Origin of the sequence: Achromobacter sp. ACRQX (genome assembly GCF_022346505.1) — a bacterium.
Lineage (GTDB): Bacteria > Pseudomonadota > Gammaproteobacteria > Burkholderiales > Burkholderiaceae_B > Achromobacter > Achromobacter animicus.
In genome coordinates this window covers 1-92,108 of sequence record NZ_JAKRML010000026.1, presented here as the reverse complement: position 1 = coordinate 92,108, position 92,108 = coordinate 1, and the positions used below count along the sequence as shown (strand labels likewise).

General features: G+C 65.1%; 89 protein-coding genes, 2 tRNA genes and 1 pseudogene. 51 read left to right on the top strand and 41 right to left on the bottom strand.

All coding sequences use genetic code 11. The features are described 5' to 3' along the window. Together MHZ91_RS21055 and MHZ91_RS21050 are read right to left on the bottom strand one after the other, a co-directional pair. Positions 1 to 518, bottom strand: a pseudogene (locus tag MHZ91_RS21055) (phospholipase); the annotation flags it as partial. 245 nt (positions 519 to 763) lie between these two features. After that, positions 764 to 2,266, bottom strand: coding sequence for an aldehyde dehydrogenase family protein (locus tag MHZ91_RS21050; protein WP_239215504.1), 1,503 nt, complete (start codon positions 2,264 to 2,266; stop codon positions 764 to 766). Between the two features lie 206 nt (positions 2,267 to 2,472). Here MHZ91_RS21050 and MHZ91_RS21045 point away from each other — a divergent pair, with 206 nt between their 5' ends. The 10 genes from MHZ91_RS21045 to MHZ91_RS21000 all read left to right on the top strand — a co-directional run bounded on the left by MHZ91_RS21045 (position 2,473) and on the right by MHZ91_RS21000 (position 12,110). Then, positions 2,473 to 3,222 (top strand): amino acid ABC transporter ATP-binding protein, encoded by a 750-nt coding sequence (locus MHZ91_RS21045; RefSeq protein WP_056563861.1) that lies wholly within the window; start codon positions 2,473 to 2,475, stop codon positions 3,220 to 3,222. Between the two features lie 86 nt (positions 3,223 to 3,308). Next, complete coding sequence (locus MHZ91_RS21040) at positions 3,309 to 4,100, top strand: ABC transporter substrate-binding protein (RefSeq protein WP_175124386.1); 792 nt, start codon at positions 3,309 to 3,311, stop codon at positions 4,098 to 4,100. Between the two features lie 18 nt (positions 4,101 to 4,118). After that, positions 4,119 to 4,811: an amino acid ABC transporter permease gene (locus MHZ91_RS21035; protein WP_175124385.1), complete on the top strand. Its 693-nt coding sequence runs from the start codon at positions 4,119 to 4,121 to the stop codon at positions 4,809 to 4,811. Positions 4,812 to 4,813: 2 nt separating this feature from the next. After that, a complete protein-coding gene (locus MHZ91_RS21030) occupies positions 4,814 to 5,503 on the top strand; it encodes an amino acid ABC transporter permease (protein ID WP_175139291.1) in 690 nt (229 codons plus the stop codon). Between the two features lie 9 nt (positions 5,504 to 5,512). Beyond that, positions 5,513 to 6,805 carry an FAD-binding oxidoreductase gene (locus MHZ91_RS21025; RefSeq protein WP_239215503.1) on the top strand — a complete coding sequence of 431 codons (1,293 nt, stop codon included), beginning with the start codon at positions 5,513 to 5,515 and terminating at the stop codon, positions 6,803 to 6,805. A gap of 85 nt (positions 6,806 to 6,890) precedes the next feature. Further along, the gene (locus tag MHZ91_RS21020; RefSeq protein ID WP_175124382.1) at positions 6,891 to 7,475 is read left to right on the top strand and encodes a helix-turn-helix domain-containing protein; all 585 of its coding nucleotides are present in this window, start codon (positions 6,891 to 6,893) and stop codon (positions 7,473 to 7,475) included. A gap of 115 nt (positions 7,476 to 7,590) precedes the next feature. Continuing rightward, positions 7,591 to 7,667 (top strand) — tRNA-Arg (locus tag MHZ91_RS21015). 476 nt (positions 7,668 to 8,143) lie between these two features. Next, the gene (locus MHZ91_RS21010) at positions 8,144 to 8,503 is read left to right on the top strand and encodes a DUF2514 family protein (RefSeq protein WP_255810141.1); all 360 of its coding nucleotides are present in this window, start codon (positions 8,144 to 8,146) and stop codon (positions 8,501 to 8,503) included. Positions 8,504 to 9,948: 1,445 nt separating this feature from the next. After that, complete coding sequence (locus MHZ91_RS28425; RefSeq protein WP_370647850.1) at positions 9,949 to 11,124, top strand: hypothetical protein; 1,176 nt, start codon at positions 9,949 to 9,951, stop codon at positions 11,122 to 11,124. Positions 11,125 to 11,819: 695 nt separating this feature from the next. Continuing rightward, on the top strand, positions 11,820 to 12,110 hold the full coding sequence (locus MHZ91_RS21000; protein ID WP_239215501.1) for a hypothetical protein: 291 nt from the start codon (positions 11,820 to 11,822) through the stop codon (positions 12,108 to 12,110). 102 nt (positions 12,111 to 12,212) lie between these two features. Here the strand turns inward: MHZ91_RS21000 and MHZ91_RS20995 are convergent, their stop codons facing one another. The 11 genes from MHZ91_RS20995 to MHZ91_RS20945 form a co-directional block, all read right to left on the bottom strand. Then, complete coding sequence (locus tag MHZ91_RS20995) at positions 12,213 to 12,410, bottom strand: helix-turn-helix domain-containing protein (protein WP_239215499.1); 198 nt, start codon at positions 12,408 to 12,410, stop codon at positions 12,213 to 12,215. Positions 12,411 to 12,462: 52 nt separating this feature from the next. Continuing rightward, on the bottom strand, positions 12,463 to 13,677 hold the full coding sequence (hutI, locus tag MHZ91_RS20990) for an imidazolonepropionase (RefSeq protein WP_239215497.1): 1,215 nt from the start codon (positions 13,675 to 13,677) through the stop codon (positions 12,463 to 12,465). A 55-nt stretch (positions 13,678 to 13,732) separates the two neighbouring features. Next, positions 13,733 to 15,163, bottom strand: a complete 1,431-nt coding sequence (locus MHZ91_RS20985; RefSeq protein ID WP_239215495.1) for an amino acid permease — start codon at positions 15,161 to 15,163, stop codon at positions 13,733 to 13,735. Positions 15,164 to 15,279: 116 nt separating this feature from the next. After that, positions 15,280 to 16,809 (bottom strand): histidine ammonia-lyase, encoded by a 1,530-nt coding sequence (hutH, locus tag MHZ91_RS20980; RefSeq protein ID WP_239215493.1) that lies wholly within the window; start codon positions 16,807 to 16,809, stop codon positions 15,280 to 15,282. A 97-nt stretch (positions 16,810 to 16,906) separates the two neighbouring features. Then, positions 16,907 to 18,586, bottom strand: a complete 1,680-nt coding sequence (hutU, locus tag MHZ91_RS20975) for a urocanate hydratase (RefSeq protein ID WP_239215492.1) — start codon at positions 18,584 to 18,586, stop codon at positions 16,907 to 16,909. Between the two features lie 255 nt (positions 18,587 to 18,841). Continuing rightward, on the bottom strand, positions 18,842 to 19,585 hold the full coding sequence (gene hutC / locus MHZ91_RS20970; protein WP_291377134.1) for a histidine utilization repressor: 744 nt from the start codon (positions 19,583 to 19,585) through the stop codon (positions 18,842 to 18,844). Positions 19,586 to 19,675: 90 nt separating this feature from the next. Next, positions 19,676 to 20,641: an XdhC family protein gene (locus tag MHZ91_RS20965; protein WP_239215491.1), complete on the bottom strand. Its 966-nt coding sequence runs from the start codon at positions 20,639 to 20,641 to the stop codon at positions 19,676 to 19,678. 73 nt (positions 20,642 to 20,714) lie between these two features. After that, positions 20,715 to 23,006: a xanthine dehydrogenase family protein molybdopterin-binding subunit gene (locus MHZ91_RS20960; protein ID WP_239215490.1), complete on the bottom strand. Its 2,292-nt coding sequence runs from the start codon at positions 23,004 to 23,006 to the stop codon at positions 20,715 to 20,717. Further along, positions 23,003 to 23,476 (bottom strand): (2Fe-2S)-binding protein, encoded by a 474-nt coding sequence (locus tag MHZ91_RS20955; protein WP_218344411.1) that lies wholly within the window; start codon positions 23,474 to 23,476, stop codon positions 23,003 to 23,005. Before MHZ91_RS20955 ends, MHZ91_RS20960 begins: the two co-directional genes overlap by 4 nt. 166 nt (positions 23,477 to 23,642) lie before the next feature. Next, positions 23,643 to 24,410 (bottom strand): carboxymuconolactone decarboxylase family protein, encoded by a 768-nt coding sequence (locus tag MHZ91_RS20950; RefSeq protein ID WP_239215489.1) that lies wholly within the window; start codon positions 24,408 to 24,410, stop codon positions 23,643 to 23,645. 7 nt (positions 24,411 to 24,417) lie between these two features. Continuing rightward, complete coding sequence (locus tag MHZ91_RS20945) at positions 24,418 to 24,915, bottom strand: cupin domain-containing protein (protein WP_239215488.1); 498 nt, start codon at positions 24,913 to 24,915, stop codon at positions 24,418 to 24,420. A gap of 165 nt (positions 24,916 to 25,080) precedes the next feature. Between MHZ91_RS20945 and MHZ91_RS20940 the strand changes: the two genes are divergently transcribed. Next, positions 25,081 to 25,995: a LysR family transcriptional regulator gene (locus MHZ91_RS20940; RefSeq protein WP_239215487.1), complete on the top strand. Its 915-nt coding sequence runs from the start codon at positions 25,081 to 25,083 to the stop codon at positions 25,993 to 25,995. 32 nt (positions 25,996 to 26,027) lie between these two features. Here MHZ91_RS20940 and MHZ91_RS20935 read toward each other — a convergent pair whose 3' ends face one another. Beyond that, positions 26,028 to 26,744, bottom strand: coding sequence for an IclR family transcriptional regulator (locus MHZ91_RS20935; protein WP_175138701.1), 717 nt, complete (start codon positions 26,742 to 26,744; stop codon positions 26,028 to 26,030). A gap of 100 nt (positions 26,745 to 26,844) precedes the next feature. Here MHZ91_RS20935 and MHZ91_RS20930 point away from each other — a divergent pair, with 100 nt between their 5' ends. Genes MHZ91_RS20930 through MHZ91_RS20920 form a run of 3 tightly spaced genes read left to right on the top strand, consistent with a single transcriptional unit; the run spans position 26,845 to position 29,196 of the window. Next, positions 26,845 to 27,558, top strand: coding sequence for a PIG-L deacetylase family protein (locus tag MHZ91_RS20930; protein ID WP_191579335.1), 714 nt, complete (start codon positions 26,845 to 26,847; stop codon positions 27,556 to 27,558). A gap of 4 nt (positions 27,559 to 27,562) precedes the next feature. Further along, entirely contained in the window at positions 27,563 to 28,204 is a 642-nt protein-coding gene (locus tag MHZ91_RS20925) for an RraA family protein (protein ID WP_191579336.1), read from the top strand. Positions 28,205 to 28,233: 29 nt separating this feature from the next. Continuing rightward, complete coding sequence (locus MHZ91_RS20920) at positions 28,234 to 29,196, top strand: tripartite tricarboxylate transporter substrate binding protein (RefSeq protein ID WP_191579337.1); 963 nt, start codon at positions 28,234 to 28,236, stop codon at positions 29,194 to 29,196. Between the two features lie 111 nt (positions 29,197 to 29,307). Here MHZ91_RS20920 and MHZ91_RS20915 read toward each other — a convergent pair whose 3' ends face one another. After that, complete coding sequence (locus tag MHZ91_RS20915) at positions 29,308 to 29,475, bottom strand: hypothetical protein (protein WP_239215511.1); 168 nt, start codon at positions 29,473 to 29,475, stop codon at positions 29,308 to 29,310. On the opposite strand from MHZ91_RS20915, the gene MHZ91_RS20910 reads away from it, so the two are divergent. From MHZ91_RS20910 to MHZ91_RS20900, 3 genes are all read left to right on the top strand, one after another. Further along, positions 29,474 to 29,641: a hypothetical protein gene (locus MHZ91_RS20910; protein WP_313065589.1), complete on the top strand. Its 168-nt coding sequence runs from the start codon at positions 29,474 to 29,476 to the stop codon at positions 29,639 to 29,641. The two genes, MHZ91_RS20915 and MHZ91_RS20910, sit on opposite strands and share 2 nt — an antisense overlap. 36 nt (positions 29,642 to 29,677) lie before the next feature. Further along, positions 29,678 to 30,397 (top strand): glutamine amidotransferase, encoded by a 720-nt coding sequence (locus tag MHZ91_RS20905; RefSeq protein ID WP_239215486.1) that lies wholly within the window; start codon positions 29,678 to 29,680, stop codon positions 30,395 to 30,397. Between the two features lie 232 nt (positions 30,398 to 30,629). Next, a complete protein-coding gene (locus MHZ91_RS20900) occupies positions 30,630 to 31,736 on the top strand; it encodes a porin (protein WP_175138695.1) in 1,107 nt (368 codons plus the stop codon). Positions 31,737 to 32,194: 458 nt separating this feature from the next. Here the strand turns inward: MHZ91_RS20900 and MHZ91_RS20895 are convergent, their stop codons facing one another. Further along, positions 32,195 to 32,518, bottom strand: a complete 324-nt coding sequence (locus MHZ91_RS20895) for a hypothetical protein (protein WP_239215485.1) — start codon at positions 32,516 to 32,518, stop codon at positions 32,195 to 32,197. Between the two features lie 146 nt (positions 32,519 to 32,664). Here MHZ91_RS20895 and MHZ91_RS20890 point away from each other — a divergent pair, with 146 nt between their 5' ends. Then, positions 32,665 to 33,120 carry a hypothetical protein gene (locus MHZ91_RS20890; RefSeq protein WP_239215484.1) on the top strand — a complete coding sequence of 152 codons (456 nt, stop codon included), beginning with the start codon at positions 32,665 to 32,667 and terminating at the stop codon, positions 33,118 to 33,120. Between the two features lie 133 nt (positions 33,121 to 33,253). Here MHZ91_RS20890 and MHZ91_RS20885 read toward each other — a convergent pair whose 3' ends face one another. From MHZ91_RS20885 to MHZ91_RS20870, 4 genes are all read right to left on the bottom strand, one after another. Further along, entirely contained in the window at positions 33,254 to 33,802 is a 549-nt protein-coding gene (locus MHZ91_RS20885; protein WP_175124360.1) for a DUF3455 domain-containing protein, read from the bottom strand. Between the two features lie 123 nt (positions 33,803 to 33,925). Continuing rightward, a complete protein-coding gene (locus tag MHZ91_RS20880) occupies positions 33,926 to 35,263 on the bottom strand; it encodes a trypsin-like peptidase domain-containing protein (protein WP_239215483.1) in 1,338 nt (445 codons plus the stop codon). A 226-nt stretch (positions 35,264 to 35,489) separates the two neighbouring features. Continuing rightward, a complete protein-coding gene (ggt, locus tag MHZ91_RS20875) occupies positions 35,490 to 37,085 on the bottom strand; it encodes a gamma-glutamyltransferase (protein WP_239215481.1) in 1,596 nt (531 codons plus the stop codon). A 24-nt stretch (positions 37,086 to 37,109) separates the two neighbouring features. Then, entirely contained in the window at positions 37,110 to 38,084 is a 975-nt protein-coding gene (locus MHZ91_RS20870; RefSeq protein ID WP_175124358.1) for a tripartite tricarboxylate transporter substrate binding protein, read from the bottom strand. A 215-nt stretch (positions 38,085 to 38,299) separates the two neighbouring features. Here MHZ91_RS20870 and MHZ91_RS20865 point away from each other — a divergent pair, with 215 nt between their 5' ends. Continuing rightward, positions 38,300 to 38,956, top strand: a complete 657-nt coding sequence (locus MHZ91_RS20865) for a GntR family transcriptional regulator (RefSeq protein WP_175124357.1) — start codon at positions 38,300 to 38,302, stop codon at positions 38,954 to 38,956. A gap of 304 nt (positions 38,957 to 39,260) precedes the next feature. On the opposite strand, the gene MHZ91_RS20860 is transcribed toward MHZ91_RS20865, so the two are convergent. Next, a tRNA-His gene (locus MHZ91_RS20860) sits at positions 39,261 to 39,336 on the bottom strand. A 217-nt stretch (positions 39,337 to 39,553) separates the two neighbouring features. Here MHZ91_RS20860 and MHZ91_RS20855 point away from each other — a divergent pair. Then, positions 39,554 to 41,011 (top strand): phospholipase D-like domain-containing protein, encoded by a 1,458-nt coding sequence (locus MHZ91_RS20855; RefSeq protein WP_175124356.1) that lies wholly within the window; start codon positions 39,554 to 39,556, stop codon positions 41,009 to 41,011. 67 nt (positions 41,012 to 41,078) lie between these two features. Here MHZ91_RS20855 and MHZ91_RS20850 read toward each other — a convergent pair whose 3' ends face one another. Beyond that, a complete protein-coding gene (locus MHZ91_RS20850; RefSeq protein WP_056563788.1) occupies positions 41,079 to 41,507 on the bottom strand; it encodes a PaaI family thioesterase in 429 nt (142 codons plus the stop codon). 196 nt (positions 41,508 to 41,703) lie between these two features. On the opposite strand from MHZ91_RS20850, the gene MHZ91_RS20845 reads away from it, so the two are divergent. Then, positions 41,704 to 42,576 (top strand): NAD(P)-dependent oxidoreductase, encoded by an 873-nt coding sequence (locus tag MHZ91_RS20845; protein WP_191579344.1) that lies wholly within the window; start codon positions 41,704 to 41,706, stop codon positions 42,574 to 42,576. A gap of 57 nt (positions 42,577 to 42,633) precedes the next feature. Here MHZ91_RS20845 and MHZ91_RS20840 read toward each other — a convergent pair whose 3' ends face one another. After that, positions 42,634 to 43,905 (bottom strand): MFS transporter, encoded by a 1,272-nt coding sequence (locus MHZ91_RS20840; RefSeq protein ID WP_239215479.1) that lies wholly within the window; start codon positions 43,903 to 43,905, stop codon positions 42,634 to 42,636. A 345-nt stretch (positions 43,906 to 44,250) separates the two neighbouring features. On the opposite strand from MHZ91_RS20840, the gene MHZ91_RS20835 reads away from it, so the two are divergent. From MHZ91_RS20835 to MHZ91_RS20800, 8 genes are all read left to right on the top strand, one after another. After that, complete coding sequence (locus MHZ91_RS20835; protein ID WP_239215477.1) at positions 44,251 to 45,024, top strand: response regulator transcription factor; 774 nt, start codon at positions 44,251 to 44,253, stop codon at positions 45,022 to 45,024. 478 nt (positions 45,025 to 45,502) lie between these two features. Continuing rightward, positions 45,503 to 46,381, top strand: a complete 879-nt coding sequence (locus MHZ91_RS20830; RefSeq protein WP_175138687.1) for an Ig domain-containing protein — start codon at positions 45,503 to 45,505, stop codon at positions 46,379 to 46,381. Between the two features lie 265 nt (positions 46,382 to 46,646). Beyond that, on the top strand, positions 46,647 to 48,170 hold the full coding sequence (locus MHZ91_RS20825; RefSeq protein ID WP_239215475.1) for an ATPase domain-containing protein: 1,524 nt from the start codon (positions 46,647 to 46,649) through the stop codon (positions 48,168 to 48,170). Next, the gene (locus MHZ91_RS20820; protein WP_239215473.1) at positions 48,157 to 49,845 is read left to right on the top strand and encodes an ATP-binding protein; all 1,689 of its coding nucleotides are present in this window, start codon (positions 48,157 to 48,159) and stop codon (positions 49,843 to 49,845) included. Before MHZ91_RS20825 ends, MHZ91_RS20820 begins: the two co-directional genes overlap by 14 nt. 161 nt (positions 49,846 to 50,006) lie before the next feature. Then, positions 50,007 to 50,399, top strand: coding sequence for a phage holin family protein (locus MHZ91_RS20815; RefSeq protein WP_175124327.1), 393 nt, complete (start codon positions 50,007 to 50,009; stop codon positions 50,397 to 50,399). Next, a complete protein-coding gene (locus MHZ91_RS20810; RefSeq protein ID WP_239215471.1) occupies positions 50,374 to 50,964 on the top strand; it encodes a hypothetical protein in 591 nt (196 codons plus the stop codon). The genes MHZ91_RS20815 and MHZ91_RS20810 overlap by 26 nt, the downstream gene beginning before the upstream one ends. Before the next feature lie 109 nt (positions 50,965 to 51,073). After that, positions 51,074 to 51,661: a TetR/AcrR family transcriptional regulator gene (locus tag MHZ91_RS20805; RefSeq protein ID WP_175185719.1), complete on the top strand. Its 588-nt coding sequence runs from the start codon at positions 51,074 to 51,076 to the stop codon at positions 51,659 to 51,661. Positions 51,662 to 51,748: 87 nt separating this feature from the next. Then, positions 51,749 to 52,249 (top strand): hypothetical protein, encoded by a 501-nt coding sequence (locus MHZ91_RS20800; RefSeq protein ID WP_239215470.1) that lies wholly within the window; start codon positions 51,749 to 51,751, stop codon positions 52,247 to 52,249. A 14-nt stretch (positions 52,250 to 52,263) separates the two neighbouring features. On the opposite strand, the gene MHZ91_RS20795 is transcribed toward MHZ91_RS20800, so the two are convergent. Next, positions 52,264 to 52,734, bottom strand: a complete 471-nt coding sequence (locus tag MHZ91_RS20795; RefSeq protein WP_175138678.1) for a low affinity iron permease family protein — start codon at positions 52,732 to 52,734, stop codon at positions 52,264 to 52,266. A 117-nt stretch (positions 52,735 to 52,851) separates the two neighbouring features. Here MHZ91_RS20795 and MHZ91_RS20790 point away from each other — a divergent pair, with 117 nt between their 5' ends. Next, positions 52,852 to 53,937, top strand: a complete 1,086-nt coding sequence (locus MHZ91_RS20790; protein ID WP_175138677.1) for a calcium:proton antiporter — start codon at positions 52,852 to 52,854, stop codon at positions 53,935 to 53,937. 11 nt (positions 53,938 to 53,948) lie between these two features. Here MHZ91_RS20790 and MHZ91_RS20785 read toward each other — a convergent pair whose 3' ends face one another. The 6 genes from MHZ91_RS20785 to MHZ91_RS20760 all read right to left on the bottom strand — a co-directional run bounded on the left by MHZ91_RS20785 (position 53,949) and on the right by MHZ91_RS20760 (position 58,038). Continuing rightward, entirely contained in the window at positions 53,949 to 54,257 is a 309-nt protein-coding gene (locus MHZ91_RS20785) for a hypothetical protein (RefSeq protein ID WP_239215469.1), read from the bottom strand. Between the two features lie 42 nt (positions 54,258 to 54,299). Then, positions 54,300 to 55,394, bottom strand: coding sequence for a mechanosensitive ion channel family protein (locus MHZ91_RS20780; protein WP_239215468.1), 1,095 nt, complete (start codon positions 55,392 to 55,394; stop codon positions 54,300 to 54,302). A gap of 224 nt (positions 55,395 to 55,618) precedes the next feature. After that, positions 55,619 to 55,918, bottom strand: a complete 300-nt coding sequence (hdeA, locus tag MHZ91_RS20775) for an acid-activated periplasmic chaperone HdeA (protein ID WP_056563757.1) — start codon at positions 55,916 to 55,918, stop codon at positions 55,619 to 55,621. A gap of 194 nt (positions 55,919 to 56,112) precedes the next feature. Then, positions 56,113 to 56,970, bottom strand: coding sequence for a ZIP family metal transporter (locus MHZ91_RS20770; RefSeq protein ID WP_239215507.1), 858 nt, complete (start codon positions 56,968 to 56,970; stop codon positions 56,113 to 56,115). Positions 56,971 to 57,345: 375 nt separating this feature from the next. Beyond that, positions 57,346 to 57,597: a hypothetical protein gene (locus MHZ91_RS20765; RefSeq protein ID WP_175138674.1), complete on the bottom strand. Its 252-nt coding sequence runs from the start codon at positions 57,595 to 57,597 to the stop codon at positions 57,346 to 57,348. Between the two features lie 216 nt (positions 57,598 to 57,813). Then, entirely contained in the window at positions 57,814 to 58,038 is a 225-nt protein-coding gene (locus MHZ91_RS20760) for a CrpP-related protein (protein ID WP_218344428.1), read from the bottom strand. A gap of 574 nt (positions 58,039 to 58,612) precedes the next feature. Here MHZ91_RS20760 and MHZ91_RS20755 point away from each other — a divergent pair. The 7 genes from MHZ91_RS20755 (at position 58,613) to MHZ91_RS20725 (ending at position 63,797) form a co-directional block, all read left to right on the top strand. Next, positions 58,613 to 59,491 (top strand): MBL fold metallo-hydrolase, encoded by an 879-nt coding sequence (locus MHZ91_RS20755; protein WP_239215467.1) that lies wholly within the window; start codon positions 58,613 to 58,615, stop codon positions 59,489 to 59,491. A gap of 83 nt (positions 59,492 to 59,574) precedes the next feature. Next, positions 59,575 to 59,757 (top strand): hypothetical protein, encoded by a 183-nt coding sequence (locus MHZ91_RS20750; protein WP_218344430.1) that lies wholly within the window; start codon positions 59,575 to 59,577, stop codon positions 59,755 to 59,757. A 102-nt stretch (positions 59,758 to 59,859) separates the two neighbouring features. After that, a complete protein-coding gene (locus MHZ91_RS20745; protein WP_239215466.1) occupies positions 59,860 to 61,800 on the top strand; it encodes a S9 family peptidase in 1,941 nt (646 codons plus the stop codon). Positions 61,801 to 61,923: 123 nt separating this feature from the next. Beyond that, positions 61,924 to 62,181, top strand: a complete 258-nt coding sequence (locus tag MHZ91_RS20740; protein WP_175138669.1) for a DUF1488 family protein — start codon at positions 61,924 to 61,926, stop codon at positions 62,179 to 62,181. A gap of 137 nt (positions 62,182 to 62,318) precedes the next feature. After that, positions 62,319 to 62,882, top strand: coding sequence for a DUF4142 domain-containing protein (locus MHZ91_RS20735; protein ID WP_218344432.1), 564 nt, complete (start codon positions 62,319 to 62,321; stop codon positions 62,880 to 62,882). 154 nt (positions 62,883 to 63,036) lie between these two features. Then, entirely contained in the window at positions 63,037 to 63,543 is a 507-nt protein-coding gene (locus MHZ91_RS20730; protein ID WP_218344433.1) for a ferritin-like domain-containing protein, read from the top strand. Positions 63,544 to 63,650: 107 nt separating this feature from the next. Beyond that, the gene (locus tag MHZ91_RS20725; protein ID WP_191579359.1) at positions 63,651 to 63,797 is read left to right on the top strand and encodes a hypothetical protein; all 147 of its coding nucleotides are present in this window, start codon (positions 63,651 to 63,653) and stop codon (positions 63,795 to 63,797) included. A 35-nt stretch (positions 63,798 to 63,832) separates the two neighbouring features. On the opposite strand, the gene MHZ91_RS20720 is transcribed toward MHZ91_RS20725, so the two are convergent. Next, positions 63,833 to 64,057: a hypothetical protein gene (locus MHZ91_RS20720; RefSeq protein WP_218344434.1), complete on the bottom strand. Its 225-nt coding sequence runs from the start codon at positions 64,055 to 64,057 to the stop codon at positions 63,833 to 63,835. Between the two features lie 219 nt (positions 64,058 to 64,276). Here MHZ91_RS20720 and MHZ91_RS20715 point away from each other — a divergent pair, with 219 nt between their 5' ends. The 12 genes from MHZ91_RS20715 (at position 64,277) to MHZ91_RS20660 (ending at position 77,467) form a co-directional block, all read left to right on the top strand. After that, complete coding sequence (locus MHZ91_RS20715; RefSeq protein ID WP_239215465.1) at positions 64,277 to 64,756, top strand: hypothetical protein; 480 nt, start codon at positions 64,277 to 64,279, stop codon at positions 64,754 to 64,756. Between the two features lie 68 nt (positions 64,757 to 64,824). Beyond that, positions 64,825 to 67,542, top strand: coding sequence for an ATP-binding cassette domain-containing protein (locus tag MHZ91_RS20710; RefSeq protein WP_239215464.1), 2,718 nt, complete (start codon positions 64,825 to 64,827; stop codon positions 67,540 to 67,542). Positions 67,543 to 67,693: 151 nt separating this feature from the next. Beyond that, positions 67,694 to 68,965, top strand: a complete 1,272-nt coding sequence (locus MHZ91_RS20705) for a glycosyltransferase family 1 protein (RefSeq protein ID WP_239215463.1) — start codon at positions 67,694 to 67,696, stop codon at positions 68,963 to 68,965. A 12-nt stretch (positions 68,966 to 68,977) separates the two neighbouring features. Continuing rightward, on the top strand, positions 68,978 to 69,706 hold the full coding sequence (locus MHZ91_RS20700; RefSeq protein ID WP_218344438.1) for an SDR family oxidoreductase: 729 nt from the start codon (positions 68,978 to 68,980) through the stop codon (positions 69,704 to 69,706). Further along, the gene (locus MHZ91_RS20695) at positions 69,697 to 70,284 is read left to right on the top strand and encodes an HAD-IIIA family hydrolase (protein ID WP_239215462.1); all 588 of its coding nucleotides are present in this window, start codon (positions 69,697 to 69,699) and stop codon (positions 70,282 to 70,284) included. The genes MHZ91_RS20700 and MHZ91_RS20695 overlap by 10 nt, the downstream gene beginning before the upstream one ends. Further along, the gene (locus tag MHZ91_RS20690) at positions 70,281 to 71,405 is read left to right on the top strand and encodes a glycosyltransferase family 9 protein (protein ID WP_239215461.1); all 1,125 of its coding nucleotides are present in this window, start codon (positions 70,281 to 70,283) and stop codon (positions 71,403 to 71,405) included. Before MHZ91_RS20695 ends, MHZ91_RS20690 begins: the two co-directional genes overlap by 4 nt. Next, entirely contained in the window at positions 71,393 to 73,132 is a 1,740-nt protein-coding gene (locus MHZ91_RS20685) for a carbamoyltransferase C-terminal domain-containing protein (protein ID WP_239215460.1), read from the top strand. The genes MHZ91_RS20690 and MHZ91_RS20685 overlap by 13 nt, the downstream gene beginning before the upstream one ends. After that, positions 73,129 to 74,115 (top strand): glycosyltransferase family 2 protein, encoded by a 987-nt coding sequence (locus MHZ91_RS20680; protein WP_239215458.1) that lies wholly within the window; start codon positions 73,129 to 73,131, stop codon positions 74,113 to 74,115. The genes MHZ91_RS20685 and MHZ91_RS20680 overlap by 4 nt, the downstream gene beginning before the upstream one ends. Continuing rightward, positions 74,112 to 75,176 carry a glycosyltransferase family 9 protein gene (locus MHZ91_RS20675; protein ID WP_239215456.1) on the top strand — a complete coding sequence of 355 codons (1,065 nt, stop codon included), beginning with the start codon at positions 74,112 to 74,114 and terminating at the stop codon, positions 75,174 to 75,176. The genes MHZ91_RS20680 and MHZ91_RS20675 overlap by 4 nt, the downstream gene beginning before the upstream one ends. After that, on the top strand, positions 75,173 to 76,138 hold the full coding sequence (locus MHZ91_RS20670) for a glycosyltransferase family 4 protein (RefSeq protein ID WP_239215454.1): 966 nt from the start codon (positions 75,173 to 75,175) through the stop codon (positions 76,136 to 76,138). Before MHZ91_RS20675 ends, MHZ91_RS20670 begins: the two co-directional genes overlap by 4 nt. Then, the gene (locus tag MHZ91_RS20665) at positions 76,135 to 77,157 is read left to right on the top strand and encodes a UDP-glucuronic acid decarboxylase family protein (RefSeq protein WP_239215452.1); all 1,023 of its coding nucleotides are present in this window, start codon (positions 76,135 to 76,137) and stop codon (positions 77,155 to 77,157) included. The genes MHZ91_RS20670 and MHZ91_RS20665 overlap by 4 nt, the downstream gene beginning before the upstream one ends. A 70-nt stretch (positions 77,158 to 77,227) precedes the next feature. After that, a complete protein-coding gene (locus MHZ91_RS20660; protein ID WP_175138654.1) occupies positions 77,228 to 77,467 on the top strand; it encodes a hypothetical protein in 240 nt (79 codons plus the stop codon). Positions 77,468 to 77,528: 61 nt separating this feature from the next. Here the strand turns inward: MHZ91_RS20660 and MHZ91_RS20655 are convergent, their stop codons facing one another. The 4 genes from MHZ91_RS20655 to MHZ91_RS20640 all read right to left on the bottom strand — a co-directional run bounded on the left by MHZ91_RS20655 (position 77,529) and on the right by MHZ91_RS20640 (position 80,962). Next, positions 77,529 to 78,422, bottom strand: coding sequence for a manganese catalase family protein (locus MHZ91_RS20655; RefSeq protein WP_239215450.1), 894 nt, complete (start codon positions 78,420 to 78,422; stop codon positions 77,529 to 77,531). Positions 78,423 to 78,502: 80 nt separating this feature from the next. After that, complete coding sequence (locus MHZ91_RS20650) at positions 78,503 to 79,024, bottom strand: ferritin-like domain-containing protein (protein ID WP_175138652.1); 522 nt, start codon at positions 79,022 to 79,024, stop codon at positions 78,503 to 78,505. An 88-nt stretch (positions 79,025 to 79,112) separates the two neighbouring features. Next, positions 79,113 to 79,577, bottom strand: a complete 465-nt coding sequence (locus tag MHZ91_RS20645) for a DUF2269 domain-containing protein (protein ID WP_239215449.1) — start codon at positions 79,575 to 79,577, stop codon at positions 79,113 to 79,115. Beyond that, positions 79,565 to 80,962: an SDR family oxidoreductase gene (locus MHZ91_RS20640; protein WP_370647848.1), complete on the bottom strand. Its 1,398-nt coding sequence runs from the start codon at positions 80,960 to 80,962 to the stop codon at positions 79,565 to 79,567. Before MHZ91_RS20640 ends, MHZ91_RS20645 begins: the two co-directional genes overlap by 13 nt. Before the next feature lie 11 nt (positions 80,963 to 80,973). Between MHZ91_RS20640 and MHZ91_RS28420 the strand changes: the two genes are divergently transcribed. After that, a complete protein-coding gene (locus tag MHZ91_RS28420) occupies positions 80,974 to 82,551 on the top strand; it encodes an SDR family oxidoreductase (RefSeq protein WP_370647847.1) in 1,578 nt (525 codons plus the stop codon). 400 nt (positions 82,552 to 82,951) lie between these two features. On the opposite strand, the gene MHZ91_RS20630 is transcribed toward MHZ91_RS28420, so the two are convergent. From MHZ91_RS20630 to glf, 4 genes are read right to left on the bottom strand one after another with little or no spacing between them, the layout of a single operon-like run. Further along, positions 82,952 to 83,764 carry a DUF2243 domain-containing protein gene (locus MHZ91_RS20630; protein ID WP_239215447.1) on the bottom strand — a complete coding sequence of 271 codons (813 nt, stop codon included), beginning with the start codon at positions 83,762 to 83,764 and terminating at the stop codon, positions 82,952 to 82,954. Between the two features lie 32 nt (positions 83,765 to 83,796). Further along, the gene (locus MHZ91_RS20625; protein ID WP_239215446.1) at positions 83,797 to 85,593 is read right to left on the bottom strand and encodes an ABC transporter ATP-binding protein; all 1,797 of its coding nucleotides are present in this window, start codon (positions 85,591 to 85,593) and stop codon (positions 83,797 to 83,799) included. Between the two features lie 3 nt (positions 85,594 to 85,596). Continuing rightward, on the bottom strand, positions 85,597 to 86,742 hold the full coding sequence (locus MHZ91_RS20620; RefSeq protein WP_239215445.1) for a beta-glucosidase: 1,146 nt from the start codon (positions 86,740 to 86,742) through the stop codon (positions 85,597 to 85,599). An 8-nt stretch (positions 86,743 to 86,750) separates the two neighbouring features. After that, positions 86,751 to 88,997 carry a UDP-galactopyranose mutase gene (glf, locus tag MHZ91_RS28415; RefSeq protein WP_370647846.1) on the bottom strand — a complete coding sequence of 749 codons (2,247 nt, stop codon included), beginning with the start codon at positions 88,995 to 88,997 and terminating at the stop codon, positions 86,751 to 86,753. A 455-nt stretch (positions 88,998 to 89,452) separates the two neighbouring features. On the opposite strand from glf, the gene MHZ91_RS20605 reads away from it, so the two are divergent. Beyond that, complete coding sequence (locus MHZ91_RS20605; RefSeq protein WP_239215444.1) at positions 89,453 to 90,622, top strand: zinc-dependent alcohol dehydrogenase; 1,170 nt, start codon at positions 89,453 to 89,455, stop codon at positions 90,620 to 90,622. Between the two features lie 78 nt (positions 90,623 to 90,700). On the opposite strand, the gene MHZ91_RS20600 is transcribed toward MHZ91_RS20605, so the two are convergent. After that, positions 90,701 to 91,774, bottom strand: coding sequence for an FUSC family protein (locus MHZ91_RS20600; protein WP_239215443.1), 1,074 nt, complete (start codon positions 91,772 to 91,774; stop codon positions 90,701 to 90,703). A 144-nt stretch (positions 91,775 to 91,918) separates the two neighbouring features. Beyond that, positions 91,919 to 92,108, bottom strand: a 190-nt coding sequence (locus MHZ91_RS20595; RefSeq protein ID WP_239215442.1) for a hypothetical protein, incomplete at its 5' end; no start/stop codon positions are given.

The following is a 92,108-nucleotide window of genomic DNA, read 5'->3' as shown; positions in this document are numbered from 1 at the left end:
GCTTCGGGGGAGGCGCCTGCGGCGGCGACGGCTGCGGCCGGGACGGGTTGGCCGCTGCGCGGGTCGACGACGGGCGTCTGGGCGGGCGTCGTGGCCAGGGTGCCGCTGTCGCGGCCGGTGGCGTCGAGCGCCATCATGGACGGTTGGCCTTCGATGGAGACGGCTTGCAGGCCGCGTGCGGTGGCGGGCACTTCGGCGGACCAGGACATGCGCGCGAAGTTGTTGACGGGCACGCTGTAGTTGTCGCGGCCGCTTTTCAGTTTGGCGAGGCTGCGGACGATCTGGCCGTCGGGGCTGCGCCACTGCAGGACGAGTTCGGGCGGGGCCTGCCAGTCGACGCGCGAGCCGCCTTCGTTGAAGAAGACGGCTTCGATGGTGACGGTTTCGCCGGGCGCCGCGGAGGGGCGGTCCAGCCGGTATGACACGCCTGCCGCGGCGGAGCCGGCCGCGCTCAGGGCCAGGATGGCGGCAAGGAGGCGGGGGGTGGGAGAGCGGTGAAAGGGACGGCGGGAGGTCATTGAGGATGTATCTGATTTTTGTGATCAGGCAATGTAGCACCGACTCTGGCAACAGTTTGTAAATCAGACTAATCGTATGTGTGGGCTGTAAAAAATGCGAAAAGCCCCGCGCGTTGTCGACAATGCGCGGGGCTTTTTGAGCCGGTTGTGGTGCGGGAATCGAGGTCGAGCAGGCCGGGCCTTGCGGCTCGATGCGATGCCACGCGCGAGCTTGCTGCAAGCGCCGCGCGTGGCCGGCATCGGCGTTACTCCCCGAACTTGATTCCCTGCGCCAGCGGCAGATTACGCGAGTAGTTGATGGTGTTGGTCGCGCGCCGCATGTAGTTGCGCCACGAATCCGAACCCGACTCGCGCCCGCCGCCGGTTTCCTTTTCGCCGCCAAACGCGCCGCCGATTTCGGCGCCGGAGGTGCCGATGTTGACGTTGGCGATGCCGCAGTCGGAGCCGGCGGCGGACAGGAAGGTTTCGGCTTCGCGCAGGTCGTTGGTGAAGATGGCGGACGACAGGCCTTGCGGCACGCCGTTCTGCATGGCGAGGGCGTCGCCGAAGTCCTTGTAGCGCATGACGTAGAGGATGGGCGCGAAGGTTTCGTGGCAGACGACGTCGGTCTGGCCGGGCATTTCGGCGATGGCGGGGCGCACGTACCAGGCGTCGGGGTATTGGTCGGCCAGGACGCGTTCGCCGCCGGTGACCTTGCCGCCCTGTTCGCGGGCGGCGGTCAGCGCGGCCTGCATGGCGTCGAAGGAGGCGCGGTCGATCAGGGGGCCGACGAGGTTGCCGCTGTCGAGCGGGTTGCCGATGGGGGCACTGGCGTAGGCCTTGTGCAGGCGCTGGACCAGTTCGTCGGCGACGCTTTCGTGGACGATCAGGCGGCGGGTGGTGGTGCAGCGCTGGCCGGCGGTGCCGATGGCGCCGAAGACGATGCCGCGGGCGGCCATGTCGAGGTCGGCGGTGGGGCCGACGATGATGGCGTTGTTGCCGCCCAGTTCAAGCAGGACGCGGCCGAAGCGTTGCGCGACGCGCGGACCGACCTGGCGGCCCATGCGGGTGGAGCCGGTGGCGGACACCAGTGCGACGGTGTGCGAGTCGACCAGGGCTTCGCCGACCTCGCGGCCGCCGATTAGCACTTCGGACAGGCCGGCGGGCGCGTCGCCAAAGCGCTGGACGGCCTGCGCGAAGAGCGCCTGGCAGGCCAGGGCGGTGAGCGGGGTCTTTTCCGAAGGCTTCCAGACGACGGCGTTGCCGCAGACCAGCGCCAGCGCGGCGTTCCAGGCCCACACAGCGACGGGGAAGTTGAAGGCGCTGATGACGCCGACGACGCCCAGCGGATGCCACGTTTCCATCATGCGGTGGCCGGGGCGCTCGGAGGCGATGGTCAAACCGTAGAGCTGGCGCGACAGGCCGACAGCGAAGTCGCAGATGTCGATCATTTCCTGCACTTCGCCTTCGCCTTCGGCGACGATCTTGCCGGCTTCCAGGCTGACGAGGCGGCCGAGTTCCTGCTTGTGCTGGCGCAGGGTTTCGCCGAACAGGCGGATCAGTTCGCCGCGGCGGGGGGCGGGGACGTCACGCCAAGCCAGGCTGGCTTGCCGCGCGCGGGTGATGGCGGCGTGGGCCTGGGCCACCGTGTGCTCATGCACCTGCGCCAGTTCGGCGCCATCGATCGGGCTGCGGGCGATCAGGGTGCCGCCGGTGAGCGCACTGGAGGTGAGTCCGAGATTGCGCAGGATGTCTTGAGGAATGTCCATGCCGGTTCCTTCGAGGCCTTGCGAAGTCAGCGCCTTCGCTTAAGGGTTATGCCTAAGTGGCGATTCTGGAAAAAAATTTACTATACGAAACTATGACGTGAAATGCGAAATATTTTTGAGGCGCCCTTTGCTGGCCTCCTTGAAACGCTAGTGCGTGCGGCAGATCCTCAGTCAGCCCCGTGCGCACTGCACCTGAAGGTGAATTCGTGGCGGAACCGTTGCTCGTTGTTCAGGCAGTCAAGAAGACCTATCAGCGCGACGGGCATCCCCCGCATCTGGCGCTGGACGGCATCGATTGCCAGCTCGAACGCGGCGAGGTGATGGTCGTGGTCGGTCCGTCCGGCTCGGGCAAGAGCACCTTGCTGCGCACCCTGAACGGGCTGGAAAGCATCGACAGCGGCACGATCCGCGTCAATGGCGTGTCGCTGACGGATCCGGCCACCGACGTCAACCGCTGGCGCACCGACGTCGGCATGGTGTTCCAGCACTTCAACCTGTTCCAGCACCGTACTGCGCTCGACAACGTGGCGCTACCCCAGCGGGTGGTGCGCGGGCGCAGCCGCGCCGATGCCGAACGCTACGCCCGCGACCTCCTGGGCCGCGTCGGCATGGCGGAATTCGGCGATCGCTACCCCAGTCAGTTGTCCGGCGGCCAGCAGCAGCGCGTGGCGATCGCGCGCGCGCTGGCGATGGATCCGCAGCTGATGCTGTTCGACGAGGCCACGTCGGCGCTCGATCCTGAAACGGTGGGCGGCATTCTTGAATTGATGCGCGCCCTGGCGCGCGACGGCATGACGATGGCGGTGGTGACGCACGAAATGGGCTTCGCCCGCGACGTGGGCGACCGCGCGCTCTTCATGGACGCGGGCCGCATCGTGGAGATGGGTACGCCCGACGAAGTGTTCGGCCACCCCAAAGAGGCGCGCACCCGCGCCTTCCTGGAAAAGATTCTGTAGTCCCGCCGGTCCGGCTTATCCGGGCGCTGCCGGCGCGATGTGCCTTGCCCGGAACGATATGGGTCCAATCACCAAAGGGGTTAGCAATGTTGAAAATCAAACAATGGCTGGGCGTGGCCAGCGTCGCCCTGGCGGCCGCCACCGTGGCCCTGCCGGCACAGGCGGACGAACTTTCCGACATCATCAAGCGTGGTGAATTGCGCGTGGCGGTGCAGACCTCCGGGCCGCTGATGAGCTTCATGGACAAGACGGGCAAGCGCACGGGGCTGGCCGTGGAAGTCGCCAAGCGCATGGCCGACGACCTGGGCGTGAAGCTGGTGCTGCAGGATTATGAATGGAAGGGCCTCTTGCCCGCGCTGCTGTCGGGCAAGGCCGACATGGTGGCCGCGGACATGACGCCCACGCCGCAGCGCGCCGCGCAGGTGCTGTTCTCGCTGCCCATGTTCTACGCCGACACCGTCGCCGTGGTGCCCAAGGATTCCCCGTACAAGAACTACGCCGAGCTGAACAAGTCGGGCGTTACCGTCGGCGCGCTGGGCGCCAGCACCTACGCCGAAGTCGGCAAGAAGATGCTGCCCACGGCCACGCTCAAGGAGTTCTCGGGCGGCAGCGCGCCGGTTGGCCAGGCGCTGTCCAGCGGCCGGCTGGATGCCGGCATCATGTCGCTGTCCACAGCCAACCAGTTTCTCGTCGACTTCGGCAACCTGCGCGTGCTGGAGGGCGTGATGGTGCGCGAGCCCCTGGCGTTTGCTGTCGGCCCCAACGCGTTCCGCCTGAAGTTCTGGCTGGACAACTGGCAAACGCTGAAGACCGCTGACAACTCGCTGCCGGAACTGGTCCAGTACTGGTATTCCACCGATTGGAAGAAAGACCACTGATCGGAGACGGGACCGCCCATGGACTGGCTGATCGATTTCTATAACTGGCGCATCGTCAGCCAGTACACGGGCCAATTTGCCGAAGGCCTGGCCAACACCCTGATCGCGGCGGGCGCAAGCCTGGTGCTGTCGGTGCTGGCCGGGGTTCCGCTCGCGCTTGCCCATATGTCGTCCCGCGGCGCGGTGTGGCGCCCGGTGGCGGCGTATGTGCAATTCGTGCGCTCCACGCCACTGCTCGTGCAGATCTACCTGGTCTATTACGCGGTGCCTTATCTTGTGCCGGGCGCCAAGGGCTGGAGCGAGATGGTGCTGGGCATCCTCGCCATGACCCTGCACCACGCGGCCTACATGAGCGAAATCATCCGCGTCGGCATCGAGTCCGTGCCGCGCGGCCAGATCGAAGGCGCCAAGGCCTGCGGCATGAACTACCACCAGCGTCTGCGCTACGTGGTGCTGCCGCAGGCCTTTGCCAATACGCTGCCGCCGCTGCTGGGCCAGACCGCCGTACTCATCAAGGACACGTCGCTGCTGTCGTTGATCACGGTCTTTGAACTGGTTGCCGCGGGCGTGCAGATGAACAGCGAACGCATCGTGCCCAACGAAGCCTTCCTGACCATCGCGGCAGGCTATCTGCTGATCTACTGCGTCATGCTGTTGCTGTCCAAGGGCGTCAGCCTGTGGCTGGCCGGCCCGGCCTGGAACGCGAGGTAATCATGCTGGACTCCTATCTTTCCACCGCCGGCGTCGTGCTGCCTTTTCTGCTCAAGGGCTTCTGGGAGACGCTGAAGATCTCGTTTGTAGCCATCATTGCCGGCTCGCTGCTGGGTTTTGTGATCGGCGTGATCCGCAGCTACCGCATCCGCGGCGTGCATCAGATCCTGGGGCTGTACATCCACATCCTGCGTGGCACGCCGTTTCTGGTGCAGCTCTACATCGTCTACTTCGTGCTGCCCAGTTCGGGTATCGAGCTGCTGCACTGGGATTCCGGCACGGCGGCCTTTGTGGCGCTGTCGGTGTACACGTCCTGCTACGTGGCGGAAATTGTCATGGGCGCCATCCAGGCCGTGCCGCGCGGCCAGACCGAAGGCGCAATGACGTTGGGCCTGCGCCCTTTGCAGATTCTGTGGCTGGTGATCCTGCCGCAGGCCATGCGCCTGATCGTGCAGCCCATGAGCGGCGTCTACGTCATGCTGATCAAAAGCACCGCCATCCTCTCGGTGGTCGGCATCACCGAACTGACCCGCCAGGGTGAAGTCTTCATCATCACCTTCCCGGCCAAATCGCTGTTCATCTACGGCATGATCGCCGCCATCTACTTCATCTACTGCTACCCGCTCCTGCGCCTGGCCAACTGGCTGGAAAAGCGCCTGACCGGGGGCCTGCAAGGCGCGGGCCTGCACTGAGCCGACACCATGGTCTCCGAGTACATCGACACTTACTACAAGCGCACGATCGCCGACGGCGACACCTACTATCCGCCGCTGGCGGGCGCGGCCAGCGCCGACGTCTGCGTGATCGGCGCGGGGCTGGCGGGCCTGTCCACGGCGCTCGAACTGGCCCGGCGCGGCCGCAACGTGACCCTGCTGGAAGCGCGGCGGATCGCCTGGGGCGCCTCGGGCCGCAACGGCGGCTCGGTGTCGCCAGCGTTTTCCGCGGGCGCCGACGCCATCCGCAAGCACGTCGACGAAGACCACTACCGCCAGCTTTACCGCCTGTCGATGGAAGGCGTCGAGATCATCCGCGACAACATCCGCGACCTGCGCATCGCCGACGCCCACAAGGTCGACGGACGGCTGCGCGTCGTGCGCTACGAAGCCACCGACGCGTTGCGCCAGTGGTGCGACAGCCAGCAGCGCGACTTCGGGCGCGACGTGCGGCTGCTCTCGCGCAGCCAGGTTCGCGAACGGCTGGTGTCCGACGTCTACCACCAGGGCATCGAAGACCCCTCGTCCTTTCACTTCCATCCGCTGAACTACGCGCGCGCGCTGGCCCGCGAGTGCGTGCGGCTAGGCGTGCGCATCCACGAGGATTCGCCCGTCGTGCAGGCCACGCTGGACGGCGCGGTCAAGCACCTGAAGACCGAACAAGGCCAGATCGACGCCGCCACCGTGGTGCTGGCCACCGGCGGCTACACGGGCGACGTCGTGCCGGCCCTGCGCCGCGCAATGCTGCCCATCGCCACCTACATCATGCTGACCGAACCGCTGGGTGACCGCGTGCGCGAAGCCATTCGCAGCAATGCGGCCATCGGCGACGACCGGCGTGCCGGCAACTATTACCGCGTCCTGGATGGCGGCCGCATCGGCTGGGGCAGTAGAATCACCACCCGTGTCGACGACCCGCCCGATCTGGCCGAGTCCCTGCGCCGCGAATTGCTCAGCGTCTACCCCCAATTGCAAGGGGTGCGCGTGGAGGCAGCGTGGTCGGGACGCATGGCTTACGCGCGGCACCTGATGCCGCAGATCGGCCTGCTGGGTCCGAATGTCTGGTATTGCACTGCGTTCGGCGGACACGGCATGAACACCACGTCCGTGGGCGGACGCGTCGTGGCCGAGGGCATTACCGGCGACACGCAGCGCTACAAGCTCTTCGAACCGTTCGGGTTGGCCTGGAACGGCGGAAGCCTGGGCACGGCGGCGGTTCAACTGACTTATTGGTCTTACCAGGCGCGCGATTGGTGGCGTGAGCGTCAATCGCGGGGCTGACTATTGCGGGCTTGAGGATTCGGGCCTGAGGGTTCGGGTCTGAGTATTGCGGGCCTGACTACTGCGGGCATGACAGGGTATACAGATGCAAGGCAACAAACAGAGCGCATTGGCACAACGGCTGCGAGCCTTGCGCCAGGCGCGCGCGTGGACTCTAAAGCAGGCGGCCGAGGCCACCGGCGTGTCCGCGTCCACCCTGTCAAAGATAGAGAACAGCCTGCTGTCCCCCACCTATGACAACCTGATCAAGATTGCCGCGGGCCTGGACCTGGACGTGGCCGAACTCTTCACCGCCTCCGACGCCCACATGGGCACCGGCCGCCGCAGCCTGAGCCGCCAGGGCGAAGGCCGGCAGTACGAAACTCCGTATTACGATCATCGGTTGCTATGCACTGCGCTATCGCACAAGCGCATGATGCCGTTTCATACCCGCGTCAAGGCGCGCGCCTTTGACGAGTTCCAGGACTGGAGCCGGCACGGGGGGGAGGAGTTTGTGTATGTGCTGGAGGGAGAGGTTCAGCTTTATACCGAGTTCTATGAACCGGCCCGGCTGAAGGCGGGGGAGAGCTTCTATATAGATAGCCGGATGGGGCACCGGGTGATCAGCCTCAGTCCGGAGGATGCGATTGTGTTGTGGGTGTCCACGCATACGGATATAGGCGAGGAGTAGGGGCGACCCGCCTGGAGGCGACCCGCTTGCGCGACGCTCGCAGGGGGGCGAGCCGCTTTTTCCGCAACAGGGTAAAATGCGCGGCCCGGACGGGTTCCGGGCGTCACCGCACCGCGCGGCAGTAGCTCAGCTGGATAGAGCACGGGCCTTCTAAGCCTGAGGTCGGGGGTTCGAGCCCCTCCTGCCGCGCCAGAATGGCTAAGAAAATCAAGCCATTGCGTGTCATTGACGTTCGTTAATAAGGCAATCATTAGAATAAAAATGCCTGCGTTAGAGTTTTACTCTGTCGTAGAGGCCTTCTTCACCACCCGCCTGTCGTAGTGTTTGTGAGTCGTCGCCGGGTTCGCATGGGCAGCGCGCCGCGTTGATCGACTTCGCCTACAACTTGGGCGCTGGCAATCTCGCCTCTTCGACGATGCGGCGCAAGTTCCACACGCGACGATGTCGGTAGGGGCACGGAACTGAACCGGTTGGTCAAGGGGCGTCAGAATTGGTATGCCAGTGACATTGTCAGGCCGCGTCAAGCGCAGGGAGGCGAACACATGGGTCTGCCTGCAGCAATGACTAGCTGGAAGGCTTACGCTGCGGCGGCGCTGGCTGGCGCGTTGCTGGCAGGTGCCGCGGCGCGGGCAGATGCCGAATTTGCCAAGTAGCGAGAAGCCAACGCGCTGGCTATAGTCGCCGCTATTGAAGCGGCTCGAATCGAAGTAAGGCAGCGCACCGCTGCTGTAGAGAAAGCTCGTGATGGTGCAAACAAGCTGGCCGATGCCGCGATCGCTGATGCGGCTCGGGTTCGTTGTGAGCGTCGCGGGTTTCTCGAGCGTGCCAACACACTGGTTGCCGCCGCAGCAGGCCGGGATCCCGCCCTTACCAGCGGAAGCTCGCCTGGAGCCGACTCCGTTGATCCGCTCGCTTACATGCTCGACCCGGTTAGTCTCCGAGCTGAAAAATTTGCGGGAATTGCAGACCGTGCCAAATTAGCGGGTATTCCATGCGAATCGATCTATGACTCGCTGAATCTTGGATAGACGCCGCTCACTCGACGTCTGTAGTGGCTTGCGGCGCCGGCACGCGCTTCCGAACCTTTGCATCGGGATGGTATTGCTTCTCGTACGTCCTGGTCAGTGAAAAATTTGTACAGAAAGGAATTGGCTCCGAAGCGCACCAAAGCAGCATCAATCGCCATCGCTTCGTAGTGATTAAACAGGCGGGCGCTGTACCGTCTGGCGCTGTGGCAACAACGGCCTTCAACGCGCCAGCCACGGCCGCTCGTGGTTTCAAGTTTGAAATTCGAAGCTCTGCAATAGCAGCCCTAACGGTCGATATCCACTCTAATGGTTTAGCCAATTCCTGGCTGCTTTTCTAAATTTGACGTGGCTTGAACCGTTGGCTTGACCTAGCACTGTGGCATACCTACACTTCGTCCCGATTCAGCAGTGAGTAAGTGCAAGGCTTCGACGTGGCCCCAATCGGCATCGCTGCTCAAAATTACAAAGGAACGGCGATGAAGGCGAAGTTGGTCATCTGGGACTTGGACGACACCTTGTGGCACGGCACGTTGGCTGAGGGCGACGAGGTCGAGGTGATTGACGAGCGGGTTGAGCTTATTAAGGCCCTTAACGCTTGTGGAGTGGTCAACTCAATTTGCTCGAAGAACGAATTCGCGCGGGCGAAGGCTGTGCTCGAAAAGAAGGGGCTTTGGGATCTGTTTGTGTTTCCCGAGATTGCGTTCGAACCGAAAGGTGCGCTAGTTCAGCGCATTATCAAGGACATGCAACTCAGGGCTCCCGATGTAATTTTCATTGATGACAATCACCTGAATTTGCGCGAGGTTGAGCACGCGAACGAGTCAATTCGCGTTGTGGATGCGACTACTGCCGAGACGAATGAGCTTCTTCGAGCGGTTCTTCAGGCGTACGGGGGGAAGAAAAAATCTCGGGTCGAGGAGTATCGTATTCTCGAGCAAAAGAGAGGAGATGCGAAGAAGCTCGCCCTCAGTTCAAATGAAGAATTTCTGGCGACGTGTGAAATTAAAGTGTGCATCGTTGAGCGCACAGACAACTTGCGGTTCGCCAGGAGAATCGAGGAACTGATCAACCGCACCAACCAGTTGAACTTCCTTAAGTCTCGCGTGCCAGACGGTTCAATGCCGGAATACATCGCCCAAAGTACGCTCCATGACACCTTCAGCGTCTTCGTGTGGGACAAATACGGCTATTACGGTCTGGTGGGCTTTGCTGCAGTTGAACGACGCAAGAAGTTGGTCCACTTCGCATTCTCATGCCGTGTCATGAACATGGGCATTGAATCAGCTCTCGCTTCGCATCTTCAGCGGCACTTCAAGGAGTTAGACCAGTTGCCAGTCGCTGGCAGCCCGACCCCATGGATCAAGTTCCTATCAGTGAATTCAAACGAGTTCAGGGAGGTTTCGGCAGGCCAAGACGAGTCAGGCGAAGCATTACCAGTTCGGATCATGGCGAATTGCCAAAGCGGCTCGATCGCGCATTATCTTGGCCTACCGGGCGTGGACTGGGATAACTGGCCCCGCGTGTTTAGCATTGGCTCCTTGTTCAGCAAAGGGGTTCCAGACGACGGCTTTAAAAAGCTTTCTGTGTACGGGGCGTTCAACGATTACTCTCCGACCTATTGGAAGTCAGCCCCCTCGGTGGCCGATTACAGGCGTGCGGTGGAGTTGTTCGTCGACTCCATACCGGAAGGCGGGGCCGCGATCTCGCTTCTTCCTCCTGAGAATTTCGCTGTGGTTGATTCGGCTCTTTCTCCGGAGACGTTCGCCTCATTTAACAAAATTTGGCGAGATGCCGCAGCAGCGAGTGACCAGCTTGCCGTCCTGGACGTTTACGAGATGGAACCTTTCCCCACATTGATGAAAGACCCGCGGCATTACTCACCTTCCCAACTCTTGTCCGTCTCTCGGCGCCTCAAAGTGCTGGTCAATGAATTTCTGAAGACCGGGCATCTTTCCAAGCCGGATCCCCGTGTTCCCCAAAGTGGTGGCGTGCGCGCGGTTGAGCCGGCTTTGTCTCGAATTGCAGGTAATGCATGGTGTGTGTTTGCGGAGCCGAATAGCCGCCTGACCGACGTTGAGGTTCAAGGAACCATTTACCTTGGATTTGCCTCCAGCGTTCTGTCCGGAGTGATACGCTCATACGTGGAGATTGGGCGCTACTGCACTATCGGCCGCCGCGTGACCCTCGGTGCGGACCCAACCCACTCGGGCGCGTTTTCTGAATCGTCCTTTTTCGACTTTGCCGTTCAATTGAACGTGAACGCTATGGCCAGTGTGGCTCCAAAGCGTCGCGTCGTTGTGGGGCATGATTGCAAGATTGGCGATGGAGCAGTAATTGCTGGCGGGGTCACGCTCGGGAACGGCTCCGTTGTGCTGCCCAACGCATACGTTGATCGTGATGTGTTGCCCTACGAGATTGTGTCCGGCAATGGAGTGTCTGAAGGCTTCAGGTTCGATCCCGACACTATCGATAGTTTGCTCGACCTCTCCTGGTGGAACAAAGACCCCAGCGCCATACGCGCGCTTGCGGGGCAGTCTGTCGTTGAAACTGTTGAGGCTATTTCTCGCTACGACGATCTCTTGGAATTTCCGCCCTCTTACCGGCAAATCAAGAAGTCCTAACTTCTGTGAACGCTTCGGTTCTCCTGGCTTGATGGTAGACGCCTGCCCGCGGAGTTTCGATAGCTATACATCTCGCACAACGGCCCCCAAATTCTTGCCCGTAGTGTGCGATGCGGCTATAAGGGCCTTGCTCGACCGGTTGCTTAATCAAGCTCGGCCACTGCACCCACCGGCCCTGGTAGTAGCGTCGGCCGTCGATCCCTACGAAGCCGAACGCCAGTCTCCAACTGTCAGAACAGAAGGTGAGCAGCTCTGGCTCGAGCGGGTCGGGTATCGGGCCATCGCGCCAAACTTGGCCAGGCCATCCATCGTCATGATGCGCACCTGACGCCGCATGTCCGAACGCGTGATTAAGTACATCCGAACGGTTCCGGTGACTGCTGGCGCGGCGTCATTGTCCCGGCGCTTCTGACCGAGGTAGTGGGTGCGAACGAGGCAGCTAAACATGATTTTGCTGCGATTCATGATGTATGGATATACAGCATGTTGCGGCAGAAACGGGGGCAGCGGTGGGGTTGGCGTTAGAACAGCTGGCTGTAAAGCCGCATATAATCGTGGCCCATAACGGGGATTTGTTCTAACTAAGATTACAAAGACTCGCGTAAAATCAAGGCGTTATGGAGTTTCCTACGGGCCGTCCAAGCCTGAGGTCGGGGGTTCAAGCCCCTCCTGCCGCGCCCCCTAAAGCTTGCCATATGAACCTTGACCGACTGCGCCGGGAATTTCCCCGCTACGACATCTCCACCCTGCCGACTTTGCCTAAAGGTTACCTCGACGCGTCCGAACGCATCGACGCAGCCCCCTCGTTCGTGAACGAGGAGCGCGGCTTGAAGGTGTATGTCGACTACGCCAACTACGCCGACCGCGAATCCGGCAGAAGCCAGCGCTACTGCGTCTCGCGTTGGGACGAAGAAGAGGGCGACTACGAGGATGTGGCGTTGTCGACGAATGATTGGGATGAAGTCGTGCGGTTTCTGACTGCCTGAGTTTTCATTCGGCGACAATCGGTTGCTGCGACCATCATCGTAGTAGTCGACCTCCTTTGGCCCCGATAGGGACACCCCCGTCGGGGCTTTTGCATTTCGAAGTCAGACATCGAGTTGATCGAACTGAAGGCCGAGCGCGGCCGCGACACGCTGCCGTGTGGCTTTGCGCGGGCGCGCATCGTTTGCCTCCATGGCCGCATAGCTGGGTTGGCGTATTTCCAGTCGAGCCGCCATCTCGGTTTGCGTTACGCCCAGGTACTCGCGCCACGCACGGATGATGCTCCAGTCGTTCTCGGTCATCAGAAGCACAACCTCATGCGGAATGCTTCCCTCCGCGGGGATGCGAGCCATCTCAAAGCGCCGCCACGTCGACCATCCCCCCATGCCGAACCACCCCCTTCGCCACATCCCCACCCACCCAATACGCCAGCTCCGCCGGATGCGTGATATCCCACGCCACAAAATCCGCCACCTTGCCCACCTCCAGCGTCCCATGCGTCGCTGACAACCCCAACGCCTGCGCCCCATTCACCGTCACCCCCGCTAGCGCCTCTTCCGGCGTCATCCTGAACAACGTACACGCCATGCTCAGCATCAATCGCAACGACAGCACCGGCGACGTCCCGGGATTCAGATCCGTCGAAATCGCGATCGGCACGCCGTGCTGGCGCAGCAGGTCCACCGGCGGCAGTTGCGTTTCGCGCAGCGCATAGAACGCGCCTGGTAACAGCACCGCTACCGTCCCCGCCTTGGCCATTGCCAGCACGTCGGACTCGGTCAGGTATTCCAGATGGTCGGCAGACAGCGCCCCATAGCGCGCCGCCAGACTCGCTCCGTGCAGTGACGACAGCTGCTCCGCATGCAGTTTCACGGGCAGGTTCAGCCGGACCGCCGCCTGAAACACCCGTTCGACCTGCTCCGGCGTAAAAGCAAGGTGTTCGCAAAAAGCGTCCACGGCATCGACCAAGCCTTCCGCCGCCAGCGCCGGCAGCATGCGCAGCGCGACTTCGTCGATGTACTCGTCCGGATGCCCTGTGAACTCCGGCGGCAGCGCGTGCGCGGCCAGGCAGGTTGCCCGCACGGTCAGCGGCAGCGTCTGACCCAGGCGCCTTGCCACGCGCAGCATCTTGCGTTCATTTTCTAAATCAAGTCCGTATCCCGACTTGATCTCCAACGTCGTGACGCCATCACGCAGCAAATGCAGCGCACGGCGATGGGCGCTGGCGAACAGTTCGTCTTCGGTTGCCGCGCGTGTGGCGCGTACGGTGCTGGCGATGCCGCCGCCTTGGGCCGCGATGGTGGCGTAGTCGACCCCTTGCAGACGCTGTTCGAATTCCCTGCTGCGGTCGCCGCCGAATACCAGGTGGGTGTGGCAATCGACGAGGCCGGGTGTGACCCACGCGCCGCCCAGGTCATGGACGTGCGCGGCGTCCACGGCGGGCAGTTCGGAATCCGGGCCGATCCATTCGATGCGGTCGGCGCGGGTCACGATGGCCGCGTTGTCGATTACGGAATAGGTGCCGCCGGCCATCGTGGCGGCGTGGCAATGTCGCCAGACCTGTCTCATGCGTTTCTCCTTGGTGCAGGCGCCGGCGCAAACACATGCGCCGGCGCCGCGTCGTTCAATCCGAACCCTGGGGCGCGGGCACCGGCTGCCGTTCCGTCGGGCGCTTGGGATATACCCAGAAGCGATAGGCCAGGCAAAGCAGCGCGATCCAGACAGCGCCCACGCCGAGCGCCGCCTGTGTGCTTGGGAAGTAGCCCAGGACTGCGATCACGAAGACCATGAAGGCAATGGCCATCAACGGGGCAGCGGGCCAGAGCGGGACGGGGAACTTCAACTGCGAGATTTCCTCCGGGCTCATCTTGCGGCGCATCGCCACTTGCGACAGCAGGATCATCAGCCACACCCACACCGTGGCGAACGTGGCGATGGAGGCGATCAGCAGGAAAACATCCTCCGGGATCAGATAATTCAGCAATACGCCCAAGAGCAGCGCCACCGTCATTACCACTACCGTCATCCACGGCACACCATTGGAAGATACCGAGGCAAAGCCGCGCGGCGCCTGGCCTTGTTGGGCCATGCCGAACAACATGCGGCCCGCGCCGAAGATGTCGCTGTTGATGGCGGATACGGCCGCCGAAATCACGACAATGTTCAGGATGGTGGCGGCGGAACTGATGCCGAGGCTGTCGAAGATCTGCACGAAGGGACTGCCTTGGCTGCCGATCTGCGTCCACGGGAAGATCGACATCAGCACGAACAGCGTCAGCACGTAGAAGAGCAGGATGCGCATGGGCACCGCGTTGATGGCGCGGGGAAGGGTGCGGCCGGGGTCCTTGGCTTCGCCGGCGGTGATGCCGATGATCTCGATGCCGCCGAAGGCGAACACCACCACGGCCAGCGATGCAATCAGGCCGCCCACGCCGTTGGGCATGAAGCCGCCGTGCTCCCACAGGTTGTGCACGCCGGTTGCAACGCTGTCCGCGCCCATCCCCATGCCGAACAGCATGATGCCCAGGCCGCCGGCGATCATCGCGAGGATGGCGCCTACCTTCAGCAGCGACAACCAGAACTCCAGTTCGCCGAATACCTTCACGGAAAGCAGGTTGATGGCGCCGATGAAGAAGACGATGGACAAGACCCAGATCCATCGGGGCACGTCGGGATACCAGAACCCCATGTAGAGGCCGAACGCGGTGATATCGGCCAGACAGACAATGATCATCTCGAACGCATAGGTCCAGCCGGTCAGGAAGCCAGCCAGCGGCCCCAGGTATTGCGTGGCGTAGTGGCCGAACGATCCGGACACCGGGTTGCGCACCGCCATCTCACCCAGGGCGCGCATGACCATATAGACGGCGGCGCCGGCCACCAGGTAGGCAAGCAGCACCGAGGGGCCGGCCGCCTGGATCGCCTTGGCCGACCCATAGAAAAGGCCCGTGCCGATGGCCGAGCCCAATGCCATGAAGCGGATGTGGCGGGCGTTCAGCCCGCGTTTGAGTGTCTGCGCTTCTGCCGGTGTGTCTGACTGCGAGGATGCTTGCATTGTTGTCTCTCTCGGTTCCTTGGTCGGTCTCGCGTGTAACGCCGCGCAGGCGCCTTCTGATGGGCCCGTACGCGCGGCGAGGCAATGACGGCCGGATGCTTCCGGCCGGGGTGGCATCAGAGGCTGGGCAGCAGACCGGCTGGCATCAGGCCGTTCATGACTTGCGCGGCGATCAGGCCGCTGGCCGCTGCGATGTCGGGCGCGAAGAAGCGGTCTTCTTCGTAGTGGGGCACTTTCTCGCGCAGCGCGCGGCGCGCGGCTTCAAGCTGCGGCGAGGTCTTGAGCCCTTCGCGGAAGTCCAGGCCCTGGCACGCGCCCAGCCATTCGATGGCCAGGATGTCGCGCACGTTGTCGGCCATGGCCCACAGCCGCTTGCCTGCGTTGGGCGCCATCGACACATGGTCTTCCTGGTTGGCCGACGTGGGCATGCTGTCCACGCTGGCCGGATGGGCCAGTGCCTTGTTGTCGCTTGCCAGTGCCGCCGCTGTCACCTGGGCGATCATGAACCCCGAGTTGACGCCGCCCTTGCGCACCAGGAATGGCGGCAACTGCGACATGTGCTTGTCCATCATCAGCGCGATGCGCCGTTCCGCCAGGGCACCGATTTCGGCGAGCGCCAGCGCCAGGTTGTCGGCGACCAGCGCCACGGGTTCGGCATGGAAGTTGCCGCCGGAGATGACGTCGCCCTGCTCGACGAACACGAGCGGGTTGTCGGACACGGCGTTCGATTCGATTTCCAGTATCTGCGCCGCGTGGCGGATCTGCGTGAGGCAGGCGCCCATCACCTGGGGCTGGCAGCGCAGCGAGTAGGGATCTTGCACCTTTCCGCAATCGGCGTGGGAGTGGCCGACTTCGCTGTCGTCGCCCAAGAGGCCGCGGTAGACGGCGGCCACGTCGATCTGTCCAAGCTGCCCGCGCGCGGCGTGGATGCGGGCGTCGAAGGGGGCGCGCGAGCCCAGCATGGCCTCGACGCTCAGGCTGCCGCACACCAGACCTGCCGCCATCATGTCTTCGGCTTCGAACAGGCCGCGCAGCGCGAACGCGGTGGACACCTGCGTGCCGTTCAAGAGGGCCAGCCCTTCCTTGGCGGCCAGCGTGAGCGGCGCGAGGCCCGCGCGCGCCAGCGCCTCACGCGCGGGCAGCCATTCGCCTTGGTAGCGTGCCTGGCTTTCGCCCAGCAGGACCATCGACATGTGTGCGAGCGGGGCCAGGTCGCCCGAGGCGCCCACAGAACCCTTGAGCGGAATGTGCGGGTACACGCCCGCGTTGACCAGCGCGATCAGGTTGTCGATGACATGGCGGCGCACGCCGGAATAACCGCGAGCCAGACTGTTGATTTTGAGTACCATGATGAGCCGCACCATGGCGTCGTCCAGCGCCTCGCCCACGCCGGCTGCGTGCGAGCGGACCAGCGAAGTCTGCAACGCCTGCAAGTCTTCGCGCGCGATCTTGGTCGAAGCCAACAGACCAAAGCCCGTATTGATGCCGTAGACGGTGCGGCCTTCGGCGATGATGCGTTCAACCGTGGCCACGCTGGCGTCGATGGCCTGCGCGGCGTCGGGATCCAGCGTCAGGCTAACGGGCTGCTGATAGGCGCGCCGCAGGTCGGCCAGCGTCAAGTGGCCCGGTTTCACATGCAATTCCATTCCTCTTTCTCCTACGCCGGCGGTCCGGCTGCTTGCTATCGTTGTCATGCGGTCTGTTGCGCGGGCCAGTCCATCGCGAGGCTGCGCCGCGCGGATGTCAGCGCTTGCCGGTCACCATGGGCAGGTTCAAGCCCTGTTCGTGTGCGCAGTCGATGGCGATCTGGTAACCGGCGTCCGCGTGTCGCATCACACCCGTGGCCGGGTCGTTGGTCAGCACGCGGGCAATGCGTTCGGCGGCGGCGTCGGTGCCGTCGCACACAATCACCATGCCGGAATGCTGCGAGAAGCCCATGCCGACGCCGCCGCCGTGGTGCAGCGACACCCACGTTGCGCCGCTGGCGGTGTTCAGCAGGGCATTGAGCAGCGGCCAGTCGGACACGGCATCCGAGCCGTCGCGCATGGATTCGGTTTCGCGGTTGGGGCTGGCGACCGAACCGGAGTCCAGGTGGTCGCGGCCAATGACGATGGGCGCCGACAGTTCGCCGGATCGCACCATTTCGTTGAACGCAAGGCCCAGCCTGGCGCGCTCGCCCAATCCGACCCAGCAGATGCGCGCGGGCAGGCCCTGGAAGCTGATGCGCTCGCGGGCCATGCTGAGCCAATGATGCAGGTGGGCGTCGTCGGGAATCAGTTCCTTGACCTTGGCGTCGGTCTTGTAGATGTCTTGCGGGTCGCCGGACAGCGCAGCCCAACGGAAGGGGCCCACGCCGCGGCAGAAGAGCGGACGGATGTAGGCCGGAACGAAGCCGGGAAAGTCGAACGCGTCGGCGACGCCTTCTTCCTTGGCCATCTGGCGGATGTTGTTGCCGTAGTCGAAGGTGGGGATGCCCTGGCGCTGGAAGGCCAGCATCGCCTGCACGTGTACGGCCATGGATTGCTTGGCGGCCTTGATGACCGCGGCCGGTTCGCGCTGGGCGCGGTCGCGGTATTCCTGCCAGGACCAGCCGGCGGGCAGGTAGCCGTTCAAGGGATCGTGCGCGCTGGTCTGGTCGGTGACCATGTCGGGCTTGACGCCGCGGCGCACGAGTTCGGGCAGGATCTCGGCGGCGTTGCCGCACAGCGCGATGGACACGGCGCGGCCGGCCTGCGTGTGTTTGGCGATGCGGGCCAGCGCGTCGTCCAGGTTGGCTGCCTGTTCGTCCACGTAGCGGGTGCGAAGGCGGAAGTCGATGCGGCTTTGCTGGCATTCGATGTTCAGGGAGCACGCGCCGGCCAAGGTGGCGGCCAGCGGCTGCGCGCCGCCCATGCCGCCCAGGCCGGCGGTCAGCACCCAGCGCCCGGACAGGTTGCCGCCGTAATGCTGGCGGCCGGCTTCGACAAAGGTTTCGTACGTGCCTTGGACGATGCCTTGGCTGCCGATGTAGATCCAGCTGCCCGCGGTCATCTGGCCGTACATGGCCAGGCCCTTGGCGTCCAGTTCGTTGAAGTGTTCCCAGGTGGCCCAGTGCGGGACAAGGTTGGAGTTGGCGATCAGGACACGCGGCGCGTTGGCGTGTGTCTTGAAAACACCTACCGGCTTGCCCGATTGCACGAGCAGGGTTTCGTCGTCGTTCAGGGCCTTGAGCGATTCAACGATCCTGTCGTAGCAATCCCAGTCGCGGGCCGCGCGGCCGATGCCGCCGTAGACGACGAGCTCGTTCGGGTTTTCGGCCACATCGGGGTCGAGGTTGTTCATCAGCATGCGCAAGGGCGCTTCGGTCAGCCAGCTTTTGGTGTTGAGCTGGCTGCCGCGCGGGGCGCGGATGACGGCATCGCGGAATCGGGGGGATGGGTTCAAGTGAAGTCTCCTGGATCGGGTCAAGGCGCGCTGTGATCCAGCGCCAAGGTGAGCAGATCTTAAGACGACTATGGTTGTATATACAATAGCAGATGACTGATTTCGGACTGAGGGATTACCCCAATGAAAAATGCCGAAACCTGTGAGATTTCGGCATGGGAAAAGTCATGCGGGAGGGCGCCGCACGGGCGCGTTGCAGTTCAGTCGGACGCGACTCGTCGCGTCATAGGTACGGCGTGCGGAAAGCGGTGAACGTCACGTTGTGAACTTGCCTTCCAGCCGGTGGCGTGAACCCGGATGGATCAGGCGGGCCAGTGTCACCGCGCGGTCGCCGGACCAGGTGCGCCGGCGGATCAGCAGGCAGGGTTCTTCGCGGTCGATCTGCAACAACTGGCATTCGCGCGGCTTGGCAAGAATGGCTTCGACCACGTGCTCGCCGGCGCTCAGCGGCGCCACGCGCGTCAGGTATTCGTACGGCGTACTTTGCGTGAAGTCCTGCTGCAGGTAGTCGGGCGCAAGGCGGACATTGACGTAGCGGTCTTCAAGCTGGATGGGTACGTCGTCTTCGTAATGGACGATCAATGAATGAAACACCGGTTGGCCTGCGCGGATGTCCAACGCCTGCGCTTGCTCGGCGCCGGCCGGTTCTTCGGCCAGCCGCACGACGCGGCTGTGGTGGCGGTGGTTGCGCGCCGCGATTTCGTCGGCAATGTTGTTCACGGCGAACAGCGCCGAGCGCGCCTTGGGCTGCGCCACGAACGTGCCGACGCCTTGCATCCGCACCAGCAGGCCTTCGGCGGTCAGTTCGCGCAGCGCGCGGTTGATCGTCATGCGGCTGAATCCCAGTTCATCGACCAGCTCGGCTTCGGATGGCACGCGGTAATGGGCAGGCCAGGCGCCGCTGCGGATCTGCTGCGCGATCATCTGCTTGACCTGCGCGTACAGCGGGGCGGGCAGGGCGTTGGCCGGGACGGGCAATCGGGGGGGAGAAGCGGCCACGGGAGGGATCCTGGAAGTGCGATACGTAAGCAAGGAAAGATGCGGTTCCTAGTATAGACAGGTACACATCACTTGCGAACGGCGGCGCCCCTATCCCGTCATCACGCCATTCTTCACCGCCAGAATGTGCGCCATCACGCTCACCGCGATTTCGGCCGGCGTCTTGCTTCCGATGTGCAGACCGACTGGCGAGTGCAGCCGCTGCATGGATGCTTCGGTTTCGTCCAGATGTTCGATGAACCGTTGCCGGCGGCTGGCGGCGTTACGGCGCGAGCCGATGGCGCCGACGTAGAAGGCAGGACTGTGCAGCGCTTCCAGCAGCGCCATGTCGTCAAGTTTGGGGTCATGGCTGAGCGCCACGATGCACGTGCGGGAATCCGGGTTCAGCGCGCGTACGGCGTCGTCGGGCATTTCGGTGGTGAATGCCACGCCGTCGACGGACCAGGTGCCCAGATGCTCGATGCGCGGATCGCACACGGTGACCGCAAAATCATTGAACAGCGCCATGGTGGCGACGTACTCGGCCAGCGACCCTGCGCCGATCAGCAACAGCCTGTACTGCGGGCCCAGCGTGCTGGACAGGGTGACGCCATCGAAATGCAGGGCCTCCGGCGCCGAGGCGTCGCTCAGCGTGACCGCGCCGCTGGCGCAATCGACCGTCCGCTGTACGAGCTGGCCGGTCTCGAGCCGGCGGACCAGTTCATTCAGTATTTCGCCGTCCGGTGCAAATTCCAGAAGCAGTTCAAGCGTCCCGCCGCAGGGCAGTCCGAACCGGTGCGCCTCGTCCGCCGTGACGCCGTAGCGGACGAGTTCGGGCGCCGATCGTGGAATGCTTCCGTCGCCGTAAGCCCGCGTGTAGCGGTGGATCAGGTCGTCCTCGATGCAGCCGCCGGACACCGAGCCGATGCAACGGCCGTCCTCGCGCAGCACCATCATGGACCCCACGGGCCGCGGCGACGAGCCCCATGTCTTGACGACCGTAGCCAGCATCAGGCGATGCCCGGCCTCCTGCCAGTCGCGCGCCGCGCGCAGCACGCGGACATCAACGCTTTCCATGGGCGTGCTTCCTTTGGATCAAAAAGGCGTTCATGGCGGACGGCCCTGATTCAGTCATAGATTGGCTTTCCGCTTATGCCAGCTTGCGGACCGGCAGGGTGCGGATCCGCTTGCCCGTCGCGGCGAAGATCGCGTTGCACAGCGCGGGGGCGACGGGCGGCACTGGCGGTTCGCCCACGCCGCCCGGTGGCAGCGCGTGGTCGTCGTTGACCAGATGCGTGCGGATCACGCGCGGCGAGGCGTTGTGGCGCAGCACCTCGTAGTCGTGGAAGTTGCTTTGCTTGACGCGGCCTTTTTCAAAGGTGATCTCGCTGGTCAGCGCCAGGCTCAGCCCCATAATGGCGCCGCCTTCCATCTGCGCGCGGATGCGTTCAGGGTTGATCTGCGGGCCGCAGTCCATCGCCATGTCCACGGCGACGACGCGGATCTCGCCCTTGTCGTCCACCGCCACCTCGACCACCGTGGCGGTGTAGCTCATGAAGCTGTAGCAGAAGGCCAGCCCAAGCCCATGCCCCTTCGGTAATGTGCGGCCCCAGCCCGCGCCCTTGCACGCGGCGTCGATCACGCCGCGAAGGCGGCCGGTGTCGTAGGGGTAGCGCTCAGGCGATTCGGTGTAGTTCCAGGTGTCGGCCAACGTGCCGGGATCGATCTGGCGCGCGGGGCCAATGAGATCCAGCGCGAATGCCTGAGGATCCTTGCCCGCGCGATGCGCGAGTTCATCGATGAAGCACTGGGCCGCGAAGGCATGCGGAATGTTGGCGACGGACCGGAACCAGCCAATGCGCGCATGGGCTTCGACTTCGGCGGTTTCCACGCGCACATTGGGAATGCGATAGGGCATGTTGATCGCCGACATGGCGGACTCGAACATCTGCTGCCCCTTGGCGCCTTGCGCAAACAACGACGCGATGGTGGGGGAGGCGCTGCGGTGCAGCCAGGATTGGACTTGCCCCTGCGTGTTCATGACGGCTTCCAGGCGCTCGACCGAGACCGTGTGCAGGTAGTCGTGATGGATGTCGTCTTCGCGGGTCCAGACCAGCTTGACCGGCGTGCCTTCGGGCATGGCGCGGGCGACGATGGCCGCTTCGTCCACAAAATCGGGCTTGGACTTGCGGCCGAAACCGCCGCCCAGCAGCAGCACGTTGACCTTGACGTTGGCGGGCTCAAGCTTCAGGCGCGCGGCCACGGCGTCCCGGGCAGCGACCGGATTCTGGATGGACGTCCAGACCTCGGCGCGATCGCCTAGGATTTGCACGGTGGCGACGGGCGGCTCCATCGACGCGTGGGCCAGGTGCGGAACGTAGTACTCCGCGGACACGCGCTCGGCTTCCGGCGCGTTGGTCCAGGCATTCGCGGCGTCGCCTTGATTGCGCATCGTCTTGCCGGGCGCGCGCGCCGCCGCCTGCAGCGTCTGCTGGTAGGCGACGGAGTCATAGGCGCCGTTCGGACCGTCGTCCCATTCAATCTGCAGCGCATCGCGCCCCTGCCGCGCGGCCCAGGTGTTGCGCGCCACAACCGCCACGCCGCCTAGCGGCTGGAAGGCGGGCGCCCCTTGCATGGCGGGGATTTCTACGACCTTCAGCACGCCGGGCACGGCGAGCGCCTTGGCGCTGTCGACGCGGCGCACCCGGCCGCCCACGACGGGCGGGCGCGCAACGACGGCGTAGACCATGCCGGGCAGGCGCATGTCCATGCCGTAGATCGCCTGGCCTTTGCCGATGGCTTCAAGGTCGACCAGGCGCACCTGGTCCTTGCCGATGTAGCGGAATTCGGAGCGGGCCTTGAGTTTGAGGGCGTTGCCCGCGGGCACGGGCTGCTTGGCCGCGTCCGCCGCCAGGTCGCCATACGAAAGACGGCGGCCGCTCGGCACATGCAGCACTTCGTGCTGTTCGGCTTTGACCTCGGCAATGGGCACGGACCACCGCGCCGCCGCGGCCGCTTCGAGCATCTGCCGGGCGGCCGCGCCCACGCGCCGCATCGGCATCAGGAAGTGGCGCATGCTGCGCGAACCGTCGACGTTCTGATTGCCGTAGCGGGATTCGTCGGCGGGGGCCTGCACGACCTTCACGCGTTCCCAGCGTGCTTCCATTTCGTCGGCCACCACCATCGGCAGGCTGGTACGCACCCCGGTGCCCATCTCGGCACGGTGCGCCACGATGGTGACGGCGCCATCGGCAGCAATGCTGACGAAGACGAGCGGATCGTCCACGGTGCCGCCGGGCATGCTGTCGGCGCCGTATGCTTTGGCATCCGGCTCGGCGGCCACCGCCGCCGTGATCCATCCATTTGCGGTGACGGCGAGGGCGAGTACGCCCAGGCTGCCCTGCAGGAAGGCGCGGCGCGAATGCTGAACGGCGACGGTCATTGCTTGCTTCCTTGGGCGAGGCGGGCTGCGGCCTGCTGAATGGCCGCGAGGATCCGCGGGTACGTGCCGCAGCGGCAGATGTTGCCGCTCATGGCGTCCGCGATCTGTTGTTCGGTCGGGTTGGGAGTCGCCTTCAACAGGCTTACCGCCGTCATGATCTGGCCAGCCTGGCAATAGCCGCATTGCGCGACGTTATTGGTAACCCAGGACGCCTGCACCGCCCGGCCGACCGGATCGGCTTCCATGCCTTCGATGGTGGAGAGTTGGCGGCCGGTGGCCACGGAGACGGGCGTAAGACAGGATCGCACGGGCGTGCCGTCGATATGCACCGTACAGGCGCCGCACAAGGCCATGCCGCAGCCGAACTTGGTGCCGGTCATGCCCAGTTCATCGCGCAGGACCCATAGGATCGGCATTTCATCCGGGACGTTGACGTCCTTGGTCTGGCCGTTGATTTGCAATTGCGTCATGAAGGGAGTCCAGGGGGAGGGCACGACAAGCTGCCTTGCCTCGGGTGGCGGGGATCATTGCTTGAGTCCGGAATTTTGCCCAAAAAATCCCGGGTTGGTTCATTAAAGGGACAAATTCGCCAGTGTCCGGGGCCGGTCCTGCCTGCACAGGAGCCGGCCCTTGCCGTCACTTGCCGGCTTGCACCAGCAATTGCCGGTCCAGCGCGTCCGTTGCGCGGCGGGCCGTCTGCGCGTCGACTTGTGACGCCAGCACCTGGGCAAGCTGGCGCAGTTGCAGCGCCGTCAGCCCCACGTTCATGCTGATCCGCATGTGCGATTGCAGTTGCGATTCGACGCCCGTCAGTGCGGCCAGCATGCTGACCGTAGCAATTTCGCGGCTTTGCCAGTCCAGGTTGTCGCGCTCGAAGATGTCGCCAAAGAGGTGCGTGCGCAGGTATTCGTTGGCGACGGGAGCGAAGTCGAACAAGGGACCCTGGACCGGGCCGCCGGATAGCTTGGTCTGATTGGCCGTCCCCGCGGCCAGCAGCGCGTCGCCCTGCGGGATCGGCCGGCCGGGCTCGGCGCCGGGCGCATCCTGGATGCCGCGTTGCTGGCGGGCCTGCCTTACCTTCATCAGTTCGGACAGGGCATTGAGGCTGCGCGGAAAGCCGGCGTAGGCGTACAGCTGCACCAGCACCTCTTTGGCATCGCTGACCGTCAATCCGGCATCCAGACCTTGTTCAAGCGCCGCGTTCAGCCGCGCGATGTCGCCGGTTGCCGCAAACGCGGCAATGGGCACGATCGCCGCCTGGCGGGCGGACAGCGAGTCCGGGGCCTGCGTCGCCGTCCTTGTCTTGTCTGTCACGTTGGAGGCTCCTTGCGCGTGGATGGGCAGGGCGATCGCTGCGGCCAGTCCAACGGCAGCGGCAAGCGCGCGAGTGCAAAATTGGGTCATGCGGGCCTTAGCGCGAGGCATATTGTTCATCGCTGACCTTCTCCATCCAGTTGACGTTCTTGCCATCGACCGACGGCGTGACGGCCAGGTGGGTCATCGCGGTGCCGGGTGCGGCGCCGTGCCAGTGCTTGACGCCGGGCGGGCAGTGGATCACGTCGCCCGAACGGATTTCTTGCACGGGCTTGCCCCATTCCTGGGTCAGTCCAACGCCCGACGTCACCACTAGCCGCTGTCCGGCGGGGTGCGTGTGCCACGCCGATCGCGCCCCGGGCTCGAAGGTCACAAGTGCGCCCGAAGCATTGACGTCCTTGTCCGCCGCCCACACGGGATCGATGCGCGCGCGGCCCGTGAAGTAGTCGTCCGGACCGGCGATGGATGCCTGCGCGCCCGCGCGTGCGATCTGCTGGGCCGCGGGGGAGGCGGTGGGCTGCGGTTCCGCGGCTTGCGCCGCCGCCGTCTGGACGAGCGCGGCGCAGACCGCGATCTTGCTTACGTGTTTTTGCATGCTTTTCTGCCTCTGTTCGTTGGGCGGCGGCACTGTCTGCCGCGCGCCACGTCGGGTTTGGCGGGGCGCCGACCCGCCATCGGCGCCCACCCGTCGCACTGTATGATCCGGCGGATTAGATGAGAAGATCGCAAAATCCGTATTCCCTGGTGCACGGAATTCACCATGCCCAAAGAGAACCTGAACGATCTGCATGCCTTCATGGCCGTGGCGCAGACCCGCAGCTTCACCCGCGCTGCGGCCCAGCTTGGCTTGTCGCGGTCTGCGCTCAGCCACGCCATGCTGGCGCTGGAAGCACGCCTGGGCGTGCGGTTGCTCACCCGGACGACCCGCAGCGTTTCACCTACTGAAGCCGGCGCCCGGCTGCTGAGTGTGCTGAGTCCCCGGCTGAGCGAAATACAGCAGGAGCTGGAGTCGCTGACCGCGATGCGCGACAAGCCCGCGGGCACGGTACGCATCACCGCGCATGACCACGCCATCGTGACGGCGCTATGGCCGCGCCTGTTGCCACTTCTGCGGCAGTACCCGGACGTGCAGATCGAATTCAGCGTGGACTACGCGATGACCGACATCGCCGCGCAACGTTTCGACGCGGGAGTGCGCGTGGGCAACCGCGTGGACAAGGACATGATCGCCGTTCGCATCGCGCCCGACCTGCGCATGGCGGTCGCCGCGTCGCCGGACTATCTGGCCGGCAGATCACTGCCCGCCACACCGCAGGAACTGACGGAGCACTGTTGCGTGAACCTGCGGCTGCCCACGCACGGCGGCCTGTACGCCTGGGATTTTGAAAAGGATGGACGCGCGCTGAGCGTGCGCGTGAACGGGCAGACCGTGTTCAACAATACGTTCCTGATGCTGCAGGCGGCGCTCGATGGCATGGGCCTGGCTTATGTGCCCTATGACCTGGTCAAACCCCACATCGAAGCGGGCCGGCTGGCGCCCGTGCTGGAGGATTGGTGGCCGGTGTTTCCGGGCTATCACCTTTACTACGCAAATCGCCGGCAGCTCTCGCCGGCGTTGGCGCTGGTGATAGAGGCGCTGCGGTATCGGCACGACCCCATGCGGCCCGGCGCCTGATGCGAGGCCGGTTGCGGTGACGCGCCCGCTCCCTACGGCGCGTCCGGCCGGTACAGGACGTCGCGCATGTCGGATGAGGCGCCGAGCCGCCGCGACAATTCATCCGCGCGTTCGAGAATCAGCGCTTCAAACGACGCCGCGTCCACCGTTTTCAGCCGCACCGAGGGGCCGGCGATGGTGAGCGCGCCGACGAAGCGGTCTTCCTGCCCGATGACCGGTACGGACCAGGACGACGTATAGGGATCGCGCGCGCCGCAGGAGAAGATGGGCAGCCGGACCTGATCTCGCCGTTCGCCCTGCGCCCAGATCGCAAATACCTGGCCCGTCGATGACTTGTCGGGGGGCATCACGCTGCCGGCGATGACCTGGCTGTGCAGGCCTTCGTGCGGCTGATGGCGAAAGAGGCACAGACGCTGTCCCGGTTCGCCGCCTTCCACGTAATACGCGGCGCTTTCACCGGTATCCGCCGACAGCCGTTCAAGCACCGGCATGACGACCGCCTCCAGATCGAAGCCGCGTTCGTAGACGCGCGCAAGGAACAACACCCGCGGGCCCAACCCGTAGCGGCCATCGGGCTCGCGCACGACGTAACCGCACCGAGCCAGCGAATTGAGCAATCGAAAGATGGTCGTCTTGTGCAAGGGCAGGCGGTTGGCGAAATCCGCCAAAGACAGGTGCTCCGCACCGGGGCGAAAGCAGTCCATCACACTCAGGGCGCGTTCCACGGCCACCACACCATCATTGCTCATCGATCCTCCAAGAATGTTGAATTTATTGGGCGATTGTACGTGATACAACGTCGTTTCGGAAATTTAAAATGCCATCTGTCAGCTGTTTCGGGAGATCAAGATGGCAAATTCAATGCTCGTGGTGACCGCCCATGTGGGCGATTTCGTCTGGCGCTGTGGGGGCGCGATGGCCTTGCACGCAGCGCGCGGCGTGGATGTGCATCTGGTCTGCCTGAGCTATGGTGAGAACGGGGAGTCGAACTCGGCCTGGACGGGCGATGTCCAGCGCGATGCGGTCAAGGCGCAGCGCCATGCCGAAGCGCAGGCCGCGGCCGACATCCTTGGCGTCAGCAGCCTGGACTTTCACGATCTGGGCGACTATCCGCTGCCCGACTCGCCCGAGTCCGTGCGGCGTATCTCGGACACCATGCGCCGCACGAAACCTTCGGTGGTGCTCACACATCCCGAACACGACCCATCCAATCTCGATCATTGCCGCACGTTCGAAATGGCATTGCGCGGCCGCATGCAGGCGATGGCGCCTGGTCATGGCGCAGACTTCGTGGTGCCACCCCAAGTGCTGTGCTTCGAGCCTCACCAGACCGAGTTGTGCGGCTTCAAACCCAACGTGCTGCTGGACATCACGGACGTGTGGGAGCGCAAGTGGCAAGCCATGCAGGCCATGCCCACGCAGCGCAATCTGTGGGCCTATTACGAGCGCGTGGCATTGCAACGTGGCGCGCAGGCCGGCCGCCGGGGCAAGACCACCGGCACGCGTTACGGCGAGGCCTATCAAAGCATTTTCCCGGCCGTTGTATCGGCTCTCATGGAGTGAGCCGATGCGCACGATTCACGATACCGGCCTGACCAGCACGCTGCTGGCCGACGCCGGCGCGCGCTACCTGCGTGCGGCGATCAAACCCTTGCGAGCCGGTTGGACCCTACGCGGCCGCGCGTTGACCGTCTCGGTCCCAGCGGGCGACAACCTGGCGATCCATGCGGCGCTCGCGCTTGCGCAACCCGGCGATGTGCTGGTGGTGGACGCGCAGGGCTATACCGAGCGCGCGGTGATGGGCGGAATCATGTGTGCGCAGGCCGCGGCAAGCTGCCTCGCCGGCGTGGTGATCGACGGCGCGGTGCGGGACGCGGCAGAACTGCGCCAGGGCTCGCTACCCGTATTCGCGGCCGCGGTGTCGCCGGCAGGGCCTGCCAAGGCCGGCGGCGGCAGCGTCAACCGCCAGATCCAGTGCGGCGGGGTGCGGGTCGAACCCGGCGACTGGATCTTGGGCGATGACGACGGACTGGTCGCGGTCGCGCCCGAGGAATTGGAAACGATGATTGGGGCAGCACTGACCAAGGCCGGTGCCGAGGCCCGTCGAATGGCCGCCATCGCGCGCGGTGAACTACGCCCGGCGTGGCTCGACGAAGCGTTGGCCAAGGCCACGCTGGACATCGGCCTCGCACCGCGCGAGTCCAGATAACACGCATTCAGAACAACAGGAGGAAGACAATGAACTTCAAGCAAAAGCTGGGCGTGATCGCCCTGATGGCTGGCCTTGCGCCCATCGCCTCGGCCCACGCGGATTACCCGGAAAGGCCGATTCGGATGGTTGTGCCGTTCGCAGCGGGCGGTCCGGCCGACATGGTGGGACGCGAGTTCGCCAAGCTGTTCGGCGACAAGCTCGGCCAACCCGTGGTGGTCGTGAACGCGGGCGGCGGGCACGGCGTGCCCGCGCTGAATCAGGTGCTGGGCGCTGAGGCAGACGGCTACACGCTGCTCATGCCTGCGTCGGGCAACATGACGGTGCCGTCCAAAGCCATGCAGGGCAAGAACGTGCTGGAAATCCTGGCGCCCATCAGCCAGCTGACCGAAAGCCCGCATGTGCTGGTGGTGAACGCGCAGATGCCGGTGAACTCGGTGGCTGACCTCGTCGATTACGCCCGCGCGCATCCCGGCAAGGTCAATTTCGGATCGGCGGGCGTGGGCGGCGTGGCGCACCTGGGAATGGAACTCTTCAAAAGCAAGGCCAAGGTGGACGTGGTCCATGTGCCTTACCGTGGCACGTCGCAGGTGCTGACCGACCTGGCAGCGGGCCAGGTGCAGGCGCTGTTCAGCAGCATGCCGTCGCTCAAGCCCATGATCGACAAGGGGGCGGTAAAGGCGCTGGCAATGAGTGCGCCGAGCAAGGGTGCGGACACGGCCAAATTGCCGCTGATTTCCCAGAGCCTGCCGGGGGTGTCGTACACCACCTGGTACGGACTCTTCGCCAAGGCGGGCACGCCGCCCGAGGTGCTTGCCAAGCTGAATGAGGCGGTGGTCGAAACGCTGAAGAATCCCGAGCTGAACCAGAAGTTCGAGTCTCAGGGCGTGGAGTTCGTCTCCAGCACGCCGCAACAGCTTGCCGACACGGTCCGGCGCGACACGGCGCAGTGGACGGCGCTGATCAACGAGGCCGGCATCGAGATCGAGTAGCAATCGCGCCTGTGCAGGCGGGGCAGGGCAGTCGCCATGCCCCGCGTCTGCTGTGCGCGTCTGCACGCGCTTCTTCTACGCGCTTCTGCTACCCGCGTCTGCTACGACTTATCACGCCTTTCCCCGCGCGCGTTTGCTATAAAAGCGGCTATAGCGTTTCTGTAGGGCCGGGAAAATGTCGATATTCACGATCAGCCGCTGCGGCGCGGCGTTGTTTTTTGTCGCGGTGGTGGCGGGGTGCTCGTCCAGCAAGCCGACGGCTGCGGAAAAGGCCAGCATGGCGGCCACCACGCCCGCCCGGTCCAACGATGAGTGCAAGGCCAATCGCAAGAAGTGCCTGCACGAAGGGTCCTACGATGTCGGCGAGCGGGATTACGCAGAAGACGAAGCCAAGCGCCTGAACCTCGCCGAGTCCCAGCGTCTGCGGCGCCTGTTCGGAAAGTAAACTCCGTCATCCTTTCAATCCGCAGAATCGTTGTCCATGACCCGAAAACCGCTCGCCATCATTCAGATGGGCCGCCCGCCCGAAGATCTGCGGCAGGCGCAAGGCGAACAAGCCGACTGGATGCTGGCCGCGCTTGAAGATCCGGACCTGCCGGTGCGGGTCTTCAAGCCCCACGACGACGAACCTCTGCCCACGTGGAATGACGTGTCCGGCGCGGTGCTGACGGGATCGTGGTCCATGGTGACGGATCGCGAGCCCTGGAGCGAGCGCACGGCCGAATGGCTGCGCGGCGCGCATCGCGCGCAGTTGCCGCTATTGGGCATCTGCTACGGCCATCAACTGATGGCGCACGCGCTGGGCGGCGTCGTCGACTTTCATCCGCAGGGCCGCGAGATCGGCCAGCATGCCATCGACTTCTGCGCGGACATTGGCGACGATGCGCTGCTTGGCGCGCTGCCGCGGCGTTTTCTGGCCAATCTGACGCATGAGCAAAGCGTGTTGACGCCGCCGCCGGGCGCCGAAGTGCTGGCCCGTTCGCGGCACGATCCGCATCAGGTCCTGCGATATGGGCCGAACGCGTGGTCGGTGCAATTCCATCCCGAGTTCTCGCCGACGCTGATGTCGGCGTGCCTGTCGCGCCGCGCGCCGGTGTTCGAGGCGGAGGGCCACGACGTGGCGGCGATGGTCGCGGGCCTTGTCCCCACGTACGATGCGCGCCAATTGCTGCGCACGTTTGCGCGCATGCTGTCTTCATAGCACACGCACATGACACGCCTGCCGGCGTGGCCGATGTGCGCGCCGCTGTCGGCGTCGCGCCACAAAAAAGCGATTATTTCCATTTCTTGCTGCGAAATCGCTTGGTGTCCCCAGAACTGACATATTGCGTCCCTAGAATCCGTTCCTGCCATGCGCCGTGTGCATCACTGTGCCGCCTGCAATGCGGGTCTGGCCACATGCGCATGTCTGTTCACATCAATGGGAATCTGTAATGAAAAAGACTCTGTTCGCCACCGCCATCTTTGCCGCGCTGTCCGGCATGGCGCAGGCGGAAACCTCGGTGACGCTGTACGGCTTGATCGATACGGGCGTGGGCTATCAGCGGATCAAGGGCGATGGCTACCATGAATCCAAGGTCGGCATGAGCAACGGCGTTTCCAGCGGTTCGCGCTGGGGCCTGCGCGGTTCGGAAGACCTGGGCGACGGCCTCTCCGCCGTGTTCACGCTGGAAAGCGGCTTCAACTCGGCCAACGGCCAGTCGGGCCAGAGCAGCCGCCTGTTCGGCCGCCAAGCCACCATCGGCCTGAAGAGCTCGTCGTGGGGCTTGCTGGAATTCGGCCGTCAGACCAACATCGCTTCCAAGTACCTGGGCGCGATCGATCCGTTCGGCGCCAGCTACGGCCAAGCCAACATCGGCAACGCGTTCAGCGCCGCCAACACGGTCCGCTACGACAACATGGTCCAGTACTCGACCCCGTCGTTCGGCGGCTTCCAGGCTGGCGTCGGCTACTCGTTCAACATCGCCGACACGACCGCCGCACAGACCGGCTTCCGCACCGCTGACAACACCCGCGCCATCACGGCCGGCGTGCGCTACGTGAACGGTCCGCTGAACGTCGCCCTGACGTACGACCAACTGAACCCGGCCAACCAGCTTGGCAATGACGCCACGCCCAAGGCCTGGAGCATCGGCGCTTCGTACGACTTTGAAGTCGTGAAGCTGGCTGCCGCGTTCGGTCAGACGCGTGACGGCTGGTTCACCGGCCAAAGCATCAACGCCTTCGGCAGCGGCAGCCCCGAGGCCAAGAGCTTCAGCTCGAACGTTGGCGTCGAAGACTTCAAGGCCAATTCGTACATGGTCGGCGTGACCGTTCCGCTTGGCGCCAGCACCATCCTGGCTTCGTGGCAACGTGCCGATCCGGACAGCGATCTGCTGACCGGTGGCGATTCGGCCATGAACGTGTACAGCATCGGCTACACGTACAACCTGTCCAAGCGTACGAACCTGTACGCGCTGGGCTCCTACGCCACGGACTTCGCGTTCATCGACGGCGTGAAGAGCACGGTGGGCATGGTCGGTGTCCGTCATCGCTTCTAAGCGGCAGACGTGATGAGCGGCGCGCGCCAGGCGCGCGCCGCTTGCGCCCTGCACCGCGGTTGCACTGAGCGGATTGGGCGTCTTACCCGGCCACAGACGCGAAAAAAGCGGCCACCTCCCTAGCTCCACTCCCAGTCCGCTCACCCGAACTCCGATCATGGCAATTTGAAGGCCCGCGCAGGCTTGCGCGGGCTTCGTCATTTTTTGAGGCCGGATTGCGTAGCATTTTGGATCACCCTGCCGACCCTCATCGCCCGAGGGCAGGGTGAGTGTCGTTGTAGTATTGAACGCTCAGCCTAATCATCGGATAGCTATGCACACGCACAACGCACGGCTCGCAGAAATGACATTGGCGTTGACGCTGGCCATGGCCGCGGGCGCCTCTGCGCAGGCACAGAATGTTCAGCCGGGGGATGCGGGGGCAGCAGGCGGAGCGCCTGCGGCGGCTTCATCTGCGGCTAAGCCGCCAGCTGCGGCAGCGCCGGCGACGGCATCGACGGCGCCCGCACCTGCACCTGCGGCATCGGCGTCTGCGAAGCCTGCGCCTGCGCCGGCATCTGCCGCGTCAGCAGCGGCAGCGCCCGCCCCAGCATCGCCCGCCCCAACAGCGGCAGCGCCTGCATCGCCGGCTCCGGCCGCGCCAGCCGCAGCCACGCCCGCAGCGGCAGCGCCAGCCCCAGCAGCAGCCACGCCAACACCGGCAGCGCCCGCCCCGGCAGCACCTGCTCCAGCAGCGCCGGCGCCGTCAGCGCCAGCCGCGTCGACACCAGCCTCGCCGACACCGGCTCCTCCGGCCGCGGGATCGCCCGCCGCCGGATCGCCGGCCGCCGGTTCGCCGGCCGCCGGTTCGCCTGCCGCGCAACAAGACCCGAATGGCGCGACGGCGGACGCCGCCGCCGCTCCCCCGCCGCAGCCGCAAACGCTGCAGGTGCTGGACGGCAAGCTCAAGGTCCTCATCCCCGCCGGCTTCACCGAAACCGAATTTCCGTCGGACCCGGCAACGCCCGAGGTCTCCGGCAAGATCTACCTGAATCGCGCCACCATGCAGGCGATCATCGTGATCGATGTGCCGGTCGAACTGGCCGTCGGCGACGACGACGCGTTCACATTGGGCGCGATGGCCGCGGGCTTTCAGTCGCAGCAGAAGGAAGCGGTGCCGACGTTCAAGAAGACGGGAGACGGCGCGTTCAAGGTCGGCACCATCGGCGTTTTTCAAGTGGACGCGACCAGCAAACTGTCGGGCCGCCCGGCCGAGCTGACGGCGCTGTTCGCGGCGTCGGGCAAGAAGGTGGTGACGTTTTCCGCCTACACGCTCATGCAGGAAAAGGCCCGGCATCCCGGGCTGGTCGATGCCTTGAAGCAGGGCATGTCCGTCGCGCAGTAACGCCCTGCATCTGCCCGATGCGGGCGCACGAGCGGCGCAGCAGGGGCCGCCGCTGTGGGTCAGCCGCGGTACGACCGGCGCGGTGCATTGCCGCAATGCGACCGTCGCCGGACGTCCGTTCAGCGAACCAACCTCAGTTCGGTTTCCAAAACACGTAATCGGCCTGGTATTTGACCTGCGCCCGTTGGCCCTTGTTGGCCGCCGAGCAGGGCGTCTGCGGCGCGCCGCCGCCCGCGCGCACGAACCGCTGGATGTAGGTCACGCCGGTCAACAGACCCACGCCCGACGACGGATTGGCCAGGACGAGCTGGTCGTACAGGCGGTCCGGCCCGGCATTGGCGCGCACGGTTTCCATGCCGGTCAGCGTCGACCCGTCGGCCGCCCGCCAGGTTTCAGGCGGACTTTTGTAGGTGCCGGTCTGGCCGGATTGGCCCGCGCCAAGCGTCGCAGCCGCGCCCGCGATGACCCACGCGTAGCGCGCGCCGTCGGTCTGCGTCAGCCGGCATTCATACGTGATGTCGCCTTCCGCCGGCGCCTGCCAGACGATGCGGTTGTCGGCCGGCACCTGCATGATCTGCGGCGCCTTGTCCTGTGCGGCCGCGCCGGTCGCGATGACTGCGAGGCCGGCCGCCAGCAGCAGGCGGGGCAGCTTTTGGCGGGTGTGAGGCGGAATGCGGTTCATCCGTGCTCCTTCTGGCGGGCCGAGCGCGCCCGCGATGCATGGTTTGTCGTGACGGCTTGCCTTGGAACCGGCGCCGAACGCCGGGTCGGGCCATTCTGCCACGATTCCCGGGCAGCGCCTCGCTCAGTTCACCTGCAGCGTGTAGGCGGTCCGTCCGCGCAGCAGCGTCAGCACCAGCGGCTGCGCGCCCGCGCCGGTCAGCAGGTTGCGCAGGTCGGCAAGCGTGCTAACAGGGCGCTGATTCACGCCGATGACGATATCCCCGCGCTGCAGCCGCGCGGCCACGGGGCCGCGATCGGGAAACGTGGCGCTGACCGCGGCGCCGTCGTTGCCTTGCACGCGTTGCGCGCGTCCCACCTCGGAAAACTCCACGCCCATCATCCGGGCGTCCAGTGAACCTGCATGCAGACGCTCGTTCTGCTCCGGCTCGATGCGCAGCAGGACCTCGGTCCTTGCGCCGGCGCGGGACAATACCAGCCGCACCTGGCGCCCGACCGGCAACAGACCCTCCGCATTGCGCAGTTGGGCGCTGGAGCCGATTGTCTTGCCATCGATGGACAGGATCTGGTCGCGGGCCTGGACGCCTGCCTTTTGCGCGGGCGAGCCATCGGCGACGCGCGCCACGACGACGCCGGTCGATCCCGGCGCCAGTCCAAGCTGGCGGGTATTGCGCGGCGTGATGTCCAGCGTGTCCAGTCCAAGTCCGCCGCGCTGCACCTGCCCGTGCTGCAACAGTTGCTGCATGACTTCGCCCGCCAGATTCGACGGAATGGCAAAGCCGATGCCTACATTCCCGCCCGACGGCGTGTAGATCATGGTGTTGATGCCGACCAGGTCGCCGTTCAGATTGACCAGCGCGCCGCCCGAGTTGCCGGGGTTGATGGATGCGTCGGTCTGAATGAAGTTCTGGTAGCCCGCGGCGCGCAGGCTGGACCGGTCCAGCGCGGACACGATGCCGGACGACGCCGACTGTCCGAGGCCGTAGGGATCACCGATCGCCACCACGAAATCGCCCACGCGCAGGTCGCTGGAGTCGGACAGGGTCAGCGCCTGCAGGTTCTGCGCGGCGATGCGCAGCACGGCCAGATCCGTGTCCGGATCGCTGCCCACCACCGTGGCGTTGAAGCTGCGCCCATCCTGCAGGGACACGCGGATGGCGGACGCCCCGCGCACCACGTGATGGTTGGTCAGGATGTTGCCCTGGGTGGCGTCGACGATGACGCCCGAACCCACGTTCTGCCGCAGGCTGCCGGGCGTGGACGCACGGCCGCCGCTCGATGCCGCAGCGTCGGTAGACGCTGAAATATTGACGACGGCCGGCGTGACGCGTTCGAGCATTGGCGCCAGCGAAGGCAGCGGTTGACCACCGACGGCCACAGGCAGCGCGGCGCGGCCGGGCGTGGTCGCGGACGCCAGCACCAGCAGGCCGACGGCGGCCAGCGTGGCGGGTAAGCGTTGCACGGTCAGAAGAAAACGCTGCGCTGAGCGCGCGCGTTTGAGGCGGGGCGGTGAAGCCGGGTGGGGCATTTCGGTCCTTCATGCAGCGACGCGGCAGTATCGGGCGGCGCTGCTGCAGGGATATGACGGCGCGCGAAGGCGGCAGGCTGCCAGCGCGCGGGCGCGCGCCGGCAGGTCACGGATTGTCGCCGAACTTCCGCAAGGGACGTCCGGCGTGCCCCGCAACGCGTCAGAACCCGACGGCTTGTCCGTCGCGGCGCGAGTCCGACGCCGCCACGTAGCCGCCTTGCGGCAAGCGGCAGATGAGCTGCGCCGAGCCGAACTCCAGGCTGTCCACCGGGGCCACCGCGACGTTGTGGCCACGCGCGCGCAGTGTGTCGACCACGTCCGCCGGCAGGTGCGATTCCACGTTCACAACCGGACCCTTCTCGACGCGGAAGCGCGGCGCGTCGCTCATGGCCTGCGGGTTCTGGCCGAAGGCCGCCAGACGCGTGACCATCTGCAGATGGCCTTGCGCCTGCATCGAGCCACCCATCACGCCAAACGACATGACCGGCTGGCCGCCGCGCGTCACGAACGCGGGGATGATGGTGTGCATCGGCTTCTTGCGCGGCGCCACCTGGTTGACGTGGTCGGGCGTCAGCACGAAATTCAGGCCACGGTTGTGCAGGCTGATGCCGGTACCCGGCACGACCACGCCCGAACCAAAGCCGTGATAGTTGGACTGGATGAACGACACCATCGTGCCGCTGGCGTCCGCCGCGGTCAGGTAAACGGTGCCGCCGGTGGCGGGCGTGCCTGCGGTGGGCACGCTGGCGCGGTCCATCGAGATCAGGCGGGCGCGCTCGGCCAGATAGGCGCGGTCGAGCAGGGCGCGCGCGTCGGTGCGCATGTGGCGCGGATCGGCGACGTGATGGTGCAGGTCGGCAAACGCCAGCTTCATGGCTTCGATGCTGACGTGGTAGTAGTCGGCGCTGTCGCGGCCCATGCCTTCCAGGTCGAATTGTTCCAGCATGCCCAGCGCCATCAGTGCCGAGATGCCTTGGCCGCTGGGCGGGATTTCGTGCAGCTCGTAGTCGCGGAACGACTGCGAGATGGGCTTGACCCAATCGGCCTGGTGTTCGGCCAGGTCGACGGCGCTGAGCGCGCCGCCCGTCTTGGCAGCGAAGTCCGCGATCTTGCGGGCCAGTTCGCCGCGGTAGAAGCTTTCACCACCGGTTTCGGCGATGTCGCGCAAGGTCTTGGCCTGGTCGGGAAAGCGCCACCATTCGCCCGCCTGCGGCGCGCGGCCTTGCGGCAGGAAGGCCTCGGCAAAGCCCGGCTCGGCCGCGAGCTTGGGCGCCTGATTGGCCCATTGGCGCGCAATGGTGGGCGACACCGCAAAGCCTTCCTCGGCATACGCGATGGCGGGTTCGAAGAGCTTGGCGAAGGGCAGCTTGCCGAAGCGGTCGGACAAGGCTTTCCAGCCCGCGATCTGACCCGGCACCGTGACCGTGCCCCAGCCGGTGCCCGACATGGCGTCGCGGCCCCTGAAGTACTCGGGCGTCCACGCGGCCGGCGCACAGCCGCTGGAGTTCAGGCCGTGAAGCTGGCCGTCGTGCCAGATCAGGGCAAACATGTCGCCGCCGATCCCGTTCATCACGGGCTCGACAACGGTCAGGGCGATCGCGGTGGCAATGGCGCTGTCAACGGCATTGCCACCGGCCAGCAGCATGCGTAGTCCCGCCTGCGCAGCCAGCGGCTGGCTGGTCGCGACCGCGTTGGCGGCCAGGACCGGCATTTTTCGGGAAGCGTACGGAAAAGACCAATCGAAGGGGGAGGACATGGGTGCTGGAACTCGTTGGAAAAATTACTGCGGGGTGATGCCGGCCTGGTCGATCAGCTGCTTGGTGCGCGGAATCTCGGCCTTGATGAAGGCGGCGAATTCCTCGCGGCTGCCGCCACGCGGCTCGGCGCCGGCTTCGGCGAGCTTACCGCGCAATGCGGGGTCGGCGAGCACTTTGTTGACGGCTTTGTTGAGCTTGTCGAGGATCGGTGCGGGCGTGCCTTGAGGCGCGACCAGACCGTACCACGGCGCGATGTCGTAGCCCGAGAAGCCTTGCTCGGCGATCGTCGGGATGTCCGGCGCCAGCGCCGAGCGCTGCGAATTGGACATGCCCAGCGCCAGCAGCGAGCCGCTCTTGGCCTGGGGCAGTCCGGTCATGATGGTGTCGAAGTACATCGACACCTGACCGCTCAGCAGGGCGGGGATGGCTTCGCCGGCGCCCTTGTAGGGCACGTGCAGAATGTCGATGCCAGCGACGGACTTGAGCATCTCGCCCGCCATGTGCGAGGTCGTGCCCGTGCCGAACGAGGCATAGGTCAGCTTGCCGGGATTGGCGCGCGCATAGGCCACCATTTCGGGCAGCGTCTTGAACGGCTGCGACGGATTGGCCAGCAGGATATTCGGCGTGTAGGCCACCATCGACACCAGCTCGAAAGCGTCGGGGTCGTAGGCCAGGCGTTTCTGCAGGAAGCGGTTGGTGACGACGGCAGCCGGGCCGCCCATCAGCAACGTGTAGCCGTCCGCGGCCGACCGCGCGACCGACGCGCTGCCGATCGCGGCCGCGGCGCCGGGGCGGGCCTCGATGACGAAGGGCTGGCCCAGTTCGGCGGACAGCGCCGCGCCAAGCTGGCGCGAGATCAGGTCCGTGGCCGAGCCGGCCTGGAAAGGCACGACGATGCGCACGGGATGCTGCGGCCAGTCCGTGGCTTGCGCGGCCGCTTGCGCCCCGAAGGCCATCGCGGCGGCGCCTGCCAGCGCCCGGATGAGACGAAATTTCATGGATTCCCCTTGATCGCGTTATGGAAAGCGTATGGGCCGGGTCGGGTCTGATGCCCGTTCCGGCCGAGCGGGCGCGGTCTGCCGCGTCCTGCCCTGGATTAAACGCAACGCGCGAACCCTCGGCCATAGGTATTTGCATCCATGGATCATTGGATCCAATTTGTGTTATTTTCGCCCTTATCTATCATGGCGGCTTTCCAAGCCCGGGGGCGTCAGTGCTGCAATTCCAGAAGACAGCCATCAGCGCCGAAGACGAGGCGTACCTGCATCTACAGCGTGAAATCCGACTGGGCCGCTACGCGCCCGGCCAGCGCCTCGTGCCCGACGTGGTGGCCGCCGAGATCGGCACCAGCCGCATGCCCGTGCGCGGCGCGCTCCGCCGCCTGGCGTCGGAAGGTCTGGTCGAGATCCGCGCCAATCGCGGCGCCGTGGTGCGCGGCTTGAATCAGCAGGAGATGCTCGAGGTCTTCGAGATGCGCTCCGTGCTCGAAGGGTTGGCCACGCGCAATGCCGTGGAAAACATGGGCCCCGAACACATCCGCCGGCTGTCGAACATGCTCGAGCAGCTGGACCAGGGCGCAAACGAAGATCTTGACTGGACCGCCGCGCACCGCGAATTCCATGAATACCTGTGCAGCTTCTGTAAACAACCGCGCCTGTTGAATCAGATCTCAGAACTGCATTCGGTTGTCGAACCGTACATGCGCCTCTGGGCCGCCCAGCCCGGCCGCGTGCTGCGCGTGCGCGAATCGCACCAGGAACTGATCGACGCGCTACAGACCCGCGACGCGGCGCGTTGCGAGGCCGCGATGCGCCAGCATGTGCTGAATACGGTGCCCGCTTTGCAGGCGTTTTTGGAGCAGGGTGGCTGATCCAGGTGTCGCTGCGATAGCCATCCCTTGGCGCAACCGTGTCATGGGTGGCAGACACCGATCATTCGCAACTTCGACCGGCAGCGGGGCGGCCGGTCGAATTTTGCCTTGCGATGCGTTTTGACTGGCGATTTGATGCGCGCTTTGGTGTGCGCTTTGATGTGCGCCGTGATGGTGCGACTTGACGAGCGCTTTGGCCCGCGACTCGATATCAATACTTATTATCCAGCACCTGGATTATTGAAATGAATTAGCGCCAGAAAAGAAAAAAGCCGCTAAAAGCGGCTGATTTCAAATGAATTCTTGGGGTGGCTGATGGGGCTCGAACCCACGACAACCGGAATCACAATCCGGGACTCTACCAACTGAGCTACAGCCACCTCTGGTACTGCTTTGCACTTCAGTTTCCTTCAGTGCTTTCGTCGTTTTGCGCCTTTCAAATTTGCTTCGAAAGCTGCTCAACAACGAAGAGGCCGAATTCTAGCACGTTTTTTTGAAGGGTGTGAAATCGCCTTCAAAAAGTAGTCTTGCCACCGGCGGCAGCCTTGCTATTCTTGCGCTGGTTAACCACTGGAGGCCGTGTTTCAAGCCATCGCCATGGATCGCATACACGCATTTTTGATCGAATACTGGCCTCATGTTGCCTTTGCCATCAGCATCGTGGCGGGCACGGGCGCGGCGGTGCATGCCGCGATGACCAAGCAGGATGTGCGGGCGGCCATTGGCTGGGTGGGGGTGGCGATGTTCTCGCCGATCCTCGGGGCGCTTTTCTATTTCGTGGCGGGGATCAACCGCATTCGCAAGACGCGGGTGTCGCAGCAGCGGGACGACGCGATGCTCGAGGACGCTGGGCAGGTCGCGACGGCGCCGGTGGATGTGGTGCCCATATCGGGCGAGCAGTTTGCGTCATTGAAAGTGCTTGGCGACCGCGTCAGCCGGTTCGAGCTGCTGGGCGGCAACCAGGTGCGGCCGCTGGCGGGTGGCGACGAGACGTATCCCGCGATGCTGCAGGCCATCCGCGAGGCGCGGCACACGGTGGCGATGCAGAGCTACATCTTCGATAACGATCCGATCGGGCGCGAGGTGGCCGAGGCGCTGATCGAAGCGCAGGCGCGCGGTGTGCAGGTGCGGGTGCTGATCGACGCCGTGGGTTCCAAGTATTCACGCCCGCCGATCGTGCGCATGCTGGCGAAGGCGAACGTGCCGGTGGCGCGGTTCATGACCAATCCGATGGGCGTGCTGCGCATGCCCTACGCCAATCTGCGCAGCCACCGCAAGGTGCTGGTGGTAGACGGACGTGTGGGGTTTACGGGCGGCATGAACGTGCGGGCGGCGTTTGTCAGCGCGCTGGCGGGGGATGCCACCAACCACGACACGCACTTCCGCGTGGAAGGGCCGATCGTGACGCAGCTGATGTCGGTGTTCGCGCATGACTGGAATTTCACGACGCACGAGTCGCTGTCCGCCAAGCCGTGGTTCGATCCTGACTACCTGCCGCCGTCGGGCCACGTGCCGATCCGCTGCGTGCCGTCCGGCCCGGACCGCGCAATCGGCAGCACGCACAACATGCTGCTGGGCGCGTTGGCGGTGGCGCGGCATCACGTGCGGATCCAATCGCCTTACTTCCTGCCCGACCAGACGCTGATCGGCGCGCTGGCCACGGCGGCGCGACGTGGGATCGTCGTGGACATCGTGATTCCGGGCAAGAACAACCTGCGGCTGGTGGACTACGCGATGACGGCGCAGCTTGATCAGGTGGTGCGAACGGGCTGCCGCGTCTGGCGGTCGAGCGGTGCATTCGATCACTCCAAGCTGATGACGGTGGACGGCGCGTGGACTTACGCCGGCTCGTCGAACCTGGATCCGCGCAGCCTGCGATTGAATTTCGAATTGGACACCGAGATCTACGATCCCGAGGTGGCCCGCTGGATCGGCGCGCGCGTTGATGCGTTGATCGCCAACGCGCACCGCGTGACGCTGGAAGATCTGCTGCAGGCGCCTTTTGCGAAGCGCCTGCGCAACAAGGTGATCTGGCTGGCTACGCCTTATCTGTAGCGTGGGTCCCTTGTAGCGCGGGTCCCGGCCGGCAAGCCTGTGCCGCCGGCCACGCCCGCTTCGTCGATCAGCCGTCCGAAGCCGGCACCGCCGCATGTCGCACCGCGAACACGGCGCTCGCCTTGAGCATGACGCGGCCCTCCACCTGAAGGCGGCAGGTCGCGTAGATGAGCCGCTTGCCCTGCTTGTCGATCTGCACGTGGGCTTCGAGCCAATCGCCCGGATTGACGGCATTCAGAAACTCGACGGACATCTGCGCCGTGACGACGGATACGTGGGCGTCTTCGGAAATGACGAGGCCCAGCGCACTGTCGGCAAACGTGGCCAGAAATCCGCCGTGTGCCATGCCGTGCATGTTGCCGTGCGCCGTGGTGACCCGCAGGGCCAACACGTTGTCGGCCTTGCGGCGGTAGAACGGGCCCAGGTCGTTCAGGTGGCGCATGAACTGGCTGCTGGGATACCAGGGCGTGAAACCGGCGGGAAGGGAGTCTGTCATGGCTGGCGATGCAAGAGTCCCGTAGGACGATCCCCGAAAGTATTCCAGACGCGACCGCGCAGGCATAGCGCGGTGATCGGGGCGCGGACGCACGCGGAATTGTCACCACGCCGTGCAACCCCCCGGCCCAGCGCTCATCTTCTGAGGGTAAGATTTACGGCACAACAATCACCCTACATGGCAGGAGCATTTGAAGATGGCGAAAGTCGGCATGGTTGGTATCGGCCTCATGGGCCACGGCATTGCAAGCAACCTAGTCAAGCATGGTCACGCGCTGACCGTGCTCGAACACCCGGGCAACCAGCCGCTGGACGCGCTCAAGGCGGCCGGCGCGGTCAGCGTGACCAGCGGGGCCGAGCTGGCTGCGCAGTCGGATGTGATCATCCTGTGCGTCACCGGCAGCCCGCAGGTCGAAGCCGTGCTGCTGTCGCCGGCCGGTGTGCTCGAGGGGCTGCGTCCCGGCACCGTCATCATCGATTGCTCAACGGCCATTCCGTCGTCGACCGTGAAGGTCGCGCAGGCCGTCACCGAAAGCGGCGGCCGCTTTCTGGACGCGCCCATGACGCGCACCCCGAAAGAAGCCGCCGAAGGCCGTCTTAACCTGCTGGTGGGCGGCGATGCGGCGTTGTTTGACGAATGCAAGCCGCTCTTGGCCTGCTTCGCTGAAAACATCACGCATGCCGGCCCGGTGGGCGCCGGCCATCGCATGAAGCTGCTGCACAACTATGTGTCGCTGGGCGTGGTGGCGCTGCTGTCCGAAGCCGCGGCGTGCGCGCTGCGTTCCGACATCGACCCGGCCGTCTTTGCGGAAGTGCTGGCCAAGGGCGGCGGCGGCGGTGTAGCGCTGGAGCGCATCAAGCCGTATTTGCTGGAACAGGATCCGTCGTCCCTGCGCTTTTTCATGTCGAACGCGCAGAAGGATCTTTCGTACTACAACACCATGGCCGCCGAAGCCGGAGCGGTCCGCGAGATCGGCGCCGCCGTGCAGCAAACGTTCGATCAGGCCGTTGCGCAAGGCGGCGGCGAACGTTATGTGCCCGAGCTGGTGTCGTTGCTGAAAGACCGTTAACGCCTGCGGGCCGGGGGTGCGGCGCACCCTCGGCAAGTCGCCCAAGCCTCGGGCGATTCAGCGTCCGGCGGCAGGCACCGCGCGTGGCGCGCGCAGGATTCCGCGCGGCGGCAGGCGCATCGAGATGAATGCGGCCAGGAACAGCAGCGCGCCGGCCGACCCGAAGGCCACCCAGTGCGTGCCAAAGGTCTCGAACGCCCAGCCGCCCAGCCACGAGCTGATCATGCCGCCGATCTGGTGGCCCAGATACGTCAGCCCGTACAGCACGCCAACCAGCCGGATGCCATACACGTCTGCCAGGATGGCCGAGGACAGCGCGATGCTGCCGGCCCAGACGATGCCGCCGATGGTCGCAGCCAAATACAGTTCCCAATGTGCGCCCACCATGACCAGCGCGAAGAATCCCAGTCCCCGCACCAGATAGATGGCCGCCAGGATGTTGCGGCGTTCGACCTGGTCGGACATGCGGCCCAGCACCAAGGTGCTGAAAATGGCGACCAAGCCAATCAGGCCGATCCCCAGCGAGCTGGTGGTGGCGTCAAAGCCGTGGTCCATCAGCATGGGCATGCCGTGCGTGCCCAGCAGGTTCATGCTGAAACCACAGGCAAACAGACCCAGCGCGACCTGCCAGAACGGCAACGTGCGCAGGGCATCACCCAGCCCCGGCGCGGGCGCCTTGGCTGCCGGCTTGGCCGTGCCGGTCTTTTCGATGATCTGATGGGGCAGCAGGTCGGTGTGCTCGGGCGCCTCGTCGCGCATCACGAAAAGCGCGACCGGCACGGTCAACAGCGCAAACAGCACGGCAAAGCCCAGCAGCGTTTCCTGCCAGCCGACCGCCGATATGGCGTAGGTGAGCGTCGGGGTCATCAGCGCGATGCCGGCCATCGACCCGGTGGACAGGAAGAAGAGCGCCATGCCGCGCTGGCGCGTGAACCAGCGGCTGATCACCGGCGTCAGCGCCACCGGGCTGGTGAAGGCCAGACCCACGGATAGCGCAACGCCAAAGGCCAGCAAAAATTCGAGGGGTCCGCGCGCGAAGACGGTCCAGATGGAAGCCAATACCACGATGGCCGTGCCGGTCAGCAGGACGAAGCGCGTGCCGCGGATGCTGACCAGATAACCCGCCAGCGGCATGCCCAGGCCATAGCACAGCATGCCGATGGCGACGATGCCCGACAGCAGGCTGCGCGAAAAGCCCAGGCTCTCGGCCATGGGCAGAAAGAACGGTCCGATGCCCATGCGCAGGCCGACCGTAAACAGGGTGAGTACCGTGGCGGCGCCGACGATGTTCCAGCCGAAATACCAGCCGCCCGACTCTTGCTTGTCCAATCCGCTTCTCCTCGATGTCTTTTTTTGTGGCCACTTGCGCGCCAGGACTTGCAGACACCGAGGGCAGGCACGGAGGGACGCTCCGCTGTCGACAGGGGTGGGAAGGACCAGGCGTGAATCGGCTTGCTTGCGCCGGCGGGTTTGACGCCAGACGCGTCATATTACTCCTGGCTATAAAGCGATGGCGGCAAGATTGAGTAATCCTGTCCGGTGAGCGGTCACCCCAAGTTTTTAATAAATATCCGATTTCGGGACGGGGACTGCATACCTATACTCGCCTGCGCAGCGTGCTGGCAATTTGCCGGCCGTATTGGACACTTTTCAATTCTTCCTGGCTGTTCAACGATGCCGTATTCCGAACAACCGCTGCGGTGGAGGCAGTATCAATACCGGTCCATTCCGGACGAATTTCTGGCATCGCGTGATGCGGAGTCAGTCATTGGCCAAGCCAGCGCCTTGCCCAGTGGCTCCAAAGCCTACATCGTGGACGAGGACGAGTCTTCGGTGTGGGCGGTGCGCCGGACGCTCGCCGACTTCTCCATCGAAGTCGTGCAGAGCCGAACAGTCAACGAATTCCTGTCCATTTATTCAGCGGGCGAGTGCGACTGTCTCATCATGGATTTCGGGAAGGCGGCTGCCGATACCGCGATACAGCGCGACCTGGTTCAGGTCAACGCGGCGTTGCCAACCATCTTCATCAAGGCCGAACCCGAATTCGGAGATGCCGTCGAAGCCATGCGGCGCGGCGCCGTCGATTTCTTTGCCAAACCCTTGAACTCAAGCCGGCTCTGCCAAGCCATTCACCATGCACTGCGGCTGAGCCGCCGCGCTCACCTGAACCGGCTCCGATCAGACCAGGAAGAAGCACGCAAAGCGATGCTCACGCCGCGTGAACTGGTGATTGTCCAAGGCGTCATCGCCGGGCATTCCAGCAAAGAGATCGCAGAGCATCTCCATATTTCAGTCCGTACCGTCGACAACCACAAGGCGCGCATTTACTCGAAGTTGAACATCAACACCTCGCTCGCCTTGGCCCGCCTTTTCATTGGTCTGATAAAGCCGGTCAGCGACGGCAGGCTTACTGAGTCGCCTCGCCATTTTTTGCCTGCAAAGAGGTAGTTCTACTCTGCATTTCGGCCTGTTGATCTTGAAATAATGTGACGCCCAGTTTCCAGATTCGTTGACGCAGAACGTGGCCTGCAGCCTTGCGCGACGCCGTGATGTAAATGCAAAGCGGCAAAGCGGCGCATCAAGGTCTGATTGAAGGGCACGAGGTAATTGGGGGCTCGCACGCCAGGCTGCCGCGCCTGGCCTGTAGAGAGACGTGTAATGCGCACTGCGCATCGTTGATTAAGTCACAAGGACCGTTATGAATAAAAAGATAATCTCCCGATTCGCGTGCTTGGGAGCTGCTGTTGGACTGATCGCAGTCACGCCTGGCCAAGCCATCGCTGCCGAAGACTTCAAACCGCCCGTGGGGAAAATCACGCAGCGTGCCGCGCCTGCCAAGGGGGCACCTTCATCCGGCACCAAAGCGCCGGCGGCGTCCGCGGCAACCACGGGATCTCAAGACATCACCCGCGCCCGCCCGGCTGCCGTGGCACCGGACAAGGGCCTCTCCATCACCTCGGGCGCAACGCTCAATTCCCAGTTGATCCGGGTGCGCACGTCGGGCGGCACCGGGGCGTTGAACTTCCGGCTGCTTGATACCAGCGGCAAACCCGCCGAACTGCCCGCCGGGCTGGTGTTCGGATCCGACGGTTCGCTGTCTGGCGCCGCTCCTTCTGTGGCCAGCCCCAAGACATTGACGTATCTCATCCAGGTCGAAGACAGCGGCGGCGGCAAGGCCAGCCGTACCGTGCAACTGACCATCAATCCGCCCTTGAACGTCGAGGGCGGCTCCATTCAAGCGACGGCGGGCGGGCGCATCAAGAGCCCCGTCAAGTTCATCAACGTCAGCGGCGGCACCGGCAACTACGCCGTCTCCTATTCAAATCCCGACGGCAGCGCCATGCGCATGCCTTCCGGGCTGGTGCTCGACGGCAGCGGCCGTGTCAGCGGCGCGGTGCCCAAGTCCCTGGAAAAAATGGCGGGGCTTACGGCCACCATCAGCGACGAGGGCGGCGCCCGCGTTTCCATTCCCGTCGATTTCAACCTTGCGCCCGCGCTGGAGGTCTCCACCCTTCCGATCGAACTCACGGCGGGCGCCACGATGCCGTCGGCGGTGCCGGTGGTAAACGCCACGGGCGGAAGCGGTGCGGTGCGCTACACGCTATTCGACAAGGATGGCACGACGCCTGCCCGGCTTCCGGAAGGCCTGAAGTTCGACGAGGCCACCGGCACGCTACGGGGTTTGGTGCCGCCGACCCCGCAAGAAGGCCGGTATGTGGTGTTGGCCCAGGACGCCGGCGGCGGCGAGGCCAGCGCCCGATTCGAATGGAAGATCAATCCTCAGCTTCAGATTTCGTTCGAATAAGCCGGTTCACCCGCAAGACGCCCGCCTTCTGCATTCGCATGCAGAAGGCGGGCGTTTTTTGCGGGTTGCATTGCACCTTTGTTACAGGGCCAAGCGGCGAGCCAGGCCATGCAATCCCGCGCTGACCTCCTTCTGGTCGGACTTGAAGCCGCGATTCTCGTCCGACGGGTGCGATTCAGTACGTAACATATCTTTCGTGCTGGATGCCATTCGGGATTGACGATGGCGATATGCTTGCTTTCTCACTCGTTTTTACGGGAAAGCCATGAGCGCAACGATTGAAGAACAGACTGCGGCTTTCAAGCCAGATCCCCGAATTTCGACCGGAAACCTCGGCATCGATGACGTTCTCGGCGGCGGCTTGGACCCCAACAAAATGTATCTGTGCGAGGGAAGGCCGGGCACGGGCAAGACGACCATGGGAATGCAATTCCTGTTGGAAGGCGTCCGCCACGGCGAGCGCGCGCTTTATGTCGCGCTTTCCGAAAGTCCGGCCGAACTCAGTCTGGTCGCCCACCGCCACGGGTGGTCATTGGACGGTGTCGAGATCCTGGAACTGGTGTCCGAAGACGTGTTGGATCCCGAGCGGGAGCTCACCGTTCTGCACCCCGCCGAGATGGAGCTGACCGAGACCACGCGCCTGATCCTGGACAAGGTTGAACAGCTTGACCCAGCACGGGTCGTCATCGATAGCCTGTCGGAACTGCGCCTGCTGGCGCAGGGCTCGCTGCGTTATCGCCGGCAGATTCTGGCGATGAAACATTTTTTCGCTAATCGCCGGTGCACGGTGATTCTGCTGGACGACCAGGCGGCCAAAGAGGACGACCTGCAATTGCACTCGATCTCGCACGGCGTGATCGCACTTGAGCAATTGGCGGTCGACTACGGCGCCCAGCGACGGCGGCTGCGCATATTGAAAATGCGCGGCATGGATTTTCGCGGTGGCTACCACGACTTCACGATCAGGAAGGGCGGGCTCGAGGTCTATCCGCGGCTCGTTGCGGCGGAGCATCACAAAGAGTTTGCCCCGACGCCCACGCCCAGCGGCAACGCCGAACTGGATAGCTTGCTGGGCGGCGGGTTGGACCGCGGGACGAATGTTCTGCTGATCGGCGCGGCGGGGGTGGGCAAGTCTTCGCTTGCGGCAACCTATGCGCTGGCATCGACGCAGCGCGGCGAGCACGCAGCCATTTTCGCGTTCGACGAGTCCCGGGCCACGTTCTTCGCGCGCTCACGTGCGCTGGGAATGCCGCTGGAATCCGCGCTGGACGCAGGGCTTCTGACCTTCAAGCAAATCGATCCCGCGGAGATGGCGCCGGGCGAATTCACCGCGATGGTTCGCCGCGCGGTCGAAAATGATGGCGCGCGCGTGGTGGTGTTCGACAGTTTGAACGGCTATCTGAACGCCATGCCCGACGGGCGCTTTTTGATTCTGCAGATGCACGAATTACTGAGCTACCTGGGGCAGCAGGGCGTGACGACGGTGATGATCCTGGCCCAGCACGGTCTGGTGGGCCCGATGGAAACGCCCATGGACATCAGCTATCTCAGCGATACGGTGATCATGTTGCGGTATTTCGAGCACGACGGACGCGTCCGGCGTGCCATCTCCGTCGTCAAGAAGCGCAGTGGCGCGCACGAACATGCCATCCGCGAATTCAGCATGTCCGAAGATGGGCTGATCGTTGGCCCGCCATTGACCTCGTTTCACGGAATCTTTTCGGGAACGCCGCAATACACCGGCGACGATTTGCGCCTTTTGCTGAACAATCCCGATGCATCGACCTGAGGACGCTGAATCGCGCGTGCTCGTCTACGCACCGATCGGCCGCGACGGGGAAGCCGGCGCGCGGCTGCTGCAGCGCGCGGGTTTCGACACGTTCGTCTGTCGCAATATCGAGGAGCTGCTGGCGCAGGCGGACGCCGGCGCCCTGGCCGTCTGTTTGACCGAGGAAGGGCTGTTCGGCAAGAACCTGGAACTGGTGTCCGAGTGGCTGAAGGCGCAGCCGGCGTGGTCGGGGCTGCCGTTCGTCGTGTTGACCGGCAAGACGCAAACCGGCCCTATTGTGCGCTGGCGCGAGAAAATGACCGAGTTATTGGGCAATGTCTCGCTCCTGGAACGGCCGGTTCAAAGCCTTGCATTGACCACCACGGTTCAAACGGCGGCGCGCGCCCGGACCCGGCAATATGAAATCCGCACGTTGCTGCAAGCTGAGAAGCAGGCCGCGCAGGCGCTTGAGTCGGTCGTGGCAAGCCGGACGCGCGAACTGGAACTGGCCAACGCCGAGCTTCAGCAGCAGATGCGCGAGCGCAGCAGGATCGAGGAATCGCTGCGCCAGGCCCAGAAACTCGAAGCGCTGGGTCAGCTCACCGGTGGGGTGGCCCACGACTTCAATAACCTCCTGATGGTCATCTCCGGCGGGCTGCAAATGCTGCAGCGTCCCATCGACGAAGCGCGGCGCACCCGCTTGTATGGCTCGATGCGGCAGGCGGTGGACCGCGGCGCCTCGTTGTCTCGCCAATTGCTGACGTTCGCGCGCCGCCAGGCGTTGCGCCCGGAGGTCCTCAACCTGAACACGGTCGTTCAAAACATGCTCGAGATGCTCGAGCGCAGCCTGCGCGGCGACATCGTCATTGCGTTGGCGCTGGCCGACGACCTCTGGCCGGTCGAAGTGGACCCTGGTGAGTTGGAACTCGTCATCCTGAATCTGGCGGTCAACGCGCGCGACGCCATGCCGGACGGCGGTGTGATCGAGATCCGAACCGAGAACATGACCGCATCCGGAAAGGGAGAGCTGACCGTCGACCACATTGCATTGCGGGTGTCGGACACGGGGACCGGCATGAGCCCGGCGGTGGCTGAACGCGTGTTTGAACCGTTTTTCACCACCAAGGATATCGGCAAGGGATCAGGGCTGGGGCTGGCGCAGGCGTACGGCTTTGCCAAACAATCGGGCGGCGCCATCGACCTTTCCACCGAGATGGACGTCGGCACCACGGTTTCGGTCTTGTTGCCGCGGTCGAAACGGCGGCTGGCTGCGCAGGGAAAATCGGGCGAGTCCGGCGTGGTCCAGGAGCGGCCGGCGGCCTTGAACGTGCTGCTGGTGGAAGACGACGCGGACGTTGCGACGCTGACCGCCAGCATGCTGGAAGAGCTGGGTTATGTCGTGACGCCGGCCGCCAGTGCCGCCGAAGCCTTGGACGTGTTGAATGACGGCGCCGCTATTGATGTGATGCTGACGGATGCCATGATGCCCGGTGGCAAGAGCGGCATTCAACTGGCGCGGGAAGTGCGCGCCCAGAGGCCCGATCTTCCGGTGGCATTGATGACCGGCTTTCTGGGCGAGGAAGTGAAAAGGGCGGGGCAAGAGGGTATTCCGCTGTTGTCCAAGCCTTATCGGCTGGAGCAACTGGCGGGGTTGCTGCTGCGCCTGACTGGCAGACGCGCTGCCGGGCGAGGATAGGGCGACACCTTCCAGCAGGATCGCGTCGCCGGCCAATCGCTCAGACTCCACGCGCAGCTCTGGCCGGCGCATTGGCGGTAACAGTCAGCGTTGTGGCGTCTTGCGGGGCGAACGGGTATGGCATTTGCTGACATCGCCCGTCATCGCCCCAAGGAGACGCCATGATTTCAGAACGCTTGCGCAGATTGCGCCGCATCGCGGCTTTTGCTGCCGAACGCTCGGGGGACTATGTCGAGTTGGTCGGCATCGAACTGTCCCTGTACCGCGCCGCGCTCGTCGCCACGGTGATCAGCAGCGTGGCCCTGGTTTTCTGCGGTCTGGGCACGTTGGGGTTCGTGTCGGTGGCCGCCATCGTGAGCTTTTGGGACACGGAGCATCGCAAACTTGCCGCGTGGCTTGTTGCGGGCGCGTGGTTGCTCATCACGCTCATTTCGCTCGCCATTTCGACACGTAGCGCACCGAAGGGATCGCCCTTTGCGGAGCTGAGCCACCAGGTGCGCCTCGATACCGCTGCTGCACGGAGCCACTATGCCCAAGATGACCACGCTAGCTGACAAGGCGGCCCTTCTGGCCAAGATGGAACGTGACCGCCAGGCGCTCTCCGTTCCCATGGCGCGCAGCGCGCCCCGCAGCAAGGTCGGCGGGGCGTGGGCGCGGACGGCGGCACTGGCCGCGGGAGCGTCGCTCGGATGGCCAAAGTTCTTACGGCAGCCCCTGCGCGCGATGGCGGCCGTGGCGCTGCGCGACCGCGTTAACGAGCTGATGGGCCGCATGCAGGTGCGGCGCGTCAGCAATCCATTGCCTGATCCGGACATGGCGCGGCTGGAAAAAATGGTCGAGGAGGTGCGCGCCGCCGCGGTGCGCTCGGCCGATGACGCGGAGATCGAGCGCCTGCGGGCGCAGCTGGACGACCAGGTGAGGCGGCTGCGGACGGCGCGGGCGTTGCAGGCCACGCAGGCCTCGCGCGCGTTGCGGCCTTCGGATCCGTCGAATCTGTCACGTCCGGCGCATGCGCCGATTCCTTCGGCCCGGTCGAGTCCGGCGGAGTTGTCACGTCCGGCGCATCCTTCGGGCAATCTCGAGGCGCCCACCGGCCGGGATGTGTCGGCGATTCCATAGTTGGACACGGACAAGGCGGCGCGGTGGCCGTCTTGACTCGCAACCGACCAACTAGTAGATTGGCGAGCATTCGCATCGACTTGCCCCGCCAATCGGAGTCATTCTGGCCATGAGCCTGGAACTTTCTGCCCGCGCCGCCGAGATCGTCGCGCACACCAAACTGCTGCTCGCCGAAGGCGGCTATCACGGGTTCAGCTATGCCGACGTGTCCGAACGCGTGCGCATCGGCAAACCCAGCATCCATCATCACTTCCCGACGAAGGCCGAACTCGTCCTGACCGTCGTCGTCCGCCATCGCGAAGAAGCGCTCGCGGGTCTGGCGGCGCTGGATCAGCACGTGGCAGATCCGGTGGAACGCCTGACCGCCTACACGGACTACTGGGCCAAGTGCATCCGCGAAGGCAGCGCGTCGATGTGCATCTGCGCGATGCTGGCGGCGGAGTCGCCGATGATTCCCCAGGAAGTCGCGGCCGAGGTGCGGGCTTATTTCAAGGATTTGACCGCCTGGCTCGCCTCGGTGCTTGAAGCCGGGGCGACGGCAGGGCAGCTCCAATTGCGCGATAGCGCGCAGGTCGAGGCGCAGGCCTTCATGTCCACCGTGCATGGCGCCATGCTGACCGCGCGTGCGTTCAACGATCCGAAGGCGTTTGCGGCGATCACCCAGGCCGCGATCCGGCAAATGGCTGTGCCGGCCTGACAGCAGCTCGTCGCGTGCGAAAGTGCGCGCATTTTTTTTATCCGCATAACCGACCAACTAGTTGGTTGATAATCAGGAGTCACCCACGTGCCGCATCCCATTTCCGCCCTAGGGGCCGTCCATACCCTCATCAGTCTCATTCCTGCCGCCGCAGGGCTCTACAGCCTGGCACGCTATCGCCGCGTTGAACCGGGCACACCGGCCGGCAAGACGTATGTCGCCGGCATGGTGGTCGCGGTTTTGACGTCGTTCGGGCTGTCCAGCAGCGGCGGCTTCAATGTGGGGCACGCGCTGGGCATCCTCGCGTTGCTTGCGATCGCAGGTGCGTTGCTTGCGCCGCGTATTCCCTTTCTGTCCAACGCGCACCCGTATCTCTCGCAGCTTGGTTTTTCGTTCAGCTTCTTTCTGCTCTGGGTGCCGGGCATCAACGAGACGTTGACGCGCCTGCCAGTGGCGCATCCTCTGGCAAACGGGCCCGACTCGCCTGTCGTGCGGGGCGCGCTGGCCGCTTGGCTGGGAATATTTGTCGTTGGCGCGGTAGTTCAGGCGATCTGGCTGCGCACGCATCGTCGACGCGTACGCGCCTGATGGCCCGCTAATCGTCAGTCGCGGCGGCGGCCGCGTGCCCGTTGACGATGTTGCTTGCGGGCGCGGGCTGTCAGGGCCGACGCCAAGGCAAGCAGCTTGTCTTCATCCAGCCGCTCGGCGTCGACCAGTTGCTCGTCGGCCCCCTTGACCGCAATCAGCAGCTCGTCCAGTTTCAGATGCAGCGCCTCGCTGTCCTTGTTCTGGCTTTGCTGAATCAGGAAAACCATCAGGAAGGTGATGATGGTGGTGCCGGTGTTGATGACCAGTTGCCAGGTCTCGGAGAAGCCGAACGCGGGCCCCGAGATCGCCCATACCACTACCGCGATGAGCGCGATGCCGAAAGCGACGGGTGAACCCGCCCATTTGGTCACAAGCGACGCGAAGCGGTCAAAAAAATGGGAAACCGGATTGGGTTTGCCGGTCTTCCGGGGTCGTGGTTGCGGCCGGGATCTCGTTTGCCGCTTTGCTGCGTTCCTTTTCGGCATGGCGCTCCATCCATACATGCACGGACCCCATGGACAGCAAGCCGCATGCCCGATTCCGCGCGCCTCGGCTGGAACGGTGCGTGCTAGGCTCTCGGAATTCCGGCCCGCCACGTTGCGATGAAATCCCTACTGCATTCCGAAAAATTCCTGCTGCTCGCCTGCGTGCTTGCGATCGCGGGGTTCATGATCGACCCGCAACTTGAGGGTCTAGGCCAAGCCGCAAGCCTCGCGGAAACGGCCGTGCTGATCGCGGCGATCCTTGCCGCCTCCCTGAGCGTTGCGCGCCATGCGGAACGCATCGCGCAGAAACTCGGCGACCCGTACGGCAGCATGATCCTGACGCTGTCAGCGGTGTTGGTGGAAGTGATCGTGCTGGTGATCGTGTCGTCCAAGGCGGGCTCGCCGACGCTGGTTCGCGACAGCATCTATTCGGCGGTCATGCTGGATATCAACGGCATTCTTGGCGTGGCCGCCCTGATCGGCGGATTCAAGCACGGCGAACAGGCATACAACGACGATTCGGCGCGCACGTACAGCGTGATGATCCTGACCGCCGTTACGGTGTCGATGATCATTCCCGAGTTCGTGCCGCAGCCCAGTTGGCGCGCCTATAGCGCCTTCACCGTGGTGTCGATGCTGCTGATGTACGGCGTGTTCGTGCGCATGCAGACCGGGCCTCACAGCTATTTCTTCAGCTACAGCTATCCCGAAAAAAAGACGCGCACGCCCGTGCCGCCCGGCGGCGGTCCCGGATGGCGCCAGTCGGCCGCCGTGATGGCGGTCGGCATCGTGGCGGTGGGCGCGCTGGCCGAGCTGATGTCGCATGCGCTGAACCGCAGTCTGGAAGGAATGGACGTGCCGGTCGGGCTGATCGCCCTGGTGGTGGCGGGCATCTCGGCCGCGCCCGAGATGTTGACAGCTTTCCGGGCGGCGCTTGCCAATCGTATGCAGTCGGTGGTCAACATCGCGCTCGGGGCGTCGCTGTCGACCGTGATCCTGACCGTGCCGGCGATGGAGGCAATGGCCCTCTTCACCGGCCAGCGGATCGACATGGCGATGACGCCGCTGCAGACGCTGATGATGCTGGTCACGTTGATCGTGGCGGCCATCAACCTGAATGACGGCCAGACCAACGCCATCGAAGGCCTGACGCACTTTGTGCTGTTTGGCGCGTTCCTGATGCTGCTGACCCTGGGGCTATAGCGACGGAAAGTTTATTCCTTCGGCCCGGACTTCTCCGGCAGCACGGCCGGCGTGTCGTCGGCCGGCTTGAACATGCCGCCTTCCACGTCGGGCTGCGGCGCGGGATTGCCATCAATGGCCTGTTGCTCCACTGACGCGTCTTCCCGGGCGCGCTCCCGGTCGTTGGCCTTGGCCAAGTCCTTCTGCACACGATCCGCAATATCAACCTGGTCTTCGGTCGACGGCTCGGGCGCGGGATTGCCGTCTGCGTTCGTGGCGGCACGCGCCGGATCGTGGGCGTCTGCGGCCGGATCGCGGCCGCCGGGATGGTTGGCGTTCATGGTGTTCTCCTTGAAAACGCATTCCGGCTGCAAGCCGCGTGCCTATCCGCGCGCCGACGCCAACGCCGGCTCGGCCGGTTCCTCGGCTTCGGGCGCGTTGACGTGGACGATGCGCTCCGGCAGCGCCAGCGTGATGCCCGCCGCTTCAAGCGAGCGCATGATGCCCAGGTTGATCGCCTGCTGCGTGTCCATGTAGCGGTTGTAGTCCGCGCTCATCAGGTAATACACGGCCTCATACTCCAGCGCGCTGTCGCCGAATCTCGCCAGATGCGCGCGGTCGAATCGCACGTCGGCCTGCTCGTTGATCCGGTCGCGCAGGATGCCCGGGACGGTGGCGGCGCGTTCGACGTCGGTCTTGTAGCTGATGCGCACCGAGAAGACGATGCGCCGCTGCTGCATGCGCTTGTAGTTCTGGATGGTCTGCTTGAGCAGTTCGGTGTTCGAGCACACGATCTGCTCGCCGCCGAGGCTGCGGATGCGGGTGGTCTTCAGGCCGATGTGTTCGATGCTGCCTGCCACCGCGCCAAACACGATGAAGTCGCCCACTTCAAACGGCTTGTCCAGGCCGATGGAGATGGAGGCGAAGAGGTCGCTCAGAATGGTCTGCACCGCCAGGGCGACCGCGACGCCGCCGATGCCCAGGCTGGCGACCAACGCCGTGATGTTCACGCCCAGGTTGTCCAACATGGCCAGCAACGCGACCGCCCACACGAAGGTGCGCAGCAGCAAGCCGAGGAGGGTGGCTGTGACGAGGCTGGCTTCGCCACGCGCCAGGACGGCGCGGCGCACCATCACGTCCACGGCGCGTTCCAGCCACAACGCGCCTTGCAGCGCCATCAGCACGAACCACAGATGACTGATCGTGGCGCCGCTCCACGGCATGGGCGCATCGCTGATGTCGATGCCGGCCATCAGGCACAGCAACGCCAACACCACCCAGTTGGTGCGGCGAAGGATCTGGGCCATGGCATTGGCAAAGCCGTGGCCGGGCAGTTGCGCGCGCGCCTCCAGCCGCGCGCGCACCACCTTCAGCACGGTGGCGAGCACCATGAACAGCACCGCGCCCACGCCCAGCGCGATGATCCACAGCGCCAGCGGATGTGCGTTGATCCAGTCTCCAAAAATCCATGAATTCATCGTCGGGCCTCCAGTTGCAGGAAGCGCGACCGCAGCAAATGTTGTTCCTTGCAGCGCAGCACGGCGCGTGCAGGCACCTCGCACTGGGCGCGTGGTTTTTAAGAACAGGGGAGATTGCGGAGCGCCGGACGGGCGCGGAAGGAGGGGAAGCGCAGGAGATAAGCGGAGCAGCCGCCGATGCAGCCAAATCCCCCGGAGCGCAGGCTCCAGGGGAGCGCGAACAATTATTTCTTCAGACCCGCCAGGGCGTCGCGCAGCATCTGTTTGGGGTTTTCGTTGCACTGCTTGACCAGCATCGGCGTGCGGGTGCTGATGCCCTCGACGTCAAGCACGGCCTCTTCGGGCTTGCCCTTGTTGTTAAGCGCTTCTGCATAGCTGACGACGACGGGGCGATAGGTCTCTTGGACGCCTAGGAAATCCTGGCATTGCCATAGCGCGAGAGGCTTTTTCGCATCAGCTGCCTGGCCGGTGACCGCGAAGGTCATTGAGCCAATAAGACCAATCATCAGTAGGTGCTTCTTCATATTCGAGCTCCTGGGGGTTGGCTTGCAGACGAAACGGCTTACTGAGAAACGGACAAAAACGGCCTATACAAAAAACGTGAGCGCAAGGCTCACCGGCCTAAATTACTGAAAACGGATGAGCGTCGTCAACGCACATTGCACCAAAGGGCGGAATGACGCTTTTATACCGGTTAAGCCGTATCGCCGGCCTGACGTCACTGCAGGGCCGTGTCCAGCACCATCATCAACACAAATCCCAGCATCAGGCCGCAGGTGGCGGGGACTTCGTGACCTTTCCGATGGGTCTCGGGAATGATTTCGTGGCTGATGACGAACAGCATGGCGCCCGCGGCAAAGCCCAACCCCCACGGCAGCAGCGACGCCGACCAGCCGACGATGGTTGCACCCAGCACCGCGCCCAGCGGTTCCACCAGGCCGGAGGCCATGCCGAAGCCCACCGCGAATGCGCGCCGATACCCGGCGGCCAGCAGCGCGATGGCCACCACCAGGCCTTCGGGCACGTCCTGAATCGAGATCCCCAAGGCCAGCGAGCCGGCCTGCACGGGGTCTGCGCCGGCATAACCGACGCCGATCGCCAAGCCTTCGGGAAAGTTGTGCAGCGTGATCGCAAACACGAACAGCCACGTTCGCCGCAGGTTGCGGGCGGGCTTGCCTTCCTTGCCCTTGATGAAGTGCTCGTGCGGCAGGACGCGGTCCAGAATCAGCAGCGCCGACGCGCCGAGCAGGATGGCGCCGGCGATGGAGAGTCCGGCGCCCCATGGCCCTCTGCCGAGCTCGCGGGCGGCGTCCAGGCCCGGAATGATGAGAGAAAAGGCGCAGGCGGCCAGCATGATGCCGGCGCCGAATCCCAGCAACGTGTCCTGGACCCGTTCGGGCACCCGTTGTGAAAAGGCCACCGGCAACGCGCCCAGCGCGGTGGCGCCAGCGGCAAGCAAGCCGCCCAGCAGCGCCGCACCTACCGCCGGATGCGAGGCGTCCAGATAACGCCACAGCGCGAAGACGCCGAACGCGCTGAGTGCGAGCAGACCGGTTCCGAGCAGGCCCTTGAGCATGGACGCGCGCGGATCCGGCAGGGTTTGGCCGTCCTGCACGGCGGGGCGGGGCACTTAACGCGATCCCGGAAAGCGTCGCGACGTCAGCGCCCAAGATGGCCATGCGTATGCCGTAAGCGCTGAATCCTTTTGCGTGCGGTGGCGTGGCCGTTTCATGATGCTCCTCGGTTTGAAGGGCCGGCGCCTCGTTTCTGGGCTGCCGGCCATGTCGTGCTGTGGTTCTGCGGTGGTGCGATAGCGCATTGACACGACAGGGCCGTGACGCCAGAGCAATGCGCGTGCCCGGATCCGGGGCGGGGGCGGGGTCAACGAAAAAAGAGCGCCCGAGGGCGCTCCAGAAGACTTAAGCGCGCAATGCGCCGGGTCTTGCAAAGATCAGGTCAGGCAGAACTGCGGGGCGCCGCTGGCGTCGACGCGCCGGATGCCTTTGAGGATCCATTTGGCGTGACGCTCGGCCTCGTGCTGCGCCGAGAACAGCTTGCCGCTGGGGATGGGCCAGACGGCCTTCCCGTCGTGTTCGCCGTCACGCCGGGTCGTGACGTCGAGCCGATACTTGCCGCTCGGCAACTCAATGACATCGCAGTGGACTTTGAATCCATCTACGCAAATACCCTTTTCAGTATTCATCGTGCGCTCCAGAGCGTGGTGTTCGGAAAATTTCCTGCCCGGGATTTTGCAAAAACTGCCTCCACGCGGGTGCAACAAAGTGCAAGAATTCCCGACCAAGGCCCGCAAGCGAATTTGCGCATGAAAACGCGCCGCCAAATGCCCGACGGTTCTTCAAATGAATCGGGCCCTGGACGATGCCCAGGGCCCTGGCGGGATACGCACCGCAGGCAGTGACTAACTGCGGGTGATCGTGAAGGGGGATGACGGCGCGCGGCCGACGACGCGAGATCTGACGCCGTCTTTCCAGCCGGCCTTCCACATCTCGACGCGGCTGCGCCATTCATGGACTGATTCGCCGGTCTGCGCAGGCATGGCTGCGGAGCGAAGATAGGGGCAATCCAAAAGGGTCAACCCTTGGCGCGCGGCGTCTGCTCCCAACTTCTGGATATCCACTTGCATGGCAACTCTCCCAAAAGATGCGAGCAGCTAGTGTGCCGATGGCACTGCGCTCGCGCAACGGAGGGCGTGTAACGCTGCGTTTCTTTGTTACATCGCCGTAAAACACGCTATTTCTGCCGCAAAAAAGCGCCCCGCGCGATGCGGGGCGAAGACTCACTGTCCAACAAAACGCAAAGGTCACAGCGACGTGGCGAGGCCGTGCCAGCCACCGGACTCCCCAACCAGAGACCGGTAACCCTGCCGCTGTGACAACCGGATCGCCGCAACTATTGTTCCCGTCGCGCGTGGCGGAAAGATGACGGCGCGTAGCGTGCATTCATGCCCATTCACTGATGCGATTTCTACACGACCGGAAAAATTTGACGTGCGCTGGTTTCTCAAGCTGGCTGGAAGCGTCGGACTGCTGAGGCGGGCGTAAACGTGCAGGCCGATCAATGCGCGCGTCGGGGGGCCATGCCTGATACATCGCGTGTGCCATGGGCCCCGCTCGGAATGCCGCTTGCGGCCCCGACGGCTTCTGCCGCGTCTGAATTTGCCGAGAGGCGCGCGGCCTTTATCAAGGGAGCGCGCCGATATGAAGATCCATCATCTGAACTGCATTTCCACATGTCCGGCCGGAGGCCGCCTGATGGACGGGCGCTCGCCGCCGTGGGCGTGGCGGGGCCGGCTTTGCTGCCATTGCGTGCTGCTGGAGCTGGACTCGGGGGGGCTTGCGCTGGTCGACACCGGCCTGGGCACGCGCGACGTGCGCGATCCGCGCAGCCGGCTCAGCGCGTTTTTTCTGGCGTTGGTGAAGCCGGAATGGCGCGAGTCGATGACCGCGCGCTGCCAAATCGAAGCCTTGGGATTTTCTGCCGAAGACGTGCGGCACATTGTGTTGACCCACCTGGATTTCGATCACGCGGGCGGCCTTGATGATTTTCCGAATGCGATCGTGCACATGATGCAGCGTGAAGCCGACGTGGCACTGCTGCAGGAAAGCTGGATGGACCGCCAACGCTTCCGGCCGCAGCAATGGTCTTCGCGCCCGCGCTGGCGCTTTTACGAGGCGGGCGACGGCGAGCCATGGTATGGCTTTGCGCGGGCCCGCCCGCTTGATGGCCTGCCGCCGGAAATCGCGCTGGTCCCGCTGTCTGGCCACACGTTCGGCCATGCGGGAGTGGCGATGCGTGGGCTGGACAGATGGCTGCTGCTTGCCGGCGATGCGTATTTTCATGTCGACGAGATGTCGCTGGAGCGGCCGGGCTGTCCCGTGGGACTGCGGTTTTACCAATGGATGCTTGAACATGACCGCGCCGCGCGCCTGGACAATCAGCGCCGCCTGCGGGAGCTGATCCGGTCCAACGGGGACAGCGTTCTGGTCTTCAGCGGTCACGATACGTTGGAGTTTGAGCGGTTGGCGGGCCGGCGCAGCGCGATCCCGGCCGGCGAGACCGCGCGTCATTCCGCGTGATTGTGGCCCGCCAGATTTTAGGCGCGCCACTTGCGGCAAGGCTGCGCCCGCCGGCGGCATTGCCGGCCTATCTGGAGCACGCCATGACTCAGCAACAGAACCAGCAGGACCAAAAGCAAAACCAGCAGAACCAACAAAACCAGAACGATCGCAATCAGCAGAATCGTCAACAGGAGCAGCAAAACCAGAGGCAGGATCAGCAAGGCCAACGACAGGGCAACCGTCAAAACGAACAGAACGAGGAACGCCAGCAGCAACGTAAGTAAGCAGGTACGTAAGTAAGCGCCGATGGACCGGGCGGCGCGCGGCGCAGTGCGCCGGCGCCTCCGGCCTTCACCGCGCAGTGCATTCTCCCTTTGGATAGGAAGATGCCGACCCCCTTTTGTGCCGAAGACCTGCGCTTGTACCGCGCCGTCAGCAGTCTGGATTGCGCGCATGACGACGGCCTGGGTGTCTGTGCGGTCCATAGCATCGACGCTGGTTCGGGCGATCCCCTGACCAATCTGTGGCTCGTGCCCACCGACGGCACGGCGCCCCAACAATTCACGCAAGGCGACGCGGATGATGCGCCACGCTGGTCACCGGACGGTGCAAGCATCGCGTTCCTGGCGACGCGTGGCGCCAGCCGGCAGGTGTGCCTGATCGCGCGATCTGGCGGCGAGGCTCGTCAGATCACCAACCTGACCTCGGGTGTGATTTCAGCCGACTGGATGCCTGACGGACAACGTATGCTGATCTGCACCAGCCTCATCATCGATCCCGAACACCCTGACGCGGACCCTCCGGAAAATGCGGATCAGCCGGCCGACGCGCCGCGCGTCGCCACGCGCCTGCCGTTCAAGCTGGACGGCCCGGCCGAAAAGACCAATACCGCGCTGCATCTGCATGTCTTGGACATGCAAAGTGGAAACACCACACAACTGACGCATGGATTTTTTGACGTCACCAGTGCAGAGGCGAGCCCCGACGGTCAATACATCGCCTACACGCGGACCCGTGAGGGCCGGCTCGCGCATCGCTCGGATCTGTGGGTCGTCGCCGTCGACGGCAGCGGCGCCAGACAACTGAGCCGCGATCTGGCGTCGGTGCAAAGCCCGCGATGGTCGCAAGACGGAAAATCCATCGTTGTCACCGGCTCGGATGTGGACGGCGATGCGCAGATGCGGCTGTGGTTGGTGGCCGTCTCGGACGCGGTGGTTGCGCCGCTGGGAAGCGACGCAATAGAAATCGTGCTGGGTAGTTCGGTGCGCTGGCTGCCGGATACGCCGGCTATCGTGGCGGTGGTCGCACGCAGCGGCCGCCAGCACCTGGCGCGCATCTCGGTGCCCGGCGGCGACGTCACGCCGCTGGTCACGGGCGACCGGCACATCTCGATGGCGGCGGTATCCAGGCAGTGGCTGCTGTACGTGGATCAGGATGCGCGATCGCCGCAGGAGGTCTGGTGCGCAGACCTGCAGGGCAATGAAGAGAAGCAGCTGACCCAGTTCAATGCGTGGTGGAATGACCGTCTGCTGCCGGACGTGCAAGTCAAACGGTTCGACGTGCCGGACGGCAACGGCGGCCGGGAACAGATCGACGGCTGGCTGCTGCGCCCGCCGGGGCAGAACGGCCCCACGCCGATGCTGGTGGACTTGCACGGCGGTCCGTCCAGCTATGTGCTCCTCGATTTTCGGTCGCATGTGTATTGGTATGTCCTGCTGGGACTGGGCTGGAGCATTCTTGCAGTCAACGCGGCCGGGTCCAGCAGCTACGGCCGCGAGTTCAGCGCGCGTGTGCTTGGACGCTGGGGTGAATGCGATCTGGATCAGCATCTGGCCGCTGCCCAAGCGTTGCGGTCCGAAGGGCTTGCGGACGAGCGCATCGCCGTTACCGGAAAGTCGTACGGCGGATACCTTGCCGCGTGGGCGGTTTGCACCACGTCCGCGTTCAAGGCCGCGGTGGTGTCCGCGCCCGTCACCTCGCTGGAACACCATTTCGGCACGTCGGATAGCGGCTACTACTCGGATGGGTACTCGATGGGCGGCGCACCGTGGGAACGCCGCGATCTGATGCATCGCTTATCGCCGCTGGAGCGCGTGGAAGCCGTGCGTACGCCGACGATGATCCTGCAGGGTGATGCGGACAATCGCTGCCCCAAATCGCAGGCCGAGGCGTTCGTCACGGGGATCATGGCGGGCACGCAGACTCCCGCCAGACTGGTGCTTTACCCCAACGGGGATCACCACTTCTTCGAGAACGGCAAGACCGACCACCGCATCGACGCGGTGCAGCGCTGCGTGGACTGGCTCGAGCGCTGGACGCGGGGATGAAGGGCATCTGAGCGAAAGCCAAGCGCAATTCAGTGCGCCCGAGCGGAACATTACTTGCTGGCCCTTCCTGCCGGCGCGTCGTTGCGCGGCGCGCCTCCATCAACCACGAGGCAGGAGGATTGAATGAAATTCACGAAAGCGACCAACGCGAAAGCGCAAGGCGATGCCATTGTGTTCGAGATGGAAACGGCCGGCGTGACGCGGCAGTTCGAGATATCGGGCGACGTACTGCGGCGGCGGTTTGGCGCCGCGGATGACACCGCGCCCGAATTGTTGCGTGCGTTCGAAAGCGGGGCGGACGCGCTGCGCGAGCTTGCGCACCGCACGCAGTGGGTCCCGTCCGATGGCCCGATACAAGTGGGTGAGGGCGATTTCGGCTGAGGTCGGAGGCCGCCGCGTAACACTGGCCGTTCGGCCGGCCGCGCGGCGGTGCCAGGCATGACGATTGCTGAGTGTTTCTTGTTCGCCGGGCGGCATCAGGCCGATCGCCGGCGACTTAATTTCTACTGGAGGTCCGAATGAAAAACCGTCTTTTGAAAGCAGGGCTTGGCGCCGCAATTGTCCTCAGCCTGAGTTCGGTTGCGCTCGCGCAGACGGCGGCGACGCCCGGCGGCCAGGTGCCCGCTGCAACAAACAAGCTGGACAGCGAAGCGCGCGGCTTTCTGACTGACGCGGCAGAGTCCGGCCATCTTGAGGTTGCAGGCAGCAAGATGGCGTTGGAAAAGTCGCAGAATGCAGAGGTCAAGCAATTTGCGCAGAAGATGATCGACGATCACACCAAGGTAGCCCAGAAGCTCGAAGCCCTGGCCAAGAGCAAGGGATTTGAGCCGCCCAAGGATCCTTCCATGATGCAGACGGCCAAGCTCAAGGCCTTGGGGCTGCGTGATGAAGGGTTCGACAAGGCGTATGCCGATGAGATCGGCGTGGACGCGCACGAGGATGCGGTCAAGCTTTTCGAGAAGGCCTCGAAGGAAGTGAAGGATCCGGAGGTCAAGCAGTTTGCGATCGAAACGCTGCCCAGCCTGCAGCAGCATCTGCAAGCGGCGAAGACCTTGCAGCAAAGCGTGTCGGCCAAGAAGTAATCGCGTCCATCGGAGCCGGTGTCCGCATCGGCGCCCGGCTGTTCAAGCGGGCCTGCCCGTCCGCCATTGACGCAAGGTTCACCGGCATGCGCCTTGCTCTACACCGCGTGGGCAAGGCCCGCTTCCTACCCTCGATCCGCATACAGGAGTGATCATGAGCCAGAAGACTTTGAAGGAACTGTTTATTCACGAGCTGTCGGATGTCTACAGCGCCGAAAAGCAATTGACCCGCGCGCTGCCGAAGATGGCCCGCGCCGCCACTGACCCCGCCTTGGCGGAGGCCTTTACCGCGCATCTTGAAGAGACGCGCGGGCAGATCGAACGCATCGACAAGATCGTTGAAGGTGCGGACTTCCGCCTGAAGCGCATCAAATGCGCCGCCATGGAAGGTCTGGTGGAAGAAGGCAAGGACGTCATTGAAGACGTCGAAGAAGGTCCGGTGCGCGATGCTGCGCTCATCGCCGCGGCGCAGAAGGTCGAGCATTACGAGATCGCCAGCTACGGCACGCTTTGCACCTTCGCCAAGCAACTGGGCGAGACCGAGGCGCTGACGCTGTTGAAGGAAACGTTGGCTGAAGAAAAGGCCACCGACGAGAAGCTCAGCATGCTGGCGCTGCAGCAGACCAACGCTGACGCGGCCAAGGCAGGCAAGGCAAAGTAATTGCAACCTGCATGAAGCCGGTAGCGATGCTTGTGCGGCCCTGTGCCCTTTGCGGTGCAGGGCCGTCATCGCGTCACCGGTCGGGCGCGAATATTCGGGAGCGCATCATGAAACCTGTTGACGATACTTCCACCCGCGCCCGCCCGGCGCGGCGCGGCGCCAAGACTGGCCGGGGACCCTGGCTGATGCTGGCCGTCTGGATTGGCGCCGTGGCCGTGCTGTTCATCGTGGGTCTGTTGATCCGCGGGATGTAGCCGCGAGTTTGCATCAGGCGCGCTTGCGCCGCACGCTATTGGCAGAGTCGCGATGCCACCATCGTGACGACCGTGCCGTCGGGCAGTTTGTAGTGTCCATCGCCCTCCCAGGTGACTAACTGGCCGTCGGGTAGGCAGCAATAGAAATTGGCCTTTGCGTCGCCTTGGGGCTGCGAGCAGTATCTGTCGATTCGGTAAGTGCTGCCATCGGCGGCGGCTGCCACCACCTCCATGACACGCTTGTATGCTGGGTTCGCCATGTGAGCCTCCTATTCACCGTTCGGGGTATTGGTGCATGCGGGCTGGGCGTGGTCAATACGCATCGCAGCATCCGCCGTTGACGTGCGCGATGCAGCAAGCGGCGTTCCGAAGTGCCGCCCGGTCTCGCGGAGCCTGGAGCGGCGATTTGTGCAGGTATGCAGTTTGCTGCGTGCGCCCCGCTCGAGTCCATTAGCCGCATCAACCAGGAGGAAGTCCCAATGCCAGCTACCCCTTTGCCCGCCTATTGGGAGCGCGATGCCGCGCAAGAGGCCGTGCAGCTCGCGCGCCCGATGCTGGACGCCGCACTGTCCAACACCAGCGTCGGTGAAAGCGGCTTTCTGCATGTGGTGGTCATGAATCCGCTTGCGCAGCCGGGCAGTTGCGAATTCGCGGACGCGATCCTGTACGAAGAAAGCATCGGCGATCCCGCGGGCTGGGATGCGGACTATGGCGCCTATGCGCGCGGCAAGGCGCGCGTGAGCTGGCGCACTGGCCTGGCCACGCATGAAGTCATGGCGCTCAAACCCCATCTGCTGCAGGCGAAGGACAGCCAGGTCTGGGGGAGCGTGTGCCTGGACGGAATCGTCGTCGCGGTCAGCGGCGCCAACCCCTGGTTCGATGAAGCATTCGCCGCCGCCGTGGCATCGCTGTTCAAGGCGGTGGTGCAGGGACGCCGCGACAGGTTGCGGGCGCGCTGACGTCGGCATGGCCGGCTGCCCGGTACGCCAATTGCTGGCCTGCCGGGCTTCGCAGGAGGGCGTGCACCATGAGCGAGCCGGACACCAGCACCAGTGATTTTTCCCGCAAGGAGGTCAATCGGACCATACTGCGGGCACTATGGAAATACCGCGGCCGCACTGCGGCCGCCATTGCGCTGCTGGTTGCGGCCAAGCTGTTGATGGTGGCGGTGCCGGCGGTCCTGAAGGCCATCGTCGACCTGTTCAGCGCGCCGGGCCCGCTGGTGCTGCCGGTGTTCCTGCTGCTGGGTTACGCGCTCATGCGGTTTGGCGGCGGGGTGTTCACTGAACTGCGCGACGTGGTGTTTGCGCGCGTGGCCCTGCGCACCGTCGCCGACTTCACCGTCAGCGTGTTCTCGCGGCTGCAGCAGCTGGGCGCCCGGTTCCACGGCGGCCGGCCTACCGGCGCGCTGGCGCGCGACGTGGAGCGTGGCACGGCCGGCGTGGGATTCTTGATGGGCACCGCGCTCTTCACCTTGCTGCCAACGCTGGTGGAAATCGTATCGGTGGTGCTGATCCTGGTGATGGGCTACAGCGTCTGGTTCGCGCTGATCGTGATCGTCACCTTTATTGCCTACTTTTCCTACACGACGGTCCTCGTGCGCAAACGTGTCGCGTATCAGCGGCGGCTAAACGAACTGGATTCGCGCGCCAGCGGGCAGATGGTCGACAGTCTGCTCAATTACGAAGCCGTCAAGCTCAACGCCAACGAAGGGTTGGAGGCAGACCGGCTGTCACGCGTGCTGAACGAATGGACACGTGTCGGCGAACGCAACCAGCGCTCGCTGTCGCGCCTGCATGTGGGGCAGAGCGGCATCATCGCGTGCGGCGTGGCGTCTGTGATGCTGCTTGCCGGGCAACAGGTCGTGGGGCGCGAGATGACCGTGGGTGATCTGGTGCTGGTCAACGCCTACATCATTCAGATCTGTCTGCCCCTGAATACGCTGGGTCTCATCTTTCGGCAGGCCAAGGAAGCGTTCGTCAATGCCGAGCGCGTCTGCGACCTGTTGCGCTATCCGGCAGAAACAGGGGACGACGACAATCTGCCTTCGCTGCAAGCGGGTCCGGGCGAGGTGCGCTTTGAAGGCGTGGACTTCGGCTATGAACCGGGACGGCAGATTCTGTGGGGTGTCGATCTGACGGTGCCGGCCGGCACGACGCTGGCCGTGGTGGGCGGCAGCGGCTCGGGTAAGTCAACGCTGGGCCGGCTGCTATTGCGCTTCTATGACCCCGACGCGGGGCGGGTGCTGATCAATGGTCAGGACCTGCGTGCGGTCAACGTGCGCAGCGTGCGGCGATCGGTGGGCATCGTGCCGCAGGACACGATGTTGTTCAACGAGACCATCGCCTACAACATCGCCTACAGCCGGCCCGAGGCCACGCGCGATCAGATCGTCCAGGCGGCGCGGGGCGCGCGCATCCACGAGTTCATCGAGAGCCTGCCCGGCGGCTATGACACGCCGGTGGGCGAACGCGGCGTGAAGCTCTCGGGGGGCGAGCGCCAACGCGTGGGCATCGCGCGCGCGATCCTGAAGGATCCGACGATCATGGTGTTCGACGAGGCGACCTCGGCGCTGGATACGCGCACCGAGCGCGCGATCCAGGCGGAACTGGAGCGGCTGTCGCGGGGCCGCACGACACTGATCATTGCGCACCGGTTATCCACCATCGTGCATGCGGACAACATCATCGTGCTTGACCGCGGCAGGGTGGTCGAGCAGGGCCGCCACGAAGACCTGCTCAAGTTGCAGGGCATCTACGCGCAGATGTGGACGTTGCAGCGCCAGCAATCGGCTCTGGAAGAAGCGATGGGCCGAGACACGCGGCAGCCGGTCAACCTGGTGGCGGTAGTGGCGGGTGTGCTGGACGGATCGCGCGAACTGGCGCAGGAGAAGGGTGTGAACGTGTACACGCTGATCGGCAACGAGGCCGCGCGCATCACGGGCGATCCCAGCGCGTTGCAGCAGTTGGTGTGGGACTTGTGCCTGCATGCGATTGCCGTCACGCCGCCGGGCGGGCGCATCGAGATCAGCCTGCGCCGCGAGGGGCCGTTGGCACGCCTTGCCGTCACCGACGGCCGCACGGAACACGAGGCCGATCCGGCGATTGCAGATGATGCCCCCCTGGTGAATCCGACCGACGGGCTGCGCGTGGCGGCCGCGCTGGATCCTGCAGAACTTGCCGTGCGCGCGCAGCGGCAGGGGGGCGCGTTTCACAGCCTGGCCGCGCCTTCGGGCGGCCTTTGTTATTGCGTCGACTTCCCGGTTCGCGCCGTCGAGCCCACGCCGCTGCGGGTGGATGTGGACTTGCCGAACCTGACGGGCGCGCACGTCATGCTGGTGGACGACCAGGCCGAGGCGCGCGAAATGGTCGCCGAAATCCTGAAGGAAAACGGCGCGCAGGTGACCGAGTTTGGGGACGGGGGCAAGGCGATCGCCGCGTTCGCGTCCGCGCCGGCGGCGCAATGGCCGCAGGTGCTGATCTGCGATCTGTCGCTGGGGGACGTGGACGGCTACGAAGTCGTGGCGCGTGTGCGTGCGATGGAAGCGGAGCGTGGTGCGGCGCTGTCGCATCGATTGCCCGCCATTGCACTGTCGGGCCATGTCAGCCAGGAGTACCGCCTGCGCACGCTGCTGGCCGGCTTTCAGGTGCACTTGTCCAAGCCTGTCGATCCGAACGAACTGCTGGCAACAGTCGGTGCGTTGTTGCCCGCCACGCGTGTGCAAACCCGGCGCGAGACCAGTTGACAGCGCGTCCTCGGCAGTTCTTACGCGTGCTTGTAAGAAGTGCCGGATAGAACCGCTGTTCCGCACGCGTTCTGGTAGCAGCGTCTCGGCACACCACTTGCTCTCGACGATGTGTATGCCGGGCACCCGCTCGACGAACGGAGTTGCCCTCATGAAGAAGATTGCCATCATCAGCGAACACGCCTCGCCACTGGCGCTGGCGGGCAGCGTGGATAGCGGCGGACAGAACGTGTATGTCGCGCATGTGGCGCGCGAGCTTGCCCGCGCCGGCATGGAGGTCGATGTCTTTACGCGCAGGGACAACGCGGCGCTGGAAGCCGAGTTTCGGTGGTTGCGCGGCGTCAAGGTAATCCACGTTCCTGCGGGACCCGCGAGCTTTCTTCCGAAGGAACAGATGCTTCCGTACATGGATGAATTCTCTGCCTACCTGATGCGTCACTTCAGCCGGCAGCGGACGGGCTATGACGTCATTCACGCGAATTTCTTCATGTCGGCCATGGCGGCCCTGCCGGTCTCGCAACACCATGGCGTGCCGCTTGCCGTGACGTTCCACGCGCTGGGCAAGGTGCGCAGGCAGTATCAGCAGGGCGCAGACCTGTTCCCGGATTCACGCTTCGAGATTGAAGACGACATCGCGCGGCGCGCGGATCGCCTCATCGCGGAATGCCCGCAGGATCGGCGCGACCTCATCGAACTGTATGGCGCGGATCCGCGCCGTATCGACATCGTGCCTTGCGGCTATGACGCTGCCGAAATGACGCCGCAGCCGATGGCGGCGGCGCGGCGGGCGCTGGGGTGGAACGACGACGTGTTCACCGTGCTGCAGCTTGGTCGCATGGTGCCGCGCAAAGGCGTCGACAACGTCATCCGGGCGCTGGCGCGCTTGCGCCAGCGGCATGGCGTCGAAGCACGGTTGTGCGTGGTGGGCGGCAATACCGAGGACGCGAACGTGCAGGCCACGCCGGAGATCGGCCGCCTGCAGGCCGTTGCCGAGCAGGAGGGCGTGGCCGAGTGGGTCGAATTCGCGGGGCGGCGTGGACGTGAGGCGTTGGGCGCCTACTACTGCGCCAGCGACGTGTTCGTGACGACACCCTGGTATGAGCCGTTCGGCATCACACCGGTCGAGGCCATGGCCTGCGGAAGGCCCGTGATCGGCGCGGACACCGGCGGAATCCGCAGCACCGTCGTGCATGGAAAAACAGGGTTTCTCGTGCCGCCCAAGGATCCCGACAGCCTGGCGGACAGACTCGCCGAACTGGCGGCGGATCGAACGTTGTGCGAACGGATGGGCGAGGCGGGGCGCATGCGCGCGCGTCGCCTCTATACGTGGAAGCGCGTGGGTCAGGACCTGCTGTCCGTCTATGGACGCATGGTGGCCGATGCGCCTCGGGAAGATCGGATCGCCGCGCGCATCGCGGCTTAAAGGAGCGGAACCATGCACGAATTCGAGAGCCTGGACGGGCGGGTAATCCTTGTGACCGGCGGCGGCAGCGGGCTGGGGGCGGCGCTTTGCGAGCAGCTTGCAGCGGAAGGCGCGCGCGTCGCGGTCAGTGATATCGACGAGCAGCGCGCGCACTCGGTCGCAAGCAAGCTCAAGGAAGGCGGCGCCGACGTCATGGCCTGCGTCATGGACGTCGGCGTGGCGGCTGACGTGGCCGAGTGCATGGACGCCGTCGTGCGGCAATTCGGCAAGCTGGACGCCATCGTGAACAGCGCGGGCGTCGATGTGACGGCGCCCATCGATCAGCTCGACGCGGATGTCTGGGAGCGCGTGCTGCGCACCAATCTCACGGGGCCATTCTTGATGGCGAAGCTGGGCAAGAACCGGCTAAGCCCCGGCGGTCATATCGTCAACGTGGCGTCCACCGCGGCGCGGCGCGCCTGGCCCAATGCCAGTGCCTACCATGCCAGCAAGTGGGGGCTGATGGGCTTGTCGCATGCGTTGCACGCCGAACTGCGCGGCATGGGCATCAAGGTCAGCGCGGTCATCGCGGGCGGCATGCGCACGCCGTTTCTGCTGGATCGGTTTCCGGATATCGACACGGGCACGCTGCAGGACCCGGCCAACGTCGCGCGCGCGGTGCGCTTTGTGCTGACCCAACCGCCGGAAACCGTGGTGCCGGAAGTCATGGTGCTGCCGATGAAGGAAACGTCATGGCCTTAAGGCCGGCCGTGTTCCTCGACAAAGACGGGACCGTCCTGGCGGACGTGCCCTATAACGTCGAGCCCGAGCGCATGGCTTACGCGCCGATGGCGCTGGCCGGGCTGTCGCGGCTGGCGCAGACGGACCTGAGTCTGGTGGTGATCAGCAACCAGCCGGGCGTCGCGCGCGGGCTGTTCGCCGCCGACGCGCTCAACGCCGTCAGCGTCAAGCTTGCCGCCATGTTTCATGCAGCTGGCGCGCATCTGGACGGCTTCTACTGGTGTCCTCACCATCCCGAGGGCGTGGTCGAGGCCTATGCGATTGCGTGCGACTGCCGCAAGCCTCAGCCCGGGCTGCTGCTGCGGGCTGCACAGGAATTGGAACTGGATCTGCCCGCGTCCTGGTTCATCGGCGACATCCTGGACGATGTGGAGGCCGGCAATCGCGCCGGCTGCCGCACCATCCTGCTGGACGTGGGCAATGAAACCGAATGGCGCACCGGCCCGCACCGCGAGCCGACCTGCCGCGCCCCGGACCTCGACGCAGCGGCGCAGATCGTCACGGCCGGCGCGACGCTGAGGCCGGGAGCGCAATCATGAATTCCGATCCGGCGTGGCCGCGTGACGCGCACGTGCTCTGCATCCGGCTGGACAACATGGGCGACGTGCTGATGTGCACGCCGGCGATGCGTGCGCTGCGGCAAGCGGGCGCGCACCGGATCACGCTGCTGACGTCGCCGTCGGGCGCGCGCCTCGCGCCCTTCATGCCGGAGGTGGACACCGTCATGGCGTACGACGCCGCGTGGGTGAAGAACGCATCGCAGGGGCGGGATCAAGACGTCGACGCCATCGGCCGGTTGCGCGCGCTGCGGCCGGACGCGGCCGTGATCTTCACGACCTTCAGCCAGAGTCCGCTGCCGGCGGCGCTGCTGTGCCATCTGGCGGGCGTGCCGCGCGTGCTGGCGCATTGCCGCGAAAACCCATACCGGCTCATCACCGACTGGGTGCGCGAGGTCGAGCCGCAGGACGGCATCCGCCACGAGGTGCAGCGCCAGCTTGAACTGGTGGCCACCGTGGGCGCGCGCACTGACCATGACGGGCTGTCGTTCCGGGTGCGCGACGCCGACCGCGCGTCGCTGCGTGAAAAGCTGCACCACGCGGGTGTGACCGAAACCGATGGCTGGATCTGCGTCCACGCGGGCGCCACCGCATCGTCGCGCCGCTATCCGCCCGAACTGATGGTCCAGGCGCTGATCGACCTGCGCGGCGATGGCCGCCGCATTCTGCTGCTGGGCGGACACGAGGACCCGGCGCTGTCTGCGGCGGTGGCCAACGGGCGGCGTCTGTTGCCCGGACTGATCGACCTGTCCGACGGCCTGACCCTCGGCGAATTGGGCGCGGCGCTTGAGGGCGCGGCCGTGGTCATCTGCAACAACAGCGGCCCGGCGCATATCGCCGCGGCAGTGGGCGCACCGATCGTGGACCTGTACGCCTTGACCAATCCGCAGCATACGCCCTGGCGCACCGACGCTCGGGTGCTCAACAACGATGTGCCGTGCAAATACTGCTACCGCAGCGTTTGTCCGGAGGGACACCAAGCGTGCCTGTCCGGCGTCAGCCCCGAGCGTGTCGCGTTTGCGGCCCGGGAATTGCTGGGGCGAAGCCGCAGGTTTCAGACGGGCCCGCGCGCCGTCAAGGAGAAGATCTCATGTTCACGCTAGGCATCAATGCGGCTTATCACGACTGCTCCGCCACGCTGGTTCGCGACGGCGTGGTGGTGGCGGCGGCCGAGGAAGAGCGCTTCACCCGCGTCAAGCACGGCAAGCGGCCGGTCCCGTTCACGACGTGGCAACTGCCGTACTACGCGATTGACTACTGCCTGTCGGAAGCGGGCATCCGGCTGCGCGACGTGGATCACATCGTGTACTCGTATGACCCGTCGCTGCTGGCAAACGGCGCGGCGCTGCCGCAGGAGATCGTGCTGCCGCTGGAGCCCTCGCGCGCCGGCGCCGGCGTAGAAGGCGCGTCGCCGTGGGATCCCCTGTTTCTGTCGTACCTGGTGAACGCGCCGCGCCAGTTGCTTGACGGGGCCCCGCTGCACCTGAAGTCGCCGCGCTTTGACGATCTGACGCTGCAGCACATCATGGACCGCTGGATCTACCTGGACCATCACCTGTCGCACGAAAGCAGCGCCTTTCTGGCGGCGCCGTGCGCGGAGTGCGCGGTGCTGACCATGGATGGCCGCGGCGAGCGCTCGACGACCAGCTACGGCCACTTTTCGGGCGGCGAGTACGCGCGGCTCAAGCAGATCGACCTGCCGCATTCGCTGGGCCTGCTGTACGAAGAGGTCACGACCTGGTTGGGCTTTCTGCATTCGTCGGACGAGTACAAGGTGATGGCGCTGGCTTCGTTCGGCAAGCCCGAGTACCGCAAGGAATTCCGAGAAATCCTTCGCCTGGAGGAAGAGGGCGGGTACTCGTTGCAGCCGGCCCGCCTGACCGAGCGATTCGGCCCGCCAAGGCGGCGCGGCGCGCCGTTCGAGGACCGCCACAAGAACGTGGCCAGCTCGCTGCAATACGTGCTGGAAGAAACTGCGCTGCACATGGCGCAGTGGCTGTACGAGACGACCGGCGCCAAGAGCCTGTGCATGGCGGGCGGCGTGGCGCTCAATTGCGTAATGAATGCGCGCATAGCGCGGGATGGCCCCTTTGACGAGGTGTGGGTGCAGCCGGCCGCGGGCGACGCGGGCACGTCGCTGGGCGCGGCGCTGTACGTGGACTACCACCGGCGCGGCGGCAAGCGCGCGTGGACGATGGAGCATGCGTATCTGGGGCCGTCGTACTCGGATGACGAGATCGAACGCTTCCTGGATAAATCGCATCTGACTTATCGCCGGCTGGACGACGTGGCCGGCGAGGCTGCGGCGCTGCTCGCCGATGAGAAAGTGCTGGGCTGGTTCCAGGGGCGCATGGAGTTCGGCCCGCGTGCGCTGGGCGCCCGTTCGATCCTGGCGTCGCCGCGCGACAGCGCGATGCAGGCCCGCCTGAACGGCCTGAAGGACCGCGAAGACTTCCGCCCGGTGGCGCCCGTGGTGATGGAAGAGCGCGCGGCCCAGTGGTTTGACGGCCGCGGTGCGGCGTCGATCTGCGCGCCGTTCATGCTGTTCGTCTATGACGTGCTGCCGCACCGTGCCAGGCAGATCCCGGCTGTGCGGCACATTGACGGGACGGCGCGCGTGCAGACCGTGCGTCGCGACCAGAACGAACGCTACTACGACCTGCTGGCCGCCTTCGAGAAGCTGACCGGGGTGCCGGTGCTGGTCAACACCTCGTTCAACACGCGGGGCGAACCGGTGGTGTGCACGCCGCGCGATGCGATCGAGTGCTTCTGGACGTCGCCCCTGGATGCGCTGGTGATTGGCTCCTACCTCGTCGAGAAGCCGCGATGACGGCCCCGGGAGAAACGATCGCCGTGTCGGTGGTGGTGCCGACGTACAAGCGGCCCGACCTGCTGGCGCGGTGCCTGGACGCGTTGGTTCGGCAGCAGTTTCGCGCGCGTTACGAGATCCTGGTGTGTGACGATGCGGCCAGCGAGGCCACGCGCCGTCAGGTCGAGGAGTTTCCGCGTGGTCGCGTGGGTGCGCCCGCGCTGCGCTATCTGGCCGTAACCGCCACCCGCGGCCCCTCCGGCGCGCGCAACCTTGGCTGGCGCAGCGCCAAGGCCGAGATCATCGCCTTTACGGACGACGACACCATTCCCCGTCCGGACTGGCTGGCGCAGGGATTGCGCGGGTTCGCGCCGGATGTGGCCGCGGTGACCGGGGTCACGGAAATGCCCATCCCCGACCCGCCCAGCGACTACGAGCGCGACGCGTCGGGGCTGACGCGCGCCGAGTTCATTACCGCGAACTGCTTCGTGCGGCGCTCGGCATTGCTGGCGGTCGGCGGATTCGACACGCGCTACACGATGGCGTGGCGCGAGGATTCCGACTTGCAGTTTGCGTTGCTGGACTCGGGGTTTCGTATTGCGCGGTGCGAGCGCGCGCGGGTGGTGCACCCGGTGCGGCCCGTGCGCTTCGCGGCGGGGCTGGGCATGCAGAAGAAGGTCATGTTCGACATGCTGCTGCGGCGCAAGTATCCCGCGCTGTATCAGGAGCGCATCCGCCGCCACGGCCCGCGCTTCTACCTGAGCGTGACCGGCGCGTTCGTGCTGGCTGTGGGCCTCTTCGTCACGGGTCATTCGACGGCAGCGATACTGGCTGCGGGCGTCTGGGCTGCGTTGACGGCGCACTTTTTCATGCGGCGGCTGCGCGGAACCAGCCGGACGGCGCGCAATGTGATCGATCTGGCGATCACGTCGGTGGGCATCCCGCTCTTGTCCATCTTCTGGCGCACGGTGGGTCTGCTGCGCTTTGGCAGGAGCGCCGCATGAACGCCCCGCTGCTTGCATCGTCGCCCGCACCCGCGAGCATCGCGGTCTTCCGAGCGTTGCAACTGGGTGACATGCTCTGCGCAGTGCCCGCGCTGCGTGCGCTGCGCCAGGCGTTTCCGGAGGCCCACATTGCGCTGATCGGCCTGCCGAACGCACGGGAGTTCGTCAGCCGCTTTCGCGCCTACGTGGACGAGCTGATCGAGTTTCCGGGCGTGGAAGCGTTTCCCGAGCAGGCTGCCCGCGAAGACGAACTGCCTGGGTTTTACACCCGCGTGCGCGGCGCGCAGTTTGATGTGGCGCTGCAGATGCACGGCAGCGGCGGGCAGAGCAATCCCATCGTGGGACAACTGGGCGCCAGGCGGTGCGGCGGCTTCGTCGCGCAGGCCGATCAGGGCGTTCCTGGACAGTGGCTGCCCTGGCCGGACGAGCTTCCCGAGCCGCATCGCTACCTGGCGTTGCTGCGGCATCTGGGGCTGCCTGCGGAGGACGACGCGCTGGAGTTCCCTTGTTCGGAAGACGACCAGCAAGCCGCCGCCGATCTGCTGCGCGAGCACTCGCTTGATCCAACGCGCCTGGTGCTGATGCATGTCGGGGCGCGCCTGCCGTCGCGGCGATGGCCACTGGAGCGCTATGCGCGGATGGCCACCGCGCTCTTGCTGCAGGGCTGGCAGGTGGCGCTGACCGGCACCGCCGCGGAACGGCCGCTCACGGCCGACGTGCGGCGCCTGTCGGGGCGCAACCTGCCCGACCTGTGCGGCAAAACCACGCTGGGCGGCCTGGCCTCGCTGGTGCAGGCGAGCCGGCTGCTGCTCTGCAACGACACCGGTATCTCGCACATTGCGGCGGCCGTGCGCGCGCCCAGCGTCGTCATCGCCAGCGGCAGCGACGCGCGGCGCTGGGCGCCGACCAACCGCGATCTGCATGTCGTGCTTGCCGGCGATGCGCCTTGCCGGCCCTGCGCGCATGAGCACTGTCCCATTGGCCACCCGTGCGCATTGGCCGTGACGGTTCCCCAGGTGCTCCGCGAAGTGAACCGCCAGCTAGCAAGGGGAAGACAATGACGCCCGCCGCCCGCCCGCAGCGCCGCCTGCGTATCCTGACGTGGCACGTCCATGGCAATTATCTGTATGCGCTGAGCCAGACGCCGCATGATTTCATCGTGCCCGGCTTGCCGGGCCGCGTGCCGCATTACGGGGCGCTGGGCAGCCGCATCCCCTGGGGACCGGGTCTGATGCAGGTGTCCGCCTACGCGTTGCGTGACATGCAGTTCGATTGCGTGCTGTACCAGTTCCGCCAGAATCTGGAGGACGCGCGGCTGCTGCTCAGCGACGCGCAGCGCGCCTTGCCGTCCGCGTACCTGGAGCACGATCCCCCCATGCCGCATCCCACGGAAACGCGCCATGTGTTCCGCCACGACAAGGGCATGATCGTGCACGTCACGCCGTACAACGCCGTGATGTGGGATTGCGGGGACATGCCCAGCCGCGTGGTGGAGCATGGTGTGCCCGTGCCGTCGGTGTCCTATGACGGCAGCTTCGAGAAGGGCATTGCCGTGGTGAACCATCTGGGCCGCCGCGGCCGGCGCATCGGGGTCGACGTGTTCGAGCATGTTCGCGCGCGCACGCCGCTGGATCTGATCGGCATGGAGTCCGAGAAGCTGGGCGGGCTGGGCGAGGTGCCCAACATGGAGGTGGCGGCGTTCATGGCGCGCTACCGATACTTTTTCAGCCCCATCCGCTACGCGAGCCTGGGCTTGTCGCTGATCGAGGCCATGCTCTGCGGCGTTCCCGTCGTGGGGTTTGGCGGCACGGAGCTGCCCGTGCTGATTCGCAACGGCGAGAACGGCTACGTCGACAATCGGCTGGAGCGGCTGGTGGACGTGGGCCGCCAACTGCTGGCCGAGCCGGAGCTTGCCCGCGCGTGGGGCGCGGCCGGACGTGAAATGGCGCTGCAGCGATTCGGCATGGATCGGTTCGTGGCGGATTGGATGGACGTATTCGAGACGTTGATGGAGACGGCATGATGGATGCAATTCCCCGTACCGGCCGCGCGCTGGTGGCCGGCGGTGCCGGCTTCCTCGGATCGAATCTCTGCGCGCGGCTGCTGAACGACGGTTGGCAGGTGGTCTGCGTGGACAACTTCCAGACCGGCAGGGCCTGCAACGTTGCGGCGCTTGCGTCGCACCCGCGCTTCACGGTCATCCGGCATGACGTGGTGGACCCGCTGGGCGACATGGAGGTGGACCGGATCTACAACCTGGCGTGCCCCGCGTCGCCCGTGCATTACCAGGCCGATCCGTTGAAGACGCTGCGCACGTGCGTCCTGGGCGCGATGCAGTTGCTGGAACTGGCGCGGCGCACCGGTGCGCGCGTGTTGCAGGCATCCACCAGCGAGGTCTACGGCGATCCGCTCGAGCATCCGCAGTGCGAGGGATACTGGGGTCACGTCAATCCCGTCGGCCCGCGCTCCTGTTATGACGAAGGCAAGCGCTGCGCCGAGACGATATTCATGGAATACGCCCATCACGAAGGCGTGGTCGTCAAGATCGCGCGTATCTTCAACACCTATGGTCCGCATATGTCGCCGGACGACGGCCGGGTCGTGTCCAACTTCATCGTGCAGGCGCTAGCCGGCCAGCCGCTCACCGTGTACGGGGACGGGACGCAGACGCGCTCGTTCTGTTACGTGGACGACCTGATCGACGGGCTGGTGCGCCTGATGGAAAGCGCCGACAACGTCGCCACGCCCGTGAATCTGGGTAACCCGGTGGAACTGACGATGCTGGAAATGGCCGACATGGTGCGAGAGCTGACCGGATCGCGCGTGCCTGTCGTGCATCGCGCGTTGCCGGTGGATGATCCGACCCACCGCTGCCCGGACATCTCGCTGGCGCAGCGCAGCCTGGGATGGTCGCCCCGCGTGCATCCGGTCGATGGCATCGCGCGCACGGTGGCGTACTTCTGCGCTGACCGGGACCGGGCGCGGCGAGAGGGGCGGATGCCCCCCTTGCAAGCTTGGCCAGTGGCGCAGCAGCTTCCCTGAAAGCTCGGCCGCCGCGGCCTCGGCACAGGGCTTGCTGGCCCGCTCGTTTCTCACTTCAAGGAGATGCGCCATGAGCACCAAGCCCCATTCTCATCAGGACGACCCCGCCGACGCGGATCGCAAGCCGGTCCCGACCGGTGAGCGCACGCTCTCGGACCGCCCGGCCGATCCGAACCGCACGGGCGCGGGGCGCCAGTTTCCGCCGGGCATGGACCCTGCGGACGTGTGGGACCCGGGCAGCGCCACGCCGGATGCGCCGCCCGTGGACAACCGGTCCGGAGAGGGTCAGCCGCCCGACCGCAAGAAATGAAAACCCGCCCGGCCGAAAGGGCGGGGCGGGCATGGGTCGCGCCCGGTTGCGGCGCGATGCCTTACGGCTGCTTCAGTTCGTCGGCCGCATTCACCTGACCGAGCTCCGTACCCGTCACCGGGTCGCTGCTCGGGTCGGACGCCGTGCGGGCCGCCATGGCCTGCAGGGCCAGCACTTCGTCTTCAGTCAGGTTCACATTGGGCATGCCGTCGCCGTCGATGGCGCCCTGTTCTTCGCGGTCCGAGATGTACTCGAAGTTGGCGTCGCTGTTCCACGGGCCGCGCGTGTCGCCTTCGCCCTGCGACATGTTGAAGTACACCGAGGCAAAGCGCGGGTCGCCGGGCAGCTTTCCGGGCGGGAAATTCGGCTCTATCGAATACAACGCCTTTTCGAAGGAGCGCTGGTGCGACACTTCGCGGGTCATCAGGAAGCCCAGGGCATCCTTGACGCCGGGATCATCGGTGGCATTGATGAGGCGCTCATAGATGATCTTGGCGCGCGCCTCCGCGGCGATGTTCGACCGCAGGTCGGCGGACGGATCGCCGATGGTGTCGATGTAGCCGGCCGTCCAGAGCTGGCCGCCGGAATTGACCAGGGCGGGACCGCCGCCATACAGCACCTGCGTGACGTGCGAGTCATTGCCGGGGCCGTTCAGACGCCGGTAGATCTCGGCTTCGGATTCCGTGGCTTCGGCCAGCACGCCCTTGGCGCCCTTGTTCAGCATGGCGACGAGCGTGCCGATGACTTCCAGATGGCTCAGTTCTTCCGTGGCGATGTCGAGCAGCATGTCCTTGCGGCCCGGATCGTCTTCGGCCAGCGCCTGCGTGAAATAGCGACAGGCCGCGGCCAGTTCGCCCTGCGGGCCGCCAAACTGTTCCAGCAGCAGGTTGGCAAGACCAGGGTTGGTCTCGCTGACACGTACCGTGTATTGCAGTCGCTTGTTGTGTGCAAACATAACGTTCTCCTGATACCCGGCACTCCACCGGGATGCGTGTTGCGCGGCAGCCGTGAAAGCATTGCGCGCGGGTTGTAGATTCAGCGCTTCGCCTGGCTTTCGGGGTCGTCCGCCCGCATGAGGAACTGGCGCATGAGGCCCGGCGTGTTGTGTTCGATCCACTGCGCCATGGCGCGCTCTTCCTGCAGGATGCGTTCGCAGACCGCGGCCGTTTCCGCATCGCCGACGAACTTGGCGGCTTCGACCAACTGGCTGTACGCGGCGATCTCAAGATTCTCGAAGGCGTAGCTGAACATCGCGCCCTTCATGATCTCGTCGCTGGCAAAGACCCCGGAAAATCCCTGGAACGTCGCCATCATCTTGCCGGTCAGGTCCTTGAACATCGACGTGTCCCCGCCCAGCCGCTCGATGCAGCCGCGCACCAGGCGCTGCTGTTCGCGCGTTTCGACAATGTGACGCTCGATCCGCTGCTTGACCTCGGGATAGGTCTCGATGCGGCCCGCCAGGCTCGTCAGCATGGTCTCGGCTTGCTCTTCCATGGCATGGGCGTCGCGCAGCCAATCCAACAGATGCTCGGCCGCTTTACTGGTATCACTTTCCATAGCGTTCTCCTGAATGTGTCGCCCCGTGTGCGGCGGACAGCGAACCGATGCCGCAACAAATGTTCCTGACGTCCTGGTTCTTTCACGATCACACTTGCTTGAAGATCATCAGATAAAAGATCGCCAGAAATGCCACGAAGGCGATTGCGCCCAGCGCGACCCACCAGCCAAACCAGCGCCAGAACGCTGCGGGCAACGGAGTTCCTGCGTGGTCCGCCGCCGCCGCGGCATCACGCATCAGCATCTGCAAACGCACCACGGGCAGCCAGCACGCGATGGCGACGGCATACAGCCCCAACGACCACGCGATCCACGGCGTGGAGAGCGGCATCTGCATGAGGTGAACCAGATACAGGCCGGTGAGCGGCTGCAGCACGGCGGTTGTCGCGGTGAAGAGCCAGTCGGCCACGACCACCAGGCGTCCTACGACGGCGATTACGTGGACGTCCCTGCGCAGCACGACGCACAGCAGGTAGAACGCGGAGCCGATGCCGGTGCCGAAAAGCAGCGTCGACGAGAGCACGTGGATCAGCTTGAAGATCAGGTATTCCATTCGCGTTTCCTGGGCGTGACGGGTTCATGCAGATACAGGAGCACCAACGCTGCCAGCATCGGTAAATTTTTCGACAACGGTCCGAATGGGTGCATCCAGAACTCGGGCAGCCGAATGGTGATGATTGCGGTGTAGCCCGCGATAAGCACCGCCTGTGCAACCCACAACCATTGCCGGGCGCGGCCGCGTAATAGCAGGGTCAATACGCCGAAGCTAAGGTCGAGCGTTGCCGCGCCGTAGAGCGCCACGGGCGCAAGGACCGCGGGCACGCCGGTTCGATGCAGCAGGTCGAGACTGGCGGCGACCGGATACAGACCGAAGGAGACGGCGGCGGTCCATAGCCACACGAGTGCGATGCTGAACCGCAAGAGCGGCAGCGTGATGTCCAGTAGCGCGCTTGCGCGCAGGCCGTCGCGGGTGGGCGGCGCGATGAAGCGGCCGGGCGCGCGCGGGGGACGGTTGAGCAACGCTGAAAAAGGGGCGGGGTCGGCGGTGTTGCCGCGTTCGAGCATCGACAAGGCCGTGGGGTCGATCAGGCTGCCGGGCAGCATCGCCGCGGCGGTGGCGAGGCCCGTGGCCATGCGCAAGGGGATGGCGATGACGCGTTGACGCGAGTCAACGCCCAATGCGCGGCGCAGCGCGGCAAGGTAATCGCGCACGGTGATGGGCGCAGGTCCGCAGAACGCAATGGTGACGGGCGCTTGTGGCGGCGAGCGCAACAGAGCGAGCACGCCGTCGATGACGTCGTCCAGATGCACGGGTTGCACGGCCTGCCGCCCGCCGCCGGGCAGCGGCACCGCAGGCAGTACGGCAAGCCGGTTAAAGAGCGAGGCGCTGGCGCCGCCGGGTCCGTAAACCAGGGACGGCTGGATGATCGCAGCGGGCAGGTTGGACAGGCGCAGGGCGTCGTCGGCTGCACGCTTGCTGAGGTGAAAGTCACTGGCGGCGTTGTCATCGGCCCCCAGCGCCGAGAACTGGATCACGCATCGGACGTTCTGCCGCTGGGCGGCGCGGAACAGAGCCTGTGGCGCGCGCACATGCACGGCGGCAAAGTCCCCGGCCTGTCGCTCGCGAAAGATGCCGACGGTGTTGATGACGGCGTCGATGCTTTCAAGCAGCGGCATCCAAGCGTCCTCGGACTGAGCGTTGCCGAACTCCATGGGTACGAAAGTTGCGTCGGACATGGCGTTGCCGGTTGGCATGCGGCGCACGGGGCAAACAAGGGTGTGTCCCTCGGCCAGCAAGGCGCGCGCAAGACTGCCGCCGATGAAACCGCTTGCCCCCGTCAACAAGATTCTCAAGCCGATTCTCCCTGGCGGTTGCGGGAATGCCGCGCCGCCGTTGCGATGTCGGGCGCCGCAAGCTCCGTGCCCGTCGACTATCACAAGGAATGCTCATGAACCTATGGCTCACGGCGTTGCGCGAGGGCGCAATCAGTGGATCCGCCGCCAGTGTGCTGTCGACGCTGGTGTTGGCGGTTGCGGGCCGCAAGGAGGCCGACAGTTGGACGGCGCCCACCAATTCGACCAGCCACTGGATATGGGGACGACCGGCGTTGCACGCCGATGCGCCGACGTGGCGGCATACGGCAACCGGCTATGCGATTCACCATTCGGCGGCGGTGTTCTGGGGGGTGCTGCATGCGCGGGGCACGCAGGGGATGCCGGCGACTTATCGTACGGGGCCGGCAGTGGCGGCGGGGCTGACGGCGGCGGCGATCGCGTGCCTGGTTGACTATCGCGCGACGCCGCAGCGCCTGACCCCGGGGTTCGAGCATCGGCTGAGCACGTTGGCGCTGGTGTTGGTGTATGGGGCGTTCGGACTTGGGATGGCGTTGGGATCGCTGGCGTGGCGGGCGCGGGAGCGGCGTCGCGCGGAAGGGGAAGATGCGGACGGGGTGGCGTTTGGGGCACGCTTCAGGAATGGGGATTGCTGGCCCGATCCGCAGCGCGGTTTTCGCGTTGGCAACCGGGAGCACCCAATGAAATTGAAACTGAAACCGCTACGTGAGCAGGTGATGGTGATTACGGGCGCGAGCAGCGGCATCGGCGCGGCGACAGCGAAGATGGCGGCTGAACGCGGGGCGAAGGTGGTGTTGGTGGGACGCCAGGAAAACGGGCTGAACAGCGTGCTGAACGATATCGTGCGGGGCGGCGGATCGGCGATCAGCGTGGTTGCGGACGTGGGTGTGCAGGACGATCACGATCGTATTCTGGAACGCGCGATTGATAGTTATGGGCGGGTTGATACGTGGGTGAACAACGCGGGCGTTTCGATCTTTGGAACGCTGGAGTCGGTGCCGGTTGAGGACCAGCGCAAGCTGTTCGATACGGATTACTGGGGCGTGGTATACGGGTCTATGGTGGCGGTGCGGCACATGAAGGCAAGTGGCGGTGCGTTGATCAACGTGGGCAGCGAGGTGTCGGATCGGGCTGTGCCGCTGCAGGGGGCGTATTCGGCGGCTAAGCATGCGGTGAAGGGGTTTACGGATGCGTTGCGGATGGAGCTTCGTGAAGAAGGGGCGCCGGTGTCGGTGACGCTGATCAAGCCGGCTTCGATTGCTACAGGGTTTACTTCGCACGCGCGCAACTATATGGACGTTCAGCCTAGTCTCCCAGCGCCGGTTTACGCGCCGGAGGCGGTGGCTGATGCGATTCTGCACGCGGCGGAGTATCCGACGCGGGATTTGTACGTGGGGAGCGCGTCGCGGGCTATTTCTACGCTGGGTCAGAATATGCCGGGGCTGGCGGACCGTATGGCTGGATGGCTGTTTCGGCAGCAGCGCGGTGGCGCGGTGGCTGACGGCGGATCTGATTCGCTGTATGAAGGCGGCGGGTCGCATTCCGCCGAGCAGCAGGTTGGTCGTCGGAGCATGTATACCAAGATGGCGGTGAATCAGCCTCGCGGTACGGTGGTTGCTGCGGCGGTGGTGATTGGCGGGGCGGCTTGTTGGTTGCTGCGGTCGCGGCGTTGAGCGCTCGGCTTCGTTCTTGGGACGTCATGCTTGGTTCTTTTGACGCCCGGCGCGGCGTCGGCCTGGGGCGCGCGGGGCTACGATTGCGGTCCGGAGCCTTCGCTCCGGACTTCCCCGTCGTCATCGTCGTTGTCGCCTTCGGCGACTGCCTTCCGATTCCCTCGGGCGCATCTACACGCCCCGCACGCCCCAGGCCGACGCCACGCCGGGCTCGAGTGGCCTGAGCTTGCCGGGCGCTGGGGCGGGTGGAGTTCTTGAGGTTCTTGCTGGCGATTTCTGGGTGTGGAGCGTCTTGCGGGGCCCGTCCCACGACGGCCGCGCGGGCGGCCTGGTGGGACTTACGCGGTGTCTTGCGTCTGACAATGACGCTTCGCGCTTGCGGATGAAAATCGGTTGTCAGCTACGTGGTGCCTGCCTTCAGCCACGCCGAACAACCGGCCGGTGCCACCGAGCCGCTGACGTACATCGCGCCGGCCGCAAACAACCGCAGCTTCTCCGCCGTCGGAATCGCCGTCATCACCCACACCGATCCCTGCGAATCTGACCACACGACTCGCGCATCGGTATCCGCCAACGCCTGAAACATCGTGCCGGGCGATGCGCCGGGCCGCAGCGCGATGACAGTTGTGTCTGCATCCGCGCGCAACGGAAAGAGATTCACCAGCCCACCTGCAAGCACACCTGCCACCAACAAGCTCGCAAACGTCTTGCCAGTACGCGCGTTGGGCGGTGGACGGCGATGATTGCGCGTGCGCCAGCCGTACACCAGGGGCACCAAGCCAAATACGACAAACCAGGCCAAGTCCCACACCAGCGGATCCTCCGCGTCCATCTTGATGCGATGGATTCCGGTGATCCAGTGCGAGAGCAGGGCGTCGATGATGTGCCAGACGCCGAAGCCGATCCAGAAGTGGCCCCATCGTGGACGGAGCGCGGGGCCGGTCGTGGCGGCGGAGCGGGCGCGATATAGCTCGATCAAGCCCGCGGCTGCGATGACGTACATGATGGCGTGGAAGATGCCGTCGGCGGCGACCTGGGCGCTCAGGCTGCCGAGCGGGCCAACCTGTATGTTGGAGAGCAGGTGATGCCATTGCAGGATCTGGTGCAGCAGGATGCCGTCGAAGAAGCCGCCCATGGCGAAGCCCAGCAGGAAGCTGGCGCGGCGCAGGCGGCGGGGGACGGTCGGATCTTCCGGAGGGCGGACGAGTTCCATTGGTGCTCCTGGATTAGTGGGTGAAGGTTCGGTCAGGCGGTGGCGGGCACCGGGTGGATGCCGTCCTGGACGCTGCGGCGGTCGTGGCCGGCTTGCAGGTCCCAGAGTGCGCGCAGCGGGCCGCGGGCGGCCAGGAGTTCGTCCAGGGAGCCGTCTTCGACGATGCGGCCGGCGTCTACGACGACGATGCGGTCGTAGCGGGTCAGGGATGACAGCCGGTGCGCGACGGCGACGACAGTGCGGCTGCGCATGAGTTCGGCCAGGGCGTCCTTGATGAGCTGTTCGGAGTAGCTGTCCAGCGCGGAGGTGGCTTCGTCGAGCAGCAGGATGGGCGCGTCTTTCAGAAACGCGCGGGCGATGCCGATGCGTTGCCGTTCGCCGCCGGACAGCAGGGCGCCGCGTTCGCCGACGATGGTGGCATAGCCGTCGGGCAGGCGCTGGATGAAGGTGTCGCAATGTGCCTGGCGTGCGGCGGTGATGACGTCTTCTTCGGTGGCGTCGGGCCGGCCGTAGCGGATGTTTTCCATGATGGTCCGGCGAAACAGGCTGACGTCTTGCGGCACGACCGAGATGGCGTCTTTCAGGCTTGCTAGCGTGACCTCGCGGATGTCCTGGTCGCCGATCAGGATGCGGCCTTGTTGCGGTTCGTCGGCGCGCTGCAATAGCGAGAGCAGGGTCGACTTGCCGGCGCCGGAGGCGCCGACCAGGCCTATTTTCATGCCGGGGCGGATGGATAGGGTGATGCCGCGCAGCGCATGGCAGCCGTCGGGGTAGGTGTATTGGACGCCTTCGAAGGCGATGGCGCCGGCGGGGTGGCGCAGCGGTTGGGCGTGGGGTACGTCGGGCACGGAGTGAGGCCGTCCGACCAGGCGCAGCATCTCGGCAATGACGCCGAACTGCTGCGCGGTGCCGACGAGCGCGAGCGCGAGGTCGCGCGAGCCATGCAGGATGCGGAAGGTGAGCGCGCTGACGACGACGACGTCGCCGGGGCTGGCTTGGCCCTGTTCCCAGGCGCGCAGCACCCAGAGCAGCATGCCGCCGGCCACGAGCCACAGGCAGGCGTCATGAATAACGCGTGCCTTTTCGACGTACATCCAGCTTCGGCGCTGGGCGCGGGCTTCTTCGCCGAGCGCCTTTTCAAGGCGTGCACGCTCGCGCGCCTGGGCGGAGAAGGCCTGCACGGCCCAGATGTTGGAGATGGCGTCGACGATTTCTCCGCCGACGTGGGCGGCCTGCTCGCCGTACTGCTGGTGCAGGCTGCGCCCGCGCGCGCCGAAGGAGATGATGATGGCGGCCAGCACGAGGACGAAGCCGAGCAGGGCGGCGGCCATGCGCCAGTCGACGGTGCTGAGCACGACCACGGCGCCCAGGAAGTCGACGCAAGGCGGCACGATGCTCCAGACCATGGCGCCGTAGATGGCGCCGGCGGCGCTTGCGGTGGACGAGATGCGGTTGGCGAGGGCGCCGGAGTGGTGCTGGCGGAAGTAGCGGGTGGAATGGTGGCTCAGGTGCTCGAAGACCTCGACCCGCAGCGCGGCGCAGGCGGCCACGATGTTGCGGCAACCCAGCCATCCGCCGCAGCGCCACAGTGCGGCTTCGATGGCGATGACGGCGAGGAAGAGGCCGAGCGCCCACCACACCTGCACGGACGCGTCTGCGCCCAGCGCCATGGCGTCGACGATGAGCTTCATGGCGTACTGAACCGTCACGGAGCACACGCCGGCCAGGACGACGATCAACCCCAGCAGGCCGAACGCCCAGGGCCGCTGGCGGACGTATCGCCAGAGAAAGGCCGTGGGTTGGGTGGGGAGGGCGGGCAGGACGGGCATGACTCAATCTCCGTCGGCGCTGCATGTGGGCGCGGGGAGCAGGCCGGCGGGACCGCGGCCCGCGCGTGCCGCCTGCGCGCGCAGTTCGATTTCGAGCGGGGCGTACACGCTGCGCCGGCCGTCGGACGCGGGCGCGCTCAGGAGGCCGGTCGGGCAGTGGCGGTCGTCTTCCCAGCCGGGGTAGTCCGTCACCGGATACAGGCAGATGCCCGCGACGTCGACGCCGCGCGCCTGCGCCAGCGCGACCTGGTCGGCGACGTAGCGCATCCAGCGGGGGCGGGCGAGACCTTCGGCCCCGGTTTCCGCAATGAACAGGGGTTTGCCGTAGCGGTGCGCGCAACCTTGCAGAAGGTGGGCCAGGGACGTGTAGCGCGCGTCGTCCCACGGCAGGGGCGCGCCGCGGTGCAGCCATTGGTTGTGGGGGTAGTAGTTCAACCCGATGACGTCGACGTAGCGCTCGTCACCGCCCAGGTCCGCGTGCCCGCGTCCGCACAGCATGTCGAGTGCTTCGAACTGGGCCTCGCTGGCCGCCGCGGCTTCCAGGGCGTCGCCGGGTTGCGCGGGCTGAATGGCAATCAGCGGCTCGGCGCAGACCAGACGCGCGTCCGGGTCGGCTTCCTGGATCGCGTCGCTGGCCTGGATCGCGGCGCGGGCGAGCTGCCGTTTCAATTCCAGGCCGCGGCCGAGCGTGCATGGTCCGAAGTGCGCCATATCGCCGCCCGCCCAGCTCCAGTACGAAATTTCGTTCATCGGGCAATACCAGGTCGGCATATCGGTTTCTCCGGCAATCAGGCGGGCCGTCGCAGCGGCATATCGGGCGAACGCCTCGGGAAAGGAGGGCGACCAGATATCCAGCCACGCCGGCCAGCCGTAGTGGCACAGGTCCCAGATCACTTCGACTTTGCTGTCGCGGGCGGCGTGCAGCAGCGGCAGCAGCGAAGACCAGTCGTATACGTTGGCGGCGGGGCAGACGAGGTGCCAGCGCACCCCGTCCCTTGCCGTCCGCATGCCCAGCGCGGCGATGGCGGCGTAGTCCTGGGCCGCCCACTTCGCATGGCCGGTGGACTCGATCAGGTCAAGCTGCCTGCCATCGGGAAACCGGTGGCAGGAGCATTCGAACCCCGCCTGCAGGAAGCTCTGAAACGCCATGCCCCGATTCATTCGGCCACGACCGCACCGCGCGGTTCTGCCTGCCGGCTTGCCATCTCCTCGTACGTGGACAGGGCCTGCGCCACGACCTGGTCCATGTTGTAGTAGCGATAAGTCGCCAGGCGGCCGACGAAATGCACGCCTTCGCAGGCATCCGCCAGCGCCTGGTACCGCCGGAACAGCGCAGCGTTTTCGGGGCGCGGGACGGGGTAGTACGGGTCCCCCTGCGCGCTGGGATACTCGTAGGTCACCGCGGTCTTGGCGTGGCGCTGGCCGGTCAGGTGCTTGTATTCCGTGATGCGGGTGTAAGGGACGTCTTCGGCCGGGTAGTTGACGACGCCGACGGGCTGGTGCCATTCCTCGTTCAGCGTTTCGTGCCGAAACTTGAGGGACCGGTACGGCAGCGGGCCGAAGCAATAGCCGAAGTATTCGTCGATGGGGCCGGTATAGATCAGCTCGTCATAGCTGAACGCCGACTTGGCTTCCTCGAAGTCCATCCCGAGCGCCAGCGAGATGTTGGGATGATCCAGCATGCGCTCGAACATGTGCGTGTAGCCCTTGAGCGGCATGCACTGATGGCGGTCGGTGAAGTAGCGGTCGTCGCGCGAGAGCCGCGTGGGCACGCGCGCGGCGACGGAACGGTCCAGCTGCGAGGGGTCCAGGCCCCATTGCTTGCGCGTGTAGCCGCGGAAGAACTTTTCGTACAGGTTGCGGCCGACCTGCGAGACGACGTAGTCCTCGGCGCTAGACACGACGGAAACCGGCTCGGCCACCGTCTGCAGAAATTGTTCGGCCTCGGCGGCGGTGAAGCACCGTCCGTTCAGCCGTTCGAGCGTCGTGAGGTTGATCGGCATCGGCACCAGCATGCCGTCGGTGCGGGCCAGGACCCGGTGTTCATAGGGCCGCCATTCCGTAAACCGGGACAGGTATTGCAGCACCTTGTCCGAGTTGGTGTGGAAGATGTGGGGACCGTAACGGTGCACGAGCAGTCCGGCTTCGTTGTAGAAGTCGTACGCATTGCCCGCGATATGCGGACGGCGGTCCACCACCATGACGCGCTTGCCGCTGCCGCGCGCCAGGCGTTCGGCCAGCACGCTGCCGGCGTAGCCTGCACCGACGATCAGGCAGTCGTAGTGTGTGGGCGTCAGACTTTGCGGCCGGCGCAGCGCGGTTGGCGGCGCGGACGGATGCCGGGCCTTGCGTGCAGAGCTCGTCCAGGCGCGGTTCATCGCGTCGCAGATGCCTTCCCAGCTTCGGTCCCACGACATGCCCTCAAGCGCGCGGTCCGCATGCTGGGCCACCGTGTCCGGCTCGGCCGCTGACTCCAGCGCAAGCGCTATTGCGTTGACGAAGGCCGGCGCATCCGCGGCGATGTGCACGACGGGGCACCCGCCATAGGCACGCACGACGTCCGCAATCGGCGTGGAGACGACGGGCTTGCCCGCCGCCAGGTATTCCGGCGTCTTGGTCGGGCTGATGTAGCGCGTGGACTCGTTCATCGCGAACGGCATCAGGGCAACGTCCCAGCCCGCCAGATAATCGGGAAGCTGGTCGTACGTGCGCGAGCCGAGGTAATGGATGTTGGGTGCCTGCGGCAGTGTGGCCGGGTCTATCTTGACCACCGGGCCGATCAGCAAGAAGTGCCATTCCGGCCGCATGCCGGCCGCCTGCGCCAGCAGTGCCGTGTCGAAGCGCTCGTCCAGGACGCCATAAAAGCCCATGCGCGGCGACGGGATTGCAAGCAGGTCGGCAGGGATGCTGGCCGACGTGCGGCCCCGCGCGAAATGCTGCCGGTCCACGCTGCTGGGGAACGCATGCACATTCGGGTGCAGCCGCCGCTTGGATTCGTAAAGGCTATGCCCGCCCGTGAAGACCACGTCGGCGCGCGAGAGCAGCTGACGTTCCAGCGCCACCAGTTCCGGCGGCGCGCCGCGAAACGCGGACAGTTCGTCCATGCAGTCGTACACCACTAGCCCGGCGTCCAGATCTTCGGTAAACGGCAGGCTCATCGGCGTGTAGTACCAAAGGACCGGTGTGGCAAGGCCGTGCTCGCGGACAAGCTCAGCAAGCAGGCGGCGCTGGTCTTGTTCCGCCGCTTCCCGCGCCACATGCGGCGTGATGACGGTGACGCGATCGACGCGGCTGGACTCGAGCCAGCCGTGGCGGGCGGCGTCTTCCCAGACGGGTTCTTCAACGTAGTAGACAGCGTGGGCCCGCGCGAAACGCGTCATCAGATGCTGGGGCCGCTGGTGCACGAAATTCCAACGGAGATGGGAAAAGCACAATATCGCAGGGCGCTCGCGCGTCAGCCATCCGTTCGCCGCAGGTGCTTCCGGTGCGGTGGGAGGGCGGGCGTGGGGTGCGCCGCCAATTGAGGAATCGACGGTACGCATGGAAACTCCAGGAGATGGGGATGGGTCCGGTGATGGCGGGGCGGCTTGAGCCGGGGTATCACACCGAAAGCGTGTGAAAGCGCTTCGCAAGCATCGTGCCGAACGCGCGCGGGACGCGGGGCTGCGATAAATCGCCTGGATCAATGGCGATTGCGGCCCAAGGTGTTGACGCGTCGTGGATATTTTTCGACCTGCGTTGCAAGTTCTGCGTTCGACCCAGCGTCTTTGCGACCATTTCAGATGAATCATTCCTCGCGGCATGGCATTTGCTGCGCTACGCCTGATCGCGTGTTGCGGTCACGTCAAAGGAGATTCTGATGAAAGCACTTTGCTGGCACGGCAAACACGACATCCGCTACGACACCGTTCCCGATCCCGTCATCGAGCACCCGCGCGACGCGATCATCAAGGTGAGCGCGTGCGCCATTTGCGGATCCGATCTGCATCTGTTTGATGGCTTTATGCCTGGCATGAAGTCGGGCGACGTCATGGGCCATGAGTTCATGGGCGAAGTCGTGGAAGTCGGGGCACAGGCGCAGAACCTGAAGATCGGCGACCGCGTGGTGATCCCATTCACCATTACCTGCGGGGAATGCGACCAATGCAGGCGCGGCAACTTCTCGGTCTGCGAGCGCACGAACCGCAATGCGGCGCAGGCGGCCAAGATGTTCGGCCACACGACGGCAGGGCTGTTCGGCTACACCCATCTGACGGGCGGCTATGCCGGCGGCCAGGCGGAATACGTGCGCGTGCCGTTTGCGGATTCAACGCACGTGCAGGTGCCCGACGAACTGTCGGATGAACAAGTGCTGTTTCTGGGAGATATTCTGCCCACCGGTTGGCAGGCCGCCAAGCAATGCGACATCGAATCGACCGACACGGTCGCGGTGTGGGGCGGTGGCCCCGTCGGCCAGATGGCGATCAAGAGCGCGATCCTGCTGGGCGCGCGCCAGGTGATCTGCATCGAATCCGTGCCGGAACGCCTGCAGATGGCGCGCGATTGCGGCGCGGTCACGATCAACTTTCAGGACGAGGACGTCGTGGAACGGTTGAAGGAACTGACCAACGGCAAGGGACCGGAGAAATGCATCGACGCGGTCGGCATGGAGTCGCACGCCAGCAGCACGATGGAGCATATGTACGACCGCATGAAGCAGGCCGTGGGCGCCGAGACCGACCGGCCGCACGTGCTGCGCGAAATGATGTACGTGTGCCGGCCGGCGGGCATCCTGTCGGTGCCCGGCGTGTATGGCGGGATGATCGACAAGATTCCGTTTGGCGCGTCGATGAACAAGGGGCTGACGTGGCGCATGGGCCAGACCCACGTGCGGCGCTGGACGGACGAGCTGCTGGACCTCATCGTGCAGGGCAGGATCGATCCGTCGTTCGTCATCACGCATCGCGCCAAGCTGGAGGCCGGGCCGGATTTGTACAAGACGTTCCGTGACAAGGAAGACCGCTGCATCAAGGTCGTGCTGACGCCTTGAAGTCTTGACGCGTTGACCGATTTAATCGTTGGGCTTTGACCACCGAGGCCGGAAATCCCGCATCCGGCCTCGCGTTTGTCAGGTTTCCGGCTGGACGGTGTCGCACAAGGCGTCCAGTTCCCGCGTGACCTCCTGCCACGACCAGCGGATGAGATCCACGGCCACACGCTCGCGGGCTGTGAAGCCGCCGCCGCTCGCGGCTTCCTCAACCGCGGCATCCAGTTTGGCAAATGGCTCACCGGTGCTGCACATGGGCGCTTCGGCGCCCTTGTCACGAATGACGCGGGCCAAGCCGTCGATCTGCTGCCGTGCCGCCATCGCGACGTCGTGCAGCGCGGGGCCCAGACGGCGGCAGACGTTGTCGGTCAGCTCCATGCCGCCGATGCGTTCCATCAGCGGCACGGTCAGCCACAGTTCCTCGATCCGTTCCTGCAGCCGATGGGCCTGCGTGTCCGCGCCCAGGATGCGAATGGGCACTGATCGAGACTGGCTTGCCATGTCGCGTGCGCGCCAGTGGGTGCGTTCCAGCGCGGGCTTGTCACGCGGCCGCGGCCGGGCACGCCCTTCGTTCACGGCGGCGGCCCATTCAACCAGCAGTTCGCCGTAGAGCTGCAGCGAGGCAGCGAGGTTGTACCGCATGCTGTACCGGGCCGACAGGGGCAGCACCGCAAAGGCGGCCAGGATCCCGGCAATGGACCCCACGACGATGGCGAGCGTCTTGTTCACCGCGCCGGCCACGATGTCGGCGTCCGGCGTAACGGTCAGGATGGTTGCCGTGACCAGGCTGTAGTTCAGCGTCGGCCAGCGTATCGACAGGCAGGCGGCGGCCCCTACGCCGGCCACGATGCTCCATGGCGCCGGAATGTTGGCGGCGTGCGCCAACGGCACGAGCGTGATGCCCAGCGCCACCCCGATCAGCGCGCCCAGGATGCGGGCAGCGGCCTCGCCGACGGTGCCCTCGACTGTAGCGCGCACCACAAAGAGGGCGGAGAAAGCGCCCCATGCGACGTCCGGCATCTGCCACCACGTCATGCAGCCGAAGGCAAGCAGTACAGCCGCCACAGTTTGCAGCGGCAGGCGGACGCTGTCCTCGGCGATGGCGGCCCGGTAGGCGGCAGCGCGTTTCAATAAATGGGAAAAGAGGGGGCTCATCGGCAACTGATTCATCTACAGCATGGCGCGGGGGCGTCGGGCATCGCCGGCGGACAGGGAAAACACGGGCGCCACATGGCAGCGACCGCACGCGGCAGGCCCCGTGCGGTCGCTGAAGGTGCAAGGCAAACGCGGCGGGCAGGCTCAGGAATCGGACTTTTTGGGACGTCCGTACGGATCCTTGCCGGCCGGCGATTGCGAGCCGCCGGCGGGGTAGCCCGAGTTGGTGTCCGGGTCCTGATTCACATCCCCCGTCGGCGGTCCGTCCTCGGTCGGTTGGCCGGTGAAGCCGGTCTCGGCGCGGTCGACATGCGGAGACGGCGGCGGATTGGGC

Bases quoted from the DNA above. Each gene is read 5' to 3' on its own strand.
- MHZ91_RS21050 (WP_239215504.1), bottom strand. From the start codon at position 2,266: ATGGACATTCCTCAAGACATCCTGCGCAATCTCGGACTCACCTCCAGT.
- MHZ91_RS21040 (WP_175124386.1), top strand. From the start codon at position 3,309: ATGTTGAAAATCAAACAATGGCTGGGCGTGGCCAGCGTCGCCCTGGCG.
- MHZ91_RS21035 (WP_175124385.1), top strand. From the start codon at position 4,119: ATGGACTGGCTGATCGATTTCTATAACTGGCGCATCGTCAGCCAGTAC.
- MHZ91_RS21030 (WP_175139291.1), top strand. From the start codon at position 4,814: ATGCTGGACTCCTATCTTTCCACCGCCGGCGTCGTGCTGCCTTTTCTG.
- MHZ91_RS21025 (WP_239215503.1), top strand. From the start codon at position 5,513: ATGGTCTCCGAGTACATCGACACTTACTACAAGCGCACGATCGCCGAC.
- MHZ91_RS21020 (WP_175124382.1), top strand. From the start codon at position 6,891: ATGCAAGGCAACAAACAGAGCGCATTGGCACAACGGCTGCGAGCCTTG.
- MHZ91_RS28425 (WP_370647850.1), top strand. From the start codon at position 9,949: ATGGCGAATTGCCAAAGCGGCTCGATCGCGCATTATCTTGGCCTACCG.
- MHZ91_RS21000 (WP_239215501.1), top strand. From the start codon at position 11,820: ATGAACCTTGACCGACTGCGCCGGGAATTTCCCCGCTACGACATCTCC.
- MHZ91_RS20995 (WP_239215499.1), bottom strand. From the start codon at position 12,410: ATGACCGAGAACGACTGGAGCATCATCCGTGCGTGGCGCGAGTACCTG.
- hutI (WP_239215497.1), bottom strand. From the start codon at position 13,677: ATGAGACAGGTCTGGCGACATTGCCACGCCGCCACGATGGCCGGCGGC.
- MHZ91_RS20985 (WP_239215495.1), bottom strand. From the start codon at position 15,163: ATGCAAGCATCCTCGCAGTCAGACACACCGGCAGAAGCGCAGACACTC.
- hutH (WP_239215493.1), bottom strand. From the start codon at position 16,809: ATGGAATTGCATGTGAAACCGGGCCACTTGACGCTGGCCGACCTGCGG.
- MHZ91_RS20965 (WP_239215491.1), bottom strand. From the start codon at position 20,641: ATGGAAAGCGTTGATGTCCGCGTGCTGCGCGCGGCGCGCGACTGGCAG.
- MHZ91_RS20960 (WP_239215490.1), bottom strand. From the start codon at position 23,006: ATGACCGTCGCCGTTCAGCATTCGCGCCGCGCCTTCCTGCAGGGCAGC.
- MHZ91_RS20955 (WP_218344411.1), bottom strand. From the start codon at position 23,476: ATGACGCAATTGCAAATCAACGGCCAGACCAAGGACGTCAACGTCCCG.
- MHZ91_RS20950 (WP_239215489.1), bottom strand. From the start codon at position 24,410: ATGACCCAATTTTGCACTCGCGCGCTTGCCGCTGCCGTTGGACTGGCC.
- MHZ91_RS20945 (WP_239215488.1), bottom strand. From the start codon at position 24,915: ATGCAAAAACACGTAAGCAAGATCGCGGTCTGCGCCGCGCTCGTCCAG.
- MHZ91_RS20940 (WP_239215487.1), top strand. From the start codon at position 25,081: ATGCCCAAAGAGAACCTGAACGATCTGCATGCCTTCATGGCCGTGGCG.
- MHZ91_RS20935 (WP_175138701.1), bottom strand. From the start codon at position 26,744: ATGAGCAATGATGGTGTGGTGGCCGTGGAACGCGCCCTGAGTGTGATG.
- MHZ91_RS20930 (WP_191579335.1), top strand. From the start codon at position 26,845: ATGGCAAATTCAATGCTCGTGGTGACCGCCCATGTGGGCGATTTCGTC.
- MHZ91_RS20925 (WP_191579336.1), top strand. From the start codon at position 27,563: ATGCGCACGATTCACGATACCGGCCTGACCAGCACGCTGCTGGCCGAC.
- MHZ91_RS20920 (WP_191579337.1), top strand. From the start codon at position 28,234: ATGAACTTCAAGCAAAAGCTGGGCGTGATCGCCCTGATGGCTGGCCTT.
- MHZ91_RS20910 (WP_313065589.1), top strand. From the start codon at position 29,474: ATGGCGGCCACCACGCCCGCCCGGTCCAACGATGAGTGCAAGGCCAAT.
- MHZ91_RS20915 (WP_239215511.1), bottom strand. From the start codon at position 29,475: ATGCTGGCCTTTTCCGCAGCCGTCGGCTTGCTGGACGAGCACCCCGCC.
- MHZ91_RS20905 (WP_239215486.1), top strand. From the start codon at position 29,678: ATGACCCGAAAACCGCTCGCCATCATTCAGATGGGCCGCCCGCCCGAA.
- MHZ91_RS20900 (WP_175138695.1), top strand. From the start codon at position 30,630: ATGAAAAAGACTCTGTTCGCCACCGCCATCTTTGCCGCGCTGTCCGGC.
- MHZ91_RS20885 (WP_175124360.1), bottom strand. From the start codon at position 33,802: ATGAACCGCATTCCGCCTCACACCCGCCAAAAGCTGCCCCGCCTGCTG.
- ggt (WP_239215481.1), bottom strand. From the start codon at position 37,085: ATGTCCTCCCCCTTCGATTGGTCTTTTCCGTACGCTTCCCGAAAAATG.
- MHZ91_RS20870 (WP_175124358.1), bottom strand. From the start codon at position 38,084: ATGAAATTTCGTCTCATCCGGGCGCTGGCAGGCGCCGCCGCGATGGCC.
- MHZ91_RS20855 (WP_175124356.1), top strand. From the start codon at position 39,554: ATGGATCGCATACACGCATTTTTGATCGAATACTGGCCTCATGTTGCC.
- MHZ91_RS20850 (WP_056563788.1), bottom strand. From the start codon at position 41,507: ATGACAGACTCCCTTCCCGCCGGTTTCACGCCCTGGTATCCCAGCAGC.
- MHZ91_RS20845 (WP_191579344.1), top strand. From the start codon at position 41,704: ATGGCGAAAGTCGGCATGGTTGGTATCGGCCTCATGGGCCACGGCATT.
- MHZ91_RS20835 (WP_239215477.1), top strand. From the start codon at position 44,251: ATGCCGTATTCCGAACAACCGCTGCGGTGGAGGCAGTATCAATACCGG.
- MHZ91_RS20825 (WP_239215475.1), top strand. From the start codon at position 46,647: ATGAGCGCAACGATTGAAGAACAGACTGCGGCTTTCAAGCCAGATCCC.
- MHZ91_RS20820 (WP_239215473.1), top strand. From the start codon at position 48,157: ATGCATCGACCTGAGGACGCTGAATCGCGCGTGCTCGTCTACGCACCG.
- MHZ91_RS20815 (WP_175124327.1), top strand. From the start codon at position 50,007: ATGATTTCAGAACGCTTGCGCAGATTGCGCCGCATCGCGGCTTTTGCT.
- MHZ91_RS20810 (WP_239215471.1), top strand. From the start codon at position 50,374: ATGCCCAAGATGACCACGCTAGCTGACAAGGCGGCCCTTCTGGCCAAG.
- MHZ91_RS20805 (WP_175185719.1), top strand. From the start codon at position 51,074: ATGAGCCTGGAACTTTCTGCCCGCGCCGCCGAGATCGTCGCGCACACC.
- MHZ91_RS20795 (WP_175138678.1), bottom strand. From the start codon at position 52,734: ATGCCGAAAAGGAACGCAGCAAAGCGGCAAACGAGATCCCGGCCGCAA.
- MHZ91_RS20790 (WP_175138677.1), top strand. From the start codon at position 52,852: ATGAAATCCCTACTGCATTCCGAAAAATTCCTGCTGCTCGCCTGCGTG.
- MHZ91_RS20785 (WP_239215469.1), bottom strand. From the start codon at position 54,257: ATGAACGCCAACCATCCCGGCGGCCGCGATCCGGCCGCAGACGCCCAC.
- MHZ91_RS20780 (WP_239215468.1), bottom strand. From the start codon at position 55,394: ATGAATTCATGGATTTTTGGAGACTGGATCAACGCACATCCGCTGGCG.
- hdeA (WP_056563757.1), bottom strand. From the start codon at position 55,918: ATGAAGAAGCACCTACTGATGATTGGTCTTATTGGCTCAATGACCTTC.
- MHZ91_RS20770 (WP_239215507.1), bottom strand. From the start codon at position 56,970: ATGCTCAAGGGCCTGCTCGGAACCGGTCTGCTCGCACTCAGCGCGTTC.
- MHZ91_RS20765 (WP_175138674.1), bottom strand. From the start codon at position 57,597: ATGAATACTGAAAAGGGTATTTGCGTAGATGGATTCAAAGTCCACTGC.
- MHZ91_RS20760 (WP_218344428.1), bottom strand. From the start codon at position 58,038: ATGCAAGTGGATATCCAGAAGTTGGGAGCAGACGCCGCGCGCCAAGGG.
- MHZ91_RS20755 (WP_239215467.1), top strand. From the start codon at position 58,613: ATGAAGATCCATCATCTGAACTGCATTTCCACATGTCCGGCCGGAGGC.
- MHZ91_RS20750 (WP_218344430.1), top strand. From the start codon at position 59,575: ATGACTCAGCAACAGAACCAGCAGGACCAAAAGCAAAACCAGCAGAAC.
- MHZ91_RS20745 (WP_239215466.1), top strand. From the start codon at position 59,860: ATGCCGACCCCCTTTTGTGCCGAAGACCTGCGCTTGTACCGCGCCGTC.
- MHZ91_RS20740 (WP_175138669.1), top strand. From the start codon at position 61,924: ATGAAATTCACGAAAGCGACCAACGCGAAAGCGCAAGGCGATGCCATT.
- MHZ91_RS20735 (WP_218344432.1), top strand. From the start codon at position 62,319: ATGAAAAACCGTCTTTTGAAAGCAGGGCTTGGCGCCGCAATTGTCCTC.
- MHZ91_RS20730 (WP_218344433.1), top strand. From the start codon at position 63,037: ATGAGCCAGAAGACTTTGAAGGAACTGTTTATTCACGAGCTGTCGGAT.
- MHZ91_RS20725 (WP_191579359.1), top strand. From the start codon at position 63,651: ATGAAACCTGTTGACGATACTTCCACCCGCGCCCGCCCGGCGCGGCGC.
- MHZ91_RS20720 (WP_218344434.1), bottom strand. From the start codon at position 64,057: ATGGCGAACCCAGCATACAAGCGTGTCATGGAGGTGGTGGCAGCCGCC.
- MHZ91_RS20715 (WP_239215465.1), top strand. From the start codon at position 64,277: ATGCCAGCTACCCCTTTGCCCGCCTATTGGGAGCGCGATGCCGCGCAA.
- MHZ91_RS20710 (WP_239215464.1), top strand. From the start codon at position 64,825: ATGAGCGAGCCGGACACCAGCACCAGTGATTTTTCCCGCAAGGAGGTC.
- MHZ91_RS20705 (WP_239215463.1), top strand. From the start codon at position 67,694: ATGAAGAAGATTGCCATCATCAGCGAACACGCCTCGCCACTGGCGCTG.
- MHZ91_RS20700 (WP_218344438.1), top strand. From the start codon at position 68,978: ATGCACGAATTCGAGAGCCTGGACGGGCGGGTAATCCTTGTGACCGGC.
- MHZ91_RS20695 (WP_239215462.1), top strand. From the start codon at position 69,697: ATGGCCTTAAGGCCGGCCGTGTTCCTCGACAAAGACGGGACCGTCCTG.
- MHZ91_RS20690 (WP_239215461.1), top strand. From the start codon at position 70,281: ATGAATTCCGATCCGGCGTGGCCGCGTGACGCGCACGTGCTCTGCATC.
- MHZ91_RS20685 (WP_239215460.1), top strand. From the start codon at position 71,393: ATGTTCACGCTAGGCATCAATGCGGCTTATCACGACTGCTCCGCCACG.
- MHZ91_RS20680 (WP_239215458.1), top strand. From the start codon at position 73,129: ATGACGGCCCCGGGAGAAACGATCGCCGTGTCGGTGGTGGTGCCGACG.
- MHZ91_RS20675 (WP_239215456.1), top strand. From the start codon at position 74,112: ATGAACGCCCCGCTGCTTGCATCGTCGCCCGCACCCGCGAGCATCGCG.
- MHZ91_RS20670 (WP_239215454.1), top strand. From the start codon at position 75,173: ATGACGCCCGCCGCCCGCCCGCAGCGCCGCCTGCGTATCCTGACGTGG.
- MHZ91_RS20665 (WP_239215452.1), top strand. From the start codon at position 76,135: ATGATGGATGCAATTCCCCGTACCGGCCGCGCGCTGGTGGCCGGCGGT.
- MHZ91_RS20660 (WP_175138654.1), top strand. From the start codon at position 77,228: ATGAGCACCAAGCCCCATTCTCATCAGGACGACCCCGCCGACGCGGAT.
- MHZ91_RS20655 (WP_239215450.1), bottom strand. From the start codon at position 78,422: ATGTTTGCACACAACAAGCGACTGCAATACACGGTACGTGTCAGCGAG.
- MHZ91_RS20650 (WP_175138652.1), bottom strand. From the start codon at position 79,024: ATGGAAAGTGATACCAGTAAAGCGGCCGAGCATCTGTTGGATTGGCTG.
- MHZ91_RS20645 (WP_239215449.1), bottom strand. From the start codon at position 79,577: ATGGAATACCTGATCTTCAAGCTGATCCACGTGCTCTCGTCGACGCTG.
- MHZ91_RS28420 (WP_370647847.1), top strand. From the start codon at position 80,974: ATGAACCTATGGCTCACGGCGTTGCGCGAGGGCGCAATCAGTGGATCC.
- MHZ91_RS20630 (WP_239215447.1), bottom strand. From the start codon at position 83,764: ATGGAACTCGTCCGCCCTCCGGAAGATCCGACCGTCCCCCGCCGCCTG.
- MHZ91_RS20625 (WP_239215446.1), bottom strand. From the start codon at position 85,593: ATGCCCGTCCTGCCCGCCCTCCCCACCCAACCCACGGCCTTTCTCTGG.
- MHZ91_RS20620 (WP_239215445.1), bottom strand. From the start codon at position 86,742: ATGGCGTTTCAGAGCTTCCTGCAGGCGGGGTTCGAATGCTCCTGCCAC.
- MHZ91_RS20605 (WP_239215444.1), top strand. From the start codon at position 89,453: ATGAAAGCACTTTGCTGGCACGGCAAACACGACATCCGCTACGACACC.
- MHZ91_RS20600 (WP_239215443.1), bottom strand. From the start codon at position 91,774: ATGAGCCCCCTCTTTTCCCATTTATTGAAACGCGCTGCCGCCTACCGG.